This window comes from Thiomonas sp. FB-Cd (assembly GCF_000733775.1).
In the GTDB taxonomy this organism is placed as follows: domain Bacteria; phylum Pseudomonadota; class Gammaproteobacteria; order Burkholderiales; family Burkholderiaceae_C; genus Thiomonas_A.
In genome coordinates, this window is sequence record NZ_JPOE01000002.1 from 1,022,494 (window position 1) to 1,132,455 (window position 109,962).

The window sequence follows — 109,962 nt, forward strand, 5'->3', positions numbered from 1 at the left end:
ATTCCGCAGCGTCGAATGATGCGCTGGACGAAGGCGAACACGCGTTTAGGCACCTCGGTTTCGAACGGCTGCGCGCAGCGGTCGTTGGTGAGCGCGTGCGCCATGCGCTGCTGCGCCGGGACCTCGACACGGCCCAGCGCTTGCTGATGGAGGCTCCCATCGATGCGGGCGTTGAAGAGGTGCAGGCGTCCCGCGCGGCCCCGTCGAGTCAGGCGATCGAATGGCTCGCGCTGTCGCACAGTCGGGTATTCCTGGCATCCGGCCGGGCAGCCAAGGCCCAGACCGTCCTCGAACCGGTCCTGAGTGCCGCCATCGAAGGTCGGCGGTTGCTGTTAGAGGTTCGGGTGCGCATCTTGATGGCCCTGGCGCTGGATGGTGCCGGCCGCCTCGATCTGGCCCTGGATATGGCGGCGATGGCCTTACGCGTCGGGCTCGCTATGGGGTTGCGGCGCAGCTTTCTCGATGAAGGCAGCCGTTTCATCGAGATCACGCAAATGGTTCACGAGCGCGTGCTAGCCAATCAGTTGCCGCGCGCACCCTGGGGGAGCACCTTGCCCGCGCTCGGCGACGTCGAATTGCTGGGGCGATCCGCTAGAGCCCCCGATGCCCGACCCGAAGCCCCTGCGCCCGAGAAAAGGGCTGCTGCGTTGGGTACGGCCGTTGGGACTTTGAAGCGCCGCGAGACCGAGATCCTGCATTTGCTGGCTCGAGGCCAATCGAATAAGGAAATCGCGCGCAGCCTGGACATCGGCGTTGACACGGTAAAGTGGTACCTGAAGTCAATCTACGGCAAACTCGGCGTCACGACGAGGGCAACGGCGGTGCTTGCCGCTGACCGGACGGTGCGTTTCAGTGAGCAGGGACGCAAGGCGTGATGAGCGGCGCGTCTTTACGATGCTTGGCCCAGCGGGCGCGACCCGTTCCAACATAGCCCTACGACGCGCCTGATCGGATGTTCCGCGCCGCAGCGGAGGGGCATGATGGATGCAACGCGCAGAACTTGGATGATTGCCACAAGTGTGGCGTCCTGTGTGGGCACAGCAGCGACTGCGACGGCCTTCCTGGAGTCGATGGAGCCCTCGAACGAGGCCCAGGCCAATGGCGTGCCGATCCCGGTGGGTCGCAGCCGATTGCAGCCCGGCCACCACATCGTGTTGTTGTGGCGCGGCCAACCGATCTGGGTCGTGCGCCGCACACCTCAAATGTTGAGGAGACTCAAGCTCACACAGGACCAAGTCGCTGGCCCGTTGTCGCGCAATCCCCAAGACCCGACGCCCGCGCGGGCGCAGAATGCGTGGCGCTCAACCAAGCCCGAGTATTTCGTTTTCATCGACATCTGTACCCATCTGGGTTGCGCGCCTATTGGACGATTTACGCCTGGCCCACAGCCGGGCTTGCCGAATGACTGGCTGGGGGGCTGGTTGTGCCCGTGCCATGCCTCGCTCTACGACATGGCAGCACGTGTATTTAAAAACATGCCCGCGCCCGCCAACATGATCATCCCTGACTATGAATTTCTAAGCGATACCAAGATTATGCTCGGCAGGCATCGGCTCTGATGTTTGGTCGTCGTACATTCATAGGGTCATCCTTGGATTTCAACATCGATCATGTCTACAAACACCGTCCGACTTCACCGTGTACTCCGGGCAACGCCGGAGCGCATTTACCGTGCATTTCTTGACGCGCACGCGATGGCCAAGTGGCTTCCACCGTATGGCTTCACCTGCAAGGTCCATCACATGGATGCCAAGATCGGCGGAACGTTCAAGATGTCCTTCACGAACTTCACGACCGGCCACGGCCACTCCTTTGGCGGCGAGTATCGCGAACTGGTGCCGCAGGAGCGCATCCGCTACTCCGACAAGTTCGACGACCCGAACATGCCCGGTGAAATGGAAACGACTGTCCTGCTGCGGCAGGTCTCATGTGGGACCGACGTGAGTGTCACCCAGGAAGGAATTCCGGAGGTCATCCCGGTTGAAATGTGCTATCTCGGCTGGCAGGAATCGCTTGCGCAGCTCGCCAACCTGGTTGAGCCCGTAATCCCGGACTAAAGATGGCGCCCAACCAGTCTTGCAAGCGCAGCCCCAAGGGACTATCACTGTCGGATCAGTAATAGTCCTCTTCGCGCTGATGGCGCACCGCCAATACCGCGACTTTCGACGGACTGACGATCTCGTACAGCGCGACGTAACCGGTACCTCCGAACGGGATGATCAGCTCCCGCTGGGCGGGACTCTGGGCTGCCTTGCGAAAGCTGTAGGGCGTAAGCGCAAGTTGCTGCTGCATTACCGCCCTGATCGCATCGATCGCCGCTTGTGCGCGGTCAAGATCTTCGGTGGTCTCCGCCCGGTCGAGCAGACAATCAACGAGACGTTCCAGGTCTGATTCGGCTGTCGGCGTCAGCTGAACGTCAAAGCTCATCGACCGAGCTTCTTCCGTTTCGCATCGAGCTTGGCTTGCAGCCGGTCGAGGACCGCCTCGACGGGCGCCGCGACGCCAGAGCGGTGGTACTCCTCCGACGCGGCCCGCGCCCGCTCATGGAAGGCAGTTTGAACACGCCTGAACCCGATTGCACTTCGCACTGTCGCTTCAACGAAGTCGGTCAGGGTCTCGCCTTTTTTGAGCACAGACTCAAGCTCGGCTCGGAGCTCGGGCTCGACTCGGATCTGGGGGATGACGGCAGACTTCATGCCGGTAGGGTATTGCGTTTGAGTTACGGGCGCAACGCATCGAATTTCCCCACCGGTGGTGCGGCCGGCGCGTCGACGGTCGATGGGATGATGGACAGCTTTCGGGCAGCCGATCTCGACCCCGCGACCGGCTGCAATCGGTCGTTAGCTAACCTTTCACGCTGAAGCATGGCTGGTGCCGGGGGACGAACGCCGGCGGTAGGGTCGACGCCGGCAAGCGACTCCTGCGTTATGCTCAGGCGCATGCGCAAGTTCCCTCGGAAGGGAATCCCGATAGGCCGCTCACTGGCTAGACGAGGTGGTGGCCGCGTCAAGAGTGCAGAGACGAGAAGGTGGCTACTCGAGCGGAGATGACGATGAAATGCCCCAAATGCAATGTGGACTTGGTCCCCGAAGTACGACACGGGGTGGACATGAACTTGTGCCCGTCCTGCAAAGGTATGTGGCTGGATGCGCAGGAACTCGACCAACTCGAAAACGAGGCGTTTGATCTTGGCGAGGATGAAAAGGGCACGCTAGTTTTCGATGCCGCACCGACAACTCAGAAATGCCCACTGTGCGCAGCAACGCTGCAGCGCTTCAATTATCACGCGTACGCTCTGGAAATGGACTTTTGCCCCAATCAGCACGGCTATTGGCTGGAGGCAGACGCAGATGCACGCGTGCTGGAGCTTATGAAGGACGAAGAGCGTGGTTATGAACGGAGCGTGCGTGCAGAATACCAATGGAGTCGTACGATGCAGCGCATGCGCTCGGGTTCGTTTCTCACCAAACTGAAAGATCTGTTTCGCTGAGAGCGATCGTCGATCTGCGACCCCAGGCGGTATGACTGGGTGGGGGCAGATGCCAATTTGAGCCACATGCCGATCGGCGACTGAGCTATGGCTGTGGGCACCTGAGCCTAGCTTGAGCCACCTTGCCGATCTAGTGCTGAACTGGCTGCAACATCAACCCGGTAAGAGACGGCGTGGATCCCTCGCTATTCTGGCGGCTCATGGCCCAGTCGGCACATTGACCTGAACTGGCGCAATATGGCGTCGGCGCCAACACACCAAGCCGGCCGACGCTGCTTGAGCAAGTTTTTTCGGCGCGCCAAAACCGTTCGCATACACCCATACGCAACGCATCGCCGCGGCGATCGATGAGCTCTGGGCCAGCCTGAGCTCGCCCCAGAAATCCACGCAGCGCCCGCGCGGATGACCCGATGCTGCGCGAGCAAATCACCGCATCCGGAAAATCCGACTTCCAGATCGTGCTGGGGCGTCGATTTCTATTGGGTTCGGTCGCGATGTTTTTGCGGGTCTGCGGAACTGTTCCTGGCCACCACTTGCCGCCAAGTCTCATCAAATGAAGCGATGACGCCTTCCTGCTCAAGCTTCCGAAGATAAGCGGCCGTTGTGATGAAGTGAGCATTTTCGGAAAATTGCTCCAAATCACGCAACCGCCCAAGTTTCTTGTCTTCAAAGATGACCAGGGCAGGCGAATTGCCCACGGCGTCATCAATGAAATTCAAAATGAAATCGGCAATAGCAAGGTCTCCACGACCTTTCCCTAGGGCCTCGCCATTCGAGATCCTTCTGGCATCGTCCTCGCATACGCTTGTACGAATGATCTCGATTCGAGATCTATTCTGATCAATGAACTGCCGGAATTCTGGCGCACGAATGATGATCTCATCAAGAACACTTTTAATGACGATGATTTGAGTGTTAGGCGGAGCGAGTAAGAGGCCGAGCAAACCAGCCGCAGCCAAGGTATTGATCGGGCCGGCGTCAGGAAGGATGATCTTCACCGGAGCGTTCATGCGAAATGAATGTCCTTGATCTCTTTCAGCATGCGATCCTCTTCTTCTAGCGTTGCTCTGGGAGGAGGAAATCCAGCCTGCCGCAGCATGTTCGCCAAAGTGAGATCATCAACGCCAAGGAGTGTTTTCACTCTGTGACGGCCAATTTTTCCAATGGAATAATCGAATAACGCCTGCAAATTTCCATTCATGACCCCCACTTCCGCAAGACCGCTTGAGGTCAAATGCGAAAAGTAATCGCGAACGATGGCATTGATCGACGTTTGATGCGTTGCCGCGATAATCTTCATTTGGCGAAGCAGTTCGTCGTCTATAACAAATGTGATGTTTGCCATGAGTTGCTCCTTTTACGACCTTGACAAGTCTACCACATGTTCATGTGTCACACAGATATGCGTGTGCTATAACGACCTCGAACCGATCTTTGCTGAGAAGCTGGATGGAAGCTCATGCAGCACGGCGGCCGTGATGCCACGCTTCGGTTGGGAAGCGGCGATGCGGCGATGTCGATCCGGGCGCGCGGGCGGCACCGCTTCGGGGCGGATGCCAAGCCCAACGACATCACCCTCACGCGCAAAGGTGGTGGGTGGTTCGTGTCGGTGACACTGCGCGTGCCAGAGTCGGCCTGCGCGCGGCAGCGCGCGGATGATCAGCGCCGTGGCGTGGACTTCGGTGTCACCCACTGGGCGACATTCGACGATGGACGGACCATCGATAACCCGCGCTGGGTGCGCGAGGAACTGCCGCGCCTTGCCGCGCTGCAGCGGCAGCGCGCCAGGAAGAAGAAGGGATCGTTGCGCTTCAAACGGCTCGGGCGTCGCATTGCACAACTCACAACTGCACGACCGGATTTCCAATCTGCGCCGGGACTTCGTGCACAAGGAAACAACCAAGCTGGTGCAGCAATGCGCCGTCCTGGCGACCGAGCAGCTTGCTCCGAAGACCATGAGCCGCAGCGCGAAGGGCACGGTGGAGGCACCGGGCCGTCGCGTACGGCAAAAGGCCGGACTCAACCGGGAGATCCTCTCGGCAGGGTTCGGCATGGCGCATCGGATGCTCGCGTACAAAGCGGAAGAAGATGGTACGCGGATGCACCTGAGCAATACGCGCCAGCTCAAACCGTCGCAACGCTGCGCGGCGTGCTGGGAGATTGTGCCCAAGACGCTTGCCGAGCGCATGCATGTGTGCCCGCACTGCGGGCATGTCATGCCACGCGACCAAAACAGCGCGTTGGTGGTTCTCATCGACGCGCACAACACGCAGGACACGCCTGGGACGGGCGTGGCGGCGAGACCCAAACCTCTGCCCCGGCAACGGGGCAAGTCCAGGTCTGTGACCCGCGAAACCCCCGCTACAACGCCATGCGTTTCGCGGCGGGAGAGTTCATCTTCGCCCCTGCATGACGCAAATGTCATTTTGGCGTCATGGGTTTGTGGGCCAACTCTGCCTAGACTGCCGAAGTCCCGAAGATCGAAACGGGACCCACCGCCAGCGGTTGGCGGCGCGCTCATCCATCCAACGCGAAAGGAAACATGATGAATCGCTGGTTCTCCCGCGCAGCCGCCGCTGTGCTGCTCGGCTTCAGCATGGCCGCTGGCGCCGCCGGACTGACCTTCACCGAAGGCCAGGGCTACACGCGACTGCCCGTGCCGCAACGGGTGAGCCCGGCCGGCAAGATCGTCGTCACGGAGTTCTTCTGGTACGACTGTCCCCACTGCGCCGAGTTTGAGCCCATGCTTGAGCGCTGGGCTCGCGCGCAGCCATCACGCGTGGTGCTTGAACGCGTTCCAGTGGCGTTCGAGCCGCGCTTCGCGCCCCAGCAAAGGCTGTACTACGCGCTGAAGGCGCTGGGCAAGGTCGACGCGTTGCAGGATTCGATTTTCCGAGCCATCCATGAGCAGCACATCAAGCTTGAGACGCCGGAGCAAATGGCAACATGGCTCCAGACCCAGGGCGTGCCAAAGCCGCAGTTCATGAATGCCTACAACTCGTTCGGCGTGCAAATGCAGGCCCGGCGCGCAACGCAGATGATGAACGACTATCACATCGATGGCGTGCCGACCCTGGCTGTGCAGGGAACCTACATTGCCTCGGCGGACCTGCCCCAGACCCCAAGCATGGACCTGGTTCTGCAGTCGGTCAACTCACTCATTCGCAAGGTCTGGTCGGCGTCCTGAGGGACCGGCTGCGGCTTGCACCGAACGGGATTTCCGGCGTTTGGCAACCCGGGTCGCAAACCCGGCATCCGGTCTTGCAGCGCCTCGCCCCCGGCGCACCGGGACCGCCATGATGGCGTCCGCGACAAGGCCGGGTTGAGAGCGCGGCAACGGAGATTGCACGCCTGCCTGGCCACCTGGCCACGCGGTTTGGCGCGCAGCGTCAAGGCCGTGCGCTGCTCGCGCACAAGCTACGGAGCCGGGCGCGCTGGACACCGGGCCCGGCCGCTTGCCCCGCGCGTTTCGCTTCGGACCAACGCCCTGCCCCGGCCCGACGTGCATGCGAAAGGCGACACCGCCGCAGCCCGGCGCCCGGCGCGTGAGCGCCGCACGCGGCCATCGTGCCATCCATCGCGCCGCCCCTGATTCCTGAGGCCTCGGCGACGGAGTACAGTTCCCCTCTAGACACAGAGGCGCTGGGCATGCGCCCGATCCTGGAGACAGCCATGGACTTGCGCGCGCGTGAACACATCCAAACGGTCATGACCCTGGCCGGTGAGGGCCACCCCCTTCGCACGGCCCTCGCCCCCGATGGGGTGATTCGCGAGTCATGGGCGCGCTGCGTGCACGAGCACCGCCTGGACCCCACCTGCATGCGCCCCGCTGTGGTCCTGCCTCAGCAGCAGCTGCGCGAACACCAGGAGCGCATCGACGAATTCCTGCACATGGCGCGCTACGGCCTGGAGTCCCTGTACCAGCAGGTCGCCGGCATGGGCTACTGCGTTTTGCTCACGGACTCGCGCGGCATCACGGTGGATTTCATCGGGGACATCCAGCTCGATCACACCCTGCGCCACGCCGGCCTGTCCCTTGGCGCGGACTGGAGTGAGTACCACGCGGGCACCTGTGGCGTGGGCACGGCGCTGATGACGGGCGAGGCGCTCACGGTCCATCAGGACGACCACTTCGATGCCACCCATATTCCGCTGACCTGCACAGCTGCCCCGATCTACGACCCGCTCGGCCAGCTCAACGCCGTCCTGGATATCTCGACGCTGACGTCGCCCCAAATGAAATCGAGCCAACATCTGGCGCTGCAGCTCGTCAAGGTCTATGCCAGCCGCGTGGAAAACGCCAACTTCCTGCGCTGGTTCCGCAATGACTGGGTGCTCAAGCTGCACCCCTCGCCGGAGTTTGTGGAGATCAGCCCTGACTACCTGCTGGCGCTCGATGCGGGCGGACGCATCATCGGGCACAACCGGCAGGCGCAGCTGCTCCTTCAAGCCGCAAGCGGCGGCCCCGTGCTGGGCCAGGCCTTCGAGAGCGTGTTCAACATGCGATTCGATGATCTGGGCCAGTTCATGCGGGCCATGCCCGACGAGCGGCGCGCGGTGACCCTGGCAGGCCGCGGGCCGGTGCTGTTTCTGCATGCGGTGCCGCCGCCTCCTCGCCGCGCCACGCCGACGGACGCCATGGCGGCGCCGGCGCTGCCGGCGCCGCTGGCCCAGCTCTCGGGCGGGGATCCGGTGCTGGACGGCCAGATCGTGCGTGCGGCAAAGCTAGTCGACTCGCCCATCAGCATTCTCATCACGGGGGAAACCGGCAGCGGCAAGGAGTACCTTGCCAAAGGCCTGCACAAGGCAAGCAAACGCCGCAACCAACCGTTCGTCGCGGTCAATTGCGCGGCCATCCCCGAGACGCTGATCGAGAGTGAGCTGTTTGGCTACTTGCCCGGGAGCTTTTCCGGCGCGAGCAGCAAGGGAAAGCGCGGCCTGATCCACGAAGCCGACGGTGGCACGCTGTTCCTGGACGAGATCGGTGACATGCCGCGTGACCTGCAGGGGCGCCTGCTGCGCGTGCTGGCCGAGCGCGAAGTGCTCGCCATTGGCGCCACGCGCCCCGTGGCCGTGGACATTCGTGTGATCGCAGCCACGCATTGCGACCTGGAAACGCTGGTGAAAGCCGGTCGCTTCCGGGACGATCTGTACTACCGGCTGGCCGGCGCCCATGTGAAACTTCCAGCGCTACGCCAGCGGCGCGATCTGCCATGGCTGCTGTACAAGCTGCTGCACGAGGAGGAACCTGCCGTGGCCCTGTCGCGCGAGGCCGAGGCGGCGCTGCGCAGCTACAGCTGGCCGGGGAATTTGCGCGAATTGCACAACACGCTGGCCTTTGCCCGTGCCGTGTGCAGCGACGGCGTGATCCGGATTGAGGATTTGCCCGATACCTTGCTGGGCGCGTTGCCGGGCGCAGCCGCGCCATCGGTGCGCGCCCTCCCCGACGCAACGCAGCACCCGCCCGCAGCCCAGCAACTGCTTGAGTCGCTTCGTGCCGCGCAGTGGAATGTCAGCGCCGTTGCCCAGCAGATGGGCAAATCCCGCATGACGCTGTACCGGCACATGAAACGCTGGGGCATCCGCTCACCCAAACACACGCCTTCGGCCGCATCCTGAGTGTGACAGCTGTCACACCCGAGCGTGTGACAGCTGTCGCGAAGTGACAGTCCGGCCAGGGCGCACACCGGCGCTTCGCGCCCCTGGTCCCCCCTCAGCGCCGGGGCCAAGAACCAATGGCACGCGAGTTGCGTAAGAGGAACCATCCTTACGCTCTTGGAACTTCGGTATGACACGCGTGGCCCACGCCCCGGAAGCCAGCATTGGTGTTGTCGCCAACCCCGTGTCGGCGCGCGACATCCGGCGCATCGTGGCCAACGCCGGAAACCTGCAGATCACCGATCGGGTGAACATCGTGCTTCGACTGCTCAGCGCCGCCGCGTCCTGTGGCGTCAAGCGGGCCTGGATCATGCCCGACCGCGGTGGCATCCGCTCCCTTCTGGAGCGCCATCTCAGGCGCGGCACGGATCACTCGCTGCCGGCCATCGAGTTCCTGGATATGCAGCCCACGTCCACGGTCGAGGACACGTTCACCGCGACCAGGCTTTTGCAGCGCATGGGCGTGTCGGCGATCGTCGTTCTGGGCGGCGACGGCACCCATCGCGCAGTGGCGCGCCAGCTTGCCGACGACAACAGTGCCGTGCCGATTGCCGGGTTGTCGACGGGCACCAACAACGCCTTTCCCGAGATGCGCGAGCCCACGATCACCGGGATGGCGGTCGGTCTTTTTGCCAGCGGGCGCATCGCGCGCGCCCAGGCGCTGGCCCCCAACAAGATGATCGAGGTGCGCATCGATGACGCGCACGCAGGCACCCGGCGCGACATCGCCATCGTCGACGCGGCCATCACCCACGATCGCAGCGTGGGTGCGCGCGCGCTGTGGAAGATCCACTCGCTGGATGCGGTGTATCTGGCGTTTGCCGATCCGCAGGCCATTGGCCTGTCGGCAATCGGCGGCCTGTTGCAGCCCGTGGGGCGGCTGGAGTCCGGAGGCCTGGCCGTGCAGCTCGCGCACGGCGGGCGCGAAGCCCTGCTCACCCTGCACGCGCCGATTGCGCCGGGCATGGTGCGCCCCGTGGACATCGCCAGCTGGCAGCGCATGGTCGCCGGCGAGGCGCTGCCGGTGCTGGCTCAAGCCGGCACCGTCGCCCTCGATGGCGAACGCGAACTCGGCTTCGAGCGCGGCCAGCGTGTGCAGATGACCCTGCGCGAGAACGCATTTTTCACCGTGGACGTCGCCCGGTGCATGGGCTTTGCCGCCAATGCCCGGTTGCTGCGCTTCACCTCTTCGCTCAACCACTGAAAGGAGATCAACCATGGCAGGCAATCCGTTTCCCCAATCCCGGGAGCAGCTGCTTCAGGCCTACCGCACGATGCGCACGATTCGCGAGTTCGAGGACCGTCTGCATGTGGACTTCAGTCGGGGCGACATTCCCGGTTTCGTGCACCTGTACGCCGGTGAAGAGGCGGCTGCCACCGGCATCATGATGCATCTTGGCGACGGCGACCGCATTGCCAGCACGCACCGCGGCCACGGGCACTGCATCGCCAAGGGCGTGGACGTGATGGCGATGATGAAAGAGATCTATGGCAAGCAAGGAGGTGCCTGCAATGGCAAAGGCGGCTCGATGCACATTGCCGATCTCGACAAGGGCATGATGGGGGCCAATGGCATTGTGGGCGCCGGCGCCCCCCTGGCGTGCGGGGCGGCACTGGCTGCGAAGTTCCGCGGCAAGTCCGAGGTGGCCGTGAGTTTCGTGGGCGATGGCGCCTCCAACCAGGGCACCTTTCTCGAAAGCCTGAACCTGGCCGCGGTGTGGAACCTGCCGGTGGTCTTCGTGGTCGAGAACAACGGCTATGCCGAGACCACCTCGCGCGACTACGCGGTGGCGGTGGACAGCTATGTGGACCGCGCGGCCGGCTTCGGGCTCCCGGGGGTGACGGTCGACGGCACGGATTTCTTCGCCGTGCACGAGGCTGCGGGCGAGATCATCCAACGGGCGCGCACGGGCGGCGGACCGGCGCTGCTGGAATGCAAGATGGTGCGCTTCTTCGGACACTTCGAAGGCGACGCACAGACCTACCGGGGCCCCGGCGAGCTCGATGACATCCGTGCCAACCAGGACTGCCTCAAGAAATTCTCGGCGGCCCTCATCAGCGGCGGGGTGAGCACCGCGGAGGAACTCAAGGCCATGGATCGCGAGATTGCCGCGCTCATCGAGCGCTCCGTGGTGGAGGCAAAGGCGGCACCGCTGCCCACCCTGGCCGATCTGACCACCGACGTTTACGTTGCCTATTAAGGAGAGCCACCATGGCACGCAAGATCAGCATGAAACAAGCCATCAACGAAGCACTCGACCAGGAGATGACGCGCGACCCCTCGGTGATCGTGTTGGGTGAGGACATCGTGGGCGCCGCCGGCGCGGACGGCGAGCGCGACGCCTGGGGCGGCGTGCTCGGTGTGACCAAGGGCCTTTACGCCAAGCATGGCGACCGCCTCATGGACACGCCCCTTTCGGAAAGCGCCTATGTGGGCGCCGCCATTGGTGCCGCTGCGTGCGGCATGCGCCCTGTGGCGGAGCTCATGTTCATTGACTTCATGGGCGTGTGCTTCGACCAGATCTACAACCAGGCCGCCAAGTTCAAATACATGTTCGGGGGCAAGGCGCAGACTCCGGTGGTCATCCGCGCGATGGTGGGCGCGGGCATGCGCGCAGCGGCGCAGCACTCGCAAATGCTCACCCCGCTGTTCACCCACATTCCGGGACTCAAGGTGGTGTGTCCCAGCACGCCGTATGACACCAAGGGTTTGCTCATTCAGTCCATCCGCGACAACGATCCCGTGATCTTCTGCGAGCACAAGAATCTCTACGGCGTGCTGGGCGAGGTGCCCGAAGCCAGCTATGTCATTCCCTTTGGCGAGGCCAACGTCGTGCGCGAGGGCAAGCATGCCAGCATCGTCACGTACGGCCAGATGGTCCAGCGCGCCCTCGATGCAGCGGCCACGCTGGCCCAAAACGGCATCGAATGCGAGGTCATCGACTTGCGCACGCTCAGTCCCCTGGATCTCGACACCGTCCTCGAAAGCGTCGAGAAAACCGGCCATCTGGTGTGCGTGGACGAGGCTTCACCGCGTTGCAGCATCGCAGCCGACGTTTCCGCGCAAGTGGTGCAGCATGCCTTCAAGGCCCTGAAGGGGCCCATCGAGATGGTCACGCCACCGCATGTGCCGGTGCCATTCTCGCCCGTGCTGGAGGATCTGTACGTCCCGAGCGTGGCCCAGATTGCCGATGCCGTGAAACGCACGCTTGCCGGAGGGCACAACTGATGAGCGCAACCCTCACTCCCATCATCATGCCCAAGTGGGGCTTGGAAATGAAGGAAGGCACCATCACGGCGTGGCTGGTCGATGTCGGAGCGGTCATCGCGGTGGGCACGCCGCTGATGGAAGTCGAGACCGACAAGATCTCCAACGCCGTGGAGGCGCCCGATCCCGGCGTCCTGCGCCGCAAGGTGGCGCAGGAGGGGCAGACCCTGCCCGTCAAGGCGCTGCTGGGCGTCATGGCCGATGCCGCTGTCAGCGAGGCCGAGATCGATGCCTACATCGCCAACTACGTGGTGCCCGCTGCCGCAACGAACGAAGACGACGACCCGCCGCCTTACAGTTTCGCCGACGTCGATGGCTTGCGCGTGCGCTATGCGCGACGGGGTTTGGGCGACGGCGTTCCGGTGCTGTTCCTGCACGGCTTCGGCGGCGATCTCGACAACTGGCTGTTCAATCTCGACGCGCTTGCCGAAGTGGCCCCAGTCATCGCGCTGGACCTGCCCGGGCACGGACAGTCCACGCCGAGACTGCCAGGCACCGCACTTGCCGATCTTGCCAGCTTTGTCGTGGATTTTCTCGATGAGCTGGACGTCGAGCGCGTGCACGTGGTCGGGCATTCGATGGGCGGTGCGATCGCCTCGCAGATGACCCTGGACCATCCCGGGCGGGTGGCATCGCTGGCGCTCATCAACGGCGCCGGACTTGGCACCGAGATCAACGCGGGCTACACCGAAGGCTTCGTTGCCGCGGCCTCGCGCCGCGAGCTCAAGCCCGTGGTCGAGCAGCTGTTTGCCAACCCCGAACTGGTCAGCCGCACGTTGCTGGAGAACCTGCTCAAATACAAGCGGCTGGACGGCGTGCCCGAGCTGCTGCGGGCCTTGAGCGCGGCTCAGTTCGGCGCAGGTCAGCAGGCCGAGCAGCCCGGTTTGCGCCTGGGTGGCATCGGCAAACCCGTGCTCGTGGTCTGGGGCCGCGAGGATCGGATCATCCCCGCCGCCCACGCCGAGCACGCGCCGGCGGGCGCCACCGTGGAGGTGTTGGAAGGCGCCGGCCACATGACCATGATGGAGCGGGCCAACGAGATCAATGCGCTGCTCAAACGCCACATCACCGGGTGACCACGGCGCGGAGCCCAGCCTGTGCGGCCCACCTGCGCCTGGTGCCGCCGCGGCCGATGCGCAGGCGCCGGAGCTCGGCACGGCCCTGCCCCTGCTGAGCCCCGGCGCCTTCACGGTGCACGACGCGCCGCTGCTCCAGGGCGTGGCCAGCGAAGCGCAATGGATGGCGGATACGGCCGCCAGCGGGCATGCGCAGGCCCACCTGTGGAGCGCACCCGCTTCGCTGGTTGTACCGCGCAGCTACGAACAGCTTGCGCGCTGGGCCGAGGCATGCACAGCCTCGGCGGCAGCCGGATGGCCCGTGCAGGTGCGAAGCTCGGGCGGTGGCGTCGTGCCGCAAGGCCCCGGCGTGCTCAACCTGAGCCTCACGTGGCCCAGCGCGAGTGCGACGCCGCAAGACACCGATGCCATCTATCGCGCCTTGTGCGATCGGCTCGCCGCGGCCTTTGCCCACTGCGGCGTTCATGTGGTGCCGCAAGGGGTGGAGGGATCCTTTTGCGACGGTCGCTTCAACCTCGCGTTTGAGGGATGCAAGCTCGTGGGCACCGCGCAGTCGTGGCGCCGCATGGGGCACACCCCGGTGGTTCTGGCGCACGCCGTCATCTTGATCGATTGCGATACACAGGCGCTGACGGCGCGCGCCAACGCGTTCGAGGCGGCTGCTGGAAGCAACCGGCGGTACCGTGGCGATGCGCTGACCACCCTGGCTGAGGCATGGACCCTCGCCCATGCCGGGGCGCCGGCGCCAGGCGCGCTTTCAAGGCAATGGGCAACCGCGCTTGCCGCGGCCCTGGCACCTGCGCTCTGACGGCCCATCGACGACGGGCGTTGCGTTTGCATCGTTGCCTCGTTTGGGGCCGCGCGGATCGGCACAAACGCCCGACCCTTGACGCGTCGCACGCGGAAGCCTAAATTGCCCACCGTCCGGCGCGGCAATGCGCCGGCATTTCTGGAGTTTCGTCATGCGATTTCCCGGGGCCGCATTGCTGCGCCCATACTGGGTCACCCTCGACGCCGTGCTGGCCGACGATTTTCCGCGGCCGTGACACCCGGCGCGCCTCCTGCGCGCGCCATTTCCTTTGTTCCTGATTTCTTCGAACTACCGCCGCACCAGCGGTGCCCGCCGCTACGCGCGGGCCGCACGCGGCACCCAAAGGAGCCTGTCATGGCACGTCGCCTTCCCGAGCCGTTTCGCATCAAGATGGTCGAGCCCATCCACCTTCCCTCCCCCGAACACCGCCGCGCCGCTTTGGCCGCCGCCGGCTGGAATCCCTTCCTGCTGTGGGCCGAAGATGTTTACATCGACCTGCTCACCGACAGCGGAACGGGCGCGATGTCCGATACCCAATGGGCAGGACTCATGCGCGGGGACGAGTCCTACGCCGGCAGCCGCAGTTTTCGGCGGCTGGAGACCACCGTGCGCGAATTGTTCGGTTACGCCCACACCATCCCAACCCACCAGGGACGCGGCGCCGAGCAGATTCTGTTTCCTGAGCTGGTGCGGCGCTGCGGCAGCACACAGCCAGTTTTCATCTCGAACTATCACTTCGACACCACCAAGGCCCATGTGGAGCTGGCCGGAGCACGCGCGATCAACCTGTTGACCGCCGATGCGCTCGACACCGCCACACCCACCGCGTGGAAGGGCAATTTCGATCTGCGCGCGCTGCGCGAGACGCTCGATGCGCTTGCGCCTGGCAGCGTGGCGGGCCTGATTGCCACCGTCACCTGCAACAGCGCCGGCGGGCAGCCGGTGAGCATGGACAATCTGCGCGCCGCATCCGCCATGGCGCGCGAACGCGGCGTGCCCATCGTGATCGATGCCGCGCGCTTTGCCGAAAACGCCTGGTTCATCCAGCAGCGCGACCCCGCCTATGCGAAGGTCCCCCTGGAGCAGATCGCACGGGAGATGTTCAGCTATGGCGACATCTTCACGATGTCGGCAAAAAAGGACGCGCTGGTCAACATCGGTGGGCTGTGCTGCATCCGGGACGATGAGGCACTGGCGCGCGCGGTGCAGGTGCGCTGCGTGCCCATGGAAGGATTCATCACGTATGGAGGCCTGGCCGGCCGGGATATGGAGGCGCTGGCGATCGGTCTGCGCGAAGGCCTGGATCCCGACTACCTCGCCTACCGCATCGCCCAGGTCGCGTATCTCGGACACAGGCTGAGCGCGGCCGGCGTGCCGATCCAGACGCCAACCGGCGGGCACGCCGTGTTTGTCGACGCCCGCCGCATGCTGCCGCATCTTGCGCCGGAGCAGTTTCCAGCCCATGCGCTCGCGTGTGAGCTGTATCTGGAAGGCGGCGTGCGCGCCGTGGAGATCGGCTCGCTTCTACTCGGGCGCGATCCGGTGTCCGGACGCCAGGAGCCGTCGCCATTCGAGCTCCTGCGCCTGACCATTCCGCGGCGCGTGTACACCAACGACCATATGGACTATGTCGCCGAGTGCCTGATCGAAATCCAGGGCCGCGCAGGAACGGTGCGCGGCCTGGAATTCGAATACGAGCCGCCGCTCTTGCGTCATTTCACCGCGCGCCTGCGCCCGCTGCCATCACCCAGCGAAGACCGGTGCGCAATGGCTGGACCTGCGACCTCGGCAGCCACGTTCCGTGCAACGCAGGAGCCGGCTTCGGCCGCGCTGTCAATGGCGTGAGGCAACGCGCGGCCGCGTGTCCAGCGGCCGCCCGGGGGCGAGGCCACGCTCCCGGGCACCCAAGCGCGGCTCCAAGCCCTTGCCGCGACTTGGTCATCGCCTTGTGCAGATGGAGCGCGACAACGCAGCCCGCATTGAGCCGGCCGCGCTTGCTCTTCATCGCGACATGCTTGTATAGCGTCTTAAAAAAGGGGATCCAGATTCGGCTTTATGTGGCCAGCCTCACTTGGTCCAGTTCTCGACCCGCAGGCCCTTTACGCGCCCGAAGTCCTTCGTGTTGTTGGTGACCACGATGGCGGCCATGACACGCGCGTGCGCCGCGATCATCAGATCAGCCGCCCCGAGCTGCGCTCCCTTGCGCTTGAGATCCACACGGATTTCGCCGTGGTGCTGCGCCGCCTCCCGCGGCCAATCCAAAACCGCCAAGTGCAGTGCGAGGCGATCCAGCACGGCCTGGTTCTGTTTGCGCTTTGCGGTGGCCGAAGCCTGCACGCCATAGGTCAGTTCGGCAAACGTCACGGCCGACATCACCTGCTGCTGCAGCGGAATCGACTGCACTTTGGCCGCCAGCGTGGGCGACGCTCCGCGCATGAGGAAGATGCAGGTGTCGGTGTCCAGCATGAACAGCGGTGCAATCAAAACGCGCGCTCCTGAATCGGCATACGCTCAGCGTCAGCCATGAAATCGGCAGAGACCGTTTGACCAGACGCGAAGAAGTCCGACCAATCGGTTGGCCGTGGCGTGAGCACGACGCTCTCACCCTCGCGACGGATGAAGACTTCGCGCACGGAGTCTGGAAAGCGGAATTCGAGCGGCATCGTGACCGTCTGCGAGCGGTTGTTCCAGCCGACACGAGCGGTCGGCTTCGGGGTTGGGTATGTTGCCATATATCAAAGTATATGGCTGCCAATGCCAAATGGCAAGGCATGTATCTTCGCCTTCACCGCCGACTCTCAAGCTGCTGCTTGTTGGTGCCGCTCATTTTGCAATCCCCAAGAACACAGCCAAACAACGCTCAACCTCCACCAGTGCATCCGCGTCGAGGTGTCCGAAAGCTCGCCCTACCTTGTCGCGCTTCACCGTCATGGCCTTGTCCACCATCACCTGTGATGATTTCTGCAAGCCGTTCTCTGCGCTCGGCTGAATAGTGACGCGCAGCAATGGCGCGGCAACAATCGTACTGGTGATGGGAAGCACGGTGACGCTCGCGTGCTCGCCGAACTGGTTGGCTTGAATCACCAACGCGGGGCGCGGCTTGCCGAAGTCTCCTTGCATGGCAATGATCACAAGGTCGCCGCGCATTATTCCGTCCAGCCGTCCACGTCTGCCAAGGCTTCATCCATGAACTGCTGCATGGCCATGTCGGCGCTGTCGGCCTGAGCCACAAGCAGGCATTGGCGGCGGCACTCCTGCGCGAAGTCCGGGCGGCGCGTATCCGGCACCCAGATTTGCACCGGGCGAAGTCCTGCCATGCGCAGGGCGTCGCGGTGCTTCTGTACGCGCTGATTAACGTGTGTCGTTGCCATCGTTTAACCCTCTATCAAGTTACATGCAACATCGTACACCGGTCACCTGTTACATGCAACACTTATCTAGAGGCTCGTCCCCGGCGATTTGTCGCACTCGATCTTCTGCGCCTTGGCCCGCTCCTGCTGCCGCTGCGGCTCCCGGCCTTCCAGCTTTCCCCACTGTTGCCGGTCCTTCACCAGTTCGGCGGCTCGCCGGTCGCCTGCGGCGCTGTAGGCATAGCGCGCGATGCGCTGCGCGTAGTCGTTCTAGTCGGGGCCTTCGTTCTTCTGGCGGTTGGCGGGGGCGCACTGCCGCATAGCTCCGTGAACCGGAAATGATCGACTTACACCCGCCCGATTGGTATGCGCGCGTGCACGGCCCTCGGCCCTGCACGCCATCGTGCTCACACGCCGCGCCGCGCCTGCATGGCGCGCGCGATCTCCTGGAGCTGCTCATCGCTCAGGAGCCGTCGCGCCATGGGCAGCAGCTCGTCTTCTTCGCGCGCGATGTGGCGCGCGTGGCGGCTGATCAAGTCGTCCACCGCTGCAGCATCCAGCGCGCTTGCATCGCCCCGGGTCACGCTCTCCAGTTGCACACGCAACGTGCCCCATGCGCGATCGAGTTCGCGATGCTCGCGCGTCAACGCTGTGGTGATGTCGCGCAAGCACACGGCGTCGGACCCGGCCATCGACTCCAGCAGCGCCGGGAAGAGGTCAGATTCCTCGTCCGCGTGGTGGTTGCGCCCCGCGGTGTCGAAATAGCGCATCACGTTGGCCGCGGCCTGTCTGGCGTCCGCGTCGGCTCCGTGCGCGGCCAGGTGAGCTGGCAGGCGCCGCAGCGTCGCGCACTGCTTTTCGATGCGTTCGTGACAGGCCGAAAGCATGTCCAAAGGGGCGTCGAATCCGGCAGAGGCGCCTGATCCGGGAAGAAGGCTGTTATCCATGGCAATCCTTGGCAAGAAAGGGGTGGAGGTGGGCGTGGGCGCGCATCCGCGCCGCAGTCTTTTGAAGCCCGGCGCACCGAGCGTCGTGCCTGGCGCCGGCACAAGCGCGCAACGGGGGAGTCCAAGACGACGACAAGCGATGGCGCAAGGCCCGCCTTCCATCCCGGGTTTGGGCAAAATGGCGATGCTGGGCTTGGCGAATTTCTGGAGAGCGCGCATGGCAAGGAGCGCGGTCGATGCGGGGCATGGTGGGGCGTTGCCTCCGCGTCTGGCCATCAAGCGCGTCTATGACGGCGCGGATGCAAGCGACGGTTTTCGCGTGCTCGTCGACCGACTGTGGCCGCGGGGCATGGGCAGAGACAAAGCCCGTATCGACCTGTGGGTGAAAGACCTTGCGCCCAGCGACGCGCTGCGCCATTGGTTCGACCACGATCCGGCGAAATGGCCCGAGTTCGCGCAGCGCTACGCCGCGGAGCTGCAGGCGAATGCCGACGCGCTGGGCGCCTTCGAGGCTGATCTGGCCAAACACGAGCACGTGACGCTGCTGTATGCGGCGCGCGACGAGCGGCACAACAACGCGGCGGCTCTGCTCGCGTACCTGCTGCGCAAGCGCTCGGCGTAAGGCTCGGCGCACCCGTGGCATCCTGAGTTGGTGCGACGCGTCCGGCGTGCTCAGGCCGCGGGGCGTTCCAGGGCGACGAATTTGCGCAGCGCGGGATTCAGACACTCGGCCAGGGTCGTGGCGTCGAGCTCGGCGTAGAACGCCTTGCGCGCCCGCTCGAGCTTCGGGCGCAAGGCGCAAAAGCCGGTGAGCAGGCACTGGCCGCCATCGCCGCGAAAGCACTCCGTCAGCGCGGAGTCGTCCTCCAGCCATTCCAGCGCCTCGCCGATGCGTATCGCCGTGGCCTGCCTGGCGAGCTTCACGCCGCCGCCAGCGCCGCGCGTGGTCTGCACGTAGCCTCCAGCGGCAAGGCGCTGCAGCACCTTGATGAGGTGATCGCGCGAGATGTCGAGCTTGGTCGCAAGCTCGACACTCGACCAGGTCTCACGGTCGCTGCCGGCCAGCACGAGCAGGGCTCGCAAGCCAAAATCGGAGAAGGATGTCAGTCGCATGGCAGATCCCGTTTAAGAAGGTATTGCAAATACCACTCAAGCATTTTATAGTGGCATCTATTCTACCTCTTTAAGCGTTGCTTCGCATCATCCGTACAGGACCTTTCGCCATGCCCACCGTCGACACCCCAGCAAGCTCGTCCTCACCTTTCGCCACCCTCCCCCTGGGCCAGCTGGCGCGTGATTTGCCCGGTTCCACCGCCGTATTTCGGCGCCACCGGCTGGACTTCTGTTGCGGCGGCAACATCACCCTGGAAGCGGCCGCGCATGAGCGCCAGCTTGACGTTGCCGCGATCGAGCGCGAGCTCTCGGCCCTGAACCCGCAGGCACCCCGCGACACACCGACCGAGCCCGACGCCCTGATCGATCTCATCGTCAGCCGCTTCCACGACGTGCACCGGCGTGAGCTTCCGGAATTGATCACCCTGGCCACCAAGGTCGAGCGCGTGCACAAGGACCATGCCGACGTTCCGGCCGGTCTGGCGGCGCTGCTGCAAACCATGCTCGACGAGTTGCAAGGGCACATGCAAAAGGAAGAACAGATCCTGTTTCCGATGATGCGCCGCAATCCCGGTGGTGTTCTCACCCCGCCGATCGACCGCATGCGTGCCGAGCATGACGAGCACGGCCGCATGCTGCAGCGCGTTCAGGATCTCACCCACGAGCTGACGCTTCCCGCCGACGCGTGCAACACCTGGCGCGCACTGTATGCCGGCGTGGGCAAGTTCACCACGGATTTCATGCAGCACGTGCACACGGAAAACAACATCCTGTTCCCGCAGTTCGAAGAGCGGGCGTGAAGCCCGCCCCCGCGCTGTCCGCCTTTGAACCCCAACTCACATCAATCCAAGGAACCGACCATGGACTCGCTCAACGTCATCAACCAACCCCATTCCCACCAACGTGCCGACCAGCGCTACGCCTTCGATGCCAGTGGCATCGCCAAGCGCTTTCGCCACGCCGCTATCTTCGGTGCGCTGAGCGCCCTCGAGCCTGGCGAGACCATGGCATTCTTTAACGACCATGATCCCCTGCCCCTGCTCGCGCAGATCGAGCAGCATTTCGGCAACAAGGTGCGCATCGAATACGTCAGCCGCTCGCCCGAAGGCGTGCAAATCGACTTCCACGTCGTCGCCTGAACCGATGCCCTTGCGCCGGTGCCTGGCCAGACTGACGGCCAGCAGGGCACCAAGCGGGCAGGCTTCGCTTCCTCCCATCGATTTGCGCCGAGCTCGATGACCCGGTGCGCGACAAGCCCGCCGCGTGGGGCGGGGAAGGATCGCGCGGATGCCACAGGCATCCTCGTCGGGCTTGCGGGGTGTTCGCTTGTGCTGTCGATTGATCCTGCAATGAACGGCGGGGCACGCCCGGATCGCCTGCCAAGTGCATGGTGCAGCCATGCCGCCAGCAACAGGAACCCACTGAAGCGACTCATCCCGGCTCGATGCAGGGGTGAGCGACGTAGGAATCTCTGCCTTTGCCGCGCAAGCGGTGGCGACAGCCAAGGGCGGCGAGGATGTCAAAATAGCAACACGTTGCGCGATCGTTCGTATATTTGTTGTCTATGCGAAAGTCGGAGAAGCCAATGCGTGACGCCGCCATCAATCTGCGTGCCCTGCCCGAACAGCGTGACCTGATCGATCGCGCCGCCAACCTGCTGGGAAAGGACCGCTCGGACATGAACTCACCCGCCGCTAAACGCATGGCGTTGTCGCGGGGGTTTCGCGGGTCAAGGACTTGGACTTGCCACGTTGCCGTGGCAGAGGTTTGGGTCTCGCCGCCACGCCCGTTCCAGGCGTGTTTGCGTCGATGAGCACCACCAACGCGCTGTTGCGGTCGCGCGGTGCCGTGTGCCCGCAGTGCGGGCACCCATGCACACGCCATCATGGACAACGGCGACCCGACGAGGAAGGGAAATGCTCGGGCTGATATTCAAGCCCCGGCCCGCAGCTACCACAACCCAGCCTGCAGCCGGGCGGCCTCGCTCATGCGCTCCAGGCTCCATGGCGGATCCCAGACGAGTTCGACATTGACCTGCTCGATGCCTGGAATGCGGCGGACCTTGTCGTACACCTCGTCAGTCAGAATGGATCCCATGCCGCAGCCGGGTGCGGTCAGCGTCATGTCGATATCAACCGTCCAGCCAGCGCCGGCTGGACGCACGTCCAGACGATAGATCAGGCCCAACTCCACAATATTGATCGGGATTTCCGGGTCGTAGCAAGTCGCGAGTTGTTCCAGCACCGCGTTTTCGGCTTCCTCGCGCGTTTTTGGCGCGGGAACCTCCCGCTGCTGGGCGCCGTCCAGCCCGAGCGCGTCGGCATAGCGCCCGTCGATGCGGTACATACCGCCTTCGGACACGACGGTGACGTGGCTTCCCAGCCGCTGGGTGATGCGCACCTCGGTGCCTTGGAGCAATGTCCCAGCGCTCCCCAGCGGCACCAAGGTCGCGGGAACGTCGCGCTGCAAGGTGATGGTGCCCGAATCGACAGCTTTGTCCATGCTCAGCTCCCCCGCTCAGACGGGTCTTCCGTGGAGGCCACATGCGCGGTCTGGGTCAGCGCATTGCGCAAGGTGTGCCAGGCCAGCATGGCACACTTCACCCGCGCCGGAAACTGCTTCACGCCTTCGAGCACGGCGAGCTTGCCCAAGGCGGCGTCGGCGCTTGGGTCGCCCGCGACCAGGGCACCGTGCATGCGCTCGAACAAGGCGAGCGCCTCCTCGACGCGACGCCCCTTCACCGCCTCGGTCAGCAGCGAGGCCGATGCGGTGGATATGGCGCAGCCCTCGCCGCTGAAGGCCACGTCGTCGATGCGGCCGTCGCTGCCCACCTGCAGATCAAGTTCGATGCGATCGCCGCACAACGGATTGTGGCCTTCGGCGCTGCGGTTGGCCTGCGCCAGATGGCCGAAATGCCGCGGCCTGCGGTAGTGGTCGAAAATCACCTCCTGGTAGAGCTCGCGCAGCTCGGGGCTGGAGTCAAACGTGGAATCGTCCATGGCTCAGTCCTCAGCCGGCAAACATCGCCTGCGCCTTGCGCACCGCGCGCGCCAGGGCATGCACCTCGTCTGCGGTGTTGTACACACCCAGGGACGCGCGGGCCATGGCCGCAACGCCGTAGCGTTGCATCAAGGGCATGGCGCAATGGTGGCCGGCGCGAATGGCCACGCCGAGCGCATCGACGATGGTGCCCAGATCATGCGCGTGCATGCCTTCGACGTTAAAGGCGATCACACCGATCTTTCCCGGCGTGGTGCCATAGATGCGCAGGCCTGCAATGGCCTCAAGCTCGCCCTGCGCGAGTTCAAGCAGCGCCTGCTCATGCGCGGCAATCGCATCCCAGCCCACGCCTTGCACGAAGTCAATCGCCGCCGCCAGGCCCACCGCACCGGTGATGTTGGGGGTGCCGGCCTCGAAGCGTGCGGGCGCATCGGCATACGTGCTGCGCTCGAAGCTCACGCTGCGGATCATGTCGCCGCCGCCCTGGTACGGCGGCATGGCGTCCAGCAGCTCGGCGCGGCCCCAGAGCGCGCCGATGCCGGTGGGCCCGTACAGCTTGTGCCCGGAGAAGGCGTAGAAATCACAGCCGAGCAGCTGTACATCGACCGGCAGGTGCGCCACGGCCTGCGCGCCGTCGACCAGCACCGGCACTCCGTGCGCGTGCGCCAGTCGGGTGATGCGCGCCACGTCATTGACGGTGCCAAGCACGTTGGACGCGTGCGCCACGGCGAGCAGCCGCGTGCGCGGCCCGAGCATGCCCGGCAACGCATCGAGATCGAGCGCGCCCGTGTCGCTCATGGGCAGCACGCGCAGCGTGGCGCCCACGGGCTCGCACACCAGCTGCCAGGGCACGATGTTGGCATGATGCTCCATGGCCGTCACCAGCACCTCGTCGCCGGCGCGCAGGCGCGGGCGCAGAAAACTCTGCGCCACCAGATTCACCGCTTCGGTGGCGCCGCGCACGAACACGATCTCCTTGGGCGAGTGCGCATGCAAGAACGCCGCAACCCTGGCGCGGGCCGCCTCGAAGGCGTCGGTGGCGCGTTGCGCAAGAACATGCACGCCGCGGTGCACATTGGCGTAGTCGTGAAGCTCGAAGGCGCGCATGGCGTCAAGCACCGCCAGGGGCTTTTGCGCCGATGCCGCGCTGTCCAGATACACCAGCGGCTTGCCACGCACGGTCTGCGCCAGAATGGGAAATTGCGCCCTCACCGCCTGCAGCGCGTGCGGCACCGAGGCCTGTTCGCGTGCGTTCATGACGCTGCACCTTCCAGGCCTGGCGCCAGGCTCCAGCGCGCCGCCAGTTGCGCCTGCACATGGGCATGCAACGGCTCCCAGCCGATATCGGGCCAAGCCTCCGCCATGAAGGCCTGCACGAGCAAGGCGCGCGCGTCTTGCGCGGCGATCCCGCGCGAGAGCAAATAGAAAAGGGCTTCGCCGTCGAGCGGCCCCACGGCAGCGCCATGACTGCACAGCACGTCGTCGGCGTCGATCTGCAGTTGCGGACGGGTGTCGGCTTCGGCCTGCGGCGACAGCAGCAGGTTGCGGTTGACCATGCCGGCATCGGCCTTCTGCGCGCGCGCGTGCACATTCACACGGCCCGTGAACACACCGTGCGCCGCGTCGTCGAACACGCCGCGCACGTGCGTGCGGCTCGTGCCGCGAGGCTGCCGATGGTCGATCTGCACATGCACGTCGCCATGTTGCGTGCCCGCCAGCATGCTGAGCCCGCGCAGCGCGGTGCTGCAGCCCGGCCCTTCGTGTTCGATGTGAAGCTCCTGGCGCGACAGCCGCGCGCCCAGCACCAAGGCCTGCGCGTCGAGGTGGCTGTCTTCGCCCTGGGCCCCGTGCAGCTGCGACACATGGATCGCGGCGTCCGAGTCTTCCTGCAAGCGCACGTGCGCCAGCTTCGCTCCACGCTCCAGTGTCGCCCGGGTCACGCTCGTCACCAGATACGCCGGGGCGCGCGCAAGACCGATGTGCTGCTCGATGACCTGTGCGGCGGCGCCCTGCCCCAGGCGCAGCGCATGGCGCACATGCGCGGCGCCCGCGCGCGTTTGCAGCGTGATGATGACGACGGGCCCGTCAAGGCAGGCGCCGTCGGCCAGGTCGAGCACCAGGCCGTCGCGCGCAAACATGCGGTTGATCGCGTCGAAGGCGCCGCCGCGCGCGGCGGCATCCAGCACTGCCCCCGACCCTGTGCAGCTGTGCGATGGGCTTGCGCCCCACGGCGCCAGGCTCACCCCCGGTGGCAGGTCGTTCACACGGGAAAGTGCCGCGTCAAAGGTGCCATCGACAAACACCAGACGGGCGCCGGCACCGACGAGCAAGGCACCGGCATCGCGCAGCGCCTCCAGGCCCAGAGGTGCGGTGGGCGCGGTGGGCGCAGTGATGGCGACATCGACGGCGTCCAGCGCGCGCAGGCTGGTGTATTTCCAGTCTTCGGTGTGGCGCGTGGGCAAGCCGCTGCGCAGCAAGGCCTCCCGCGCCTGGCGGCGCGCCTGGGCGCGCCATGCCGGTTGGGGCGCAGCGTGGCCGTCGCTGGCGTCGAAGGCCTGGACGAATGCCTCGAGCGCTCCCATGCTCAGGCCTCCGGTGAACGGGACAGGGGGGACAGGGGGGACGGCGCCTCGCCACCTTGCAGCCAGGCGTAGCCCTCGCGCTCGATGCGCTGCGCCAGCTCCGGCCCGCCCGAGGCGACGATGCGCCCGCGCCACAGCACATGCACGCGGTCGGGAACGATGTATTCCAGCAGGCGCTGGTAGTGGGTGATCAGCACGATGGCGCGCTGCGGCGCGCGCATGGCATTGACCCCTTGCGCAACCGCCTTGAGCGCGTCCACGTCGAGCCCGGAGTCGGTTTCGTCCAGGATCGCCAGCCGCGGCTGCAGCAAAGCCATTTGCAGCATTTCGTTGCGCTTTTTCTCGCCGCCTGAAAAACCCTCGTTGACGCCCCGCTGGAGGAAGGTCTCGTCCATGCCCAGCTCACGCATCAGCGCCTTGATCTTGTGCAGGAACTCGATGGCGTCGAGCTCGGGCAGGCCCAGGTGTCTGCGCTGCGCGTTGAGCGCGGCCTTGAGCAGGTACACATTGGACACGCCCGCAATCTCCACCGGGTACTGGAACGCCAGGAACAGCCCGGCGCGCGCACGCTCCTCGGGCGGCATGGCCAGCAGATCCATGCCGGCGTAGCGCACCGAGCCGGCGCTGACGTGGTAGAGGTCGCGCCCGGCAAGGACTTGCGCAAGCGTGCTCTTGCCCGAGCCGTTGGGGCCCATGATGGCCACGACCTCGCCCTCGGCGATATCCAGATCGACGCCGCCCAGCACCGGCTTGCCGTCGATGTCCGCCTGCAGGCCCTCAACGCGCAAAAGCACTTGCGTGGCCTGCGGCTCTGGCATGGTTTGTATGGGTGTTTGCATGGAGATTGCCATGATCGTCCTTTGGATTTTCTGGGGCCGCGTTCAGCCCACGCTGCCTTCCAGGCTCACGCCCAGAAGCTTTTGCGCCTCCACGGCGAACTCCATCGGCAACTGCTTGACCACTTCACGCGAAAACCCGTTGACGATCATCGCCACCGCGTCCTCGGCCGACAGGCCGCGCTGCATGCAGTAGAAAAGCTGGTCTTCGCCCACGCGCGAAGTCGTGGCCTCGTGCTCGACCTGCGCGCCGGGATGGCGCACCTCGATGTAGGGAAAGGTGTGCGCGCCGCAGTGGCTGCCGATCAGCAGCGAGTCGCACTGGGTGTAATTGCGCGCGCCTTCGGCCCTGGGCAGAACCTTGACCAGGCCGCGGTACGTGTTGCTGCCGTGGCCGGCGGCAATGCCCTTGGACACGATGGTGCTGCGGGTGTTGCGTCCGATGTGGATCATCTTGGTTCCGGTGTCGGCCTGCTGGAAATGGTTGGTCAGGGCGACCGAATAGAACTCGCCCACCGACTCATCGCCGCGCAGCAGCACGCTCGGATACTTCCAGGTGATGGCCGAGCCCGTCTCGACCTGGGTCCAGGAGATGCGCGAGCGCGCGCCGCGGCACTCGCCACGCTTGGTGACGAAGTTGTAGATGCCGCCCTTGCCGTCCTTGTCCCCGGGATACCAGTTCTGCACGGTTGAATATTTCACCCGCGCGTCATCGAGGGCGACGATCTCCACCACGGCAGCATGCAACTGGTTTTCGTCGCGGCGCGGCGCGGTGCAACCTTCCAGGTACGACACCTGCGCGCCCACGTCGGCGATGATGAGGGTGCGCTCGAACTGGCCGCTGTCCTTGGCGTTGATGCGGAAGTACGTGGACAGCTCCATCGGGCAGCGCACGCCGCGGGGGATGTAGACAAAGCTGCCGTCGGTGAACACCGCGGCGTTGAGCGCGGCAAAGAAGTTGTCGCCCGCAGGCACCACGCTGCCAAGGTACTGGCGCACCAGTTCCGGGTGGTTCTGCACCGCCTCGGAAAACGAGCAGAAGATGATGCCGTGCTGCGCCAGCTTGTCCTTGAAGGTGGTGGCCACGGACACGGAGTCGAACACCGCATCGACCGCCACCCCGGCCAGGGCTGCACGCTCGTGCAGCGGGATGCCGAGTTTTTCGTAGACGCGAAGCAGCTCCGGGTCGACATCGTCGATGCTCTTGGGCCCAGCGCTGCGCTTGGGCGCAGCGTAATAGTGGATGGCCTGGTAGTCGATCGGCGGGTGGTGGATCTTGGCCCAAGTCGGCTCGGTCATGGTCAGCCAGTGGCGATACGCCTTGAGGCGCCACTCCAGCATGAATTCGGGCTCGTTCTTCTTGGCCGAGATGAGCTGGATGATCGCCTCGTTCAGCCCCTTGGGGGCGAGGTCGGATTCAATGGGCGAGATGAAGCCTGCCGCGTAATCGCGTTCGAGAAACGTGTCGAGGGACGGATTGCTCTTGCTCATCGGGTCTCTCCTTGGCAGGGCGTGGGGTTGTCCTCAGGCGGCTTGCGCGGCTTTGGTGCCTGGCGCCAGCGTGCGGGCGCTCGCCGCGTGCCTCACGCCCGAGGCCAGAACCATCTGGCACACATGCTCCAGACGCTCCACGTGCTCATACGCATCCCAGGGCGAGCGACCCACGGCCACCACGCCATGCCGGTCCAGGCCGACGATGTGGGGCATGGGCCCCAGGCGCGGCTCGAAGGCTTCGGCGCACGCCACGGCAAGCTCCTCGCTGGTGGCCGGCAGCGCGCCCACGTTCTTGCCGACCCGGCTGTAGCGCGTGACTTCCGGGAACGCCTCGCAAAGCTCGCGCAGGTCGTGACCGGCGTACATGGCCGCCACGATATGCGTGGGATGCAGGTGCAGCACCGTGTCGTGCCCGGCATGGAGCATCGCCTGCAGCCGCCGATGCAGGGCGTATTCGCCCGATGCCCCGTCGGGCACGGGCCCCTCCGCGATGCGGGCCGCGCCCACGTGCAGCATCTGGTGGGGCTGCAGGCGCGCCTTCACCACCCCGCTTTGCGAAATCCACATGCCATCGCCGCCTTCAGCACGCACCGAGATGTTGCCGTCGCGATGCGTGATCCAGCCCCGTGCATAGGCGGCGTGCATGACTTCGCAGGCCTGGTCAAGGCGGGCATCGTGGCCTGCAGCGCGTTCGATTGGAGCGGAGTGGATGGTGGTCATGGTGTCCTTGGTGTGAAGAAGGTGAATCGGCATCGCGTGTGGTCCGTCGCGCGGCCGAACTTATTGTGGGTTTCAATTTACCACTTATGGCGCAGCTCGACCAGGCGTGCCCAGTACCCATGCCGCAGGTAGTGAAAAGCCGCGCCAGGCATCATCACGCGCTACGCTGAATGCGCGGGGCGCGGCAGCTTTGCTCGGGCTTGCGCACCCCCGGAACCAGGAGACCACTGCCATGGACCATGACGATCGTGCGCCGGGCCCCGACCTGACCCAGGGCGTGGCAGCCGACGAGCTCACTGATGGCCAGCCGCTGCTCGGCCATGTGGGTGAGCAGGCGGTGATGCTGGTGCGCCAGGGCGCTGCGGTGCATGCCATCGCGGCCACCTGCACCCACTACGGCGGGCCGCTGAGCGAAGGCCTGGTGGCCGCCGGCACGGTGCGCTGCCCCTGGCATCACGCCTGTTTTGACCTCGCCACCGGTGCCGTGCTCGCGCCACCGGCGCTGGCCCCGCTCGACTGCTGGCAGGTCACGCACGAAGGCGGCGTGCTGCGCGTGGGGGCGCGGCGCGAGCGCCCGGCCCCGCCCAAGCCGCTGTACAGCCCGCAAAGCGTGGTCATCGTGGGCGGCGGCGCAGCCGGGGATGCAGCCGCCAGCGCCCTGCGCGAATTCGGCTATGACGGGCCCGTCACCTTGCTCACGGCGGACTCCGCGCCACCCGTGGACCGGCCCAATCTGTCCAAGGACTATCTTGCCGGCAAGGCGCAGGAGAGCTGGCTGTGGCTGCGCCCGGACGACTACTGGGCGCAGCAGCGCATCAAGCTGCGCCTCAAGCGCCGCGTCTTGAGCCTGGAGCTGACACAGCGCCATGTGGTGTGCGCCGACGGCGAAACCATCGCGTTCGACACCCTGCTTCTGGCCACCGGTGCCACGCCGCGGCGGCTGGACATTCCCGGTGCGCGCGCCGCCCACGTGCACCTGCTGCGCACCCTGTACCATTGCCAGAGCATCATCGAAGCCGTGCAAGCCGGCGCCGGGCGCGTCGCGGTCATTGGTGCAAGCTTCATCGGACTGGAGGTTGCTGCGGCCTTGCGCGAGCGCGGTGCCGAGGTGGACGTGATCGCCCCCGAGGAGGCGCCCCTGGCGCGGGTGTTCGGGCCGCGGCTGGCTGCGGCCATCGCCGCGCGCCACCGCGCCATGGGCACACGGTTGCACCTCGGGCGCAAGCCGGTGGCCATCCATGCGGACGCGGTCGAGCTCGACGACGGCACCCGAGTGCCCGCGGACCTGGTGGTGATGGGCGTGGGGGTGCAGCCGGCCGACGATCTCGCGCACGCCGCAGGCCTTGCCGTCGATCGCGGCATCCTCGTGGACGCGCGGCTGCAAACCAGCGCGCCTGGCGTGTACGCCGCAGGCGACGTCGCGCGCTTTCCCGATCCATTCGGCGTCGCAGGCATGGTCCGCATCGAGCACTGGACGGTGGCGCAAGCGCAGGGACGGCTTGTGGCGCGCAACATGCTTGGCTTCGATGGGGCCTACCAGGACGTGCCGTTTTTCTGGAGCCAGCACGGCGACATGAGCGTGTCCTACGTCGGCCACGCCGATGCGTGGGACGCGCTGGAGGAATCCGGTGACCCCTTGCGTGGCGACTATCTCTGCCGCTTTCTCAGCCAGGGCCGTGTGCTCGCGGTGGCCAGCGTCGGCCGCGATCTCGACAGCTTGCGCGAGGAGCTGGCCTTGCAGAAGGTCTGCCTCATGCAGGCGTGAGCCATGCACATCCGTGCCAGTGTTCTCCTTCTCCAAGGCCTCCGTGTTGCTTACGTGATGAGGTGACGCGCAATTAAAGTCGAAAACAGCGACGATGGCGGGCTGCGCCTTCCCAAGGGGTGCACCCAAAGTCGCAAACAATGCTCACGACGTGGCGCGGCGCACGGGGGCAATGAGTCAGTTTTTGCGCGAATAGAGGGCAGCGCACGCGAGATTACGCGAGTGCGCGCCGATATAGATCTGCTCAGCGGGAAGTGGATCGTTCGCGCCGACAGCTGCTTGCGATGCGGCCAGCCCGACAGCATCCGGCCTTTTCACGCCTGCATAGGCTGCGTGCACATGTCCTCACATTGACTGAGTGTAATCACTCGATTACACCGCATGCATGACCTACACGGTGAAAGACGCGCTGACCCGGCAGCGCCTCAACAAGCGGCTGCGCAAGGCCCAGATGGGCAACCTTGGCGACGTGGAGCCGGTAGGTGAAGGCGTGTTCGAGATGCGCGAACACTTCGGGCCGGGCTGGCGCACGTACTGCGTCCAGCGTGGCGAGACGCTGATCGTGATGCTCGCCGGCGGTGACAAGTCCACTCAGCAGGCCGACATTCGCCGGGCGATTGCGCTGGCGAAACTTTTGGAGGATTGACCATGGCCAAGAGAATCAAGGTTTCTGAACTTGCCGAGTTCGATGCATCCGAGTACCTGAACGGCGACGAAAATGTGGCGGCATACTTGACGGCCGTTCTTGAACACATGCCCGCGCATTCCCCTTCCTCGCCCGGCCCGACGCACAGCGTCGCTTAGGCGAAGCCGTCCGGGCAGGAGGGGATCAAGCGGGCGGGTTTCGCTTGTTGTTCCGTCGATGTCTGGATAAAATACCAGTATGCAACGGCGCAAAGTCACGCTCAAGCTGTATCCAAATGCCGCGCAAGCCCAAAAGCTTGAGGCTTGGACGCGACTGCACTGCGAGTTGTACAACGCGGCACTGGAAGAGCGCATCGACGCCTGGCGCAAGGCGGGCAAGTCGATCAGCTACTACGACCAGCAGAACGTCCTGCCTCAGATCAAGGCCGATCGGCCCGAGTTCATCGCGCTTGGCAGTCATGCCTTGCAGCAGACGCTGCGGCGGCTCGATCTCGCATTCCAGTCGTTCTTTCGCCGCGTCAAGGCGGGGCAGACGCCCGGATTTCCGCGATTCAAATCCAGCAAGCGGTTCTCGGGCTTTGCTTATCCCGATCCGGCTGGCTGGAAGCTCATGCAGCATGGTGGCAGCGGCGCAACCCTGCGCATCGGCAGCGGCGACGCGGCCTTGTCCATCCGGGCGCGCGGCCGTCACCGCTTCGGGCCGGATGCCAAGCCCAACGACATCACCCTGACACGCCGCAACGGTCAGTGGTTTGTGTCGGTGACGCTGCGCGTACCCGATGCGGCCTGTGCGCGGCCGCGCACCGCCGACATGCGGCGTGGCGTGGATTTCGGGATCAACGACTGGGCCACATTCGACGCGGGTCCGCCCATCGCGAACCCGCGCTGGCTGCGCACCGAACTGCCTCGCTTGGCTGCGTTGCAGCGCGAGCGTGCACGCAAACGCAAAGGCTCAGTGCGATACAAGCGATTGAGCCGCGGCATCGCGGTGCTGCATGACCGCATCGCCAACCTGCGCCGGGATTTCGTGCACAAGGAAACAACCACGATGGTGCAGCAATGCGCCGTCCTGGCCACGGAGCAACTGACTCCGAAGACCATGAGCCGCAGCGCGAAGGGCACGGTGGAAGCACCGGGCCGTCGCGTCAAGCAGAAGGCCGGACTCAACCGCGAGATCCTCTCGGCGGGGTTCGGCATGGCGCATCAGATGCTCGCGTACAAAGCGGAAGAAGCTGGTACGCGCCTGCATCTGAGCCATACGCGCCAGCTCAAACCGTCGCAGCGCTGCTCGGCGTGCTGGGAACTCGTTCCCAAGACGTTGGCGCAGCGTGTGCATGTGTGCCCGCACTGCGGGCATACGGCCCCGCGCGACCAAAACAGCGCGTTGGTGGTGCTCATCGACGCGTTCAATACGCAAGACACGCCTGGGACGGGCGTGGCGGCGAGACCCAAACCTCTGCCCCGGCAACGGGGCAAGTCCAAGTCTGTGACCCGCGAAACCCCCACGACAGCGCCGTCAGGCGCTTAGTGGCGGGAGAGTTCATGAGAACGATCCCGCGCTGCTGGCCGCTGCCCTCGGCGACATTGCTCGCGCACGCGGTATGTCCCAGGTTGCGAAGGATTCCGGCATTGCACGCGAAGCCCTGTACAAAGCCCTTCGACCCGGCAGCGAGCCGCGCTTCGAGACGATCAGCCGTGTTTGCGCAGCCTTGGGCGTGCGCCTGGTCGCGCAACCGATGCACCCAGCGCACTGACGCCGCTCTCGTGCGCCCGAGGCATCTCCACTCGCCGAAAAACCAACTCACCGCCCCGCGCGCCACAGCCCATCGTGATGGTCGTTTGCGACTTTGCTGGCACCCCCTGGGAAGGAGCAGCCCACCGCCATCGCTGTTTTCGACTTTAATTGCACGGAACATCATGACGTGACGGGCGCTTGGCGCAACGCCGTGGCGCAACGTTCTCAACCAACGCAAAGACTTGCATGATCCACACAACCTTGATGAAGACCTTGGGCATTCGCCATCCGGTGATCCTCGCACCCATGGGCGGGGTTTCGGGCGGACAATTGGCTGCAGCCGTCTCCAACGCGGGCGGGTTGGGCCTGGTCGGCGGCGGGTATGGCGACGCCGCGTGGCTCGACACGGAGCTGGCAATCGCCGCCAAGGCGGCTCAGGCGCCCTGGGGGGTCGGATTGATCACATGGAGGGCAAACCGGCAACTCGTCGACCAGTGCCTGCGCTATGCGCCTGCAGCGTTCATGTTGTCGTTCGGCGACCCCACGCCCTACGTGCAAGCGATCAAAGATGCGGGCTGCACGCTCATCTGCCAGGTCCAGGATCTGGCCGGCGCCCTGATGGCGCGCGACGCCGGCGCCGACATCATCGTCGCCCAGGGCACCGAGGCGGGCGGGCATGGCGGGCAGCGCGCCACGTTCCCGCTCGTGCCCGCGGTGGTCGATGCCGTCGCGCCCATCCCGGTTGTGGCCGCCGGTGGCATTGCCGACGGCCGCGGCCTGGCCGCCGCACTCATGCTCGGCGCGCAGGCCGCGCTCATCGGCACGCGCTTTTATGCCTGCCGCGAAGCGCTGGGAAGCGACGAGGCCAAGCGCCGCATCGCAGCGGGCCACGGCGACGAGACCGTGCGCACCCGCGTGTTCGACATCGTGCGGGGATACGACTGGCCGTCCCCATACACGGGGCGGGCGTTGCGCAATGCTTTCCTGCAGCGATGGCACGGGCACGAGCCTGAGCTGCAAGCCCAAGCGGATGCACTGCGCGATCCGTTCTTTTCCGCAGCAGCGCGGGGCGACTGCGACACGGCCATGGTCTGGGCGGGCGAAGCCATCGATCTGATCCATGACGTTCCAACGGCAGCCTTCCTGCTTGCGAGCATCGTCGCCCAGGCCGAGTCGCAGATCCGGCAGGCGTATACCGATCTTGCCCTCTAGGAGTCTGTCGGACTTGAGTTCGAGCGAACCCGGATAATCAGTGCGGCGCGTTTTTTTGGACGGCGGCGCGCTGATCGAGTGTTCTGGAGGGTTCAGGCGGCGCAGTGAGGGGGCATGAGGCCGCCTGAGGACTCGGTTTTAGCGTGATTGGGGCGCATTTTCCCTCACGCCGCGCGCAGCACGTACATGCGCTTGATGTTCCAGGCCATGGTCACCAAGCTCCACTCGCCTTGCGCTTTGGCCAGCCCACGCAGGCTCATCTGGCGCCAGCCCATCACCCGCTTGATGATGCCGAACACCGGCTCCACCGTCTGCTTGCGCAAGCTGTAGAGGGCTCGCCCAGCCTGTGTGCGCAGCCGGTGCGCCATCCGCTCCACCGCATCCGTCGTCTGAGGGTCGGGCGCATCGGATGCGAAGCGCTCCATCACGGGCGTGTGATGCGACTGCCTCTTGAGCACCAGCAGCGGCTCGACCCCGGCATCGCCGCAGGCGATCACGTTGGCCTGGCTGCAGTAGCCGTTGTCCGCAATCAGGGACTGCACCTCGCCCAGCACCGCAGGCAACGCCACAATCTGCTCCAGCGTGGGCACGACTTCGCGCTTGTCGTTGGGCGCCTGGCTCACATGCCGGGTGATCACCATCATCGTCTGGGTGTCCACGCCGGCTTGGGCGTTGTAACTCTGCTCGAAGCTCCCGCCCGACACGGGCATGATGCGTGACTCCTCATCCGTGAGGTTGACTTGGTCGCTGTCCATGGGACCCGCCTGGGGCGGCTCGGGGTCCTTGCCGCGGGGTTTCTTGCCCGCGTCGCGCTGGGCCTGGCGCTTGGCCTGCTTGGCCTCGAACTCCTGCTGCTCCGTCTTGAAGCGTTCGGCTGCGCGCTGCGCGATCTTGGCCTTGGCCTGCGCAATGGCTCTGAGGCGATCCTCCCGCCGGGCGATCTCGGCGGGCACATCCATGCCGTCGGGCGCGCTGGCGCGATCGCTCGTCTCCGCCAGCGCCAGCAGGCCCTGGACTTCCTCGCGCAACTGCGCCTCAATCTTGTTGGCATGCGCCCACGACAGCGCCTTGTGCTTGCTGGCGTTGGCGTCGATCTTGGTGCCGTCCAGCGCAATGTGTCCGAGTTTGAGCAGCTTCATCTCGCGTGCGAGCACCAGCACCTGCACAAACAGGGACTCGACTTCCTTGAGGAAGCGGTGGCGGAACGTCGCCAGCGTGTCGTGATCGGGGTGGGTATTGGCGGCAACAAAGCGAAACGCCACCGAGTCGTAGGTCGCGCGCTCAATCTTGCGGCTCGAATGCACGCCGTTGGCGTAGCCGTAGATCAGCAGCCCCAGCAGCACGGCAGGGTGATGCGCCGCCGATCCGCGCCCCGCATACTGCTTGACCAGATCGTCCAGATCAAGGCGATCGATGACTTCCACAACGAACCGTGCCAAGTGATCCTGCGGCAACCACTCGTCCACCGATGGCGGCAGGAGGTAGGCAGTGTCTCGGTCAACGCTAACGAAGCGGCTCATCGCAAAAAACCCAGGAATGCACTGCCTCCATTGTCATGCATCGCCTTCAAATCCGAAAGCCTCGAAAGTCCGACAGGCTCCTAGCGGCGTCGAATTGGTACGCTGACGGGCGTGCCTGCAAGACCCTGCGGGCACGCACCACCCTTGTTGCATTCGCGCTCGAGCCCAACCCAAACCCAGGCATCCGCACATGATGACCATCGAATCGATCCACATCCAGGGAATCCCCATCCCCGTGTCGCGCGTGGGGCTTGGCACATGGGCCATCGGCGGGTGGATGTGGGGTGGCGCCGACGATCAGGCGTCGATTGCCACCATCCGAGGGGCCATCGAGCGCGGCGTCAACCTGATCGACACGGCGCCGGTCTACGGTTTTGGGCACTCGGAGGAGATCGTCGGGCGCGCGCTCGAAGGCATCCGCGACCGCGCGGTCATCGCCACCAAGGTGGCCTTGCAATGGGACGGTGGCAGCATCACGCGCAATTCCAGCGCGGCGCGGATCCGCCAGGAGGTCGAGGACTCGCTGCGCCGACTGCGCACCGACCGCATCGATCTGTACCAGGTCCACTGGCCCGACCCGAGCGTTGCGTTCGAGGAAACCGCCGCCGCGCTGGAGACGCTGCGGCGCCAAGGCAAGATCCTTGCCATCGGCGTGAGCAATTACGCGCCGGCGCAAATGGACGCGTTTGCCAGCGCGGCGCCGCTGGTCGCCGTGCAGTCGCCGTACAACCTGTTCGAGCGCGCCATCGAAGCCGACGTGCTGCCCTACGCGCGCGACAAGGGCCTTGTCGTGCTGGCCTATGGGGCGCTGTGCCGCGGCTTGCTGTCGGGCCGCATGCGCGGCACGACCACCTTCAGCGGTGATGACTTGCGCCGCGCCGACCCCAAATTCCAGCAGCCGCGCTTTGGCGAATACCTGGCCGCGGTGGATGCGCTTGCCGAACTCGCCCGTGACACCTATGGCAAATCGGTGCTGGCCCTGGCCGTGCGCTGGGTTCTGCAGCAAGGCCCGACGATTGCACTGTGGGGGGCGCGCCGGGCCGATCAGCTGGTGGCGATCGACGAGGTGTTCGGGTGGAGCATCGCTGCAGCCGACCTGGCCCGCATCGATGCCCTGCTTGCGCAGCACGTCCTGCATCCGGTCGGCCCCGAATTCATGGCGCCGCCGCTGCGCACGCCCCCGCCTGAGCTTGGGGCGGCCTCCATGGCGTGCCGCCGCTGCGCTTGCCCTTGGATCCCGGGTTGCGGGCCACCAGGGCCCCTTGTCGCCGCGCCGATGTGTCGACCGGCCCGCGACACACGCCACCTCACCCCAAAGAGGATCTGACGCATGATGACACCCCAGCGGGTGGATCGCCGCTCGATCCTCGCGCTCAACGCGCTGTCACTTCCGGATCCGTTGTTGGCACCCACACGCTTTTACGATTAGCCGCTTTTGGACAGCATGATTGGGTTTTCAATGCATCTGCATTGACATGGCAATGCAGATGCATTACCATGCAGAGCATTCGCCTTTTGCCCCTGGAGACCGCCATGCCCGCCGCCCTTGAGGTCGAATCCACACTCACCGATCGATACCAAACCACGGTGCCGGAGACGGTACGCCGCGCCCTTCGGCTCGGCAAGCGCGACAAGATCCACTACACAATCCGCCCCGGCGGCGAAGTCGTGCTGACCCGCGTCGACGCATCCGAAGGTGACGACCCGGTGCTCGGTCAGTTCTTGGGCTTCCTAGCCCGCGACATTGCCAGCCATCCCGAACGCCTGCTGGCCATCGACGCCAACTTCGTGCAGCGCCTCCACTCGCTGACCGGTGGCATCGAAGTTGACCTCGACGCCCCCCTGTCGGCCGACGATGAACACATGCCCGCGCATTCCCCTTCCTAGCCCGGCCCGACGCGCAGCGTTGCTTAGGCAACGCCGACCGGGCAGGAGGGGGTCAAGCGGGCGGTTTTCGCTTTTTCGCCTCGGACTTGCGCGCATGTTCCACGGTTCCTTGCGCATCGACGTAGGCGCGCACCGTCTCCAGCGTCGCACCGCCAACGCTCCCCACGTAATAGGCGCGGTGCCAGAACACGGGCTTGGCGTAGAAGGTGCTGAGGTGCTCGGCGAATCGCGCACGCGTGCGCCTAGGAGCCTGTCGGACTTTCGAGGCTTTCGGATTTGAAGGCGATGCATGACAATGGAGGCAGTGCATTCCTGGGTTTTTTGCGATGAGCCGCTTCGTTAGCGTTGACCGAGACACTGCCTACCTCCTGCCGCCATCGGTGGACGAGTGGTTGCCGCAGGATCACTTGGCACGGTTCGTTGTGGAAGTCATCGATCGCCTTGATCTGGACGATCTGGTCAAGCAGTATGCGGGGCGCGGATCGGCGGCGCATCACCCTGCCGTGCTGCTGGGGCTGCTGATCTACGGCTACGCCAACGGCGTGCATTCGAGCCGCAAGATTGAGCGCGCGACCTACGACTCGGTGGCGTTTCGCTTTGTTGCCGCCAATACCCACCCCGATCACGACACGCTGGCGACGTTCCGCCACCGCTTCCTCAAGGAAGTCGAGTCCCTGTTTGTGCAGGTGCTGGTGCTCGCACGCGAGATGAAGCTGCTCAAACTCGGACACATTGCGCTGGACGGCACCAAGATCGACGCCAACGCCAGCAAGCACAAGGCGCTGTCGTGGGCGCATGCCAACAAGATTGAGGCGCAGTTGCGCGAGGAAGTCCAGGGCCTGCTGGCGCTGGCGGAGACGAGCGATCGCGCCAGCGCGCCCGACGGCATGGATGTGCCCGCCGAGATCGCCCGGCGGGAGGATCGCCTCAGAGCCATTGCGCAGGCCAAGGCCAAGATCGCGCAGCGCGCAGCCGAACGCTTCAAGACGGAGCAGCAGGAGTTCGAGGCCAAGCAGGCCAAGCGCCAGGCCCAGCGCGACGCGGGCAAGAAACCCCGCGGCAAGGACCCCGAGCCGCCCCAGGCGGGTCCCATGGACAGCGACCAAGTCAACCTCACGGATGAGGAGTCACGCATCATGCCCGTGTCGGGCGGGAGCTTCGAGCAGAGTTACAACGCCCAAGCCGGCGTGGACACCCAGACGATGATGGTGATCACCCGGCATGTGAGCCAGGCGCCCAACGACAAGCGCGAAGTCGTGCCCACGCTGGAGCAGATTGTGGCGTTGCCTGCGGTGCTGGGCGAGGTGCAGTCCCTGATTGCGGACAACGGCTACTGCAGCCAGGCCAACGTGATCGCCTGCGGCGATGCCGGGGTCGAGCCGCTGCTGGTGCTCAAGAGGCAGTCGCATCACACGCCCGTGATGGAGCGCTTCGCATCCGATGCGCCCGACCCTCAGACGACGGATGCGGTGGAGCGGATGGCGCACCGGCTGCGCACACAGGCTGGGCGAGCCCTCTACAGCTTGCGCAAGCAGACGGTGGAGCCGGTGTTCGGCATCATCAAGCGGGTGATGGGCTGGCGCCAGATGAGCCTGCGTGGGCTGGCCAAAGCGCAAGGCGAGTGGAGCTTGGTGACCATGGCCTGGAACATCAAGCGCATGTACGTGCTGCGCGCGGCGTGAGGGAAAATGCGCCCCAATCACGCTAAAACCGAGTCCTCAGGCGGCCTCATGCCCCCTCACTGCGCCGCCTGAACCCTCCAGAACACTCGATCAGCGCGCCGCCGTCCAAAAAAACGCGCCGCACTGATTATCCGGGTTCGCTCGAACTCAAGTCCGACAGACTCCTAGCGCTCGCGGTCTTGAGATTGTTGATCAGCACCGAGATGTTCAGCGCCGGATGGATGTCCACGAGCAGATGGACGTGGTCGGCTTCGCCGCCAAACTCCAGCAGGGTGCACCGCCACGCCGCCAGGCAATCCGCGAACGCGCCGCGCAGGTCGTCGAGTCGTTCGGCGTTGAGCGTCTTGCGGCGGTATTTCGTCACGAAGACGATATGCAACTTAATACTGTAAACGGCGTGCGAGCTAGACTGAGTGGTGTCTTTTATTATTGCAGCTTAACGTCGTTACTGGTAGCATGTCCAGTATGCAAACGGCCTTCCGCTTCCGCTGCTACCCGAGCGCCACACAGGAGCAAACGCTGCTGCGCTGGGTCGGGTGCCAACGCTTCATCTACAACGCGAAGGTCGGCGAAGACCGTTATTTCCGCACGTTCGCGCGCAAGAGCTTGCAGCATGCGGGCCAGTTTGCTCCGATCGATCAGCAGTACAGCCACTTCATCACCGAGTCCACACGGTGGCTACGCGAAGTGCCTAGTGTTGTGCTTCGCAACGCCGCCACGCGCTGGAAGCAGGCGTATTCGCGCTATTTCAGCAAGCTGGGCGGGCGCCCGACCATCAAGAAGCGCGATCGCTCTTCGTCGGTATGGCTCACGTCGGAGCTGTTCCAGTTCGTGCCGCATACCGATGCGGCGACAGGCGAGATCACGCACCGTCTGTTGGTCGGCACGAAGAAATTCCCACTGGGCGAGATCTGCTTCGTTGCGGATCGCGACTTCAAGATCCCAGCTTCGATCACGCTGAGCATCAAGGCCGGTCGCTGGTTCGTCTCTGGCACCTGCGACGATGCCACGGTCCAGCCGACGTTCGAAGAAACGGCGGACTGGCTGCAAACCTTTGGGCAGGACGAACTGCTCCAGCGCACGGTCGGCGTCGATCGTGGCGTTGCCATCCCGGCGATGGCGTCCAACGGCGTCGCCTTCGACATCAGCGACGTGCAAAAGGCGCGCATCGCCAAGAAGCAATCTGCGGCGAAGCGGTGGCAGAGGAAGCTCTCGCGCCGCGCCAAGGGCAGCGCCAATCGGGAAAAGGCAAAGCGCCGCATTGACCGGCTGCGCCAGTACGAGCGCGACGTGCGCCGGGACTTCGCGCACAAGGCCAGCCACGCAATCGTCAACGATCCTCGCGCAGCGATGATCGTGTTCGAAGACCTGGGCGTGCAGCGCATGACCCGCAGGGCCAAGCCCAAACAGGATGCATCAGGTCGCTGGATGCGCAACAACGCCGCAGCCAAGTCCGGACTCAACGCCGCCATCCTGGCGTCGAGCTGGGGCCACATCAAACAGTTCAGCGTCTACAAGGCGCTGCGTGCGGGCAAGCTGTGCCTGGACGTGTCCGCGCATCACACCTCGCAGGAATGCGCCGCTTGCGGCCATAGTCATCCGGAGAACAGGACCACACAGGCCCTGTTTCTTTGCCAACGCTGCGGGCATCAAGACAACGCCGACGCCAATGCCTCGAAGGTCATTGCTCGGCGCGGAGTCGACCTGGTTCGATCGGGCCAGTACAGGGACAAAGACCGCAAGCGCACGATGCGCCTGCGCTCGAAGCAACAACTAGGGCCGGAGCGGTCCGAAGTTATGCCTGGGGAGTCGCGCGTAAGTCACGGCACTGGAAACGGTGCCGCGCTGCTGACGCAGAACCAGGAAACCCCCGCTACAACGCTCTGCGTTTAGCGGCGGGAGAGTTCATTGAGAGCGAGCAAGCCCGCGCCATTGGTCATTCATGGCTGGACGGTTTTTGCCCACCCACTGTTCCTCGCGCAACTTGAAGCCTTGGCCCAGCAGGTCGAGACATTCAAGCAAAAGGACCCCGTCGGGTATGTGAAGAAAAACGCCAGCAAGCGACTGGCGGCGATCACCAAACTGGCGTTCGACGTCATCCCGCAAGACCCGACACGGCCAGAGTACCGCCAAGGCAACACGCTTGGTGAAGATCACAAGCACTGGCTCCGGGGCAAGTTCTTCCAGCAATACCGGCTGTTCTTCCGCTATCACGCACCCAGCAAGGTGATCGTGTTCGCTTGGGTGAATGACGACGACACCAAGCGCGCCTACGAGAGCAGCGACGACGCCTATCGGGTGTTCCGCAAGATGCTGGAGAGCGGTCGTCCGCCAGACGGCTGGAGCCAGTTGCTGGCCGAGGCGCACGCCGAGGGGCAACGCCTGCGGCGGTTCGCCGCAGGCGTTGCGCCGTGAGGCTTGGCTTCTGCCAAGAACAGCGTTATCGGGCGACGCATGACGACACGCCAGCCAGTTGATCGCCGTTCGATCCTCGCGCTCAATGCCGTATCCACGCTTTCCCAGGTCGGACAGTACGGCATCGGTTTCATCGTGCTGCCGCTGTGGTTTGCGCAACAGGGGCTTGGCCCCTCGCGCCTGGGGCTCATCACGGCGCTGCCGTGGGTGGGCATGCTGGCCGGGCTGGCGGTGGGACCGCGATGGATCGCGCGCAGCAGCGCGCGGCGGGTGGTCGCCCTGGGCCTGGCCTGCACGCTCATCGCCTTCGCGGTCATTCCGCGTTCGGCCGGGGCGGCATGGCTGGTTGCCTCAGCCCTGGCGGGGCTTGGCATCGGGCTGCGCTGGATCGCGCTCGAGCCCTGGCTCTACGGGCTGGTGCCGGCGCGTGCCCGCGGCCGCGTCGTCGGTTTGCATGAGACGCTGATCGGGCTTGCGCCCATCATTGCGCCCTCCCTCGTCGGCTGGTTTGGAACTGGCGAGAGCGCGGTGTTCACCATCGGGCTGGCCTTCACGGCGCTGGCTGCGCTGCCGTTGGCCCTGGCCCGGCCGCCGCAGGCGCGACAACCCCTGGCTGCAGTCCCGACCACCGCCGCGCTGGCTCCTGGGCGCCCTGCCTCCTTGCCCGGCGCCATACTCGCGCTCGGCCTTGCCATTGCCATGGCCGGCGGTCTCGTCGAGGGCGCGTTCGCGGGTCTGTTCCCGCTGTTTGGCACCGCGCGCGGATTGGGCGCGGCGCAAATCGCCTGGCTGCTCTCCATCTTCGGCGCCGGCGGCCTGCTGTTCCAATACCCGCTGGGCTGGCTGGCCGATCACCGGGGACTGCGCCTCACGGCGATGCTGTGCACCGTGGGCACGGCCCTGGCCTTGGCGGTGCTTGCCTTGCCTGCTGCGATGGGCCCGCTGGCCGTGGCGCTGTTCATCCTGGGCGGCTTTCTCCCCGCGTTCCTCACGCTGGCCATGATTGCCGCAACCGATACAGCCCACGACAAACCGGCGACCACATTCAGCCGCATCACGATGACGTATACGGCGAGCTCGGCGCTGGGCCCGCTTGTGGGCGGCGCCGTGATGCAAGCGCTCGGAGGCTCTGCGTTCGTCGCACTGATGGAACTTGCCTTGGTCGCGCTGGCCGTCTACATCGTCTGGCGCAGGCGCAAGGCCGCGCCAGCCTAACGGGGTGGGGGGCATGCCCCCACCCCGTTCTGCACAGCTTGTCCATTCGGGACTATCATGGGTCTCGAATGGACACCACGGAGACGGCGATGACTGCGGCAATCTCGACGGACAGCGACGTGCGCACGGCACGGCGCGCAGCGGCCAAAAGTTCGCCTGCGAAGACGGCGAAGAAACCCGTCCCCGTGAAGGTGAATGGCAGGATCCAGAGCTCCACGCTCTTCAGTGTGTTCTCCCCCGGCGCCTCGCATGCCTTGCTCAAGAAGGCTGACTTCGTCGAAGCGCTGCGCGATGCCACGACGATGGATCTGGTGAACATCGAGCGCCAGGGAGTCCCTGCCGAACTCTTCGTGTTCCTCTCCGAACGGATGGAGGTTCCACTGGCGGACGTCCTGCGTTTCACCGGAGCGCCGCGTTCTACGGCGCTGCGAAAGCTGAGCCAAGGCGCGCGCATGGACGGCGTGGCCGGGCAGGCGGCGCTCGGTGTGACGCGGCTGCTGGCGAAGGCCAAGGCGATGGCGGAAGACTCCACCCACCCGGATGCGGCGTCGTTCGACACCTCGCGATGGCTCGGCGCGTGGATCAGGAAGCCGCAACCGGCCCTCGGTGGCCGCCGACCTGAAGAATTGCTCGATACCCCGACTGGAATCGATGCCGTCATGCGGGTGCTCGGCGCGATCCAGAGCGGAGCGTCGCTTTGATCTGCTGGCGCGTCGCGGCCGAAACCCGCAGGTATCGCGCCAATGACCTCAGCGGCCTGGGCGCAGCGGCCAATCCCGGGCGGTGGAACGCGTTCGGTGAGGCTGTTGTCTACGCGGCGCAAACGCGCGCCCTTGCCGTGCTCGAGACCGCCGCGCATGTGGACGACGGCGCCTTTCCCTTAAACAGGTTTCTTGTTGAGATCGAGGTCCCCGATGCGCTATGGGACGCTCGCGAAGTCACCGACCCCAACACACTTAACCCGGCATGGGCAGCGATCCCGTGCGGCATGGCCAGTGTCGATCACGGGTCAGCCTGGATTCGTTCTGCCCGAAGTCTCATCCTGCTCGTGCCCTCGGTGATCGTGCCCGAAGAGTTTGTCGTGCTGATCAACCCCGCGCATGCCGACGCTCCGCGCCTCTCGGCGACCAACAGGCGGTCGCTCGAGTACGACCGGCTGTTCCGCCGCTGAGGTCTGGGTGAACATTTGCCTTCGGATTCCTGCCGCTGGCGATGATGGTCGCAACCGATACGGCCCACGACAGCTCGCTCCGCAGTGCCCGCGCCTGTCTGCGGTCCAGCCGCCGGGTGGACGAACCGGAGCACGTCCCGATCTCGACAGCCACGGGGCCAAAGATCGCTGTCGTCTAATAACCCGCCTCGGCGGTTGCTCCATGCAGACCCCGATCTCGTACGGCCGAGATTGCATTACCATCGCGACATGGCCCAAGTTTGTTGATTGAAGGTCGGAAACTCAGCTAAACAAGAGGGAGCGGGCGCCCAGGATTGAGGGTTTGAAAGGACGATTTGCATGACACCAGATTCGCTGCTCACCATTGAGGAAGCATCCAAGTTTCTTAACGTGAGTAAAACCTCGTTGCGCCGGTGGACCAAGTTGGGTCAGTTGCCGTGCGTGCGAATTGGGGCGCGGCAGGAGCGACGCTTCAAGACGTCGGATCTCCAGTCTTTGCTGCTTGAGCCACCGGCGGTGCACACGCCGGCCCATAAGGTGCCGGCCACCGGGCGCTTGGCCCCGCTCGACGCACTCGACGAAGCCGCGGCGCAGAGCATTCCGCGCCATGTCTGTCTGCATTACCGCACGCCCAGCGAACTCTGGGCTTTGTTTCTCCCCTACGTGAAGCAGCATCTGGAGCGCGGCGCTCCCATGTTTTACATCCACCGTGAGGGGTGCGGCGACGAGGTGATCGCCGAGTTGGCCGCCCTCGGCTATAACGCGAAGGAACTCATCGCGCAGGGTCGCTTGACGCTCCTTGAGCCCTCCCAGGCGTACCTCAGGGACGGACGGTTCTCCGCGCAACGCATGATTGAGTTCATGGACGCGGCAATCCAGGAGCACGCCCGGCTCGGCTTTGGTGAGATGCTGATCGCTGGGGAAATGAGCTGGTACCTGAGCGGCGCGGAAGGGGTGCAGGAGATGATTCCCTACGAGGACGCGCTCAACGACATGCTTCTTCGCTACCCCGATGTCACGATCGTGTGCCAATATGACATCAATCGACTTTCCGCCGAGATCAACCTGGGGGCGATTTGCTCGCATACCCATGTCCACATGGCGGACCGATTCGTGCAAGGCTTTTACGGGAAGTAAGGCACCCGGCCTCGAATCTTTGACGCGACAGGACGGCGCCACAGGAATCGAGGCCACACGGAACACACCGCTGCCTGCGGGTTGGTGACGTGGGAAACCCCCGCGACAACGCCATGCGTGTCGCGGCCCGCGGATTCAGGCCATTTTGTGCAGGACATCTCCGGCGAGTTGGACGGGCGCCAGTACGGGAGAAAACGGCGGGGCATAGGCCAAATCCAGATCGGCAAGATCGTTGGCGTGCAGCTTGCCCCAGATTGCGGTTGCCAGAATATCCACAGTCTTGTCGACTGCATCCTCCCCGCTGACTTCTCCCCCCAACACAAGGCCGGTGCCGCGCTGCACCGTCAGGGCAATCTTCAGCGTCCGGGATCCGCGCATGTACCGCGCACGGCTGGGCGCCTCGAGGACTTCCGTGACAGGATCGAAACCCGCGGCCAGCGCCTGCGCATGGTTGAGGCCGGTGCGCGCCACGGCGAGTTCGAAGACCCGGAAAATTGCCGTGCCGAGCACACCGGGGAAAGCGGCGACGCCCCCCGTCATATTGATGCCGGCGACCCGACCCTGACGATTGGCGACATCGCCAAGTGGCATCCAGACGGGCGCATTCGTCAGCCAATGTCTTGACTCGACACAGTCGCCGGCTGCATAGACATGCTCCACATTGGTGACCATGCGGGTGTCGACGACGATGGCGCCGGTCGGGCCAAGGGCCACGCCCGCCGCTGTGGCCAGCTGCGTGCGGGGCCGCACCCCCATGGCTGCCAGCACGACGTCCGCCACCAGCGCCGTGCCGTCCGCAAGCACCACCCGCCCCTCGTCAAGACCCACAACGCGCTGCCCGGTGAGCACCTCGGCGCCGTGCTGCTCCAAGGCGTCACGCGCCGCCTCCCCAATGACCTCGGCAAAGTTTGGGAGCAGGCGCGGCATCATTTCCACAAGGCACACCTGCAGCCCACGCCGCAACAGCGTTTCTGCCATTTCCAGTCCGATGTAGCCGCCCCCAATGATCACTGCGCGCTGCATGGTGGGCAGGATCTGCGAAAGGTGATCAGCATCGGCAATGGAGCGCAGGTACGCAACCACGGGCGTGGAACCGATTCGTGGAATATCCAGCGCGATGGCTTGGGCGCCTGTGGCCAGCAGCACGTTGTCGTACGGCTCGTCATAGGTGCGGCCCGTTGCCCGATCGCAAATACGTGCGCTGGCGCGATGCACGTCGAGTTGCTCGACACGCTGCGACGTTCTCACCTCAATGCGGTCGCGCGCAAATGCCTCCGGCGTGCGGGCGATGAGTTTGTGGCGATCAATGCCCTCATCCTGAGCCAACCAATAAGGCAGCCCGCAGGCCGAGTACGAGATGTTCAACTCATCTTGGACCAGCACGATATGCGCAGACGGATCCCTTCGTCGTGCGACTGCTGCTGCTTTCGCGCCAGCAGCCACACCACCGATGATCAAAAGCCGATTGGCCATGACAAGATGTCTCCCGGTTGCAAATGGCGATGAAAGCGTTGAAGCACGCCGAAAGCGTGCTCAACGACCATGCGCCGCCCAGTGGCCGGCAAACAGGCTTTCATCCGTGATGGGCGTGGCAGTTGGGTTCACCAGGCGCGAGACCCACGTGTAGTTCAAGAAGTGCCGAACATTGACGTTTTCCGTGGTGATGTTGCCCCCCAGGTTCCACAGGACAGGGACAGGGTGTAGGGCATGCCATTGCGCGGGCTGCCAGCGCCTTCATTCAGGTCTTGATTGACCATCACCCGCGCCGTGCGCGTGCCCATCGCGAGCGCCTCGACGTGGGCGTCATTGGTGGTGTGAATGCCGCACGTGTGCCCGAGGCCTTGGTAGCTGGTGATGGCGTTGACCAGATCGACGGCCTTCGCGATGGAGCCGGCATAGCGGTAGGCAGCAAGAACCACGGACAGTTTTTCGCCGGAGAAGGGGTGCTCGGGGCCGGTGCCGTCGTCCTCGACGATCAGGAACGAGGCGCCCTGCGGAATCTCGAACCCGGCAAGCTTGGCAATGTGCGAGGCCGATTTTGCGATGACATCCAGCACCGGGATCGCTTGGCCTGGAGTGGGCCACATGAGCCGTTGCAACTTCGCCTTTTCGCTGCTGTTGAGAACGTACCCGCCGCGCGCCGTCAATTTGGTCAGCAGCGAGGCATAGACAGATGCATGCGCAACCAGCGCGTTGTCGGCCAGGCAACTCGTGGCGAAATCGAACACCTTGGCGCGCGCGATCATCGCGGCCGCGTCATCGAGATCGCCCGTCTCGTCAACCACGTGCACGCCGTTGCCGACGCCAACGCCGTATGCTGGCGTGCCCGAGCTGTAGGCGGCCTTGACCATCGCCTCGCCCCCGGTCGCCACCACCAGGTCCGCTTGCCGCATCAGCTCAGCCGTCTTGCCAATCGATGGGCGCGTGACGATCTGGATCAAATCCTCGGGAGCCCCCACTTTTTTGCAACCGTCGCGCATGAGCTGCACGGCCAGTGCGGACGTCCCCGCCGTGCGTGGGTGTGGCGCAACGATGATGGCGTTGCGGCCCTTGAGCGCTGCCAACGCATTCACCGGAGGCGTGGCATCCGGGCCCGTGGTTGGAATGAGAGCGGCAATCACGCCGACGGGTTTTGCGATCTTGACGATGCCGCGCTCGGGAATCTCCTCGCACACCCCGACCGTTTTTTGCCCCTGCATGTCCCGAATGGTGCCGGTCACGCGGTTGCGGATCTTCATGACCTTGGATTCGTAATTCCCAAAGCCGCCTTCGTCCACGGCGGCCCTGGCCAGCGCTTCCTTGTTCTTGACGACGTTCCACCCAACGGCAAGCACGAGCGCATCAACCTGCTCTTGCGTGTATTGACTGATGGCCTCTTGCGCCGCACGCGCGCGCTGCATGAACGCGGCGATCTCCGCTTGAGAATCGGCTTTTGCTGCAGTTGTATCGGTCTGACTCATGTCTCCATCCCTTTTGTGCGCATGCGCGCGTCGACAACAAGAAAACGATCGCCGCTTGCCAGCAGCGGGTTCACATCCACCTCAAGGCACCACGGGGCACGCGCGAACATTTGCGAAAACGCGCTCACCAGGCGCGCCAGCGCCTGGATGTCCACAGCCTTGGCCCCCCGGTAGCCTTCCAGCGCCCTGGCCCCGCGCAAGCGTTGAATCGCCTGGTGCGCCGCTTCGGGACTCAGGGGCGCAAGCGCCATCTGCACGTCCGCGAGGATCTCCGTCCACACGCCCCCGAGCCCAATGACCACCAGCGGGCCGAATGTGGCGTCCCGAATCCCGCCAAGAATGATCTCGATACCGGGCTGCGCCTGCGCCTGGACCAGAATGGGGCCCGGGCCGAGGCGCGACTCCAGAGCCTGGAAACAGGCTTGCACGGAGCTCGCATCGCGCAAACCCAAGTGCACCGCATGCGCTTCGCTTTTGTGGAGCAAACCGGGCCGGATCGCTTTGAGCACGCAGGGCATCCCGACCGCGTGCGCCGCGCTTGCGGCGTCCCCCGCGTCATGAGCCAGGCGCCACGCCGCCACGGGCATGCCCCAGAGCTCCAATTCGCCGAAGGCATGCTCAGGCGCCAACCAGCCATCGGCTTGCGGGGCATGGCGCTGAGCAAGCGCCCCTGCCTCCAAGGATGGCGCCATAGGCGCCGTGCGCTCCCCGCATAGCGCCAGCACGCGCGCTGCGCGCGCAGCCCATTCATGACACGGGATCCCGGCCGCAAGCAGCTTGCTGCGCACCGCCGCACCCTCGGCCGGCGCCACCCAGCACACGTGCACCGGCTTGGACGTGCCCAGCGCCTGTGCCTGGCGGGTTTCGGCAATGATCGCATCGGCCACGGCCATGTCCAGCGCCGAGCGTTGAAGCAGAACCGGCACAACGGCATCGATTTCGTCACTGGCCAGCAGTGCACGCAGGCTTTGCCCATACATCTGCGCAAAGCGTGGCCAGGCCGTGGTGACATCGACCGGATTGAGCGCCGATCCATGCGGGGGAAGATGCTTGGCCACAGCCGCCTGGAGCGATGGGGATAGCGCTGGCACCTGCAACCCCTGCGCCTCGCACAAGTCCGTCAACTCGGCTCCGGTGCCTCCGGAGTTCGTCACGATCGCGACCCGGTTGCCCTTCCAGGGCGGCTGCATGTCAAGCGCCGCAGCCACATCAAACAGGGTCATCCCGTCATCCACCATGATCGCCCCCGCCTGGGTGAGGGCGGCGTGGATCACGCCATAGCTCTGCGCCAACGCTGCGGTGTGGCTTGACGTGGCACGCGCGCCGCCTGGAGTGCGCCCGGTTTTCAGGATGACCACCGGCTTGGACGGCGTAATGGCCCGAAGCGCCCGCACCAAACCCGGCCCATCGGCGATCGACTCCAGCACCAGTGCGATGACCCGTGTGTGCACATCCTCCCCGAACACGCCCAAGGCGTCGAGCTCATTGATGTCGGCCTTGTTACCTGCAGAGAGCACCTTGGAAAAGCCGATAGCCCCCTCCTGGGAGCGCGAAAACGCCGCCATGCCATACGAGCCGCTTTGGGTGAAAAGGGACACACCGCCTGTCTTTGGCAGGCCCATGGCCAGGGAGGCGTTGAGCGCGCACCGCGTGTTGAGCAGACCAAAGCAATTGGGGCCGATCAGGCGCATTCCACCGGCTTGCGCCACGGCCAGCGCCTTCGCTTGCAGGGTGGCGCCATCATGGCCCGTCTCGGCAAACCCGCCGCTGAGGACCAGGGCCGTGATCACGCCTGCGCGCACGCAATCCTCGAGAATTGCCGGCACCGAGGCAGCGGGCGTGACGATCACCGCCAGATCGACCGGATCCGGCACGTCTGCGACGCAGGGATAGGCACGGCTGCCCAGGATGTGCGCGACTTGCGGGTGAATGGGCACGACCTCGACCGACGTGGCGGCGGACAGGTTGTCCCACAGCAGGCGTCCTGCCTTGCCGGCCTCGGCTGACGCGCCAATCAGCGCGATGCGCCGTGGTGAGAACGTGGCCTGTGCCCAGTTTGTCATGGGGTCACACCATCCCATGGGCGAAAAGCGCAGGCTCCCCGCCCGTGTGGATGAAGACTGTCGGCGCCGTGGTGCTCCAGTGTCCACGACGCGCCAACTCGGTCACTCCCGCAAACGCCTTGCCCGTGTACGTCGGGTCCAGAAACACACCCTGTGTGCGCGCTGCCAGAACGATCGCCGCGTTTCCCGCCGGGCTTGGGACGCCGTAATCAGAACCAATGAACCCGTCGTGCACGATGATTTCATCGCCGGGCACGGCATTCGTCACACCCAGCAGCGCGGCCGCCTCCGCGATCAGGCTCGACACCCGCGCGCGCACCTCGGACGGCGGGCGGCTCACCGTCACGCCCTCGACCGTCCAGGGCGCGCCCCAAAGCGCCGTTCCAAGCATCCATCCCGCCAGCGTGGTTCCCGAACCCACGGCCAGCACGACATGGCGTGGCGCGATGCCGCGGGCGATGCATTGCTGCAGCAGCTCCTGCGCCGCCAGCACATGGCCCAGCACCCCCAGCGCGCAGGCGCCCCCACGGGGAATGACGTAGGGAACATGGCCGTCTGCAAGCCACTGTTGAGCTTCAATGCGCATTGCATCGTCGACCTGGCCACGATCGGCATGACCCGTAAATCGGGTCTGGGCCCCGACAAGACGTGTCAAGCGCAGGTTGCCCTGCGCTGCAGCGGGCTCCTGCCCCCAATACACGGCGACAGCCTGCATGCCGAAGGCGGCTGCGCACGCCGCCGTCGCCCGCACGTGGTTCGACTGGGCCCCGGCCCCGGTGATCATGACGTCGGCGTTCTTGCCCAAGGCGTCTGCCAGCAGAAACTCCAGGCCGCGGACCTTGTTGCCGCCAAATCCGAAGCCGATGAGCTCATCGTGCTTGATCCACAACGCGGGGACACCCACGGCGCGGCCGAGCACGGGAGCTGGAGTGAGCGGCGTGGGCAGGCTGCCCAGGGGATGCCGCGCAATGGCCAACAACCGGGTCAAGGCTGGATTCATGCGAAATGCTCCGCAGGCAAGCGTGCAGGGGATCGCACCGGCGTCGCCGCGGGCGATGGCCCGGCCGCCAGGACCCGATCGACCATGGCAGCGCAATGTCCGGTATGACGCGCATAGTCGCTCAGCCGCTCCAGGGTTGCGGCGTCGAGATGACTGCGCACCGTTGGATCCAGGCGCAGCACCTCCAGGAGCTGTGTGCCTTGCTCGCGCGCTTGCGCGGACAGTGCGTAGAGCAGCCGATGTGCGCTGTCGCGCCCGATGGTGGGGGCCAGCTCCAGCATCACCGCTTCGGAAAGCACAAAGCCGCCACTGGCCTCAAGATTGGCGCGCATGCGTGCCGCATCCACCTCGACGTTTGCCAGCAGCTCGCCAACGAGCTCGATGGCGCGCCCGGCGAGCATTGTGGCTTCCGGGATCGCGTGCCACTCCGTTTTCCACGCGCGCCCATCGCGCTCATGATCCTGAACCTGGCTTTCGGCCACGGCCGCTGCGAGATGGCGCACCAGGCGTGCCAGCGTGCCCAGATGCTCGGCAATCTCGGGGTTGCGCTTGTGCGGCATCGTGATGCTGCCAACCACGCCGCGCACAGCCCCCTCGCGCACTTCGGCGATTTCGCTGCGCTGGAGGTTGTAGATCTCGTGCCCAATGCGATCGGCCGTGCCGGTGACGAGCGTGAGCAAGGCGCACCATTCGCCAAGGACATCGCGACTGCTGGTCCAGGAAATGCCCGGCGCAGCCAACCCGAGCCGCTCGGCAACCCGCCGCTGGACCTCCAAACCACGGGGTCCCATCGACGCCACGCTTCCCACACCCCCGCAGAGTTGCACGACATCCATGCGTGAGCCAGCCTGCACCATGCGCTCGCGATGGCGCCGGAATTCGGCCAGCCAGCCCGCGGTCTTGAATCCGAACGTGATGGGCAGCCCGAGCTGGCCATGCGTGCGCCCGGCCATCACGGTGGTGCGATGCGCACGCGACAGTCCCACCAGTGCCGCGTCGACCGCGTCCAGATCCTCCAGCATGCCCGTGCGTGCCGCTCGCAGCGCCAGCATCAGCCAGGTGTCCGTCACGTCCTGCACCGTGGCTCCCGCGTAGACCCACTGGGCCGCCGACGCCGGCAAGCGGCGCTGCACACACTCAATGAGCCCCTGCGTCGAGTGACCGCTGGCCTGCCGACCCTTGCGCACCTCCTCCAGGAAGGCCGTGTCCACAGGCACGCTGCGGCAAACTTCGGCAATGGCCTGCGCGGCCTCGCCCGGGATCAACGCAAATTCGCCTTGCACCTCGGCCAGCGTCGCAATGATGTGCAGCCAGGCCTGCGTGCGGGGAATCTCTTCGAAGACAGCCCGAAGACGCGAACTGCTCCACAACGCGGCATAGACGATCGAGTCCATCATGGTTGCGGCCATCTCACGCCTCCCTTGCGAAATCGTGGGCCCAGCGCAGCAGATTGGCCTGCGCGCCGGCGCTGGCCTGCTGCGCCGCGGTGAGCCAAGCGCTCATCTCGGCAAGGCTTTGCCGGATGCTCTCAAACATGACCTGCATTGGCACGTCGGCTGCGCCTCCTGCACCCAGGCGCGAGGCGATCGCCGCGCGCGGGTCGGTCGCCTGCCCAAGCCAACCCGGGTCAATGGCGTGTGCGTGCCCGGTCACTTCAAACAGCGCCTGCTCCAAGTCGGCAGGCGTCAGGCCTGTTGCGGGCCGGCCCGCGTCGTGCAGCATGCGCGCCAACGAGCCCACCACACGGTGCGCGCTGCGCGGGTCCAGGCCGGCGTGCAGCACGAGCAACTCGGCCACATCGGTGGCGAGCACAAAGCTGGTCTCGAGCGTGCGCTCACCCCGTTCGGGGCGGAACGTGAGCGTGCCCAGGCTCGCACGCATCAGTTGTGCCGCGCCCGTGGCCAGGCTCAGCGCCCGTGGCAGCTCGCCGTAGGCCAGAAGGCGGTTGTCCATTTGCCCCGAAGGTGTGCGCCCCGACGCAGCCAGCGAAGCCTGGATGCCGATGCACTGGTTGGCGGCCGAGCGGATCCACGCCAGGGCGTACGGATTCTTCTTCTGCGGCATGATCTTGCTCGAGCGCGTGAGCGCATCGCCCAGCTCGACCAATCCGAATTCCTGGGTGTTGAAGATCATGAGATCCTCGGCCAAGCGATCCAAGTTGATCAACGCCGCGACCACGAGGGCGAGTCCCTCGATGGGGCCGTCGGCCTGCCACATCGCATCACGCGCGTGCATGACCACACCGTCAAAGCCAAGCAGGTCGGCCAGGCGTTGGCGATCGGGTGCGAGACGCGATCCGTTGGTGCTGCCGCACCCTGCCGGGCTGCGGTTGTAGCGCTCATGGAAGCTGCGTGCCCGGTCCAGATCCCGCAATAGCGGACCTGCAAAGCCCAGCAGGTAGTGGGCCAGCGTCGTGGGCTGGCCCGCTTGCAAATACGTATAGTCGGCCATCAGCGCGTGGCGGTGCTCACCGGCCGTGTCCGCGATCTGATTGCCCGCTTGCAGCAGCGCTTGCATCAGTGCGCGCACGCGTTCGCAGACGACCAGATGCAAGGCGGTTGTGGTGGCCTCGCGCCGCGCCCGCCCCAATCCCAGCCACCGGGCTGCGGGTGTGCGCGCGAGCAGCCAGGACTCGCGATTGGTGTAAAGGTCCCCCTGGGCGGCGTCCGGCTCGAGCTGCTGGGGATGGGCATGGAGCGTCAGCAGGGCGGCCATGAGTTCGCGCCCTTCATCGCGCGGCAAGACGCCGCCGGCAATCTCGGCAATTGCATGGGCCATGTCCACGAGGCCCATCGCCTGCTGCAGGCCGCGCTGGTGGTTCAGCTCGTCAGCGAAGGCATGCTGGATCAGGTCCGCTGAGGGGGGAGCTGCGATGCGCCCGCCCACCTCGAGCACGTCGCGAGCAAGATCGGTTGCCATGGCGCCCGGCTCCGGCTTATACATGGGTCAGCCCTGCCGGGACGGCGTCGGGGCTGGGCTCGAGCTGTGCCGGAATCCAGTCGCCGGAGGCGGCCAACCCGTCGGCGATGGGCTTGAGCGTTTCAAAGCGCAAACCGGCGCGCAAGGCCTCCAGTGCCAGCACATCGGTTGGCGCAATGTTCCCCAATCCCACGTTGACCCCGAAGCGCTCGACCAGCGCGGCCTGCTGGCTTTTCAGGGGCGCCTCCCAAATCAGGCGCTGCACGCGCGGCCCCATGGTGGACTCGAATATGTCGAAGGCTCCGCCAGCGACGAGGCCCGCGTCGTCGTAGACCCCCACGCCCTTGCCCGACTCGCGTCCTTCCACGATGACCCATTGCGCGCCGTCGTCCAAGTCCCTGAGAGCCTGTTGCGCAAGATCCGCGAGGGGCGGCTGCGCCTTGGGATCCTTTTTTCCGACTTCGGAGACGACGACCAGGTCCACATCACGCGCACACTCGATCACGCGTTGCCGACGGTGAGCAGGCAAGTCGATCGTGCCATCGGAGATTTCCACGGCGGTGAAGCCGGTTTCAACCGCGCAATCCATGTACACCCGACAGTGGTGCTGCAAGATGGCCGCTTCGAACAGGGTTCCGCCAGGGCACGTCATGATCCCGTGGCGATTGATGAGGGCAATCTTTTGCCGAAGCACCTCACGCTTGAGAAACACGGAGGTGCCGAAGCTGAACTTCCACAGATCAATGAACTCGCCGGCGACCTCGAGCACATCCTCGGTGGCGCGCAGGCCAAGGCCCGTGTCGATGATCATCGTCAGCCCGCTTTGACGCGGAGCCGTTGCGCGCTGCCGTCGCAAACTCGCAATGACCGCCAGATCCTCCCATGCTCTACCGGTCATGGCCCACCTCGTCCACGAGTTGGCGCAAGGCCCGCTCCACCATGGCCAGGTCCGTGCCCCATGGCACCACCATGGTCTGGCCATCGCGCTCGATGTCGAACTCCAGCAAACAGCACTTGAGCATGGTCAGCTCGCTGCGGTTGCCTGCGATGCGTCGCGGGCACATCTCGATGCGCGGGGGCTCGTCGCCGTAGTAGTGGCGGTGAAACTGCAGGCTTCGCTCGCATCCGATCAGGGTCCAGGCCCGGCGCTCGGCCGGGCGCTCGTCGAGGAAGCTCACATGCCCGCCGATCTGATCCAACCCTCCCGAGCGGCAGGGCACCAGATATTCCTCGGCCGGCGTCTTGCGGGCCAATTCGGCAATCTCGATGCGCTCGAGCTCCACGACAATGGCCGGCAGATCGGCGTAGCTCAGCACGTGGCGAACCAGGTCGAAAAGCTTGGGAGGCTCGGGCGGGGCCACTTCCACAATGCGCAGCACCAGTGGGTCGGGGTGATGAATGAAGTTGATATGGTCGTAGCGGCCCTGCACCACCACGGTGCCCTGCCCCGTCACCCCGTTTTGGCGCGCACACAGCGCAAGCGCCGAGCGGTTTGCACAGTCGGTGGCGGCATCGTGCACGAACGTCGTGGTCTCGGGCAGGCTGAGCACCTCCACCGCGATGATCGGCGAAAACAGGGGCTCGTCCGACCTTCGCTCCACGGCCACCACGGCGAGCGCGCCGCTGGCGACGCTGCCGCCGTGCAGCACGATGAAGTTGGTACGGCGGTAGGCTTCGCGGCCCATCAGGTGCTGCGTGATGGCCTGCTGCGTCATCGCTCCGGCATAGGGCTGCACGCTCACCTGCCGATAGGGAAGCGGCACCAGGTTGCGTTGGTTGCGCAATCCCGCGATGGAACCTTGGGCTTTGTCCATGGCCGTTTCCTTTCTCAGGCGGGACCGATCACAAAATGCCGTTGACGCTCACTGGCACGCAACTCCTTGACGTGCACGTTCAACGGATCGAGCTTGCGCAGGAAGGCCACGCTGTGCGCGTCGGGCAAGGGCAAGGTTCTGACCTCATCGGCCAGCCGCAGCGCAAAACCGGTGTTTTGCGCGACGTCGTCGGGCGTGACATCCGGGTACAGACCACACAAGCGCAGATGCCCCTCGGCGTCGAAGTCAAAGAGCCCCAACTCGGTGAGCAGCCAATCGGGCCCTCCCCCGCGATGGCGCAGGTCTTGGCGGGTGCGCCCATCGACCGATCGGTGCCCCAGATTGGTCACGAAGTCGCAGCGCTCCACCAGACGAAACTGGCGGCTTCCATCCTTGCCCACCGCCGCCCGGTGCGCGGTGGTCCACAGGGTCAGATGGCCGACATCGCACGACAGGTTGCATCCGCCACCGCCGCCGGGCAATTTGAGCTTGAGCGCCTCGGCGCCCAGGCGGGTGACGTTCGCATTGCCCCAGGGGTCGATCTGCAGCCCGGACAGAAACATGCGATCAAGCCGCCCGGACGCGGCCAGATCGAAGAGCTCTTCAATGTCCAGCGCACACTCGGCGCCCCGGTCGAGCGCCCAGTCGTTGGACGTCGGGGTGAGAAAGGGAGGGGTGGGATTCAGGCCATAGGTGGCACCGGCAACGAACACCAGATTGGGGGCGTGCGTGTGCTTGGCCAGATGCAGCGCGAGCTGAACCAAGGGTGAGCCGTAGCCATGAAAGACGACCGTACCGTCGACCACCGTTTGCGCGAGGTTGTACACCATTGCCTCGCCAAAAGTGCACGTGTTGCTCATGCCGACTCCTCACCGTACAAACGCATCCATGCCGCATCGCTATGGCTCCAACTCGCCAGCCGCGATTGGGTCGCCTTGCCGCCCACCCGTTTCAGGTAGTCCTGGTGATCCGGGCAATCGAGCACATAGGGTTCGAGGTACTGCGTGGCAAACGCCTGCGCGCCGGCACTGGCCGCTGCGAAATACAGCGCGGTGTGGGGCCGGTCATAGGCATACATCGGATAACACGCCGTGGGATGTGCGCCAAAGGGCACCTCGGCAAGGGCGGCCACGTAGAAATAGGGGATGGTGGCGCCGCCGAGCGCGCGCAGCTCGGCGTTGCTGACGATGCGCTCAACCGTGGCCACGACCTTCTTCGCCGCACGGCTTGCCAGAAGATCGGCCACGGGCGGCCCCTCGATGCGCAGATTGCCGTGCGCATCCCCGTACTGGGCGTGAATCAGGGCGACGTCGGGCTGCAGCGCCGGCACGAGCAACAGGGGGTCGCCGGTATAGGGGCATGGCATGGCGACGTACTCGGGGTGGAGGCCCTCGAAGCTTGTGCCGCGCACCGAGCGTACAGGCAGGAAGGGAAGCCCATACGCGGCGGCCCGCAATTGCTGCACCACGGTGTAGCAGCAGCTATCGGCGACTTCCACGGCCCCCGATTCGCACGCCCGCCGGAAATTGGGCGCCAGGCCAAAGTCCTGCTCGAATCCCACGTAGCTCTCGGCGCTCGTGGCCACGCAGCCGCCGCCGCAGAGCATGTCAATGTCGATGCCGTGCGCGGACCCGACCACCTTGAGGCCTTTGCGTCCGGCGCGAATGATCGCGCGGATGGCTGCCATGGGCTCGCGCGACGAAAGGCCGCCACCAACGGCGAGCCAATCGCCGTCCTTGATGTGCGCCACGAGCTCGTCCAGATCGACGCGCTTGTCAAGCGCTGGATAGGTTGCGTTCATATGGCCGTCATGCCTCCGTCGACCGCGACGATGGACCCCACGCAGAAGCCAGCGGCATCGGACAACAAAAAGGCAACGGCTTCGGCAATGTCATCGGGCGTGCCAAAGCGGCCGATGGGATATTTCGCCAGGCGCCTGTTCATCGCCTCCTCGCTGGTGTCGCTGCCCAGCAGCGAGCGCCCCATGGCGGTTTCGGCAACGGTGCCCGGGCACACGCAGTTCACGCGCACCCCATGCTTGGCGTATTCAGCGCCCATCTGGCGCGTCAGATTGACGATGGCGCCCTTGGCTGCGCAGTACGCGGCCATGTTCGGGATGCCCACAAGTCCGGCGACCGAGCCCACGTTCACGATCGCGCCGCGCTTTGCAGAGACCATCTCGGGCAGCACGGCCTTGGATGCCAGGAATGTGCCCAGGACGTTGACGTCCCAGACGCTTTTCCAACTCTCGAGCGTGGAATCATGCACGGCACCGAATCCGGCGATCCCTGCGTTGTTGAAAAGCCCGTCGATGGCGCCCAGCGCCTCGTGCGCCGCCTGCACTGCCCGGCTCACGCTTTGCTGGTCGGTGACATCGCACACGAAGCCATGCGCGTTGGCTCCTTGCTCCCGCAATGCGCCAGCCGCGCTTTGCGCCACGGCGCCGTCCCGATCCAGAAGGGCCACGGCCGCGCCTTCGCGCACCAGCGTGCGCGCCGTGCGCAAGCCGATCCCTGCTCCGCCGCCCGTGATCACCACATGGCGTCCTGTCAATGTGCCTTGCATCGTTATCTCCTTTTGGTCTGTTGTGTTCAATGCCCGGTGTGACCATCCATCACACCGAGGAATACCCGCCATCCACCACCAGCGCGCTACCGTTGCAGTAGCTTGCCTCGGCGCTGGCCAGGAACGCCACGGCTGAGGCCACGTCGTCAACGTCGCCCACAGCCCCCTGCGGAATGCGCGCCACGACTTGCGCCAACAGCTCGGGTTGCTGCAACCTCCAGTGCGTCATCGGCGTATCGATCATCCCGGGGCAAACGGCGTTGCAGCGAATTCCCAACGCCGCGTAGTCCACGGCCAGCGAACGCGTGAGCATGACCGCGGCGCCCTTCGTGACGGAATAGGCCGCTCGCGCCGGAAAGGCCACGAGTCCTGCAACCGAGGCGATGTTCACGATCGCCCCCGCACCCTGGGCGATCATGACCGGAAGGCACTGGCGGCACATCAGAAACATGCCCCGCACGTTCACCCCCCACACGTGGTCGAAGTCCGCAACCGATGTCTCGTGCAGACGCAGCGCCTGCGGCCCGCCGGTGATGCCTGCGTTGTTGACCAGAACGTCGATTCTTCCGTGGACTTGCATCACCTGGTCGACAGCGGCCGCCACCGCGGCGGGCTCGGCCACGTCAGCCTGCACCGGACGCACTCGCATGTCGGCAGGGGCCCAGGACCGCAGCTGCGCGGCCTGCAGCGCAGGCCCATCGACATCCAGCGCAAACACCGTGTCGCCATCCTTCAAGAAGCGGTTGACGATGGCATGCCCGATGCCGGATGCGGCACCGGTGACGATGACCACGCGGCTCATAGGTTTTTCAGCGTGCGCTGTCCAGCGCGCAGCCGTGCCAGTTGGATGAAGTGGGTCGGGTTCAGAAACAGCTCATCGAGATCGCCCAACTGGTCGATGGTCAGCCCCTGCTTCATCAAGTGGCTGAGGTACTGAAAGGCATCCTTGGCGCCGTAGCCCACGTGATGCGCACCCACGACGCGACGCGTGGCCTCGTCGATGATGATCTTTTGAAATCCCGACATCTTGGGCTCGAGAAACGCATACAGCATGGTGCGATCGCTGGCCGGTAGCGCCACGTTGAGGCCGTCTGGCGTGTCGGGTGGCATCTTGATGGTGATGATGTTCTTGTAACGCGCCTTGGCCTCCTCCTCGCTCAAGCCCGCCCAGCTCACTTCGTAGTGGGTATGCAGAAAATCAGGCCAGTCCTCGGGCTTGTAGGACACGTCCTCACCCATGATGCAGCGCGCCGCGTACGTCCCGCTTTTGCGCGCCTTGAACATCTCCATGGGGCTGCCAATGAGGTCGCCGATGGCATACACGTTCGGCACGGAAGTTCGCAGCTTGTGGTTGACGATGATTTCGTTTTTCGCGCCGAGCTTTACGCCGAGCACCTTGGCGGGCATTTCCGAGTTCGGGATTTCCCCAAGTCCGGCGAACACGAAATCCGTCGCCACCCTCTCGACGCCCTGGGGCGTCCGGATGAAGGCGGCGCAGACGCGCCCTTGGGCATCGGATTCGAGGCGTTCGATCTGCGAGCCCTCCCAGATCTCCATGCCCTGGTCCGTCATCCGGTCAATCGCGTATTGCCGGGTCTCCTGGTCCGCAACCAGTTTGAGAAGCTGGCTGCGCACGACCATGATGGTGCGTCGCCCGGTTGCATTGAAGAAGCAGCCGTATTCCACCGCGGTCTTGGAGCCGCCGACCACCACCACAGTATTGCCGGGTTCGTAGTCGAGCGTCTCCACGAGATTGACGTAGTTGTAGACACCCTTGAGATCAGCCCCGTCGCATGCCAAGGGCTGGGGTCTGGCTCCCAGGCCAAGAACAAGATTCTTGGCACGGAAGCGGCGCCCGGCCACCTCCACGGTATGCGAATCCAGGATGGTTCCCTCAGCGTTGAGCACGTACTCCAGATCGAGCTGCTCCTTGCTTTGGTAATTCATGATCGCGTGCGGACCAACGCGGCCCTTGCGGAAGATGTCGATGAGCTCCTTGATGGGCGCTCGCACTCCCGTCATGTCCTGGAACCACAGCTTGCCCGACATCGTGCGCTCGAGCATGAGCTGTGCCGCGCATTCGGAAAGCAAATGGTGCGGGACGCACGCATTGTGGGGACAGGATCCCCCAAGAAAGGGCCATTTCTCGATGATGAGCTGACGCCCTCCCATGGCGCGCAGATAGGCGGAACCAAATCGGCCGCCTGCGCCACCGCCCAGAAAGATGGCGTCGTACTCACGGTCGTCGTCTTCATTCACGTTGAAGAGCGCGCCGTGGGCTCGCCCCTCAATCAAGTCATCGATGCGCTTTCCCCAAGCGCTGATCGTGTCATGCTCGTGACGGATATCTGTCATGGTTGGATTCCTTGCGCGCACGCGCGCAGACTGCGATGAGATTTAAAAGCTGCAGCAAGGGCACGTGCTGCGGTATGTCCCCGAGCCGTCCCACGGATGGCCATGCGTGATGGGCATTGCTTTTGGCATGACCGCCTGGCTGGCGCACTGCGAGCACACCCAGACATCGGGCGGCTTGGTGCCAGCCATGACCAGACTCAGGAACTGGTGCCCACAGTCTGGGCACTCGAGCGCGAGAACGGGCATGGCACTGTCTCCTTGGGGCTGCATTGCGAGCGGGGAGCGCCCCCTTCGGATGACGCTCCGATGGATGTGCCGGCCCTAGGCCGCTTTTTTCTGCGCGGCCAGCTCGTTGCGCACGAGCTGCGTTCCCGCCACCAGCGCATGCAGCTTGTCCTTGGCGATGTAGCGCTGCAAAAGAATGAGCCCGCAGTCGGTTGTGACGCCCAGGCGATCGGCCGGCACGTACTCCAGCAGCTTGCGGATGCGCGAGGCCACCTCTTCCGCGGTTTCGGTGATCGTGCTTTTGACGTCGATGACGCCGGCCCAGAAATCCACGTTGGGTGGAAGTGGATGCTTTTTGATCACGTCCAAGCCGGACAGATCGTCGGCGCGCCGCCCACAGTTCTCCAGATTGAGGACATTGATGTGTGCCTCGTAGGCCTTGGGAATGATGGTGGCCGTGGCGGCCGGCTGCTCGCCCTTGCGCTGTGTCAGGTCAAAGATCTCGCCGGACTGTGCGGTGGAGTCCGGCATGTAAGCCGGCGTGCCACCCCAATTTCCCCAGCAGACATGCACGATGATCTTGGCCTTGGTGATGCCTTCGACAGCGCGGTTGAAGGCTTCGATCGCATAGTCCTCGAAGAAGTACGGCCACGTGAATTCGTCGATCTGAATGAAATCCGCACCAATGGCCTCCACCTCCTTGAGGTCCTCATTGATGGCTGCGGCCATCGCCATGGCGCGGTCACGGCTGGATTTGTAGTGCAAATCGTTGGTGCATTGCGCCAGAACCTGAATGCCCGTGTATTGCACCTTGATCGGCTTTTGGGTCGCCTTGCGCAACGCCTTGGCCTGCTCGACCATCAAGGCGCCATGGCGCTTGATGGGCTGGGTCAGCGTGCCCGCATGCAATCGGCTGTAGATCGGGAAGCCAAGATGGCCGCCTTTGAGGTCGTACCCCAGGCGCTTCATGTAGTAGTACAGCACCTGGTCCGCGTAGTTGTCCCCGTGCACACGCGCATCGGAGATGATGTCCAAGCCTGCTGCTTCCTGATCAGCCACCACCGCATTGATGACGTCTTCAAGCGCCTCCTGCCACATGGAATCCGGCGGCTGCTGATCGCCGCTGAATGATCGTGAAAAGGTTGCGTCCCACCAGCGAGGATTGGGGTAGTTGCCCACCATGCTGGTCGGAATCAAGATCTCCTTGGTGCCAATTTTCATGCTTTGTCTCCTTAGGTGCTCGTCTCGCAGCACATCTCTGAGCCCGACGTGCAATTGCTGCGTACCACACGCCTTTGTTATCCAGACATATGCAGAGTAGATCTAACTATGCCAAATGAAGAGGGGACATTCCCTTTGCGGACATTCCCCTTTCGGGATTTCCCGTAGAAGTCGGGCGAGCATGCGCTGCGCAGCGCGCCTCTGACGACGTCCTCTGCGTTGGGACGTTGAGCGGTGCTCGCGGGCTGTCGATGGGCCACGCGGATTGGCGCGGATGGGGGTGCCGCGCCAGCATGTCCTTCGGTGGCAAGCTCTGTGTGTGTCCGCACGGGCGCCTCACACCGCGCCGGCGTCGGATGCCGAAGCCCGCCTCACCAGCGCAGCGGGCGTGTCCAGGCCGGCTTCGTCGACGGGCGCGGCGGCGCTGCGGACAACCGCGGCACCAACACATCCTGCGTGGATGTGCAGCGCGGTGTGAATCATGCCTGCGCCGCAACGACCGGGAGACGATCGCTCAGCAGACCTCGCGCCGGGGACACCAGCAAGGCCGGGTGCCGCGATCGGGCGTCATGCCCATGAGCACACCGTTCGTCGTGGCGCTGGACGCAACCATGCATTCGGGTCGAGCAAGGCGAAGGCCCTGACTGCGCAACCAGCTTGCATGCCCAAAGGTGATCCATCAGCCCCCGCGGCATGCAGGCCTCGTATCGGCAACCCACCCTTGGGAAACGGCTTGCCGGCCACGCTCAACCCTTGTGAGCAGGTGGCTGCTGGTTCTTAATCCACTCTGAAATGGCTTGCGAATTGATCTCGCTGTTCCGCTCGTTGTCTTGCGCGTCGTCCCATCCGCGCTGCCACCGGCCCATATGTGCGACACGGGGGACCTCATCACGCTTCTTGCCATTTCGATAGGCCTCGGAGCCCGCCTGGAACGACAGCTCACCCCACGAGCCCCCCAAGGATTTGATGCAAAAAAGCTCCCACGCCGCTCCTGGCATTTGGTGTGTGCCGGCTTCCCAAAAGGCGTACCCGCGGCGCGTCGTGCGCAACAACGCAGCCGCCTCGGTCAGCGAAAGCCCAAGCGCCTTGCGCAACACGCGGAGTTCACCCGGCTGCGGCATCTGAGGCCCCTCGGCATCAGCCCCTGCATTTGCCAAGCGATGCAGTCGCTGGTCCTCGATCCAAGGCTCATCCTCAGGATGAGGACATTCGTCATGACTGCTGTTCATCGCCCGCTTCGCCTGTCTAGTGAATTCCTTTCATTATCGAACATTTTCCACGCAGCGGACTTGACAGATTGGGTTTGTAGTGTATTTTATTCACTGACGTTGATAGACATTTCTTCTTATGACGTCTTTCGTAGTCTCTTTATGCTTGTTTTAAACAACTGTTCCTCAGCTGCAGTCGATCAAGCTGCATTGAGGACGCTCAAATCCAGGAGGATGAATGATTTGCACAAACGCATTGCGTCGCGCTGTCTGGCTGGCTTTTGTCTGGCCAGCGCCGACGCAGGACTGCTCCGCAGGCCGGGTCTGGCTGTGCAGTGGGGGCCTGAATTGCGGAGATCGCAAGCAGGCGACTGCACCCCGGCACAGGCGCTTCTGTTTCAACAGTAACGTGGGGAGGGGGCATGCCTAAGCCCGTTACCGAGCAGACGAAAAAGCAGTACAGCAAGCGCTGCGGCGACCTTTACCGCCTATACAAGGCCGAGGTGGCTCACCTGTCCGGCGAGCCCAGCATGGAGGGGTTCATCGCCTGGCTCGTCGCGCGCCGGCCCACCTTGGCGAAGGCCACATGGCGGCAGTATCGCGCCGCAGTCTGCTGGTGCCTCGGCCAGCTCCCGCACTCAGACAGGCACAGACTGATCGAGGAACTGCGCAGAGCAGCGAATCCCGCCGATCCCTCGACCCTTCCATCCAGAACCTCGCATGGGAAGGCGAAGCACATCTCACCCGATGACCTTCGCGCGCTTCAGGACCGGCTTTTGCAACATCCTTCGCGCTGGTCGGCCCTCGCGAATGCGTGGCTCCGGTGGACCGTTGTGACGGGTCTTCGACCCACGGAGTGGCGGCACTGCCAGGTCTCCCAGGAGCAACCTGGCCGAGTTGTCATGGCAGTTCAAAACGCCAAGGCGACCCAGGGACGCGCCCATGGGGAGATGCGGACGATCGCCTTTGCGGGCCTCGACTTGCAGCAAACGCGCGAACTCGCGGATTTCGCCTTCGCGATGCGGGCGTTTGCCCAACAGGGCCATTTCGACCGCGTATACGACGGGGTGCGCTTGACCATCCACCGTGTGGGACTCAAGCTCTGGCCGAGGCGAAAACGCCCCATCACGCTGTACTCGGCCAGGCATCAGTTTTGCGCCGACGCGAAGTCTGCTGGGCTCTCAGCCGAAGCCATCGCGGCTCTCATGGGGCATGCCGTGACGGTCACGCACGAAGAACATTACGGGAGGCGGCGCTATGGCCGCGGCCAAGTGGACGTGGAGCCGGACCAGGCGGATATGGCGCGGGTTCGCCGTAACTCCCCCGGAAGGACACCGAAACCGACCTCCGCACCCCTGAAGGATTCACGGAGGCCCAAGGGCTAGCCCATTTCTTAATTCTTAATTCTTAATTCTTAATTCTTAATTCTTAATTTTGGAGATTTTCATGACAGCAGTTGGAATCGACATTGGTCGCTCGGGCGTCAAAATTGCAGGCCCTCGTGCCCGCGTGCCAATTTTTCCCGCCCTGGCGTGTCCCGCCGTGGCCGTGGAACCGGGGCCCGAGCGACAACGCGCCGAGCACGATACCGTGCAGGTCGATGGACAGGCCTGGTTTGTCGGGGAATCGGCCCAGATCCATGGAGGTGCAACAAACTCCACGTACGCCGGGTTTGAGGCGAGCCCGCAATACGTCGCGCTGGCCGAAGCGGCACTGCGCCGGGCCACAGAGGCAGACGGGGTCGCGCCGAAACGGATTGTCGTCGGTGTGCCGAGCGAGGCTGGGCACACCGAGCGCGCGCGCGTCGAATCCACATGGCGTCGCATTGCCCCACACGCTGCACTTCGTGTGGTGGCCCAGCCGGCTGGGGCGTTAATTGCCGCGGCATCTGACCATCCGCGGCTTTTAGAGGAGACCGTGATCGTGGCCGACGTTGGGCAATATTCAAGCGACCTTGTCATCAGCGCCCAGGGCCGGCCGATGGCCGGCAGCTTTGTCTCCCTGCCAGGCGTGCGGTTCGCAGTCCAGCACCTTGCAGCCGCCCTGCGCGAACGCCTGGTCGGGTCGCCAACCCACGACGCTTTGGAACGTGCTCTGAGGGATGGACGCTTGCCCCATCTCCTTAAAGTCCATGATGTCCACGACGAAGCGAAGGCAGCGGTCGCTGCGATGACCGCCCTGATCCGTGCGGGAATCCAGCGATTGATGACTGCGCGCCAGGATGTTCAAGTGCTGCTCTTGGCGGGTGGAGGAGCGCCACTCTTGGATCTCGATTTGCCAAGCCTCACTGCACCCGGCGGGCGCTACGCCGTGGCGAATGGCTTTGCGATGATTGCTCAGGATCTTTGAGGGCAAATCATGGCAAAAAACCCCACCATTGGCCTTGCAGTCTCCTCGGACTTGTATGCACGGTATGCAGCTCTTGATCTGGCGCGGCGCCGCAGGGTACTCACCGCGCTGCGCCAAACGCTGGCGCGCGAACTCGGGGATCAAGACAGAGATCCTGCGCCAAGCCCGCCTGCCGCCGAGCCCACGGCTCACCAGCACTCAGGAGCCCCGAAAACGCTCCAGAATCCTGCTTTGCCGTCGTCGACGCTTCCCGTTAGCCCGGATCGCCCGCAGGCGCGGCCACACTTGCCGCTCGACGGTTGGTGATGCGACGCATGGCCCTACGGACAAACCCGCTGTCGCGGCTGTCCGTCAGGGCCTGGGCGCACCTGAAAATGTCCGCGCCCGCTGAGCGCGCAGGCTAGACGCGCCAGGACCGGGTTCGAGGGAAAGCGCTCGCCGTAGGTCGGAAGCATCAGAACCACGAGACTGATGACGACGAACACACCGCGCAGCGGCGCCTGCAGACGGCGCCCGAAGCGCCACAAAAAAGCAAGCGCAAAACTGACGCCGACCATGCCGCCGAGGACGGCCTCGATCGGCGTGTGCGCATGCACGGCGACGCGGGAGATGGCGATCGCCAGGGCAAGGCCAAACCCCAGGGCCGTAGCCACGAAACGCACGCCGGGGCGCGCCCTGGATGCCGCCAGGCAACCCAGCACCGGCCACACCAGGAACGACAAGGCGGTATGACCGCTCAGGCCGATGAAGTCAAACCCCGGCAGGCCGATGCCCCACCCCATGTAGGCCACCTTGGTTGCGGCCACCACGGCGATGTCCAAACCCAGGACCGCAAGCCAAGCCAGGGCCACCGCCCGGGTCTGCGCCCGCGCCGCCAGCCACAACGCCACCAGCGCTGCAACCGGCAGCAGCACCGCACTATCGCCGAGATTGGTCAGGCGCAGCCAGTCAAGCTGCGTCATGCGACATCCCGTGCAGCGCGCCTGACGCCTCAGTCCCCATTGCCGCGCCCGTAGTGATCCTCGAACCGGACGATGTCGTCCTCGCCCAGATACCCGCCCGACTGGACCTCGATGAGTTCGAGATCGATTTTCCCCGGGTTTTCCAGGCGGTGCCGGTGACCCAGAGGGATATAGGTGGACTCGTCTTCGGCCAGAAGCGTGTCGCGCTCGCCACACACGACGCGCGCCACGCCCTTGACCACCGTCCAGTGCTCGGCACGGTGGTGATGCATTTGCAGCGACAGCCGTCCGCCGGGTTTGACGAAGAGGTGCTTGACCAGAAATCGCGGCCCCTGCGCCACCGTCTCGTACCAGCCCCAAGGGCGGTACACCCGGGTATGCTCGCGCGCCTCCTTGCGCCCCTCGCTTCTGAGGCGCTCCACCACGGCCTTCACGTCCTGCAGCCGCCCCTTGTCGGCCACGAGCACGGCGTCCCGCGTGGTGACCACGACCAGATCCTCCACGCCGAGCAGCGTGAGCAGGCCACTGTCGGCATAGGCGCTCGTGCCCTTGCAGTCCTGCAGCATCACGTCGCCGTGCGCCACGTTGCCCTGCGCATCCGCCGCGGACATCTCCTGCAGAAACCGCCACGAGCCCACGTCGTCCCAGCCCGCATCCAGGGGGACGAGCGCCGCCTTGTCGGTGCGCTCCATCACCGCGTAATCGATCGACTCGCTGCGCGCCTGGGCAAACGCGGCTGCATCGAGCCGGCAGAAATCCAGGTCTTCGGTGCTGAGCGCCACGGCGCGGGCGCACGCGTCGGCCATCTGCGGCTCCAGCCGCGCCAGCTCCTGCAGGAACGCGTCCGCGCGAAACGCGAACATGCCCCCGTTCCAGAAATACTCGCCACTGTCGACGAAGGCCTGGGCGCGCGCTGCGTCGGGTTTTTCGACGAAGCTTGCAATGCGCCAGGCGCGGGCATCCCCATGCGCGGGCTCCAGCGCGTCGCCCTTGCGCAGATAGCCAAATCCCGTCTCGGCCCGTGTGGGCTTGATGCCAAAGCTCACGATGCAGCCGGCTTGCGCCGCGTCGATGGCCGCTTCAACGGCCAGCCCGAAGGCATCGACGTCGGCCACGACCTGATCCGCCGCAAGCAGCAAGACGATGGCCTGTGGCCCGTGCTGCGCCTGCACCCATTGCGCGGCGCACGCTGCCGCGGGCGCCGTGTTACGCGCCTGTGGCTCCAGCATGACCTTGCCGCCCTGGATGCCGGCTTCGCGCAGCTGCTCGGCCACGATGAAACGGTGGGTTTCCCCGCAAATCGCCAGGGGCGCCCCGGCGCCGGGCAGGGTTGCGGCGCGCAGCGCCGTGTTCTGCAACAGGCTTTGCGCGTCCACCAGCGACAGGAACTGCTTGGGATACAGCTCGCGCGACAACGGCCACAGCCGCGTGCCGGAGCCGCCAGCGAGAAGAACAGGAATGATGATCGGCATGCTTGCTTGGTAAAAACGGGTGAGTGACGGTTGCAACCCGCGGCTCGCGCCGCGTGGTGCGCCTGGCGCTGCGCGGGTGCAGCAAAAATCGTGCGCGACACATGTGTGCCCGCACTGCGGGCATACGGCGCCGCGCGACCAGAACAGCGCAATGGTGGTTCTCATCGACGCGCACAACACGCAGGACGCGCCTGGGACGGGCGTGGCGGCGAGACCCAAACCTCTGACCCGGCAACGGGGCAAGTCCAGGTCTGTGACCCGCGAAACCCCCACGACAGCGCCGTCAGGCGCTTAGTGGCGGGAGAGTTCATACCATCCCGGTGCTGCCGCTGGATCGTCCGGCTGACGCCGAATATGGCGGCATCCGCGCAGAGCTCGAAGCGGCTGGCCAGCCTATCGGCATGAATGATCTGCTGATCGCTGCGCACGCCCGTGCGCTGGGCCTCACGCTTGTCACGGACAACACGCGCGAATTCGGCCGCATCCGTGGCCTCAGCGTCCAGAACTGGCTGGAAAGATAGATGGGCTATCCACGATCCAATTGGAGGCCTCTCCGCAATCGAAAATCATGCACCACCACGGACGGGGGCCAGCTCGCATCAACGATCGTTTGCAGGACTGGCAAGATGCGACCACGCGATAGAGGGGCAGGAGAGCAACGACGGAGGTTGTCGGAGAAGACCCGGCAAACTTGAGTTGACGGACAGCGATCGCCGACGCAGGGCACGCCATGCGCTATGCGTCGCCTTCGCCATCCCCAAGGACACCTCCAGGCAACGCTCGGCCTCCGCCAGTACATCCGCGTCGACGCGACCAAAGACTGGCCCGATCTTGTCGCGCAGGATCGATAGGTCCTTTTTGCGGCGGCATGAACGGCGCCTTGGCGCCAATCCGCGAACGGTCAAGCAGGTCCTCAACCTTGCCCGCGTCGGTGCCAATGCGCGCGCCCGCATCCAGGCCCAGGCGCACGCCGTTCGGGGAGCTGTGTGAGCACGAACGATCCGGGGTTGTTTGCGCCGATCGTGGAAGCCGGGTGTGCCCGCGATGCCGAATCAGCATGCGTGGCGGCCAGACCCAAACCGGCACGCCGGCAACGTGGCAAGTCCAGGTTCCTGGCCCGCGAAGCCCCCATCACAACGCCCTGTATTGAGCGACGGGCGCGTGGGTTTTCTGCCCAAGCACCGGCGCAACAGTACTATTGCGGCCGACCATCCTCGACCACCGTCTCCACGCAAACCCGATGCACCCGCGGTCCTTCAGGCCACAGCTGTCCCCCTTCGCGCAACGACGACCTTGGCGTGCAGGTTGGGGCTTGGCATGGCTGGCCTTGCTTTGGCAAACGTTGTTGCCGCTGGCGCCAGCCGCGGTCGCAGCGCAAAGCCAAGGGGTGGAGGTGCCCTATTGCCACACGCTGCAAGCGGGCCCGAACGCAGGCCCGGGCCTGCCTGACCACACCAAACTCCGCTTCATCTCGCTGTCCGGCGCGGCGCTTTTAAGCTACACAGGTTTGCACACGGCGGGACCTGCGCCCGCAGTCCCGCACACGTGGGCCCCCGTCCACGCCCAGCGCGCTGCTCGCGCGCCCACATTGAGGCCGATACGGCAATCGTCCGCGCTCTTGCGGCCGCCTTGCCGGGCCCCGCCCTCTCGCGTCTGAAGTTCGTCCGGCAGATCCCGCGCAACCCAAGCGCGGCTTCTGGCCGGATCGTCTAGCGCGATGCACGCTCAGGCGTGTGTTGCGCATCGCCACACCCCGCACCCCCGCGTCCAGCGTCGGCATGAAGCCACGCCAACGGACCCGGTGTGCAAACCATGACTTCGACCGAGAGCAAACCCATCATGCATCGAATTGCCATGCAATGCTTGGCGCTGGCCGTCTTACCTGCCACCGCATTTGCGCAAACCGCAGCGCAGCTCCCCCTCATCACCGTCACCAGCACGCCCAGCAGCCTGCCCTGGCGCACCTGGCTGCGCGACAGCGATTTGACCGCCCGCCGCGCCGCCACCAATGACACCGCGAGCCTGCTCCTGGGCATTCCGGGGCTGTCCGTCAACGCCGCTGGCGGGGCCTCGGGCCTGCCGCAGTTCGACGGCCTGTCGGATGACAACCTCAATATCCAGCTCGACGGCATGGGGCTGATTGCCAGTTGCCCCAACCACATGAACCCCGTGCTGTCCTACGCCTCGCCCAGCCAGGTCGAGTCCATCACCGTCTATCCGGGCGTGGTGCCGGTGTCGGTGGGCGGAGACGCCATCGGCGGGGCCATCGATGTCAAGACCAATCCGCCGCGCTTTGCCCCACTGGGGCAGACGAGCATCGCTGGCGGTGAGGCCAGCGGCGGTTACGCCAGCAACGGCAACGCCCGCAGTCTGGGGCTGGGCGCCTACTACGGCACGCACGCGTTCTCCATCCGCTACGACGGCTCCATCACCAAGGCCGACGACTACGCCGCTGGCGGCAACTTCAAGACGCTCACCGCCACGGGACGTCCTGGCGTGAGCCTGGGCCGCGACGTGGTGGGCTCCACGGCCTACGACGTGCGCAATCACAACCTGGGGTTCGCGTGGAAGGGCAGTGAGCAGTTGCTCGAACTCGGTCTGGGCTATCAGGAGGTGCCGTATCAGCTCTACCCCAACCAGCGCATGGACATGCTGGGCAACACCGAAAAGCGCGTGAATTTGCACTGGCTGCGCAACTTCGCATGGGGCAGTCTGGACGCACGGGTCTATCACGAGTCGGTCGATCACCACATGAATTTCGGCAACGACAAGCAGTACCTGTACGGTACCGCCCCCGGCATGCCGATGACCACCCAAAGCCACACCACCGGTGCCAAGCTCAAGGCCAGCCTTGAGCTGTCGCCGCAGGACGTGCTGCGCACCGGGCTGGACTATCAGCGCTACCGACTGGAAGATTGGTGGGCGCCGTCAGGCACCGGCGTGATGGCCCCCAACGCCTTCCTCAACGTCGATGATGGCCGGCGTGATCGGGTTGGCCTCTGGGCAGAATGGCAAACGCAACTGGCGACGTCGTGGCAGGTGCTCAGCGGCCTGCGCGTGGAGCAAGTGCGCACCGACGCCGGACCGGTGCATGGCTACGCCAACAGCAACGGCATGGGCGTCATGATGAACAATCAACTGCGCGACGCCAACGCCTTCAACGCCAGCAGCCGCGCACGCACCGACACCAATGTCGACGCCTCGGTGCTGTCGCGCTGGACGCTCGGCCCCACGCAGGACATCGAGCTCGGCCTGGGCCACAGCGAGCGTTCGCCCAACCTCTACCAGCGCTATGTTTGGAGCACCTGGAGCATGGCCGCGGTGATGAACAATTTTGTCGGCGACGGCAACGGCTACATCGGCAGCCTCAACCTCAAGCCAGAGAAGGCCACGACGCTCAGCGCCAAATTCGACTGGCACGCCGTTGACCGCGCCTGGGCGTTCAGCGCCCAGCCGTTTTACACCCATGTGACCGACCACATCGACGCGGTACAGTGGAATCCGGCCACCAACGCTGCGGCGGCAACACTCACCAAAGACAAGTTCGTCATCCTCCAATACGTGAACCAGACCGCACGGCTGTACGGTCTGGACCTCTCCGGAAAAATGCCGCTAGGGGCCAGCGTCATTGGCCAGCTCGGGCTGCAGGGCTTGGTCAATTACACGCGCGGGGAGAACACCACCACGGGCGACAACCTCTACGCGATCATGCCGCTGAACACCCGCTTGTCCCTCACCCAGCACCTGGGCGATTGGAACAATGCGCTGGAGTGGGTGCTGGTGAAAGCCAAGACGCAGGTTTCTGCCATGCGCAATGAGATCCCAACGCCTGGCTATGGGCTGCTCAATCTCCGAGCCAGCTATGCCTGGAAGCAAGCGCGCGTGGACTTCGGGGTGGAAAACCTGTTGGACAAGCTCTACGCGCTGCCCACCGGTGGCGCCTATGTCGGTCAGGGCACGACCATGTCGCTCAACGGCCTGCCATGGGGCATCGCCGTGCCCGGCCCCGGTCGCTCGGTCTATGCACGGGTAAGCGTGAAGTTCTGATCGCGCCACGCGCATCCCAACGGGGCAGACCTGCCGCAAGCGCGGCGGGTCTCGGGGGCTGGCGAACGCCCTCACCGTCCATCGATTGGGCACCGAATCGGTGATATCGACGGCGCCTCGCACGCGCTCGATCAGACTGTTGAGTCCGTGACCCAGCGAGGCGTCGCCTTGGGAAGGCCCATGCAGCCGACGCCACGCACGCGCCCATGGCTTTGTGCGCGCCCTTGCCGTGCCCGGATCGCAGTGCCCCGCTCGACACCCCGGCCGCGCAGCGTGCCGCACCCCTCACCACACGCTTGCGTCAAAACGCCAGGCCGCCCTCGATGGCCGCGATGCCAGCCTTGGCGCAGGTGTCGTTGTTGGCGCCATTTGGCGCACCGGACATCCCGTTGGCGCCAACGCGCTGCCCGCCGGCTTCAATGGGCATGCCGCCACCAATGACCACGACCCCCGGCAGATGCACGATCGCCTCGTCGGCAGAACCCGGCTTCACGGCGCGCCCGGCAATGCTTGTCGTGGACTCCCGCCAGCTTGCCGCCGTGCGCGCCTTGCCAATTGCTGCGTCCACCGTGTGCGCGCCACACCGGCGGCCTCGCCCACGGCGCCGCAGCGCCCGAGGCACCAGGCAGGAGCCCGGTCGGCGAGTGCGGCAGAAGGCCGGACTCAACCGGGAAATCCTCTCGGCGGCGTTCGGCATGGCGCATCCGATGCTCGCGTACAAAGCGGAAGAAGCGGGTACGCGACTGCACCTGAGCCATACGCGCCAACTCAAACCGTCGCAGCGATGCTCGGCCTGTTGGGAACTTGTCCCCAAGACCCTTGCCGAGCGCATGCATGTCTGCCCGCACTGCGGGCACGTCATGCCGCGCGACCGCAACAGCGCGTTGGTGGTTCTCATCGACGCCCATGCAGCGCAGGAAATCCCTTTTCGGGACACACCTGGGACGGGCGTGGCGGCGAGACCCGAACCTCGGCCACCGCAACGCGGCAAGTCCAGGTCCTTGACCCGCGAAACCCCCGCTACAGCGCTACGCGGCTAGCGGCGGGAGAGTTCATCAGCGGGTGCCATTATCGTGCTGCGCCTGGCGGCTGCCATGTATCGCCTGCGACCGGCTCAGCGTCCGGGCTAGCCTCCAGCCAGGCGTCGAACGCCGTGAGATCACCACGGCTACGCCGCTGCGCGAAATAAGCGCTCGTCTTGAGCGCTGACACCTTTTCGGCAATGGCCGTCACAAAAAACTGGTTCATCGAGACATGCTCATCGAGCGCCACTTTCTTGGCGTACTCCATGAGCGAATCCGGCACGCGCAAGGCATAGTTGGCCATCAGAATCTCTCCAGTTGAAGGGTTTGCAAAAAGGCTCCGGGCGCGAGGACCGGAAGGCCAAACCGATGAGCGGGCACGAAATCGCGCCCATTGAGTGTGATCAGCGCATCGGCCCGGCCATTGAGCGCGGTTTCCAACACCATCTCATCGGCGGCATCGCGGAGCTGCGGCCGCCAGAGAAAGAACAACTCCACAGGTTCGGCCAGCAGGCAGAACGCGTCCAGGAAAGCCTCCACCATCGGTGCCGTCCTGTGACTCGCAGCGAGCTGCTCCGGGCGCGCGAGCACGGCCTCATACTCAAGCACCAGGGGCACCGATGCCAGCGCCAACAATTGGCCCTCACGCATCGCGCGCAGTACGGCGAACGATGCGCCAAGGCGACTGCGTGATGCAGCGACCAAGACGTTGGTATCGAGCACGACGCGCTTTTTCATACTGCCGATGATATAAGAAGAAGGATCTGTTTGCCCAAAGTGCAACCCACCAGCGCCACTCGGCAGGCATGGTCACTGCCTCAGCACGGCGCCTCGCCATCAAAATGCCAGGTCGCCCTCCATGGCCGCGATGCCGGCCTTGGCGCAGGTGTCATTGTTGGCGCCATTTGGCCCCATTTGGCGCCCCCGACACCCCGTTGGCGCCAACACGCTGCCCGCCGGCATCAATGGGCATGCCGCCGCCAATGACCACGACCCCCGGCAGATGCACGATCGCCTCGTCGGCAGAACCCGGCTTCATGGCGCGCCCGGCAATGCTTGTCGTCGACTCTCTCCAGCTTGCCGCCGTGCGCGCCTTGCCAATGGCCGCATCCAAGGTGTGCAAGACACACTGGCGGCCTCGCCCACGGCGCCGCTGCGCCCGGGCATGGCGCTGCAAGTGGGCTGGCAGGAATTCTTCGTGGGCGACAACGAACCCAGGGGCGGCGGCAAGCTCGGCCTGTACGCGCGCCAGGGCACGCTGTACGCCGACCTGCAAACCGCCATGTGAAGCCCGCGGTGCAGGGCGCCATGGAACCCATGACTGCCAACGCCGGCGTGCCAATCGACGAGGCAAGGGCTGTGGCGACCCCGTCCGGGCAAACCGCCTTGTCCCTATGGGCCGGTATGGCCATTTGCATCGGCTCCAAACGGCGGATCCCGGCAGGCGTGTTCCCTGCGCGCCATTAACCTGCAATCGATGCGCTCCGGCGCGACGTGGATTTGTTGGGCCAACTCGGCTATAAAAGATATAGACTCTGCACAGGACATGCGGGCGGCACCGTGATGCCGCCTCATGCGCAACGCCCTTGCAAGACAGATGGATCACGCCCCAACCGGGCTTTCGGCCAAGCACCCCATTCCGTGGATTCCCCCTGTGCAATCCGGTAGTGTCCTGTCGGTTCGAGGAGCCGTTGTCGACGTGCGCTTCGCCGAGCAGGCGTTGCCGCCGATCCATACCGCGCTGATGGTCGAATGGGATCGCCCTGACCCGCTCGTGCTGGAAGTGCACAGCCATGTCGATGCGCAAACCGTGCGCGCCATTGCAATGCAATCGACTGCCGGACTTGCACGCAGCGTGGCGGTGCGGGCAACGGGATCCCAGATTTCGGTGCCTGTTGGCGACGCGGTGCTCGGCCGCCTGGTCGACGTGCTCGGCACCGTGCGCGATCTGGGGCCGGCACTCGCCGCCGACACTCCCCGGCGCGGCATCCACAATCCGCCCCCGGCGCTGGACAGCCAAACGTCGACAACCGAAATTTTCGAGACCGGGATCAAGGTGATCGATCTGCTGGCGCCGCTGGCCCGCGGCGGCAAGGCCGCGATGTTTGGTGGAGCCGGCGTGGGCAAGACCGTCCTGGTCATGGAATTGATCCACGCCATGGTCGAAAAATACCAGGGGATTTCGGTCTTTGCCGGCGTGGGCGAGCGCTCGCGCGAGGGGCACGAACTGCTCACCGACATGCAGGACTCCGGCGTGCTTGCCCGCACCGTGCTGGTCTATGGGCAGATGAACGAGCCGCCCGGTGCGCGTTGGCGCGCGCCGCTGACCGCGCTGACCATGGCCGAATATTTTCGCGATCAGATGCATCAAAACGTGCTGCTTTTGATGGATAACGTGTTTCGCTTCGTCCAGGCCGGCAGCGAAGTCTCCAGTCTGCTCGGGCGCCTGCCCTCGCGCGTGGGCTACCAGCCCACGCTGGCCAGTGAAGTGGCCGCTTTGCAGGAGCGCATCGCATCGGTGGCCGGGACCGCCGTCACCGCCATTCAGGCTGTGTACGTGCCCGCTGACGACTTCACCGATCCGGCTGTAACGGCCATTTCCACACACATGGACAGCATCATCATGCTGTCACGCACCCAGGCCGCCGAGGGCTTTTATCCGGCGGTCGATCCGCTCACGTCCTCGTCCGCCCTGCTCGATCCGCTCGTGGTGGGCGAGGCGCATTACGGGATTGCCGAGCGGGTGCGGGAGACCCTTGCCCGGTTCAAGGAGCTGCAGGACATCATTGCCTTGCTCGGCGTCGAAGAACTCGGCGCCAGCGACCGGCTGATCGTCAAACGGGCACGTCGGCTGCAGCGCTTTCTCAGCCAGCCCTTCGCCGTGACCGAAGCCTTTACGGGCACGCCGGGGCGCAGCGTGGCCCGCGCGGACACCCTGGCCGGGTGCCAAGCCATTCTCGAGGGCGAGGCGGACGACTGGCAGGAAAGCTCGCTGTACATGGTGGGCACGCTGGAGGAGGCGCGCCAGAAGGAGCAGGCCGCCGCAGGCTCGGCGTCGGCCCCGCGCGGAGTTGCGGCATGAGGCTGCGCATCGTCACCCCGCTGTCGGTGGTCGTCGATGACGATGGCGTGACCGCATTGCAGGCCGAAGACGCCAGCGGCAGCTTCGGCATCCTGCCCCATCATGCCGATTTCCTCACCAGCCTGTCCGTTTCGGTCGTGAGCTGGCGCCGCGGCGAGGCCAGCGCGCGCTTTTGCGCCGTGCGCCACGGCGTGCTCACCGTCACTGGCGGCCACGACGTCGCCATCGCCACACGCGAGGCGGTCGTCGCGGAGGATCTCGGCACCTTGGACCAGAGCGTGCTGGAGCGCTTTCGCGCCGAACTCGACGCGCAGCGCACCGAGCACGTCGAGAGCACCCGCCTGCAGTTGCAGGCCATCCGCCAGATCATGCGTCATCTGCGGCCCGACGGTCCCAGAACACCGGGAGCCTCGTCATGACCCGCTGGCAGGCCAAGCCGGAGGAGCCGGACGCCTTGCTCAAGGAGGCGGCACGCCGCAGCGAGCGCCACCGCCGTGGCCAGGATCAAGGCGAAGCGTCGGTGGCGCACCTCCTGGCGCAAATTGGCGTCCTGGGCTGGATCATCGTCGTGCCCACGCTGCTGGGCCTGTTCGCCGGGCGCTGGCTTGACCGGATCGTCGGCTCCGGGCTGTTTTTCACGGCCCCCTTGCTCATGCTCGGACTGGCGTTGGGTTGCTGGTCAGCCTGGAAATGGATGCACAGCGCATGAACTTCGGGGCCATCACCATGCTGAGCGCCTTGCCCATGCCGCTTGCGCTGGCCGCGCATGGGCTCGCCGGGGTGCTGCTCGGCGTCGTGTATTTCCGCGCCCTGTGGTGGAACGTGCAGTTGATGGGGCACGGCGGGCGCACGGCGGCAGCCATCGGTCTGATGATCGGCCGCCTGGCTCTGATGATCGGGGCGCTGGGCCTTGCCAGTCGTGACGGCGCGCTGCCTTTGCTGTTGATGGCCCTGGGCGTGCTCGCAGGGCGTGCCTTCGTCGTGCGCAGGTTGCGGCGGGCTCCAGCATGAACTCGCCTCTGCACAGCACCATCATGTTTCATCTCGGCCCGGTGCCGATTGCCTCAGCCGTGGTCGTCACCTGGGCAATCATGACGGTTCTCGTCCTGGGCAGCGTGCTGGCCACGCGCCGGCTTGCGCTCGTACCCTCGTCCATGCAGGCGCTGCTCGAGCTGATCGTGGACACCATGGACAGCCAGATCCGCGACACCATGCGCGCGCAGCCCGAGCCCTACCGCGCCTTCATCGGCACCCTCTTTGTCTTCATCTTCGTGGCCAACTGGTCAACGCTGGTGCCCGGCGTGGAGCCGCCCACGGCCCACCTTGAAACCGACGCAGCGCTTGCGTTGCTCGTGTTCGTCGCGGTGATTTATTTCGGCATCCGCGCCAGCGGGGTCCGCGGCTATCTGGGCACCTTCGCCTCGCCCAATCCCATCATGATCCCACTCAATTTCGTGGAAAGCCTGACGCGAACCTTTTCCCTGCTGGTGCGGCTGTTTGGAAACGTGATGAGCGGCATGTTCGTCATCGGCATCGTGCTCTCACTCGCCGGCCTTCTCGTGCCGGTTCCGCTGATGGCGCTCGATCTCCTCACAGGCGCGGTGCAGGCCTACATCTTCGCCGTCCTTGCCATGGTCTTCATCGCCGGGGCGATCAGCGAAGGACAATCCAACCCGACATCTTCGGCCCCCAAAGGAAAGGACTCTCCTTGACTGCTCCCCTCCCTAAAGGGAGAAGATTCCCACTTCACAGAGTCCAGCCCATGCCGCTTTACAGCGAGACGGGACTTACAGCCTCTCCATGGGCTGACACCGCAAGTCCTGCGGCCAATACGTTGCGCGCGGCGTTGATGTCGCGGTCGTGGGTCGTGCCACACTCTGGGCAAGCCCAGGTGCGCACGCACAGCGGCATCGTCGTCTTGGTGTGGCCGCACACCGAGCATCGCTTGCTGGATGGATACCAGCGATCGATGCCGATCAATGTGCGCCCGTACCACTGCGCCTTGTACTCGAGCTGCCTGACGAATTCCGCCCAGCTGGCGTCGCTGATGGATTTCGCCAGGCTGCGGTTGCGCTGCATGTTCGACACGGACAGCGTCTCGACGGCGATCACTTGGTTTTCGCTGATCAGTCGGGTCGAGAGCTTGTGCAGGAAGTCCCTGCGCGCGTCCGTGATGTGCGCATGCAGCGCAGCAACTTTCAACTTCAACTTCGCCCGGTTCTTCGATCCGAGCTTGGCTCGCGCCATGCGGCGCTGCCATTTCGCAAGTCCAGATTCGTTCTTGCGAAAGGTTTTCGGGGATGCGATCTTCTCGCCATTCGAGAGGACCGCGAAATGGGTGAGCCCCAGGTCGATGCCGACCCGCGACTCGACGGCTGGCTTGCTCGCCACGGCGTCGTCGCACAGCATCGAGGCGAAGTACCGACCGGCCGCATCCCTGGAGATGGTCACGGTCGTGAGCTTGGCCGCCTGTGGCAAGGTGCGCGACCAGCGGATGTCCAGCGGCGTGTCCATCTTCGCCAGACGCAACTCGCGCCGGCCCGCGTCCCATCGGAATGCGCTGGTGGTGTACTCGGCCGCCTGCGGCCCGTCCTTGCGCTTGAAGGACGGGTACCGGGCTCGCTTGGCGAAGAAGTTCGAGAACGCGGTGTTCAGGTGCCGCAGCGCCTGCTGCACGGGCACGCTGCTGACTTCGTTCAGCCACGCATGCTCGGGCGTCTTTTTCAGCGCAGTCAGCGCCGCGGAGGTTTCGTGGTAGCCCACGCGCTCTCGCCGCAGCATCCAGGCGTCGCTGCGCAGTCGCAGCATGTGGTTGTAAGCGAAGCGTGCGCACCCGAAGGTTCGAGCCAGTGCGTCAACTTGCTCGGGCGTCGGGTCGAAGCGAAAGCGATAGGCGCGCTTGACCTGCATGCTTCACATGCTATGCGTTTTCCGTGTAAATTGTCAACACAGCACCGATCTTCGATCGGCGCTCCTTTCCTCCCCGCCCTAAACGGCGGGGTTTCTCGGAGCAACGGATGAACTGGCTTGCAGCCCTCAGCATTGTCTCTGCCGCCGTGGCGGTATCGTTCGGCGCCATCGGCCCCGCACTTGCCGAAGGCCGCGCAGTGGCCGCCGCCATGGATGCCATCGCGCGCCAACCCGACGCCGCCAACACGATCTCGCGAACCCTGTTCGTGGGCCTGGCGATGATCGAGACGATGGCGATCTACTGTCTGGTGATCGCGCTGCTGCTGCTTTTTGCCAATCCTCTGCTGAAATAGCGCCGTGACCATCGACTGGTGGATGCTTGCCCTGCAGGCCATCAATGTCCTGGTCCTGGTCTGGTTGCTGGGCCGATTTTTCTGGCGCCCGGTGGCGCAAGTGATTGCGCAGCGCCGCGCCACGGCGCAGCAGATGCTCGCCGACGCGCAGGGCAAGCTTGACGCGGCCCAAAGCGCGCTGGCGGCCATCGAGGCCACGCGCGCCGGGTTTGCCCAGGAACGCGAAGCCATCCTCGCTGCCGCGCATGACGAGGCCGAACGCACCCGCGTGGCGCGCCTGCAGGAGACGGCGCAGGAGACGGATGTGCTGCGCGCCGCGGCACGGGCGGAGATCGCCAAGACCCAGGAGGCCGCCGCGCGAGCGCGCGCCGAGGAGGCCAGCCAGCTTGCAATCACGATTGCGCAGCGCCTGGCTGCTCGACTCGACAGCACGGCCGTGCGCGAGGCATTCCTTGACTGGCTGCGCCGGGCCATCAGCGCCCTGCCCGAGGCGCAGCGGCAATCCGCGGCAAGCAGCGGTGTGGCGCTTGACGCCATCTGTGCCACGCCGCTCAGTGCGGCCGAGCAGGAGCGCTACCGTGCCCGCATCGGCGAGGCCCTGGGGGCCCATCCTGACATCGTCTTCAAGGTCGATCCGGCGCTCATCGCCGGCCTGGAACTGCGCGGCCCGCATTTCATCGTCACCAACAGCTGGCGTGCCGATCTGGACCGCATTCTCGCGGAGCTCACCCATGAGCAGTGACTTCGAATCCCCCATGCACGCATGGCTGGACGACGCGCGCGCCAGAGTCAGCGCCACGGAACTGGGCGCGCGGGCCGAGCCGGTCGGGCGGGTCGAGGAGGTGGCCGACGGCATCGCGCTCATCTCCGGCTTGCCCCAGGCGCGGCTTGATGAGCTGCTGCATTTTGACAGGGGGCAGTTTGGCTTCGCGCAAGTGCTCGAGCGTGATCGCATTGGCTGCGTGATCCTCGACGCGGCCGATGCCATCGAGGCCGGGGACACCGTGCGGGGCAGTGGCGATGTGGTCCGCGTTCCCGTGGGCACGCCGTTGCTGGGGCGGGTCGTGGATCCGCTCGGGCGCCCGCTTGACGGCAAGGGGCCGATCGCGGCCGACACGCGCGAGCCCATCGAGCGTCCGGCGCCTGCGATCATCGAACGCGATCTGGTGACCGAGCCTGTGCAGACGGGCCTCGTCGTGGTCGACACGCTGTTCGCCCTGGGGCGCGGCCAGCGCGAGCTCATCATCGGCGACCGCGCCATCGGCAAGACCACGATCGCCATCGACACGATCATCAACCAGAAGCACAGCGACCTGTATTGCGTGTACGTGGCGGTTGGCCAAAAGAGCGCAAGCGTGCGACGTGCCATCGACGCCATCCAGGCGCACGGCGCGCCCGAGCGGTGCATCTTCGTGGTGGCCCCTGCCGCGAGCTCCCCGGGTCTGCAATGGATCGCGCCCTTTGCCGGCTTCACGATGGCGGAGTACTTCCGCGACCGCGGCCAGCACGCGCTGGTCGTCATTGATGACCTGAGCAAGCACGCAGCGAGCCACCGCGAGATCGCGCTGCTGACGCGCCAGTCGCCGGGACGCGAGGCATACCCGGGCGATGTGTTCTACGTGCATGCGCGGCTGCTTGAACGCGCCGCCAAGCTGTCCCGCTCCAGGGGCGGCGGCTCCCTGACCGCCCTGCCCATTGCCGAAACCGACGCTGGCAACTTGAGCGCGTACATCCCCACCAACCTCATCTCAATCACCGATGGGCAGATCGTGCTCGATGCCAGGCTGTTCCACGAGGGCCACAAACCTGCGGTGGACGCCGGCACCAGCGTCAGCCGGGTCGGGGGCAAGACCCAGGCGCTGGCATTGCGCCAGGCGGCGCAGACCTTGCGCCTGGACTATGCCCAGTTCCTGGAGCTGGAAGTGTTCACGCGCTTTGGCGGCATGCCCGACACGCGCGTGCGCCAGCAACTCACCCGCGGCGCGCGCATCCGGGCGATCCTTGTGCAGCCCCAGCACGCACCGCTTCGACTTGCCGACGAGGTCGCCTTGGTGCTGGCCGTGCAGTCGGGTTTTCTCGATGCGTTGCCGCTTTCTGCGGTCGCCACGTTCCGTCAGGGGCTGGCCGACGTGCTCGACCGCGACGCCGCCGGGGCGGTGCGGCAAATCCAGGAGCATGGTCTGCTTGACGAGGCCAACAAGCAGGTGCTTGGCCTCGCGTTGCAGCGCCTTGCGCTGAGCCTCATGCCACCGGCGCCTGCCCTTGCCCCTGCCCCTGCACCGGCGCGATCATGACCGAGCGCTTCGCCGAGATCAGTGCGCGCATCGCAGACATGCGCCAGCTCGGCGTGATCGTCAACGCCATGCGCGGCATTGCCGCAGCCCGCGCGCAGCAGGCTCGCAACCAGCTCGCTGCGGTGGACAGTTACGCGGCGACCCTCGCTGCGGCGATCGGGCGCATTGTGGCGCTCGCCCCGCCCGCACAGCCGGCAGACGCGCGCCACGCCGCCGGCAAAGCGCTGGTGGTGTTCGGCGCCGAGCAGGGGTTTGCCGGCGCGTTCAGCGAACGGGTGTTTGAAACCATCGGGGCTGAACTCGGAGGCTGCGAGCTGTTCCTCGTCGGCACCCGCGCCAGTACGCTTGCAGCCGAACGCGGGCTCAACCCGGTTTGGACGGACATGATGCCGTCGCATTCGCTCGGCGTTCCCCGACTTGCCGAGCACATCACCGAGGCGCTCTATCGCCGCATGGCCAGCACCGTGATCGACAGCATTGAAGTTGTATTCAGCCTGTGGCAGCCCGGTCGAAGCATTCAGGTCATACGCCGCAGCATCCTGCCCCTGGACCTTTCCGCCTATCCACATCCGGCCGAGACCAACCTGCCCATCTTGAATCTTGATCCCGAGGCCCTGCTGCGCGAGCTCACGGCAGGCGACCTGCACGCGCAGCTTTGCCATGCTGCCCTTCATGCCTTCGCCGCCGAAAACGAAGCGCGCATGGAGGCCATGGCGGCGGCGCACCGACAGATCGAGCGTCAGCTCACAGCGCTGGAGGCGACGCAGCGGCAGGTTCGCCAGGAGGAGATCACAGCGGAAATCATTGAGCTTGCCGCAGGTGAAACGGCAAGCCGGTTCGCGGAGGGACCCGATCGGTGAAGGCGTGTTGCGCGCAACTTGCCGCATCCCTCGCCACGGCCCGGCACCATCAAAACGCCAGATCGCCATCGATGGCCGCGATGCCGGCCTTGGCGCAGGTGTCATTGTTGTCGCCGTTTGGCGCACCCGACACCCCGATGGCGCCGACGCGTTGGCCGCCCGCGTCAATCGGCATGCCCCCGCCTATGACCACGACCCCCGGCAGATGCACGATCGCCTCGTCGGCAGAACCCGGCTTCATGGCGCGCTCGGCAATGCTTGTCGTCGACTCCCGCCAGCTTGCAGCCGTGCGCGCCTTGCCAATCGCCGCATCCACCGTGTGCCAGCCGGCATACCTGTCGCGCAGCAAGACCAGAGGCAGTCCCGAGGGATCCGTTACGGCAACCGTCACCTGCCAGTTCTGCTTCTGGCACGCGTCTTTCGCCGCCAGCGCGGCTTTCAGGGCAACCTCCGGTGTGATGATTTTCTGGGACCACGTTGCGGCCTCGGCGGCCTGCGCGGACAGGGGCATCGTGGCCGCCAGCGCGAACGCCGCGGCCAGGGTGGTGTTGCGGATCGTGTTCATGTGCGTGCTCCTCCAAGGGGTTGGTTTGCACGCGCCGATTGTGCACCTTTTGTTACAAAAGTCCACATTTACGTCGCGACCCGAGGCACCATGCGCCGCTACTGCCCTCGTCCGCTGCCCCAAAGCATGATCCTGTGGACGGCCCCACTTGACCCGTGCCCTGCCCCGCGTCGAACACGCGGGTGCCAAACCCGCGCTGCGCGCGCCCCACCGGTCACGCGTCCATTGGGCCGCGCCGGCAATCAGTCGTCGAACACCAGCGCCTGGGCGGTCAACACCAGGACGGGTCCGAGAATCAGCCCCACCAGGCCGAACACTTCCACGCCACCGAAGATCGCCAGCAGCACCAGCAGGAACGGAGCGTGGCTGGTGGCGCCGATGATTTCAGGCTTGACGATGAAGTCTCCCGTCATCGTGATGACGTGGCCCAGCACCAGCACGGCAAGAGCCGCAGCAATGTGGCCCTGCGCGCCCAGCAGCGCGGTGGCCAGGACCAGGGCTGCGCCCGTGCCGCCCGGCACCGCCGACAGCATCCCGATGGCCACGCCCCAGGCAAACCAGGACGGAAGCCCGGTCAGGGCAAACAGCGGCATGGTGAGCAGGCCTTCCCACAGCGCCAGGGCCACCATGCCCAGCATGACGGCCTGCGTGGAGCGCAGCGCATGGCCCTCGATGCGGCTGGCCAGATCCTTGGAGACGACGCGACGCAAGCTGTGCTGCAGTGCGCCGGCCACTTGCGCGCGCCGGGTGAGGACCGCCCACAGCACAGCCAGGGCAAGAGCGGCATGCAGTGCCAGCGTCGCCAGGCGCGCACCGATCACGCGAAGGTCGGCAAGATGCTGTGTCAGCACCGTGTCGGGCTGGTTGTGCGCAATCCAGGCGCGCACTGCATCCTGGTGGCTCGCCACGAGTGCGCCAACCCACGGCGCCTGCGTGGCTGCGCGAATGAGCGCATCGGGATTGAGGCTTGCCTGTTTGAGCGCCGGCAGCAGGGGCGCCAGCAGCGAGACGATGGCCACCACCGGCAGCACGGCCATCGCCAGCCACAACGCCGTGACGATGGACGCGGCCATCCACGCGGGCATGCGCGACTCCAGGCGCCGTTGCAGCGGCAGGCTTGCCGCGGCCAGGGCCATGCCAGCCACGATCGGCACCGCAAATGGGGCGAAGGGAACCAGTCCGAGCCCCGCCAGGAAGGCCAGCACCCACGGATCCAGGCGGCGGCTCATGGCTCGGCCCTTCTGGTGTGGGACGTCACAGGCTGCCCGGTGTGTTGCGCGCTGCGCGAGCGATTGCTCCCCGGGTGGGGCCCGCCTTCGCGCTCAGGCCACGGCGCACGCGCAAAGCCGCCACCAAGGCTGCGGCTTTGCGGTGCTAGCCATCGAGCGATGTGCCGGAACAAACGAGGTGAGGTAGACGGCAAGCGGCGCCCCGAATCAAGGTTGAGCCTCTCAGTGTAGAGGGTGCCTTTGTGCCGGCCTTTGCCGGCATGGGGCAGCACGTCGGCAGGCCTGGTGCGATTGGTGTGACCAGGCGTGCGGCGACGCACGATGCACGACGCGCGGTGCCCGGGCGCCGGCGTCACGGCGCACCGCCTCAGGGCTCGGCGCCCTCCTGCACGCGTGCCACCAGCCACCGCGTCAGATTGTCGGACGCTGCAGCCGGATCCGTGCCGTCGTGCACTTGCGCGTGCCACGCCGCGGCCTCCTCACCGCTTGGCGCCATGCGGTCCTTCAGAAAATGCGTCACCGGGCAGTCGTCGACCGCGCAATCATGCGCCCGGTCGCCCGCATGCATGCGCTGCCAGTGGTAGGCCAGCGCGCCCAGCTCGTGCTGGATCGCCGAGCGATCCGCAGCAGGTGGCCGGGCCTGATGCCAGGCCAGCAGATCGGATGCCGGCATCGGCCGCGCAATGCCATAGCCCTGGCCGAAGGATGCGCCGAGGATGCTCACGGCTTCCATCACCGCGTCGTCTTCCAGGCCTTCGACCACCACGTCGCGCCCGAAGTCACGTCCCATCTGCAGGATATTGCTCACCAGGCTCAAGGTGCGCACCGGGTTGTCGCGCACGTGCAGCAGCAGGCCCTGGTCGATCTTGATCGTGTCGAACGGCAAGGTGGACAGGCGCAGCAGACTGCTGTAGCCCGAGCCCAAGTCGTCCATGGCAAGTTTGACGCCAAGCGTGCGCAGACGCGCGATGGCCAGATCCTGGATGGAGGCGTCCACGGACTGGCTCTCAAGCAACTCGAGCGTCAGCCGGCTGGGCGCCAGGCCATAGTGGTGCAGCGATCGCTCGACCCAGTGGGCGCACCCCGGATCGAGCAGGGTGCTCGGCGGCAGATTCACCGAAACCCCAATGCGCAGCCCCTGCGCGTCCCATTCGGCCACGTGCGCCAGGGCGCGGTCCAGGCCGAGGCGAAACAGCCGGTCGAGCTCGGCCGTGCCGAGCAGGGGCAAAAACACGCTCGGCGCAATGATCTCGCCGCCGGGCATCACCAGGCGGGCCAGCGCCTCCACGTACGTCACCGCACCGCTGCGCAAATCCACCACCGGTTGCATGAACATGCGCAGGCCATCGGTGAGGATGGTCTGCCGGTACAGCTGCGCCTGGTCCTGTTCCACAACGGGCGCGGGCACCATCGACAGGGCCCAGATCTGCTCCCACCGGTGCTGCAGGCCGCGCGCGAACTGGCGCATCACGGGTGATTCGAACTGATGGGGATAGGCGCCAAAAAAACTGATCACCACCACCACCTGGCCGGCGCTGTTGAGCACGGGAATGCTCAGCGTGGAGCGAATGCCCAGGCCCCTCGCCTGCGAAGTCCACGGCGCATAGCGCACGTCCTGGCCGTACGAGGGCGCGGACATGATCTGCAAGCTTCGCCACGCCTGGGCGGTCATGCCCTGCCCGCGCGCCGATGCGGGATCGAGCACCGCTTCCATGCCCGGCGTCTGCAAAGCCAGCGCCACGTCATGGGCGTGCGGACCGGCGCTGGCCTCCACGGCAAACGCGCCGTCGGGCTTCAAGCGCATCAGCGCCACCGCCTGCACGCCAGGCAAGGCGCCGAGCACCTCCACGCCTGCGCTGCTGGCGTCCACCCAGCGCGAGCCCTGCGGTGGCAGGGCCGAGGCCAGCACGTTCAGATAGGCCGCCGTGGTCTGCGCCTCCATCTCCAGCTCGGCCTGAATGTCCTCCTGAATGCGGTTTTCGGCTGCGCGCAAGATGCGGTAACGCTCCCGCGCATGCAGCAAGGCATGATTGAGGTGCTCGCCCAGCAGCTGGCGATACAGGCTCTGGGACTTGGACAGCCAGGCCCCGCTGACGCCCACCAGCGCATGCACCTGCCCCAGGTGGCGGGCGCGCGCGACAATCGCCTCGCGCGTGGTGTCCGGGTGCAGCAGAAAACCCAGGTGTTCGGCCTGGCGCACCTTGAGTGCGCTCAGCTCCTCGGCGCTGAGCGTGCCCAGGATGGCGTGCGGCACGCCATCCTGGCTGAGTTCGGCATAAAACTTCTCCACGAATTCATCGGCCACGCTGTGGAAATGGCCCTGGACCTTGCCCAGCAGCGCCACCGCGGCCGGCCCGAAGGCATCGGCATCGAATTCCGTTTCCGCGTGGGGCATGCGCGCCGCATCCAGCCCCCACCACTGCGCCCGGTCGTGCTTGCGCAGCTTGACCTGGTACATCGCGCCATCGGCGTGGCGCACGAGCGCGTCGGCATCCTGCGCATCCATGGGAAACAGGGCCACGCCCATGCTCATGCCCACGACGGCCTGCGCCCCGTGGCCCACGGCAAAGGGCGACTCGACCGCCTCGTGCAGACGGTTGAGCACATGCCCGAGCTGCGCGGCGGCGTGCTCGAAATCGAGGTCCTCGATGACGACGACGAACTCATCGCCGCCGATGCGCGCCAGGATGTCCGAGGCGCGCAGCCGCGCCTGCAGCCGCTGCGCCAGCTCGCGCAGCAGGTGGTCGCCACTGGCGTGCCCGAACACGTCGTTGACGGGTTTGAAGTCATCGAGATCGATCATCCCCACGGCCACTGCCGTGCCGCTGCGGCGCGCCCGGGCCAGCGCCTTGGGCAGGTCGTGGTCCAGCGCGCGGCGATTGGGCAGCCCGGTGAGCGTGTCGTGCAGCGCCTCGAACTGGATTTTTTCGTGCAGTCCATCGCGCTCGGTCACATCGATGGCCGTCCAGACCACCAGGCCCTGCCCGACCGTGCCCGCCACACTTCCCGACAGATCGCAGGTGATGACGCGACCATCCCGGCGCAGCAGGCGCACGCTGGTGAGCTGCGCCGAGCCCAGGGCGCGCAATGCGGCGTCCAGCGCCCTCACCCGCGCAAACGCGCGCTCGTCGGGGTACAGACTGCGGGTGGGCTGCCCCACCAGATCGCGCTGATGGGCGTAGCCCAGCATCGTCGCAAAATGGGCATTGGCATCCACGATCCGGGGGCCTTGCGTCATCACGATGCCCGCCAGCGCATTGCTCAGGAGACTTTCGCGCACGAGCGAGCTCTGGCGCTCGCGTGCAATGAGATCGAGCCGATCGAGTCCGCGCGAGACATCCAGCGCCAACGCCTCCAGCACGGCTTTGAGCTCCGCATCGAGCACCTGTTCCTGCTCGTCATACACCGTAAACACGGCCCAGATGCGCGCATCGCGGTACAGGGGCAGCGAGGCATTGGCCCGCAGACCCAGGTTTCGGGCCCAGGCCCGCCAGGGCTTGAGCGCCATCGTGCCGGCGAAGGACTGGTTGAACGACGCCACCCCATCGCGCCAGGCTCGGCCCATGCTGCCCTGGCCCTGCGGCACGTTGGGGTCGGCCGACACCTCAACGGCCTCCAGATACGAGACCTCGCCGCTGGCGGCCACCTTCTGGAAGCGACCCTGCGCATCGGGGCGGGCGATCCACGCCAGCTTCAGGCCCCCGTAATGCACGGCCAGGTCACAGATGGCCTGTAGCAGCGAATCCTCGTCGTCGTGCACGGTGATGGCCTGGTTGATCTGGGCCAGCAGCGTGTTGAAATCCTTCAGACGCGTGAGCCGGTGCTCCATGCCGTTGCGCTGCTCGATCTCGGCCTGCAGTTTGCGGTTCAGGTCCAGCAGCGCGAATGTGCGATGGCCCAGGGCGTCATTGAGCCGGCTGACCGAGTCCACGAGCACATCTTCGGCCGTGGGCTGCTCAAGCTGCCCCGGCTGCGCGAGCGCCGCGGAATCGGGTGCGTCCTGCAGTGCGCGGATCTGGCGCGCCATGCGGGCGTCCACACCCATGATGTGATGGAGAAGCCACTGGGCGAGGAACGCGAGCAGATCCACCGCCACGTCAGCCGGGTTGGATTGAGCCAGGGTCTGCGCCCGTCGCAGAAAGTCGATGAAGCTCTGGTGCGCCCGCAGGTGCATGGACCGATGCGCGGCGCTCGGCGGCCAGGCCTGCATGAGTTCGGCTTCGGTGCGGAAGTGATCACGCGTGTAGCGCACCAGCTCCTCGAAGAGCGCGTCCATCGTCTGCGCTTCAAGCCCCCGCGCCTGCGCTGCGGCAAGCGCATTGAAGATGCCCACGAGCGTCTTGTGCTGCTCGTCAATGACCTCAAGACCGGTGCGCAGATCGTCGCTCCAGGTCAGCGCCATGCCCTCCGGACTCGCAGCATCGTGAGCGAGATATTCAGGCGCCTGACCTTGATGGTGACCCAACATGCAATTGGTTGTTGTTTTGAAAGCCGCAAGCCGTTGCAGCGCTGCGCGTCAGGCTCGCATCCAGCGTCGCTGTCAGCGTGAAGCATAGAGTCTTTTCGGGATGCGGCGACAGAGGCCGTCACGCGCAGTGGTATCTTTTTGTGACATCCCGAACCCGGCGGCGTGCGTGCCTGCAACGGCATTGCCGATCGCATCCATGAAAACGGCTTTTTCGTTAACGAATTAACAGAATGCGTTGGCCCGTCCGCATACGCTGTGAGCACGCTGCAAGGTCGCGGTCTCAAGGCCCGCAGCGGCGCATGCGCGCCAAGGCTGGCGTGCATGATTGTGGCGTTTTCACCCCGACCCGTGCGCAGCGCATCCGGCGGGGCATCAAGGGGCAACCCCTATGTTGGGAGCTGAAGGCAAAGCGGCGCAAGGCGAGATGGCATCCATCGTGGCCGGCCCATGGCTGTCGCGCTGGTGCAGCTCGCCTGACATGCCTGGATGCATGCGTGAATGCGCCGGCGCTTTCATGCCGCATGCCCAGCGCACACGCGGGCGCATGATGCGACACCGCCTTGCTGGATCCATGCCGCCCGGGGCGGCCGCGCGCAGACCTTCCCGAAGCCCGAGGATGCGACGTCCGCGTCTTGCACAACGCCCACCCTGCGCGCCCCTGCGCGCCACTTCTGCAACCGCCGTGGACCACCGGTTGGCTCCGGCCCGCTCAATGCGCCGCTGTGCGGGGACGACGCCATGACGTCACGCCCGGTTCACAGTGTCGCCCTGCTGGAGGAGGACGACGACATCACGGCCGAACAGTTGCGAAGCATGCTGCAACTGCAGCGAGCCCTGCTCGACGCCGCCACGGGCCTGGAGCCCGCACAGGTGCGCATCGAGCGCGCATGCCGGCTTTTCGAGCAGGCCGTGCCCGGTGCGCTCGCCTCCGTCATGCTGCTCGATGCCGACGGGTTGCTGCAGGTCTTTTGCGCCCCCAGCATTCCGCCGGCCATCGTCCGCGAGCTCAACGACCTCAGCCCGGGTCCCGGCGCGGGCTCGTGCGGCAACGTGATCTACCGGCAAGAGCCCGTCTTTGTCAGCGACACCCTGTCGGACCCGCGCTGGGAGGATCTGCGGCCGCTGGCCGTGGATCACCAGCTGAAGGCGTGCTGGTCGACGCCGATTCGCGATGCGCAACACAGCATTGTGGGCACGTTCGCACTCACCAGTCTCGAGCATGGCCTGCCCCGGGCCTTTGAGCGCCAGCTCCTGGAGCTTGGCGCCTCGGTGCTGGGCCTGCTGCTGCAGCAGCAGCGCGAGGAGGTCGAGCGCCAGGCGCAGGAGGCCGACACGCGCCGCCTCGCCCTGGTGGCCAGCCAGACGACCAACGGCGTGCTCATCCTGGACCCGCAAGGCTCGACCGTTTGGGCGAACCAGGGCTTTCAGGCCCTGTCAGGCTATGCCGCGGACGATCTCATGGGCCGCACGCCGGCGGAAGTCCTGCAGGGCCCGCAAAGCGACCCCAAGACGGCCGAGGCCCTGCGTGAAGCGGTTCGCACCGGCCAGCGTTTCGACGGCGCGATCGTGAACTACACGCGCTCGGGCAACCCCTACTGGGTACAGATTGCCCTGTCGCCCATGCATCGCGCCGACGGCAGCCTGGAGGGGTTCATCAGCGTCGAAACCGACATCACGGCGCTGCGCCGCCTGACGCAGTTCAACGCCCTGCACGCCGCCGTCAACCAGGTCGTCGCATCCTGCGACGACGCCACCGTCTTGCTGCAGTCGATCTGCGACCTGGCTGCGCGCAACGCCCACCTGGAGCTGGCCTGGATCGGCAAGCCCGATGCGTCGGGGCGCTTTGCGTTTCTCGCCTACTCCGGCGCGGCCAGCGGTTATCTGGACGATGTCCTCATCAGCGCCGACCCCGATCGTCCCGAAGGCCAGGGCTCAAGCGGCCGCGCCTGGCGCGAAGAACGTGCCTACTACAACCCGGCGTTTGCAACGACCGCCTTCCTGGCGCCTTGGCACGCGCGTGCACGCGAGTATGGCCTGCAGGCCAGCGCTGCCCAGCCCATCTTCCGGGCTGGCGCCATCTGGGCCGTCCTCAACGTCTACCACGCGCAGGCCAACATCTTCGATGCTCCGCTTCAGGCGCTGCTGGAGGAGCTTGCCCGGGACATCTCGCGGGGCCTCGATCGCATTGATCTGCTCACGCGCGAGCGGCAGCTGGCTGCGGCCCAGAAGCAGCTCAGCGAACAGCTCTACCAGGAAAAGGAGCTCGCCCAGATCACACTGGCCTCCATCGGGGACGCGGTGATCACGACCGACGTGCAAGGCCGCGTGACATTTCTCAACCCGATTGCCGAGCGCCTCACGGGCTGGCCATCGAGCCTCGCCGTGGGGCGCGCGGCGACGGACATTCTTCGCCTCGTGCATGAGACCACCGGGGATGCGGTGGTCAACCCGGTGGACGTGGTGCTGCAAACCGCCGAGACCGTCGAGCTTGCCAATCACACGGTGCTCATCGCGCGCGACGGCGCACGGTACAACATCGAAGACTCGGCCGCCCCGATTTCGACGCAGGACGGCACGCTCCAGGGATGCGTGCTGGTGTTTCGGGACATCACGGAAAAATACGAAGCCCAAAAGCGCCTGAAGTGGCAAGCCACGCATGATCCGCTCACGGGCCTTCCCAACCGCTATGCGCTTGAGCTGCATCTGCGCGACTGCATCGAGCGCGCCCGCCTTGGCGGGACCGAGATCGCGGTGGGCCTGCTCGATCTGGACGATTTCAAGCCGCTGAACGACGTGCATGGTCACGCGATGGGCGACCGGCTGCTTCAGCAGCTGGCGCAGCGCCTGCAAGCACGCTTGCGGGCGTCGGACATGCTGGCGCGCCTCGGTGGCGACGAGCTCGTCGTGGTGTTCGACGACATGGCTGAGACGGCCGGCCCGCAAAGCCTGGAGCGCGCGCTTGCACGGCTGCATGAGGCGGTCGAGACACCTTTTGAGCTGGCGCCCGGCGTGCAGGTTGAACTGGGCATGAGCATGGGCATTGCCACCTACCCCCACGATGCGACGGATGGCGATGGGCTGCTGCGGCAAGCCGATGCGGCCATGTACGCCTCCAAATCCAACAAGTTTACGCGCAGCCACTGGTGGCGCTTTGCTGCCTCGGACGTGTCCCTGCACGCCGACGATGACCCCATCGATCCCTACGGGCGCGTCGCCAGCGAGCTGTTGCGCAAGGCGCATGAGCATTGGCTCGGCATGGGGGACGCATTCATCGAGGCCTTCTACGCCAGGCTTGCGCAGCAGCCGCGGGCGGCGCGCATCCTGGGCTTTCTGGCCCCAGGCGAGCTGGTCGATCTCAAGGAGCGCCAGGCGCATCACCTGCAACACATCACCGCCGCAGACTTGCGCGATGCCGAGCACGACGCCATGGGCACGCACCTGGGCCGGGTGCACGCCACGATCGGGGTGGATGCGTCCGACGTCATTGCCGCCATGAGCCGCTATGGCGAGCTGCTGCATGCGGCGACCCAGAAGTTGCCCTGGCGCACCGATGCCCGGCTGGCTCTGAACACCATCTTGCAAGCGCGCCTGGCTCGCGAGCTCCAGGCCCAGAGCCTCGGGCGCGACCAGGTCGAGCAGGGGCGCCTGGCCCATCTGGCGGATCTGGAAACGCACATGCAGGGCTGGATCCAGGCCGGCGATTTTGCCGAGCACCTGGCGAAGTATCTGACCACGTTGCCGTGCATCACGGGCGTGGCAATCGGACGACCCGACGCAAGCGACGAATACGTCCTGGAATTCGCTGCGGGAAACGCTGCGCCGTACGTGGAGGAGATGCGCAAGCATGGCATCCGGTTGGGCTTGCAGCCGGCTGGCCACGGCAAACGCGGCAAGCGCGGCCCGCCCCAGCGCGCCTGGCTCACCGGGCATATCCAGGTCTGCAGCAGCGAAGTTCTCGAGGCCGAATCGGACATCGTCGCGGCCATCGCAACCCGCCTTGGCATCCGCAGTTCAGCGGCCATTCCGATTGTGGACGCGCAGGCATGCCCCATGATGCTCATCACGCTGCTCGGTGCCTATCCGGGACAGTTCGAGTCCCCATCGATGCGCATGTGGCTCGAGTCCCTGCAGCATCTGGCCACCCCGGTCTTCCAGCGCCTGGAGCGAGGCATCCACGCCGCGCCCATCGATGCCGGGATGCGGCAGCACCTCCATGACCTGCTGTTCGCAGACAACGTCGAGATGGTTGTCCAGCCCATCGTCACCCTCGCCACGGGCGCAGTCGACAAGGTCGAGGCGCTCGCCCGCCTGCGCGATGGCAACAGGCTGCTCAACCCGGGCGAGTTCCTGCCGGCGTTCGGCCATCAGGAACTCCAGGTGCTGTTCCACAAGGGCTTGCGGCAAATCCTGGAATGGCTCGTACGGTGGGATGCCCAGGGCCTGCACATCGACGCCAGCATCAACCTGCCGCCCAGCGTTTTGGTGGCCCGCGACTGCCCGCGCTGGATCGAGGAAGAACTCAAGGCCACCGGGCTTTCACCATCGCGCTTGTACCTCGAGCTGCTGGAAACCGAGGAGGAGGCCTTCGATACGCAGCGGCGCGATGCCGCGGTCACGCAATTGGCGGCGCTGGGTGTGCGTCTGGTCATGGACGATCTCGGTGCCGGCTATTCCAGTCTGCAGCGCCTGCGCACGTTGCCGTTTCACACCGTCAAGATCGACCAGAACCTGGTCAAGCATGCGCAGGCCGATGCGAAGCAAACGGTGCCCTTCATCGGGTCCCTTGTGCGCATGGCCCAGACCCTGGGCCTGAGCGTCGTGGTCGAGGGTCTGGAAAGCCCCATCCTGGTGGACATGGCCTGCGGCCTTGGGGCCGAATACGGTCAGGGCTTTGCGCTGTCGCGGCCCTTCGCACCCGACGCGCTGGCCCACTGGATGGCGCAGCGGCAGTGGCCTGCGGACCCGAGCGGGCGCGACGCCGCGCTGGGCCGACACGCCGGGGTTTCCGGGGAGTAGGCGCGGCACACCGCCGCCGAGGGCGCCGGAGCTTCTTACTGATGAGCCGCTGTGGCGCGCGCCAGCGCCTGCTCGACCGTGCAGATCGTTGCGAACCGGTCCATGAGAACCGTGGCCGTGCGCTGCACGATATCGTCCGCGCGCAGGACCGCCCCATCGGGCTGCTGCATGTCAAAGGTCAGCGTGGCTTCGCTGACGAAATCCACGTCCCATCCCAGATCCGAAGCATGACGGGTGGTGGTCTCGCAGCATTGCTCCGTGCGGATGCCGCTGACCATCAGCTTGCGCACGCCATTGCGGATCAGCCAGACATCCAGGCCCGTGCCCACCAGCGCGCTGTGGCGCGACTTGATGAATGTGGCCGCCGGCTCCGCGCCGGCGAGCCCATCCATCGGTCGCACGTAACCGGAGGCTCGCGCAAAGGGGTTGTCTGCACGCTCCGGACCGTCACTGTGCAGGATGCGCACGATCGGGATCGCACGGGCTTCGCATCCCTTGATCAGGGCATTTTGCGCAGCCAGATAGGTTGCGGCCCGAGCGGCGTCGAAATACGGGCGACGGCGGAACGATTCCTGGGCGTCGATGACGAGCAGACAGGTGTGCATACAGAATTCCCTTTGCGTGCAAAGCATCTATTGTTGCTGCTGGCGGCCCGCTGCGCGCCACGCTGCTTAAAGCCCCCATCAAGGCTACAGAGGTCGTGCTGTTGCCGTGTGACCCACTGCGATGTCTCGACTGGCACGCTCGCAGTGGGTCCAAATTCGCGTCAGTCACGGTACAGTGTGCGTTGAACGTCAACGTGAAAGTGAACACCGAGGCATAGCGGCAACACCACAGTCGACTCACGCGATGTGCGCATCCATACCAGGGCAAGGCCTCGCCCTCGGTGCAGTGTCCATTGCAGTTCTGCATCGCGACCACGATGGCGATGGCCATGCCGATCGTCCCGGCGCAAGTGCAGTGATTGGCGTTGGCACAACGCCACCACAAGGCGCATCGGCAGGACCATCGGCTCGGCCCGGACGCCTAACGACGTGTGGCGTCGCGCCTGTGGCATCCGAGCTAGCCTTCCCCGCCCTGAAGGATCGCGCTTGTCGCGCATCTGGTGACACAGGGAGGGCAGATCCCTTGCCATAGTCCCATTTTGGGACTATGCTTCAGCCCATGCGAGTGATTGCTGTGTCGACCCTTCGGGCCTTTTGGGAACGCTATCCCGACGCCGAGCAGCCGCTGAAGGCGTGGTACGAAGAAGCCACGAATGCGACCTGGACACAGCCCGCTGACATCAAGGCGCAGTACCGCAGTGCCAGCGTGCTGAAGAACCGTCGCGTGGTCTTCAACATCAAAGGCAATGACTACCGGCTGATCGTGGCTGTTGCGTACAAGTTGCAGATCGTCTACGTGAAGTTTGTCGGCACCCACAAGGAGTACGGCGCAGTGGACGCAGAAACCGTTGAAATGGCCTGACCGGCCACGGAGAAACAATGGACATTCGCCCTATCCACACCGAAGCCGACTACAAGGCCACTCTCAAAGAGATTTCGGCCTTGATGGATTCCGACCCTGATCTGGGCACGCCGGAGGGTGACCGTCTGGACATCCTCGCCACGCTGGTGCAGGCCTACGAGGCCAAGCACGTACCTATCACTGCGCCCGATCCGGTGGAGGCCATCAAATTCCGGATGGATCAAAGCGGTCTGTCGGTCAAAGATCTTGAGCCGATCATTGGCAAGAGCAACCGGGTCTACGAAGTCCTGAACCGCAAGCGTCCGCTGACGCTGGCCATGATTCGCAGGCTGCACCAGAGCCTGGGTATCCCGGCTGATGTGCTGATTGCGGAGACTGTTGCCAGGTGATCACCGGCGGCTGAGCCCGGCCAAGGACAACACGTTGCATCGATGCCGCCGACAACGACGCGAACACGCCAGACGGGCGTGGCGGCGAGACCCAAACCTCTGCCCCGGCAACGTGACAAGTTTGAGCCCTTGACCCGCGAAACCCCCGCTACAGCGCCACGCGGTTAGCGGCGGGAGAGTTCACGGGGGAATTCCGCGCGGAACTGCCGAGCCCTTAATATAACGTTTCATTACCTCATGGGAAGAGTCCGGAGATGACCGCAACTGCCAAAATCACCTCGCAAGGACAGACGACTGTTCCTGCGTCGGTCCGCAAGGCCTTGGGGGTCAAGGCCGGTGATTCCTTGATCTGGGAACTGGACGCGGACCAAACCGTCCGTGTCCGCAGGGCTGTCGCACTGGACGTCGACTATCTGGAAGGCCTAGAGAAGACATTGCAGGAGTGGAGTTCGCAGGCCGACGAAGACGCGTACCGTGAGCTTTGAACGCTTCGACGTGGTTCGTGTGCCGTTTCCGTTCACAGACCGCCAAAGCACGAAGAGCCGCCCGGCCCTGGTGTTGTCAAGCGCGGAGGATTTCAATCATGCAGCGGGACACTCGGTCATGGCGATGGCGATGATCACCTCCGAAGCGAATGCCCCGTGGCCGCTGGATCAAACCTTAGGAAATCTTGTGGCCGCAGGCTTGCCGGCACCATCCAAGGTGCGCTTCAACCTATTTAGCTTGGATGATCGCCTCGTGCGAGGGCGCTTGGGGCGTCTGGACGACGGCGATGCCCAAGCTGTCGCCCACGCCTTAGAGCGTTTGCTTGCCAATTCGCGGCAATCTTGATCATTGCCGCGGCAAACAGTTCGCCAGCGTTGACCCGCGGCTTATTTATCGCGAGTCCGATGCCGGCATGTTCAGGCTTGCGCGGCTTGGCTCGCATAGTGAGGTTTTCGGTTGAGCCTGTCCCGTTGGAGTGTGCCTCCGCTTGGCATCAGGTGGACGCCCTGAACCTCGACGGACTCAAATATGAACCCCACGCTGCACCTCACACCTCACGGTCATCTGCAGTGGGCTGAAGAGCCTGATGCAATGCCCTTGGCCGAAGCGCTATCCGAGCGACTGTCGGCCGCATTTGCACAAGGCACCGGACGCGGCCTGCTTCACCTGGGCGCTGCGGAAGCGACGACCGCGTTGCCGCAGCTCTGGGCATTCTGGCGGGACTTTGCTGTGCGCTACGTCACGGGGCTGACGGCGACACCGGAAGGCGGCACGATCGCGATTGCCGCACCGGACGCGGTGAGCCTCGAAACCCTGTGTCTCGATGCCCCTCCGATGAAGGGCGCCGAATACCTGTCGGCGGACACGCTTCTGGCTTTCTGGTCCGAGATTGAATCGGCGTTGAACATATGCTCGCGCATTCCCCTTCCTCGCCCGGCCCGACGCACAGCGTCGCATAGGCGAAGCCGTCCGGGCAGGAGGGGGTCAAGCGGGCGGTTTTCGCTTGTTGTTCCTCGCCATGCTGGATAAAATACCAGCATGCAACGGCGCAAAGTCACGCTCAAGCTGTATCCCAATGCCGCGCAAGCTGCGCGGCTTGAGGCGTGGACGCGGCTGCACTGCGAGTTGTACAACGCGGCGCTGGAAGAACGCATCGACGCCTGGCGCAAGGCCAGGAAGTCCATCTCTTACTACGACCAGCAGAACGTCCTGCCGCAGATCAAGGCGAAGCGGCCTGAGTTCATGGAACTCGGTAGCCACGCGCTGCAGCAAACGCTGCGGCGGCTGGATCTCGCATTCCAGTCGTTCTTCCGCCGCGTCAAGGCGGGGCAGACGCCCGGATTCCCGCGATTCAAATCCAGCAAGCGGTTCTCGGGTTTTGCCTATCCCGATCCGGTTGGGTGGAAGCTGATGGAGCACGGCGGCCGTGGCGCAACCCTGCGCATCGGCAGCGGCGATGCCGCCCTGTCCATCCGGGCGCGTGGGCAGCATCGTTTTGGGATTGATGCCAAACCCAACGACATCGCCCTGACACGCCGCAACGGTCAGTGGTTTGTGTCGGTGACGCTGCGCGTGCCCGATGCGGCCTGTGCGCGCGAGCGCACCGCCGACATGCGGCGTGGCGTGGATTTCGGGATCAACGACTGGGCCACATTCGACGATGGCGACAGCATCGCGAACCCGCGCTGGGTGCGCGAGGCGCTGCCGCGCCTTGCAGTGCTGCAGCGCCAGCGTGCACGCAAACGCAAAGGCTCCGTGCGATACAAGCGATTGAGCCGCGGCATCGCGGTGCTGCATGATCGCATCGGCAACCTGCGCCGGGACTTCGTGCACAAGGAAACGACCAGGATGGTGCGGCAATGCGCGGTGCTGGCGACCGAAGAACTCGCACCCAAGACCATGAGTCGCAGCGCGAAGGGCACGGTGGAAGCGCCGGGCCGTCGTGTGCGGCAGAAAGCCGGACTCAACCGCGAGATGCTCTCGGCGGGGTTCGGCATGGCGCATCAGATGCTCACGTACAAAGCGAAAGAAGCTGGTACGCGACTGCATCTGAGCCATACGCGCCAGCTCAAACCGTCGCAGCGCTGCTCGGCGTGCTGGGAACTCGTTCCCAAGACGTTGGCGCAGCGTGTGCATGTGTGCCCGCACTGCGGGCATACGGCGCCGCGCGACCAGAACAGCGCAATGGTGGTTCTCATCGACGCGCACAACACGCAGGACGCGCCTGGGACGGGCGTGGCGGCGAGACCCAAACCTCTGCCCCGGCAACGGGGCAAGTCCAGGTCCGTGACCCGCGAAACCCCCACTACAGCGCCGTCAGGCGCTTAGTGGCGGGAGAGTTCATGTCCGTGATGGAGCACATCTGTGCCCCGAAGACAGGGCTGTTCCCGGCGCCCAAAGACATCCGGCTCCATTGCTCCTGCCCTGACTGGGCGACCATGTGCAAGCATGTCGCCGCCGTGCTCTACGGGGTCGGCGCGCGTCTGGACGCGCAGCCGGAGTTGCTTTTCACGCTGCGTCAGGTGGACCCGAGTGAGCTCGTGACGCAGGCGGCCGGACTATCCGTGCGCACCCGGACGACACCTGCCCGGGACAGGGTGCTCGACGACGCCTCGCTTGCCGATGTCTTCGGCATCGATCTGGCGATTCCTCAAGGAAACGCCAGGCCATCCGAGGTGTCTGCGCCCCCTGCAAAGGGCAGGCCTCATGCAGCTTCGCGTCGCAAGCGCGCAGAACCGTCCCCGCCGAAGGACAATGGGAACAATACCGCGGCAAGTTCCTCCAAGGCCCGCCCCACGCCATTGAAGGCGCCAGCAGCCAAGAAAAAAGTGGCCAATCAACCACGATGAGGCCGACGGCTGCGAAGCCGCTGCCACAACCCCTAGCGCAGCGGCATTATGGCCAGTTCGCTGGCCCAGTTTTCCGCGCGCAAGCCTGGTACGCGGCGGAATTCTTGCTCGGTGTTCGTGGCGGAGCCGATGGCGGCCTCCACGCGCGTCGGCCTGAGCCCGACTCAATCGCCTTCGGTCGCAACGTCGCGCAAATCGGCAACCGGCTGCTGCCCGAACGACGCACTGAGCGCATACCCAATCAGCCGCTCGGCGCAATCCTGTGGCGAGGCGAGTTCGCCGTGCGCCTTGAGCGCGTCGAATCGCGCGCGCATCGGGAAGGCCTCAAGGGACGTGGCGCGAATCGCCGCCTGCATCGCGGTGTCGATGACGCCCGGAGCCAGGCTGCAGATGCGCACGCCCGCCGTGTCATCGAGCACGACGGCGCGCGCGTGGTGATCCAGCGCGGCCTTCGTTGCGCAGTACACGCTCCATCCCGCGTAGGCATTGCGCGCCGCACCGCTGGAGACATGCAGGATGCGCCGGTCCTGCTTTGCATCGGTTGCTGAAACCAGGGCGCTGCTGAGCATCAGGGGCGCGGCAACATTCAGCGCCACCGCTTTGGCAACGGCCATCGCGTCCTGCATCGGCAACGAGCCGATCGGCTCGACCGTCCCGGCGTTGTTGATCAGCACAATCTGATCGCGCCCCAGGCCCCAGTTGGCCAGTGTGGGGCCAGCCAGCCACGCACCAAGCGCCGAGGGGTCGCTCAAATCCAGCGTGACCTCCTGCAGCAGCGTCGGATAGCGCTGAGCAAGATCCGGGTGCACGCGCCGCGCCAACCCCAGCGTGGCTATTCCGCGCCCAAGTAAATTCGCGGCGATGGCCGCACCCAGGCCCCGCGAATGGCCGGTGACGATGGCACTGATCTGCATGGGTCGATTTCCTCCGTTTGCGCCCGTGTGCGCACGGCTTCCTGGTTGAGATGGTGCCGTGTGGCAGCCAATGTCACCAACTCAGCGACCACCCTCTCGTCCTCGCGCGCCTCGCAGGGGGCTGCGCCATGGTGCCGCCCATTTTAGATGGGGCCAAACTGAGGGTCGCCGCAACGGCGGCTTAGTGGCGGGAGCGTTCAATTACGGCGCGATCTTGCGCTTGAGCGCCAGCGCCACCGGCCGGGGCAGATTGGGCATCGACCGAAGCAGCCAGGGCAGGACCTTGCGCTTGGCACCGCTGAGCGACTCCGGCACCAGGGCTTCGATCAGGTGCGGGCCGGGGTAGGCCAGGGCGTATTCCAGCGCCTTGGTGAAGTCCTCTGCCGTGCTGGCGCGCACCGCATGCACGCCCATGCCCTGCGCCAGCTGGGCGAAGTTCAGGCGCGGGCCATTTAAGTCCAACTGGGCTTTGGCCTTGGCGCCGCCGTCGCCGGCGCCCACGCGTTCCAGCTCCACGTTCAGCACCGAGTAGCTGGCGTTGTTGAAAATGATGCTGACCACGTGCAGGTTCTCGCGCGCCATGCTCCACAGCGCCTGGATGGTGTACATGGCGGCGCCGTCGCCAATGAGCGCAATCACCGGCCTATCGGGGCAGGCAATGGCCGCGCCCACGGCATTGGGCAGGCCCTGGCCGATAGCGCCGCCGGTCAGCGTGATCAGGTCGTGGCGCGGGCAGCCGGCGGTCATGGCGCCGAGCATCAGGCCGCTGGTGATGGCCTCGTCGATCAGGATGGCGCCCTCGGGCAGCAGATGGCCCACGGCCTTGCAGACCTTGGGCGCGGAGAGCGCGCCGCGCGGGCGGCCGGGGCGCTGGGGCGCCTGCAGCGGGGGCCGGGTCTGCACTGCGCCCAGGGCGGCGGCGAGCTTTTCCAGACTGGTCCGGGCGTTTTGCTCGGGCGCGGCAAGGGTGTGCACGGTGCAGCCATCGGGCACCAGGTTGCTGGCCTTGCCGGGGTAGGCAAAGAAGGACACCGGCGCCTTGGCATCGACCAGGATCAGGTGCTTGACGCCCGCCAGTTGTACGCCCGCCATCTCGGCCAGATACGCGATGCGCTCGACCGTCGGCAGGCCCGCACCGCGCGTCAGGCGCGTGGGGAAGACCTCGGCCAAGAGCTCCACCCTCGCCTGCGCCGCGATGCGCGCCGCTGCCAGCAAGCCCGGCTCGCGCAGCGCTTGGCCTCCAAGCAGAAGGGCCGCCTTTTCGCCCGCGCGTACAGCTTGGGTGATGGCCCGGGCGATGGCTTGCACCACGGCGTCATCGGCCGCTGGGGCCGGGCTTTGGGTCGGCATGGGGCAAGGCTGAGCACCCTCGCCCCAGGACACGTCGGCGGGCACGATGAGCGTGGCCACTTGGCCCGGCAGGCCGCGTGCGGCCTGTACGGCGGCCACGGCGTCCTGGCTGAGTTGGGCGGTGTTGGCGCTGGTGCGCACAAAGCTGGGCGAAACATTCTTCGCCACTGTTTCGATGTCGGACTGCAGCTGCGCGTCGTACTGGGTGTGGAACGTGGCATGGTCACCGACGATGTTGACGACAGGCACCTTACCCTTGCGTGCGTTGTGCAGGTTGGCCATCCCGTTGCCCAGGCCGCACCCCATGTGCAAGAGCGTGGCGGCGGGTTTGTCGGCCATGCGCGCGTATCCTTCGGCAGCGCCCGTGGCCACGCCTTCGAACAAGGTCAGCACGGCGCGCATGCGCGGCGCGCTGTCGAGCGCGGCGACGAAATGCATCTCGCTGGTGCCGGGGTTGGTGAAGCAGACTTCGACGCCCGCATCGGTCAGAGTCTGCAGCAGGGCTTGGGCTCCGTTCATGGGACCGTCCTTATGAAAGATGAACTCTCCCGCCACTAAGCGCCTGACGGCGCTGTAGTGGGGGTTTCGCGGGTCACGGACCTGGACTTGCCCCGTTGCCGGGTCAGAGGTTTGGGTCTCGCCGCCACGCCCGTCCCAGGCGCGTCCTGCGTGTTGTGCGCGTCGATGAGAACCACCATTGCGCTGTTCTGGTCGCGCGGCGCCGTATGCCCGCAGTGCGGGCACACATGCACACGCTGCGCCAACGTCTTGGGAACGAGTTCCCAGCACGCCGAGCAGCGCTGCGACGGTTTGAGCTGGCGCGTATGGCTCAGATGCAGTCGCGTACCAGCTTCTTTCGCTTTGTACGTGAGCATCTGATGCGCCATGCCGAACCCCGCCGAGAGCATCTCGCGGTTGAGTCCGGCTTTCTGCCGCACACGACGGCCCGGCGCTTCCACCGTGCCCTTCGCGCTGCGACTCATGGTCTTGGGTGCGAGTTCTTCGGTCGCCAGCACCGCGCATTGCCGCACCATCCTGGTCGTTTCCTTGTGCACGAAGTCCCGGCGCAGGTTGCCGATGCGATCATGCAGCACCGCGATGCCGCGGCTCAATCGCTTGTATCGCACGGAGCCTTTGCGTTTGCGTGCACGCTGGCGCTGCAGCACTGCAAGGCGCGGCAGCGCCTCGCGCACCCAGCGCGGGTTCGCGATGCTGTCGCCATCGTCGAATGTGGCCCAGTCGTTGATCCCGAAATCCACGCCACGCCGCATGTCGGCGGTGCGCTCGCGCGCACAGGCCGCATCGGGCACGCGCAGCGTCACCGACACAAACCACTGACCGTTGCGGCGTGTCAGGGCGATGTCGTTGGGTTTGGCATCAATCCCAAAACGATGCTGCCCACGCGCCCGGATGGACAGGGCGGCATCGCCGCTGCCGATGCGCAGGGTTGCGCCACGGCCGCCGTGCTCCATCAGCTTCCACCCAACCGGATCGGGATAGGCAAAACCCGAGAACCGCTTGCTGGATTTGAATCGCGGGAATCCGGGCGTCTGCCCCGCCTTGACGCGGCGGAAGAACGACTGGAATGCGAGATCCAGCCGCCGCAGCGTTTGCTGCAGCGCGTGGCTACCGAGTTCCATGAACTCAGGCCGCTTCGCCTTGATCTGCGGCAGGACGTTCTGCTGGTCGTAGTAAGAGATGGACTTCCTGGCCTTGCGCCAGGCGTCGATGCGTTCTTCCAGCGCCGCGTTGTACAACTCGCAGTGCAGCCGCGTCCACGCCTCAAGCCGCGCAGCTTGCGCGGCATTGGGATACAGCTTGAGCGTGACTTTGCGCCGTTGCATGCTGGTATTTTATCCAGCATGGCGAGGAACAACAAGCGAAAACCGCCCGCTTGACCCCCTCCTGCCCGGACGGCTTCGCCTGAGCGACGCTGTGCGTCGGGCCGGGCGAGGAAGGGGAATGCGCGGGCATGTGTTCATAGCTACCAGTAGGTGTTTGGGCCACCGCTGGTAATGGAGCGCGCAGCCGCGCGAGCCGTGAGAATGCAGCCGGGCAGGAAGGTGCCCTCCAATGATCGCTTGCCGCTGGCGCCGCCGCCGCCGAAGCCCGCGGCCTCGCCCACGCAGTACAGGCCGTCCACCGGCTGCCCAGCGCTGTCCAACACGCGGCTTTGCAGATCGGTCCGCAGGCCGCCCAGGCTCTTGCGTGTGATGAGCTGCATGTGAATGGCGATGAACGGCCCGGCGCCCTTTTGCTGCAGCGGCGCGGGCTTACATGTGCGCAGCATGTCGGGCCGCCACTGGCGTGCATGCAGGATGCGGCGGATCTGGTCGTCGTTTTCCAGCTTGTTGCCGTTGCTGAAATTAGCGTCGAAGGCGTCGGCCGTGGCCTGCAAGGTGGCGGCCTGCACGTCGTGCGATGCTGTGAGCGCATTCATCTTTACAGCCAGCTCGGCCAGGGTGTCGGCCACCAGGAAATGCGGACTCTCGCTTTGCATCTGCCGCACCAGGCGATGGTTACCCAGCAGGGTTTCCTTGATGAACGCCGGGAACTGCATGTCGCGGATGCGCTGGTTGTGCTCAGCGCCGGAGATGGCGAATTCCTTGGCCGCAATGCGCCAGTTGAGCAGATGCCAGGTCCAGGGTTTGTCTTGCTGCGCCACGCGCTGGCACAGCCAGTGCGTGTCAAATCCCGTCACCAAGGGCTCGGGGCCGATGCGCTTGCCGGTGTGATTGAGCCACAGGGCCGACTTGCAGGGAATGGTGGAGAGCCCGTGACCGGCAAACTGTGGATAGGGGTGCGGAATGCCCGCCGCGTAGTTCCACATCTCGCCCGCGTGGGTGATCTGCGCGCCAAAGCGTTCAGCAGCGTGGTGGTGCAAGCGGCCGTCGGCAAAGGGGTGAGCACCGTTGAGCATGGCGGCTGGCATGAAGCGATTTCTGGGCCAGTTGGCACGTGTCTCGGCGTGGCCACCGTTGATGCCGCCCATGGCCAGCACCACGACGGGGGCGCGCAGCTGCAGCGCTTGGCCGCTGTCTTCGTCGATGGCCACGGCACCGCTGAGGCCGCCGCTGCTCTGCTCCAGCTGCGTGACGCGGTGACGGTGCAAGAGCGTCAGGCGGCCATCCCCGCTCGCCCGGCGCAGCGCGGCGATCATGCGCCGCGTGAGCTCGCGCGCGGTACCCCAGACCACGTGGTAGCGGGGCAGGCTGTTGCCGTCGCCATGCAGGCCGCGCTCGACCCAGTTCACGGCGGGCATGAACTTCAGGCCCTCGCCCAGCAACCAGTCATAGACGTGGCTACGCGAATGCTCGACGTAATAGCGCGCCCACTGCTGGGGGTAGAGGTCGTCCTCGGCCAGCTCGCCAAAGCGCTGCCAGTCGGCCAGGGCGCGCTCGGGCGTGTCGGGGATTCTCATCTTCGCCTGCAAGGCCGTGCCCACCAGCGCCATGCCGCCAAACGCCCACAGGGCCAGCCCACCAAAACGCTCGGCTGTGTCGCGTTCGATCAAAGTGACCCGCTGACCAGCGCGCAGCAACTCCAGAGCCGCGACGATGCCCGCCAAGCCGCCCCCCACCACCAATGCATCGGTCCGCAATGCAGCCATCGGTTTGTCTCCTGTAACGGCAACGCTGAACAGCCCCAGCAGTGCGTCGCCCTGTTGCCGTCAGCGATAGCGGGTGACGTTACGCCTTAACTGATTTTGCAGGCCATCGAACGCGTGCCCGGGCATTCCCCTCCTTGGCCGGCCCGACGCACAGGATATCGATGCTGCCGGCGGCCGCTGGCTATGGCATAGCGGCCGTCCCCGCAAGCCGTGCCACCTAACGATAGCAACGGCCGCGCTGGTGAGGGCCGCAGAATGCCCCGCATTTGGCCGAGGCTGTGTGGAAACGCGTTCGGCATGCCATTGTGGCGATCCCGGTGCTGCCAACTGGAGTTGGCGGCTGCGCAAGCAAGTTACTTGATGTTTGACATTGACACGTTGAGAAACACTTCCTATGTTTAGCGTGATGGGCCTGCAATCCAAAGACTTCGATCAGGCTGGCCGGCGCAATCCAATCCACGAGTCTCAAAGGAGAGTCAACATGCTGACCCGAATCGTTGCCGTCGCGCTGGCGATGGTCTTGTGCACCTTCACCACGCCGTATGCATCGGTCACGCATGCCGCGCTGGCCCTCACGTCGCAGGAGCAGGCCGACCTGCTGTACACCCGCGAAGAGGAAAAAGTCGCACGCGACAGCTATCTGACCCTGTACGGTCTCTGGAATCTGCAAATCTTCAGCAACATCGCCGAAGCCGAGCAGTCCCATATGGACGCCATTCTCAAATTGCTCGACAAGTACAACCTGTCGGACCCTGCGGCGGGCAATGCAGTTGGGGTGTTCACCAATCCCAAGCTCCAGACCCTCTACTACACGCTGCTTGCCAAGGGCGAGCTCAGCAGCCTCGATGCGCTGGAGGTCGGTGGCCTGATTGAAGAAACGGACATCATCGATATCACCGCGGCGGTTGGACGCTCCCAGCACGAGGACATCACCAAGACTTACGAAACCCTGATGTGCGGCTCGCGCAATCACCTGCGGGGTTTCGCGCAGGTCATCACCGCCGACACCGGACTGCCGTACCAGGCCCAGGTGCTGCCGCAGGACGTGGTCGACCAGATCCTCACCAGCCCGATGGAAAAATGCGGCAGCCACGCGCGTGAATCCGCCACGGCGGACCAGCACCGCGGCGCGCACTGAGTAACCGCCTGCGCACGACGGGCATGGCCCGTCGTGCGCAGGCGGTTACCTGTAGCCTGTCATCACCCCGCGTGGCGCGCCGCGGATGGCCATCGCCAAAAGGCACGCGCTGGATGCCCGTGGGCATCGCCGCATGGCTTGGCTCTGCCTGCAATGCCGCAGAGTAGCCAAATCCGCACAACCGGCCTATCCTGAATAAGGAGCTTGGAGCCGCGCGTTGTGTCGGTCAACAGTGCGAAGGCCACAAGAAGCCTCAAGGAGCATTGCCATGTCTCAGCCGTCACAACGATTTGCCTGCCACCGGGTCGCAGCTGCGATCGTCGCCCTCGCCGCCGTGCTGCCCACCGCCAGCGTCTATGCGCAATACGGCCCCCATGACCAGGGCCGCGGGCGGCCCGACTGGCATGGTCAGCGCGGGCCGCAACCAAACTACCGCAATCAGCGTCAGCCGCAGTACGACTATCGTCGCGGCGGTGGCGGCGGCGGCAACGGCGATTTCATTTTCGGTGCGCTGCTGGGCGCGGTCATTGGCACGGCCGTACTGGGGGCGATGCAGCCCCCGCCACCCGTGGTTTATTCGGCGCCACCGCCGCCGCCACCGCCTGGCGTGTATTACTCCGCGCCCCCGCCTCCGCCCGGGAGCACCTATTACGCCCCCTATCCCTACCCGCCCTCCAACTATCCTCCGTCGTATTGACGCGGGCTTTGCAGCCAGGCGCGCGGCAGTATCGACCGTCGCCTGCGGCTGAACCCGCCAAAGGGGCCAGCGACCGCCCCACCCTTGGAACCCATTCGAGAGCCCAACCATGAACCATCCGATCCGCATCGCCATGTTGCCCGCAATGCTCGCGCTTGCATTCCTGTCGCCCGTGGCTGGCGCGCAGAGCAGCTCATCCACCCAGGCGCGCGCACCATCATCCAAGGTCGCATCTACGACCCGACGCGCCGAACGGCGCGAAAACCTCGTGGAGCAGCGCATTGTCGAGCTGCACAAGCAGCTGGAGATCACGCTGCAGGAGGCACCGCAATGGAACGCCTTTGCCCTGACCATGCGCCAGAATGCCGATGCCATGGAGCAGGCGTTTCGCGAGCGCATGACCAAAATGCCGACGATGAATGCCGATGAAGTCATGAAGTCGTATGCCAACATGGCCGCGCTGAACGCGCAAAACGTCCAGAAGCTTTCGGCTTCGTTCAGCGATTTGTATGGCGTGCTCTCCCCGAATCAAAAGGCCATCGCCGACCGGCTGTTCAGGCATGAGCCCAGGCGCTTGCGCAAGGCTCCAGTGAAGAAATAGGCGCGACGCTGCGTCGATGCCCGCGTCAGCATCCTGGGATTTGCGCCCGGACCCGCTGCATGGCGTGCGACGGTGCGGTGGCGCTCATGGATGCGTGCGACCGATGCCCATGGCATCGACAGCTCGCGTTGGACGATCGATCAAACACAGTGAATTATGTACAAGAACATTTTGATCGCCATTGACGGCAGTCCGGTGTCCGATGCCGCGCTGCGCCATGCCATCGCCTTGGCGCAGGACCAGCGCGCCCATCTGCACATCGTTCACGTCGTCGACATCATGGGAATGCCCTGGGCCGATCTGGGCGAGTCGGTCGAGGTGGACATGCCGGCGATCTATCGGCAGCAAGGCCAGGCGATTCTGGACCGGTCCCTGGCCCAAGCCACGCAGGCCGGACTGCCTGCCACCTCGACGCTTCTGGAAAGCGAGTCGGTCGGGCAGCGGGTCGCCGAGCTGCTCGCCGATCAGGCCAAGGCGCTGTCGGCTGATCTGCTCGTTGTGGGCAGCCATGGCTACCGAGGCCTCAGCCGCTTGTTCCTCGGCAGCGTGGCCGAAGGGATCTCGCGGCTCAGCAGCGTGCCCGTGTTGATCGTGCACGGCGCCGCGCCCAACAAGTAGTCCGCTTATACCGGCCCATCCATTGACCAGTTCAGGAGTAACGAATGTCCAAGACGGATTTTGCGAATCGCCGCGAGGCGATGGTCCAGCATCAGATCGCCCACCGTGGGGTCCAGGCGCCGCTCGTTCTCGACGCGATGCGCGCTGTGCCCCGCGAGGCCTTTCTTCCCGATGAATTGCGCGAACTCGCCTACGAGGACACCCCCTTGCAAAGCCAGGAGGGGCATCCGTTTTCTGCCCCCTACTTCGTCGCGATGATGATCGCCGCACTCGAACTCAAAGGCGGAGAAACCGTGCTGGAAATCGGCACCGGCTCGGGTTACAGCTCAGCAGTGCTGTCCCGTATTGCCAATAATGTCTACACCGTCGAGCGTGTCGGACAGCTTGCCGAGAAGGCGGCCGCCACACTGGCCGACCACGGCTATCGCAATGTGCACGTCCTGCATGGGGACGGAACGCACGGCTGGGCGGATCATGCCCCCTACGACGCCATCCTGGTTGCCGCGGGCAGTCCTGCCATCCCCCAGACGCTTGAAAAACAGCTCAACATCGGTGGCCGTCTCGTCATTCCAATGGGCACTGGGCAGGAGGTGCAAGAAATGGTCCGCGTCACGCGCCTGTCGGAGACCGAATTCAAACGGGACCATATTGCCCGTCTTTGATCACGGGATCCGCGCCCGGCCCTCGCCGCGCCCTGCGCCGATCGGCTTTGCAGGCGGCGCCTGCACCCTGAGCCGGGGCGCAGCGCCTGCGCAGACGGCCAGAGGCCGGGTCGAGCCACGGCGTCCTCGATGCGTCCTCTGCCTCGCGAGGCCTGCGCCTCATCGCCCACGGCTCACGGCCAGAGCGTCGGCGGATGGACCGCCGCCCGGTCCAGTTGACCGGTCGATCTGAACCGGCACGTACCCCGTCATCTCCACGCTCAGGTTTCGGTGCGTCCCCGCAAGGCCGACTTCCTTGTCGTGGGTGTGCCCATGTAGATTGAGCACGCTCGCAGGCAGGCCGTTCAGGATCGGGTAATGCGTGAGCCACAGGCGCTCGATGCCTGCGGGGACTCCCGCGCGCGCGGGGATCTCCAGGCAATCCACCACGGCATCGAGGCCCCAGCGCAGCGGATTGCGCGGGCGCGTGTTGCTTTCGAACACATCATGGTTGCCGAGCACCAGCAGTTTGGAGCCCGGGATCGGTGCGAGCCACTCGCGCGTGGCCGCATCATCGCGGAAGGTCAGATCGCCCAGGAACACGACCCAGTCTGCGGGTTCGATGCCAACCGCGCAGGCCATGGCCTGCATGCTGTTGTCCATCGACTGCACATCAGGAAAGGGGCGAGAGCAGAACCGGATGATGTTCGCATGGCCGATATGCAAGTCGCTCCAGAACCACGTGCGCCCGCCGCCTTGCCAGTGCGCCAGGAAGGCCTCCACGGCGGGCTGGCGACCGGCTTGCTCCATCACAAGGGCAAACGCCTGTCGGGTGCTCTCGCGAGTCACGGCACGCATGGTGCCGTTGGCATCCGGGGCCTGGGACTGGAGCCAGCGTCGATAGACCGCGCCCACTTCAGCCTGCGACTCGCAGGCCATGACATGCGGCTGAGCGTATTTCGTCTTCTTGGACATGGGATGCCTCACAGCGAAAAGGTCGAGAGCGGATCGAACCCGGTGCTGCCGTTTTCCCCGGGATAGCCGCGCGGGTTCGACACGCACAGGGTGTGCCCGTGCTGCAGATGCCCTGCAACGTGGCTGTGGCCATAGATCCAAAGGTCGGCGGGCCTTGCCAGCTCGCACGCAGGACCCAGCAGCGCGGGCTCACCCTGCCTGCCCACGCCATCCCAGCTGTTGGCATACGCGACATCGAGCAGGTTTGCGGGAAACCTGGCGCGGTGCATGGGGGTGTCGATGCAGGCCAGCGCGGGCGCATGGTGCGTCACCACGACCATGGGCCCCTCAAAGGCCTCGAGCAGGCGCTCGGTGAACCAGGCGCGTGCCGCGCGGCTCAAGGCCGCCTGATGCTCCGGCGTCATGCGGGCCTGGGCGCGGCCGCCCCAGATGCGTTGGACCGGTCCAACCAGAATCTCCCCAAAATCGGCCATGCACAGTCTGGCCTCGAACATCGCCTCGGCCACCCGCTCGGGAGCATCGCCGCATGCCGTGAAATC

114 protein-coding genes and 3 pseudogenes (2 of these 117 cut by a window edge) are annotated in these 109,962 nt (G+C 65.4%); 63 read left to right on the plus strand and 54 right to left on the minus strand.

The genetic code is table 11. The features are described 5' to 3' along the window. The 3 genes from CD04_RS0104965 to CD04_RS0104975 all read left to right on the plus strand — a co-directional run. Positions 1 to 875 carry the end of a LuxR C-terminal-related transcriptional regulator gene (locus tag CD04_RS0104965; protein ID WP_051848944.1) on the plus strand. The gene continues 1,981 nt to the left of window position 1, outside the view, so only the last 875 of its 2,856 coding nucleotides appear in the window; its start codon lies off the left edge, out of view; the stop codon is at positions 873 to 875. Between the two features lie 105 nt (positions 876 to 980). Then, the gene (gene petA / locus CD04_RS0104970; RefSeq protein ID WP_031404684.1) at positions 981 to 1,559 is read left to right on the plus strand and encodes a ubiquinol-cytochrome c reductase iron-sulfur subunit; all 579 of its coding nucleotides are present in this window, start codon (positions 981 to 983) and stop codon (positions 1,557 to 1,559) included. Between the two features lie 51 nt (positions 1,560 to 1,610). After that, positions 1,611 to 2,057: an SRPBCC family protein gene (locus CD04_RS0104975; protein WP_031404685.1), complete on the plus strand. Its 447-nt coding sequence runs from the start codon at positions 1,611 to 1,613 to the stop codon at positions 2,055 to 2,057. Positions 2,058 to 2,112: 55 nt separating this feature from the next. Here the strand turns inward: CD04_RS0104975 and CD04_RS0104980 are convergent, their stop codons facing one another. Next, a complete protein-coding gene (locus CD04_RS0104980) occupies positions 2,113 to 2,427 on the minus strand; it encodes a type II toxin-antitoxin system RelE/ParE family toxin (protein ID WP_031404686.1) in 315 nt (104 codons plus the stop codon). Further along, the gene (locus tag CD04_RS25180; RefSeq protein ID WP_031404687.1) at positions 2,424 to 2,696 is read right to left on the minus strand and encodes a YlcI/YnfO family protein; all 273 of its coding nucleotides are present in this window, start codon (positions 2,694 to 2,696) and stop codon (positions 2,424 to 2,426) included. The genes CD04_RS0104980 and CD04_RS25180 overlap by 4 nt, the downstream gene beginning before the upstream one ends. 356 nt (positions 2,697 to 3,052) lie before the next feature. Between CD04_RS25180 and CD04_RS0104990 the strand changes: the two genes are divergently transcribed. Continuing rightward, positions 3,053 to 3,490, plus strand: a complete 438-nt coding sequence (locus CD04_RS0104990) for a zf-TFIIB domain-containing protein (RefSeq protein WP_197033022.1) — start codon at positions 3,053 to 3,055, stop codon at positions 3,488 to 3,490. Positions 3,491 to 3,966: 476 nt separating this feature from the next. On the opposite strand, the gene CD04_RS0104995 is transcribed toward CD04_RS0104990, so the two are convergent. Together CD04_RS0104995 and CD04_RS0105000 are read right to left on the minus strand one after the other, a co-directional pair. Continuing rightward, positions 3,967 to 4,500 carry a hypothetical protein gene (locus CD04_RS0104995; protein WP_031404689.1) on the minus strand — a complete coding sequence of 178 codons (534 nt, stop codon included), beginning with the start codon at positions 4,498 to 4,500 and terminating at the stop codon, positions 3,967 to 3,969. Continuing rightward, entirely contained in the window at positions 4,497 to 4,835 is a 339-nt protein-coding gene (locus CD04_RS0105000) for a hypothetical protein (RefSeq protein WP_031404690.1), read from the minus strand. Before CD04_RS0105000 ends, CD04_RS0104995 begins: the two co-directional genes overlap by 4 nt. Positions 4,836 to 5,322: 487 nt before the next feature. On the opposite strand from CD04_RS0105000, the gene CD04_RS24420 reads away from it, so the two are divergent. From CD04_RS24420 to CD04_RS0105055, 9 genes are all read left to right on the plus strand, one after another. Beyond that, positions 5,323 to 6,036: a zinc ribbon domain-containing protein gene (locus tag CD04_RS24420; RefSeq protein WP_231480473.1), complete on the plus strand. Its 714-nt coding sequence runs from the start codon at positions 5,323 to 5,325 to the stop codon at positions 6,034 to 6,036. Then, positions 6,033 to 6,677, plus strand: a complete 645-nt coding sequence (locus CD04_RS0105015; RefSeq protein WP_031404693.1) for a thiol:disulfide interchange protein DsbA/DsbL — start codon at positions 6,033 to 6,035, stop codon at positions 6,675 to 6,677. The genes CD04_RS24420 and CD04_RS0105015 overlap by 4 nt, the downstream gene beginning before the upstream one ends. A gap of 485 nt (positions 6,678 to 7,162) precedes the next feature. Further along, a complete protein-coding gene (locus CD04_RS0105020; RefSeq protein WP_031404694.1) occupies positions 7,163 to 9,109 on the plus strand; it encodes a sigma-54-dependent Fis family transcriptional regulator in 1,947 nt (648 codons plus the stop codon). Between the two features lie 169 nt (positions 9,110 to 9,278). Further along, on the plus strand, positions 9,279 to 10,352 hold the full coding sequence (locus CD04_RS0105025) for an ATP-NAD kinase family protein (protein ID WP_031404695.1): 1,074 nt from the start codon (positions 9,279 to 9,281) through the stop codon (positions 10,350 to 10,352). Positions 10,353 to 10,365: 13 nt separating this feature from the next. Then, the gene (locus CD04_RS0105030; protein WP_031404696.1) at positions 10,366 to 11,349 is read left to right on the plus strand and encodes a thiamine pyrophosphate-dependent dehydrogenase E1 component subunit alpha; all 984 of its coding nucleotides are present in this window, start codon (positions 10,366 to 10,368) and stop codon (positions 11,347 to 11,349) included. Between the two features lie 11 nt (positions 11,350 to 11,360). Next, entirely contained in the window at positions 11,361 to 12,377 is a 1,017-nt protein-coding gene (locus CD04_RS0105035) for an alpha-ketoacid dehydrogenase subunit beta (protein ID WP_031404697.1), read from the plus strand. Further along, positions 12,377 to 13,492, plus strand: coding sequence for an acetoin dehydrogenase dihydrolipoyllysine-residue acetyltransferase subunit (locus tag CD04_RS0105040; protein WP_031404698.1), 1,116 nt, complete (start codon positions 12,377 to 12,379; stop codon positions 13,490 to 13,492). The genes CD04_RS0105035 and CD04_RS0105040 overlap by 1 nt, the downstream gene beginning before the upstream one ends. After that, complete coding sequence (locus tag CD04_RS0105045) at positions 13,461 to 14,300, plus strand: lipoate--protein ligase (RefSeq protein WP_231480474.1); 840 nt, start codon at positions 13,461 to 13,463, stop codon at positions 14,298 to 14,300. Before CD04_RS0105040 ends, CD04_RS0105045 begins: the two co-directional genes overlap by 32 nt. Positions 14,301 to 14,657: 357 nt before the next feature. Continuing rightward, complete coding sequence (locus tag CD04_RS0105055; RefSeq protein WP_081857971.1) at positions 14,658 to 16,148, plus strand: tryptophanase; 1,491 nt, start codon at positions 14,658 to 14,660, stop codon at positions 16,146 to 16,148. A 222-nt stretch (positions 16,149 to 16,370) separates the two neighbouring features. On the opposite strand, the gene CD04_RS0105060 is transcribed toward CD04_RS0105055, so the two are convergent. From CD04_RS0105060 to CD04_RS0105080, 5 genes are all read right to left on the minus strand, one after another. Then, entirely contained in the window at positions 16,371 to 16,787 is a 417-nt protein-coding gene (locus CD04_RS0105060) for a type II toxin-antitoxin system VapC family toxin (protein ID WP_051848945.1), read from the minus strand. Further along, positions 16,784 to 17,035: an antitoxin gene (locus CD04_RS0105065; protein WP_031404702.1), complete on the minus strand. Its 252-nt coding sequence runs from the start codon at positions 17,033 to 17,035 to the stop codon at positions 16,784 to 16,786. Before CD04_RS0105065 ends, CD04_RS0105060 begins: the two co-directional genes overlap by 4 nt. A gap of 91 nt (positions 17,036 to 17,126) precedes the next feature. After that, positions 17,127 to 17,453: a type II toxin-antitoxin system PemK/MazF family toxin gene (locus tag CD04_RS0105070; RefSeq protein WP_031404703.1), complete on the minus strand. Its 327-nt coding sequence runs from the start codon at positions 17,451 to 17,453 to the stop codon at positions 17,127 to 17,129. After that, positions 17,450 to 17,674 (minus strand): antitoxin MazE family protein, encoded by a 225-nt coding sequence (locus tag CD04_RS0105075; protein ID WP_031404704.1) that lies wholly within the window; start codon positions 17,672 to 17,674, stop codon positions 17,450 to 17,452. Before CD04_RS0105075 ends, CD04_RS0105070 begins: the two co-directional genes overlap by 4 nt. Positions 17,675 to 18,060: 386 nt before the next feature. Continuing rightward, positions 18,061 to 18,600, minus strand: a complete 540-nt coding sequence (locus CD04_RS0105080) for a hemerythrin domain-containing protein (RefSeq protein WP_031404705.1) — start codon at positions 18,598 to 18,600, stop codon at positions 18,061 to 18,063. Between the two features lie 217 nt (positions 18,601 to 18,817). On the opposite strand from CD04_RS0105080, the gene CD04_RS0105085 reads away from it, so the two are divergent. Next, a complete protein-coding gene (locus CD04_RS0105085) occupies positions 18,818 to 19,222 on the plus strand; it encodes a DUF488 domain-containing protein (RefSeq protein ID WP_051849225.1) in 405 nt (134 codons plus the stop codon). A 50-nt stretch (positions 19,223 to 19,272) separates the two neighbouring features. Here CD04_RS0105085 and CD04_RS0105090 read toward each other — a convergent pair whose 3' ends face one another. After that, complete coding sequence (locus CD04_RS0105090) at positions 19,273 to 19,713, minus strand: Rrf2 family transcriptional regulator (RefSeq protein ID WP_031404707.1); 441 nt, start codon at positions 19,711 to 19,713, stop codon at positions 19,273 to 19,275. A gap of 110 nt (positions 19,714 to 19,823) precedes the next feature. Here CD04_RS0105090 and ytfE point away from each other — a divergent pair, with 110 nt between their 5' ends. The 3 genes from ytfE (at position 19,824) to CD04_RS24425 (ending at position 21,526) form a co-directional block, all read left to right on the plus strand. Next, on the plus strand, positions 19,824 to 20,513 hold the full coding sequence (gene ytfE, locus CD04_RS0105095; RefSeq protein WP_031404708.1) for an iron-sulfur cluster repair protein YtfE: 690 nt from the start codon (positions 19,824 to 19,826) through the stop codon (positions 20,511 to 20,513). 78 nt (positions 20,514 to 20,591) lie between these two features. Continuing rightward, positions 20,592 to 20,852, plus strand: a complete 261-nt coding sequence (locus tag CD04_RS0105100; RefSeq protein WP_031404709.1) for a DUF2249 domain-containing protein — start codon at positions 20,592 to 20,594, stop codon at positions 20,850 to 20,852. A gap of 446 nt (positions 20,853 to 21,298) precedes the next feature. Next, a complete protein-coding gene (locus tag CD04_RS24425) occupies positions 21,299 to 21,526 on the plus strand; it encodes a DUF1778 domain-containing protein (RefSeq protein WP_231480475.1) in 228 nt (75 codons plus the stop codon). Positions 21,527 to 21,663: 137 nt separating this feature from the next. Here CD04_RS24425 and sufT read toward each other — a convergent pair whose 3' ends face one another. From sufT to CD04_RS0105135, 7 genes are read right to left on the minus strand one after another with little or no spacing between them, the layout of a single operon-like run. Next, on the minus strand, positions 21,664 to 22,215 hold the full coding sequence (gene sufT / locus CD04_RS0105105; RefSeq protein ID WP_031404710.1) for a putative Fe-S cluster assembly protein SufT: 552 nt from the start codon (positions 22,213 to 22,215) through the stop codon (positions 21,664 to 21,666). Between the two features lie 2 nt (positions 22,216 to 22,217). Beyond that, the gene (gene sufU, locus CD04_RS0105110; RefSeq protein WP_031404711.1) at positions 22,218 to 22,712 is read right to left on the minus strand and encodes a Fe-S cluster assembly sulfur transfer protein SufU; all 495 of its coding nucleotides are present in this window, start codon (positions 22,710 to 22,712) and stop codon (positions 22,218 to 22,220) included. Between the two features lie 10 nt (positions 22,713 to 22,722). After that, the gene (locus CD04_RS0105115) at positions 22,723 to 23,970 is read right to left on the minus strand and encodes an aminotransferase class V-fold PLP-dependent enzyme (protein ID WP_031404712.1); all 1,248 of its coding nucleotides are present in this window, start codon (positions 23,968 to 23,970) and stop codon (positions 22,723 to 22,725) included. After that, the gene (sufD, locus tag CD04_RS0105120) at positions 23,967 to 25,295 is read right to left on the minus strand and encodes a Fe-S cluster assembly protein SufD (protein ID WP_031404713.1); all 1,329 of its coding nucleotides are present in this window, start codon (positions 25,293 to 25,295) and stop codon (positions 23,967 to 23,969) included. Before sufD ends, CD04_RS0105115 begins: the two co-directional genes overlap by 4 nt. Positions 25,296 to 25,297: 2 nt before the next feature. Continuing rightward, the gene (gene sufC, locus CD04_RS0105125; protein WP_081857972.1) at positions 25,298 to 26,134 is read right to left on the minus strand and encodes a Fe-S cluster assembly ATPase SufC; all 837 of its coding nucleotides are present in this window, start codon (positions 26,132 to 26,134) and stop codon (positions 25,298 to 25,300) included. A 42-nt stretch (positions 26,135 to 26,176) separates the two neighbouring features. Then, positions 26,177 to 27,622, minus strand: a complete 1,446-nt coding sequence (sufB, locus tag CD04_RS0105130; RefSeq protein WP_031404715.1) for a Fe-S cluster assembly protein SufB — start codon at positions 27,620 to 27,622, stop codon at positions 26,177 to 26,179. A gap of 33 nt (positions 27,623 to 27,655) precedes the next feature. Then, complete coding sequence (locus CD04_RS0105135) at positions 27,656 to 28,345, minus strand: class II aldolase/adducin family protein (RefSeq protein ID WP_051849226.1); 690 nt, start codon at positions 28,343 to 28,345, stop codon at positions 27,656 to 27,658. A 232-nt stretch (positions 28,346 to 28,577) separates the two neighbouring features. On the opposite strand from CD04_RS0105135, the gene CD04_RS0105140 reads away from it, so the two are divergent. The 6 genes and pseudogenes from CD04_RS0105140 (at position 28,578) to CD04_RS0105170 (ending at position 33,702) form a co-directional block, all read left to right on the plus strand. Then, entirely contained in the window at positions 28,578 to 30,110 is a 1,533-nt protein-coding gene (locus CD04_RS0105140) for an FAD-dependent oxidoreductase (protein WP_031404717.1), read from the plus strand. A gap of 385 nt (positions 30,111 to 30,495) precedes the next feature. After that, positions 30,496 to 30,756, plus strand: coding sequence for a type II toxin-antitoxin system RelE/ParE family toxin (locus CD04_RS0105150; protein ID WP_051848947.1), 261 nt, complete (start codon positions 30,496 to 30,498; stop codon positions 30,754 to 30,756). Positions 30,757 to 30,758: 2 nt separating this feature from the next. Beyond that, on the plus strand, positions 30,759 to 30,914 hold the full coding sequence (locus CD04_RS23580) for a hypothetical protein (protein WP_197033023.1): 156 nt from the start codon (positions 30,759 to 30,761) through the stop codon (positions 30,912 to 30,914). 79 nt (positions 30,915 to 30,993) lie between these two features. Further along, positions 30,994 to 32,283, plus strand: coding sequence for an RNA-guided endonuclease TnpB family protein (locus CD04_RS0105160; RefSeq protein WP_031404721.1), 1,290 nt, complete (start codon positions 30,994 to 30,996; stop codon positions 32,281 to 32,283). Between the two features lie 10 nt (positions 32,284 to 32,293). Then, a pseudogene (locus CD04_RS0105165) lies at positions 32,294 to 32,509 on the plus strand (addiction module antidote protein); the annotation flags it as partial. A 227-nt stretch (positions 32,510 to 32,736) separates the two neighbouring features. Continuing rightward, positions 32,737 to 33,702 (plus strand): nitronate monooxygenase family protein, encoded by a 966-nt coding sequence (locus CD04_RS0105170; RefSeq protein ID WP_031404725.1) that lies wholly within the window; start codon positions 32,737 to 32,739, stop codon positions 33,700 to 33,702. A 164-nt stretch (positions 33,703 to 33,866) separates the two neighbouring features. On the opposite strand, the gene CD04_RS0105175 is transcribed toward CD04_RS0105170, so the two are convergent. Further along, complete coding sequence (locus tag CD04_RS0105175) at positions 33,867 to 35,222, minus strand: IS1182 family transposase (protein WP_031404728.1); 1,356 nt, start codon at positions 35,220 to 35,222, stop codon at positions 33,867 to 33,869. Positions 35,223 to 35,412: 190 nt separating this feature from the next. Here CD04_RS0105175 and CD04_RS0105180 point away from each other — a divergent pair, with 190 nt between their 5' ends. Both CD04_RS0105180 and CD04_RS0105190 read left to right on the plus strand, forming a co-directional pair. Then, complete coding sequence (locus tag CD04_RS0105180) at positions 35,413 to 36,549, plus strand: aldo/keto reductase (RefSeq protein WP_304412994.1); 1,137 nt, start codon at positions 35,413 to 35,415, stop codon at positions 36,547 to 36,549. A gap of 206 nt (positions 36,550 to 36,755) precedes the next feature. Further along, complete coding sequence (locus CD04_RS0105190; protein ID WP_031404732.1) at positions 36,756 to 37,109, plus strand: type II toxin-antitoxin system PrlF family antitoxin; 354 nt, start codon at positions 36,756 to 36,758, stop codon at positions 37,107 to 37,109. Positions 37,110 to 37,161: 52 nt separating this feature from the next. On the opposite strand, the gene CD04_RS24990 is transcribed toward CD04_RS0105190, so the two are convergent. After that, a complete protein-coding gene (locus tag CD04_RS24990) occupies positions 37,162 to 37,419 on the minus strand; it encodes a transposase (protein ID WP_197033024.1) in 258 nt (85 codons plus the stop codon). A 16-nt stretch (positions 37,420 to 37,435) separates the two neighbouring features. On the opposite strand from CD04_RS24990, the gene CD04_RS0105200 reads away from it, so the two are divergent. Then, the gene (locus CD04_RS0105200; protein WP_031404728.1) at positions 37,436 to 38,791 is read left to right on the plus strand and encodes an IS1182 family transposase; all 1,356 of its coding nucleotides are present in this window, start codon (positions 37,436 to 37,438) and stop codon (positions 38,789 to 38,791) included. A gap of 127 nt (positions 38,792 to 38,918) precedes the next feature. Here CD04_RS0105200 and tnpA read toward each other — a convergent pair whose 3' ends face one another. Beyond that, positions 38,919 to 39,221, minus strand: a complete 303-nt coding sequence (tnpA, locus tag CD04_RS0105205) for an IS200/IS605 family transposase (RefSeq protein WP_369792820.1) — start codon at positions 39,219 to 39,221, stop codon at positions 38,919 to 38,921. A gap of 26 nt (positions 39,222 to 39,247) precedes the next feature. On the opposite strand from tnpA, the gene CD04_RS0105210 reads away from it, so the two are divergent. Genes CD04_RS0105210 through CD04_RS0105220 form a run of 3 tightly spaced genes read left to right on the plus strand, consistent with a single transcriptional unit; the run spans position 39,248 to position 42,421 of the window. Further along, a complete protein-coding gene (locus CD04_RS0105210) occupies positions 39,248 to 40,684 on the plus strand; it encodes an RNA-guided endonuclease TnpB family protein (RefSeq protein WP_197033026.1) in 1,437 nt (478 codons plus the stop codon). Positions 40,685 to 40,699: 15 nt separating this feature from the next. Then, entirely contained in the window at positions 40,700 to 41,206 is a 507-nt protein-coding gene (locus tag CD04_RS0105215; protein WP_031404739.1) for a type II toxin-antitoxin system YhaV family toxin, read from the plus strand. Between the two features lie 39 nt (positions 41,207 to 41,245). Beyond that, complete coding sequence (locus CD04_RS0105220; protein WP_031404741.1) at positions 41,246 to 42,421, plus strand: MFS transporter; 1,176 nt, start codon at positions 41,246 to 41,248, stop codon at positions 42,419 to 42,421. 55 nt (positions 42,422 to 42,476) lie between these two features. Here the strand turns inward: CD04_RS0105220 and CD04_RS24075 are convergent, their stop codons facing one another. Beyond that, positions 42,477 to 42,683 carry a hypothetical protein gene (locus CD04_RS24075; RefSeq protein ID WP_197033027.1) on the minus strand — a complete coding sequence of 69 codons (207 nt, stop codon included), beginning with the start codon at positions 42,681 to 42,683 and terminating at the stop codon, positions 42,477 to 42,479. Between CD04_RS24075 and CD04_RS0105225 the strand changes: the two genes are divergently transcribed. From CD04_RS0105225 to CD04_RS0105240, 3 genes are all read left to right on the plus strand, one after another. Next, positions 42,676 to 43,122 (plus strand): antitoxin Xre/MbcA/ParS toxin-binding domain-containing protein, encoded by a 447-nt coding sequence (locus CD04_RS0105225; protein ID WP_031404743.1) that lies wholly within the window; start codon positions 42,676 to 42,678, stop codon positions 43,120 to 43,122. The genes CD04_RS24075 and CD04_RS0105225 overlap by 8 nt on opposite strands. Then, the gene (locus CD04_RS0105230; protein ID WP_031404745.1) at positions 43,119 to 43,592 is read left to right on the plus strand and encodes an RES family NAD+ phosphorylase; all 474 of its coding nucleotides are present in this window, start codon (positions 43,119 to 43,121) and stop codon (positions 43,590 to 43,592) included. The genes CD04_RS0105225 and CD04_RS0105230 overlap by 4 nt, the downstream gene beginning before the upstream one ends. 339 nt (positions 43,593 to 43,931) lie before the next feature. Next, a complete protein-coding gene (locus tag CD04_RS0105240) occupies positions 43,932 to 44,729 on the plus strand; it encodes an MEDS domain-containing protein (protein WP_031404747.1) in 798 nt (265 codons plus the stop codon). Positions 44,730 to 44,864: 135 nt separating this feature from the next. On the opposite strand, the gene CD04_RS0105245 is transcribed toward CD04_RS0105240, so the two are convergent. The 16 genes from CD04_RS0105245 to CD04_RS24080 form a co-directional block, all read right to left on the minus strand. Beyond that, entirely contained in the window at positions 44,865 to 46,202 is a 1,338-nt protein-coding gene (locus CD04_RS0105245) for an FAD-dependent oxidoreductase (RefSeq protein WP_031404749.1), read from the minus strand. Between the two features lie 155 nt (positions 46,203 to 46,357). Then, positions 46,358 to 47,689 (minus strand): aldehyde dehydrogenase family protein, encoded by a 1,332-nt coding sequence (locus tag CD04_RS21410; protein WP_197033028.1) that lies wholly within the window; start codon positions 47,687 to 47,689, stop codon positions 46,358 to 46,360. Further along, a complete protein-coding gene (locus tag CD04_RS0105255) occupies positions 47,686 to 49,752 on the minus strand; it encodes an acetate--CoA ligase family protein (RefSeq protein WP_031404750.1) in 2,067 nt (688 codons plus the stop codon). The genes CD04_RS21410 and CD04_RS0105255 overlap by 4 nt, the downstream gene beginning before the upstream one ends. 4 nt (positions 49,753 to 49,756) lie before the next feature. Continuing rightward, entirely contained in the window at positions 49,757 to 50,752 is a 996-nt protein-coding gene (locus tag CD04_RS0105260; RefSeq protein WP_031404752.1) for a 1-aminocyclopropane-1-carboxylate deaminase/D-cysteine desulfhydrase, read from the minus strand. Further along, entirely contained in the window at positions 50,749 to 52,161 is a 1,413-nt protein-coding gene (locus tag CD04_RS0105265; protein WP_051848949.1) for an adenylosuccinate lyase family protein, read from the minus strand. Before CD04_RS0105265 ends, CD04_RS0105260 begins: the two co-directional genes overlap by 4 nt. A gap of 1 nt (position 52,162) precedes the next feature. Continuing rightward, on the minus strand, positions 52,163 to 53,671 hold the full coding sequence (locus CD04_RS0105270) for a lyase family protein (RefSeq protein ID WP_051848950.1): 1,509 nt from the start codon (positions 53,669 to 53,671) through the stop codon (positions 52,163 to 52,165). A 16-nt stretch (positions 53,672 to 53,687) separates the two neighbouring features. Then, positions 53,688 to 54,569 carry a phosphosulfolactate synthase gene (locus CD04_RS0105275; protein ID WP_031404759.1) on the minus strand — a complete coding sequence of 294 codons (882 nt, stop codon included), beginning with the start codon at positions 54,567 to 54,569 and terminating at the stop codon, positions 53,688 to 53,690. Continuing rightward, positions 54,559 to 55,485 carry a hypothetical protein gene (locus tag CD04_RS0105280; protein ID WP_051848951.1) on the minus strand — a complete coding sequence of 309 codons (927 nt, stop codon included), beginning with the start codon at positions 55,483 to 55,485 and terminating at the stop codon, positions 54,559 to 54,561. The genes CD04_RS0105275 and CD04_RS0105280 overlap by 11 nt, the downstream gene beginning before the upstream one ends. Before the next feature lie 14 nt (positions 55,486 to 55,499). Continuing rightward, entirely contained in the window at positions 55,500 to 56,345 is an 846-nt protein-coding gene (locus CD04_RS0105285) for a CoA-transferase (protein ID WP_031404764.1), read from the minus strand. Next, complete coding sequence (locus tag CD04_RS0105290; protein ID WP_031404767.1) at positions 56,342 to 57,286, minus strand: CoA transferase subunit A; 945 nt, start codon at positions 57,284 to 57,286, stop codon at positions 56,342 to 56,344. The genes CD04_RS0105285 and CD04_RS0105290 overlap by 4 nt, the downstream gene beginning before the upstream one ends. Then, complete coding sequence (locus tag CD04_RS0105295; protein ID WP_031404769.1) at positions 57,283 to 58,050, minus strand: SDR family NAD(P)-dependent oxidoreductase; 768 nt, start codon at positions 58,048 to 58,050, stop codon at positions 57,283 to 57,285. Before CD04_RS0105295 ends, CD04_RS0105290 begins: the two co-directional genes overlap by 4 nt. 49 nt (positions 58,051 to 58,099) lie before the next feature. Continuing rightward, positions 58,100 to 58,852 (minus strand): SDR family NAD(P)-dependent oxidoreductase, encoded by a 753-nt coding sequence (locus CD04_RS0105300; protein ID WP_031404771.1) that lies wholly within the window; start codon positions 58,850 to 58,852, stop codon positions 58,100 to 58,102. Further along, positions 58,849 to 60,405, minus strand: coding sequence for an FAD-dependent oxidoreductase (locus CD04_RS0105305; protein WP_031404773.1), 1,557 nt, complete (start codon positions 60,403 to 60,405; stop codon positions 58,849 to 58,851). The genes CD04_RS0105300 and CD04_RS0105305 overlap by 4 nt, the downstream gene beginning before the upstream one ends. A gap of 321 nt (positions 60,406 to 60,726) precedes the next feature. Further along, positions 60,727 to 61,851 (minus strand): cobalamin-independent methionine synthase II family protein, encoded by a 1,125-nt coding sequence (locus tag CD04_RS0105310; protein WP_031404774.1) that lies wholly within the window; start codon positions 61,849 to 61,851, stop codon positions 60,727 to 60,729. Positions 61,852 to 62,187: 336 nt separating this feature from the next. Next, complete coding sequence (locus tag CD04_RS23585) at positions 62,188 to 62,334, minus strand: hypothetical protein (RefSeq protein WP_156030106.1); 147 nt, start codon at positions 62,332 to 62,334, stop codon at positions 62,188 to 62,190. Positions 62,335 to 62,597: 263 nt separating this feature from the next. Then, positions 62,598 to 63,080 (minus strand): DNA-binding transcriptional regulator, encoded by a 483-nt coding sequence (locus tag CD04_RS24080; RefSeq protein ID WP_031404776.1) that lies wholly within the window; start codon positions 63,078 to 63,080, stop codon positions 62,598 to 62,600. A gap of 401 nt (positions 63,081 to 63,481) precedes the next feature. On the opposite strand from CD04_RS24080, the gene CD04_RS0105330 reads away from it, so the two are divergent. The 3 genes from CD04_RS0105330 (at position 63,482) to CD04_RS23595 (ending at position 65,714) form a co-directional block, all read left to right on the plus strand. After that, positions 63,482 to 64,444: a hypothetical protein gene (locus CD04_RS0105330; protein ID WP_031404778.1), complete on the plus strand. Its 963-nt coding sequence runs from the start codon at positions 63,482 to 63,484 to the stop codon at positions 64,442 to 64,444. A 61-nt stretch (positions 64,445 to 64,505) separates the two neighbouring features. Next, positions 64,506 to 65,408: a ParM/StbA family protein gene (locus CD04_RS0105335; RefSeq protein WP_031404781.1), complete on the plus strand. Its 903-nt coding sequence runs from the start codon at positions 64,506 to 64,508 to the stop codon at positions 65,406 to 65,408. A gap of 9 nt (positions 65,409 to 65,417) precedes the next feature. Then, on the plus strand, positions 65,418 to 65,714 hold the full coding sequence (locus tag CD04_RS23595) for a hypothetical protein (protein WP_156030108.1): 297 nt from the start codon (positions 65,418 to 65,420) through the stop codon (positions 65,712 to 65,714). A gap of 14 nt (positions 65,715 to 65,728) precedes the next feature. Here the strand turns inward: CD04_RS23595 and CD04_RS0105340 are convergent, their stop codons facing one another. Together CD04_RS0105340 and CD04_RS0105345 are read right to left on the minus strand one after the other, a co-directional pair. After that, positions 65,729 to 66,370 (minus strand): phosphatase PAP2 family protein, encoded by a 642-nt coding sequence (locus CD04_RS0105340; RefSeq protein ID WP_051848952.1) that lies wholly within the window; start codon positions 66,368 to 66,370, stop codon positions 65,729 to 65,731. Positions 66,371 to 66,399: 29 nt separating this feature from the next. After that, positions 66,400 to 67,842, minus strand: coding sequence for a mannose-1-phosphate guanylyltransferase/mannose-6-phosphate isomerase (locus CD04_RS0105345; RefSeq protein WP_031404784.1), 1,443 nt, complete (start codon positions 67,840 to 67,842; stop codon positions 66,400 to 66,402). 151 nt (positions 67,843 to 67,993) lie between these two features. On the opposite strand from CD04_RS0105345, the gene CD04_RS23600 reads away from it, so the two are divergent. The 3 genes and pseudogenes from CD04_RS23600 to CD04_RS0105360 all read left to right on the plus strand — a co-directional run bounded on the left by CD04_RS23600 (position 67,994) and on the right by CD04_RS0105360 (position 71,889). Continuing rightward, entirely contained in the window at positions 67,994 to 68,137 is a 144-nt protein-coding gene (locus CD04_RS23600) for a hypothetical protein (RefSeq protein WP_231480478.1), read from the plus strand. A 10-nt stretch (positions 68,138 to 68,147) separates the two neighbouring features. Further along, positions 68,148 to 68,363, plus strand: a pseudogene (locus CD04_RS0105350) (PIN domain-containing protein); the annotation flags it as partial. Between the two features lie 1,291 nt (positions 68,364 to 69,654). Beyond that, on the plus strand, positions 69,655 to 71,889 hold the full coding sequence (locus CD04_RS0105360; RefSeq protein ID WP_081857812.1) for a TonB-dependent receptor: 2,235 nt from the start codon (positions 69,655 to 69,657) through the stop codon (positions 71,887 to 71,889). A 301-nt stretch (positions 71,890 to 72,190) separates the two neighbouring features. Here the strand turns inward: CD04_RS0105360 and CD04_RS22460 are convergent, their stop codons facing one another. After that, the gene (locus CD04_RS22460; protein WP_231480479.1) at positions 72,191 to 72,457 is read right to left on the minus strand and encodes a heme-binding protein; all 267 of its coding nucleotides are present in this window, start codon (positions 72,455 to 72,457) and stop codon (positions 72,191 to 72,193) included. A gap of 76 nt (positions 72,458 to 72,533) precedes the next feature. Between CD04_RS22460 and CD04_RS22465 the strand changes: the two genes are divergently transcribed. Next, positions 72,534 to 72,929 (plus strand): transposase, encoded by a 396-nt coding sequence (locus tag CD04_RS22465; RefSeq protein WP_231480480.1) that lies wholly within the window; start codon positions 72,534 to 72,536, stop codon positions 72,927 to 72,929. A gap of 28 nt (positions 72,930 to 72,957) precedes the next feature. On the opposite strand, the gene CD04_RS0105375 is transcribed toward CD04_RS22465, so the two are convergent. The 3 genes from CD04_RS0105375 to CD04_RS24090 form a co-directional block, all read right to left on the minus strand. After that, the gene (locus tag CD04_RS0105375) at positions 72,958 to 73,215 is read right to left on the minus strand and encodes a hypothetical protein (RefSeq protein WP_031404795.1); all 258 of its coding nucleotides are present in this window, start codon (positions 73,213 to 73,215) and stop codon (positions 72,958 to 72,960) included. Continuing rightward, the gene (locus CD04_RS0105380) at positions 73,215 to 73,649 is read right to left on the minus strand and encodes a putative toxin-antitoxin system toxin component, PIN family (RefSeq protein WP_031404796.1); all 435 of its coding nucleotides are present in this window, start codon (positions 73,647 to 73,649) and stop codon (positions 73,215 to 73,217) included. The genes CD04_RS0105375 and CD04_RS0105380 overlap by 1 nt, the downstream gene beginning before the upstream one ends. A 151-nt stretch (positions 73,650 to 73,800) precedes the next feature. Then, positions 73,801 to 74,034 carry a heme-binding protein gene (locus CD04_RS24090; protein WP_197033128.1) on the minus strand — a complete coding sequence of 78 codons (234 nt, stop codon included), beginning with the start codon at positions 74,032 to 74,034 and terminating at the stop codon, positions 73,801 to 73,803. Here CD04_RS24090 and CD04_RS24095 point away from each other — a divergent pair. From CD04_RS24095 to CD04_RS0105415, 6 genes are all read left to right on the plus strand, one after another. After that, a complete protein-coding gene (locus tag CD04_RS24095) occupies positions 74,029 to 74,199 on the plus strand; it encodes a hypothetical protein (protein ID WP_197033129.1) in 171 nt (56 codons plus the stop codon). The genes CD04_RS24090 and CD04_RS24095 overlap by 6 nt on opposite strands. Positions 74,200 to 74,508: 309 nt before the next feature. Next, on the plus strand, positions 74,509 to 75,993 hold the full coding sequence (gene atpD, locus CD04_RS0105395) for a F0F1 ATP synthase subunit beta (protein ID WP_081857974.1): 1,485 nt from the start codon (positions 74,509 to 74,511) through the stop codon (positions 75,991 to 75,993). Then, complete coding sequence (locus tag CD04_RS0105400; RefSeq protein ID WP_031404800.1) at positions 75,990 to 76,412, plus strand: F0F1 ATP synthase subunit epsilon; 423 nt, start codon at positions 75,990 to 75,992, stop codon at positions 76,410 to 76,412. Before atpD ends, CD04_RS0105400 begins: the two co-directional genes overlap by 4 nt. Continuing rightward, positions 76,409 to 76,702 (plus strand): AtpZ/AtpI family protein, encoded by a 294-nt coding sequence (locus tag CD04_RS0105405; protein ID WP_031404802.1) that lies wholly within the window; start codon positions 76,409 to 76,411, stop codon positions 76,700 to 76,702. The genes CD04_RS0105400 and CD04_RS0105405 overlap by 4 nt, the downstream gene beginning before the upstream one ends. Further along, on the plus strand, positions 76,699 to 77,004 hold the full coding sequence (locus CD04_RS0105410) for an ATP synthase subunit I (protein WP_031404804.1): 306 nt from the start codon (positions 76,699 to 76,701) through the stop codon (positions 77,002 to 77,004). Before CD04_RS0105405 ends, CD04_RS0105410 begins: the two co-directional genes overlap by 4 nt. Beyond that, positions 77,001 to 77,705 (plus strand): F0F1 ATP synthase subunit A, encoded by a 705-nt coding sequence (locus CD04_RS0105415; protein WP_031404806.1) that lies wholly within the window; start codon positions 77,001 to 77,003, stop codon positions 77,703 to 77,705. Before CD04_RS0105410 ends, CD04_RS0105415 begins: the two co-directional genes overlap by 4 nt. A 58-nt stretch (positions 77,706 to 77,763) precedes the next feature. Here CD04_RS0105415 and CD04_RS0105420 read toward each other — a convergent pair whose 3' ends face one another. Continuing rightward, positions 77,764 to 78,903, minus strand: a complete 1,140-nt coding sequence (locus tag CD04_RS0105420) for an RNA-guided endonuclease TnpB family protein (RefSeq protein WP_031404808.1) — start codon at positions 78,901 to 78,903, stop codon at positions 77,764 to 77,766. 107 nt (positions 78,904 to 79,010) lie between these two features. Between CD04_RS0105420 and CD04_RS0105425 the strand changes: the two genes are divergently transcribed. From CD04_RS0105425 to CD04_RS0105440, 4 genes are read left to right on the plus strand one after another with little or no spacing between them, the layout of a single operon-like run. Next, positions 79,011 to 79,256: a F0F1 ATP synthase subunit C gene (locus CD04_RS0105425; protein ID WP_031404810.1), complete on the plus strand. Its 246-nt coding sequence runs from the start codon at positions 79,011 to 79,013 to the stop codon at positions 79,254 to 79,256. 4 nt (positions 79,257 to 79,260) lie between these two features. Then, positions 79,261 to 79,998 (plus strand): F0F1 ATP synthase subunit delta, encoded by a 738-nt coding sequence (locus CD04_RS0105430; RefSeq protein ID WP_031404812.1) that lies wholly within the window; start codon positions 79,261 to 79,263, stop codon positions 79,996 to 79,998. Next, positions 79,988 to 81,550, plus strand: a complete 1,563-nt coding sequence (locus CD04_RS0105435; protein ID WP_031404814.1) for a F0F1 ATP synthase subunit alpha — start codon at positions 79,988 to 79,990, stop codon at positions 81,548 to 81,550. Before CD04_RS0105430 ends, CD04_RS0105435 begins: the two co-directional genes overlap by 11 nt. Further along, positions 81,547 to 82,410, plus strand: a complete 864-nt coding sequence (locus tag CD04_RS0105440; protein ID WP_031404816.1) for a F0F1 ATP synthase subunit gamma — start codon at positions 81,547 to 81,549, stop codon at positions 82,408 to 82,410. The genes CD04_RS0105435 and CD04_RS0105440 overlap by 4 nt, the downstream gene beginning before the upstream one ends. Before the next feature lie 49 nt (positions 82,411 to 82,459). Here the strand turns inward: CD04_RS0105440 and CD04_RS0105445 are convergent, their stop codons facing one another. From CD04_RS0105445 to CD04_RS21425, 3 genes are all read right to left on the minus strand, one after another. Continuing rightward, positions 82,460 to 82,975, minus strand: a complete 516-nt coding sequence (locus CD04_RS0105445; protein ID WP_031404818.1) for a heme-binding protein — start codon at positions 82,973 to 82,975, stop codon at positions 82,460 to 82,462. A 242-nt stretch (positions 82,976 to 83,217) separates the two neighbouring features. Next, positions 83,218 to 84,204: an AI-2E family transporter gene (locus CD04_RS22470; RefSeq protein ID WP_031404819.1), complete on the minus strand. Its 987-nt coding sequence runs from the start codon at positions 84,202 to 84,204 to the stop codon at positions 83,218 to 83,220. A gap of 367 nt (positions 84,205 to 84,571) precedes the next feature. Beyond that, positions 84,572 to 88,672, minus strand: a complete 4,101-nt coding sequence (locus tag CD04_RS21425; RefSeq protein ID WP_051848953.1) for a bacteriohemerythrin — start codon at positions 88,670 to 88,672, stop codon at positions 84,572 to 84,574. A 738-nt stretch (positions 88,673 to 89,410) separates the two neighbouring features. Here CD04_RS21425 and CD04_RS22475 point away from each other — a divergent pair. Then, positions 89,411 to 93,688: an EAL domain-containing protein gene (locus CD04_RS22475; protein ID WP_197033030.1), complete on the plus strand. Its 4,278-nt coding sequence runs from the start codon at positions 89,411 to 89,413 to the stop codon at positions 93,686 to 93,688. 35 nt (positions 93,689 to 93,723) lie between these two features. On the opposite strand, the gene CD04_RS0105470 is transcribed toward CD04_RS22475, so the two are convergent. Beyond that, entirely contained in the window at positions 93,724 to 94,293 is a 570-nt protein-coding gene (locus tag CD04_RS0105470; protein WP_031404823.1) for an isochorismatase family protein, read from the minus strand. A gap of 559 nt (positions 94,294 to 94,852) precedes the next feature. Between CD04_RS0105470 and CD04_RS0105480 the strand changes: the two genes are divergently transcribed. The 8 genes and pseudogenes from CD04_RS0105480 to CD04_RS24100 all read left to right on the plus strand — a co-directional run bounded on the left by CD04_RS0105480 (position 94,853) and on the right by CD04_RS24100 (position 98,879). Further along, positions 94,853 to 95,155 carry a type II toxin-antitoxin system HigB family toxin gene (locus CD04_RS0105480; RefSeq protein WP_031404828.1) on the plus strand — a complete coding sequence of 101 codons (303 nt, stop codon included), beginning with the start codon at positions 94,853 to 94,855 and terminating at the stop codon, positions 95,153 to 95,155. A gap of 17 nt (positions 95,156 to 95,172) precedes the next feature. Continuing rightward, positions 95,173 to 95,544, plus strand: coding sequence for a type II toxin-antitoxin system HigA family antitoxin (locus CD04_RS0105485; protein ID WP_031404831.1), 372 nt, complete (start codon positions 95,173 to 95,175; stop codon positions 95,542 to 95,544). Positions 95,545 to 95,798: 254 nt separating this feature from the next. Continuing rightward, entirely contained in the window at positions 95,799 to 96,029 is a 231-nt protein-coding gene (locus CD04_RS0105490; RefSeq protein WP_031404833.1) for a type II toxin-antitoxin system PrlF family antitoxin, read from the plus strand. 10 nt (positions 96,030 to 96,039) lie between these two features. Continuing rightward, entirely contained in the window at positions 96,040 to 96,375 is a 336-nt protein-coding gene (locus tag CD04_RS0105495; RefSeq protein ID WP_255333627.1) for a type II toxin-antitoxin system PemK/MazF family toxin, read from the plus strand. Positions 96,376 to 96,406: 31 nt separating this feature from the next. Then, positions 96,407 to 96,490: pseudogene (locus CD04_RS25185) on the plus strand (type II toxin-antitoxin system mRNA interferase toxin, RelE/StbE family); the annotation flags it as partial. 68 nt (positions 96,491 to 96,558) lie between these two features. Beyond that, positions 96,559 to 97,059 (plus strand): hypothetical protein, encoded by a 501-nt coding sequence (locus CD04_RS0105500; RefSeq protein WP_031404837.1) that lies wholly within the window; start codon positions 96,559 to 96,561, stop codon positions 97,057 to 97,059. A gap of 9 nt (positions 97,060 to 97,068) precedes the next feature. Beyond that, positions 97,069 to 98,358, plus strand: a complete 1,290-nt coding sequence (locus CD04_RS0105505) for an RNA-guided endonuclease TnpB family protein (RefSeq protein ID WP_031404839.1) — start codon at positions 97,069 to 97,071, stop codon at positions 98,356 to 98,358. Between the two features lie 14 nt (positions 98,359 to 98,372). Next, positions 98,373 to 98,879 (plus strand): SWIM zinc finger family protein, encoded by a 507-nt coding sequence (locus tag CD04_RS24100; RefSeq protein ID WP_197033031.1) that lies wholly within the window; start codon positions 98,373 to 98,375, stop codon positions 98,877 to 98,879. 164 nt (positions 98,880 to 99,043) lie between these two features. Here the strand turns inward: CD04_RS24100 and CD04_RS0105520 are convergent, their stop codons facing one another. The 4 genes from CD04_RS0105520 to CD04_RS0105535 all read right to left on the minus strand — a co-directional run bounded on the left by CD04_RS0105520 (position 99,044) and on the right by CD04_RS0105535 (position 104,753). Next, positions 99,044 to 99,793, minus strand: a complete 750-nt coding sequence (locus CD04_RS0105520) for an SDR family oxidoreductase (RefSeq protein ID WP_031404843.1) — start codon at positions 99,791 to 99,793, stop codon at positions 99,044 to 99,046. A 201-nt stretch (positions 99,794 to 99,994) separates the two neighbouring features. Then, positions 99,995 to 101,662 (minus strand): acetolactate synthase large subunit, encoded by a 1,668-nt coding sequence (locus CD04_RS0105525; RefSeq protein ID WP_031404845.1) that lies wholly within the window; start codon positions 101,660 to 101,662, stop codon positions 99,995 to 99,997. Positions 101,663 to 101,697: 35 nt separating this feature from the next. Next, positions 101,698 to 102,987, minus strand: coding sequence for an RNA-guided endonuclease TnpB family protein (locus CD04_RS0105530; protein ID WP_031404847.1), 1,290 nt, complete (start codon positions 102,985 to 102,987; stop codon positions 101,698 to 101,700). Between the two features lie 140 nt (positions 102,988 to 103,127). Next, positions 103,128 to 104,753: an FAD-dependent oxidoreductase gene (locus CD04_RS0105535; protein WP_031404849.1), complete on the minus strand. Its 1,626-nt coding sequence runs from the start codon at positions 104,751 to 104,753 to the stop codon at positions 103,128 to 103,130. A 481-nt stretch (positions 104,754 to 105,234) separates the two neighbouring features. On the opposite strand from CD04_RS0105535, the gene CD04_RS0105540 reads away from it, so the two are divergent. The 5 genes from CD04_RS0105540 to CD04_RS0105560 all read left to right on the plus strand — a co-directional run bounded on the left by CD04_RS0105540 (position 105,235) and on the right by CD04_RS0105560 (position 108,469). Next, positions 105,235 to 105,891: a DUF2202 domain-containing protein gene (locus CD04_RS0105540; RefSeq protein ID WP_197033032.1), complete on the plus strand. Its 657-nt coding sequence runs from the start codon at positions 105,235 to 105,237 to the stop codon at positions 105,889 to 105,891. A 268-nt stretch (positions 105,892 to 106,159) separates the two neighbouring features. Beyond that, the gene (locus tag CD04_RS21435; protein WP_038167507.1) at positions 106,160 to 106,588 is read left to right on the plus strand and encodes a hypothetical protein; all 429 of its coding nucleotides are present in this window, start codon (positions 106,160 to 106,162) and stop codon (positions 106,586 to 106,588) included. 109 nt (positions 106,589 to 106,697) lie between these two features. Further along, the gene (locus CD04_RS0105550; protein ID WP_051848956.1) at positions 106,698 to 107,189 is read left to right on the plus strand and encodes a Spy/CpxP family protein refolding chaperone; all 492 of its coding nucleotides are present in this window, start codon (positions 106,698 to 106,700) and stop codon (positions 107,187 to 107,189) included. A gap of 156 nt (positions 107,190 to 107,345) precedes the next feature. Beyond that, positions 107,346 to 107,807, plus strand: coding sequence for a universal stress protein (locus CD04_RS0105555; protein ID WP_031404854.1), 462 nt, complete (start codon positions 107,346 to 107,348; stop codon positions 107,805 to 107,807). 44 nt (positions 107,808 to 107,851) lie between these two features. Next, positions 107,852 to 108,469 (plus strand): protein-L-isoaspartate(D-aspartate) O-methyltransferase, encoded by a 618-nt coding sequence (locus CD04_RS0105560; protein ID WP_051848957.1) that lies wholly within the window; start codon positions 107,852 to 107,854, stop codon positions 108,467 to 108,469. A 159-nt stretch (positions 108,470 to 108,628) separates the two neighbouring features. Here CD04_RS0105560 and CD04_RS22480 read toward each other — a convergent pair whose 3' ends face one another. After that, positions 108,629 to 109,423 carry a metallophosphoesterase gene (locus CD04_RS22480; RefSeq protein ID WP_051848958.1) on the minus strand — a complete coding sequence of 265 codons (795 nt, stop codon included), beginning with the start codon at positions 109,421 to 109,423 and terminating at the stop codon, positions 108,629 to 108,631. An 8-nt stretch (positions 109,424 to 109,431) separates the two neighbouring features. Next, a protein-coding gene (locus CD04_RS0105570; protein ID WP_038167510.1) for a metallophosphoesterase crosses the window boundary here: on the minus strand, positions 109,432 to 109,962 show its 3' portion. The gene runs 333 nt beyond the window's last position; the window shows 531 of its 864 coding nt (coding positions 334–864); the start codon falls outside the window, past its right edge; its stop codon occupies positions 109,432 to 109,434.

What these genes read in the sequence shown, in the direction of transcription:
- CD04_RS0105295 (WP_031404769.1), bottom strand. Translation starts at nt 58,050, where the DNA reads ATGCAAGGCACATTGACAGGACGCCATGTGGTGATCACGGGCGGCGGA.
- CD04_RS0105150 (WP_051848947.1), top strand. Translation starts at nt 30,496, where the DNA reads ATGACCTACACGGTGAAAGACGCGCTGACCCGGCAGCGCCTCAACAAG.
- CD04_RS0105030 (WP_031404696.1), top strand. Translation starts at nt 10,366, where the DNA reads ATGGCAGGCAATCCGTTTCCCCAATCCCGGGAGCAGCTGCTTCAGGCC.
- CD04_RS0105485 (WP_031404831.1), top strand. Translation starts at nt 95,173, where the DNA reads ATGGACATTCGCCCTATCCACACCGAAGCCGACTACAAGGCCACTCTC.
- CD04_RS0105270 (WP_051848950.1), bottom strand. Translation starts at nt 53,671, where the DNA reads ATGGCAACCGATCTTGCTCGCGACGTGCTCGAGGTGGGCGGGCGCATC.
- CD04_RS0105505 (WP_031404839.1), top strand. Translation starts at nt 97,069, where the DNA reads ATGCAACGGCGCAAAGTCACGCTCAAGCTGTATCCCAATGCCGCGCAA.
- CD04_RS0105210 (WP_197033026.1), top strand. Translation starts at nt 39,248, where the DNA reads ATGTCCAGTATGCAAACGGCCTTCCGCTTCCGCTGCTACCCGAGCGCC.
- CD04_RS0104990 (WP_197033022.1), top strand. Translation starts at nt 3,053, where the DNA reads ATGAAATGCCCCAAATGCAATGTGGACTTGGTCCCCGAAGTACGACAC.
- CD04_RS0105425 (WP_031404810.1), top strand. Translation starts at nt 79,011, where the DNA reads ATGAACTGGCTTGCAGCCCTCAGCATTGTCTCTGCCGCCGTGGCGGTA.
- CD04_RS23580 (WP_197033023.1), top strand. Translation starts at nt 30,759, where the DNA reads ATGGCCAAGAGAATCAAGGTTTCTGAACTTGCCGAGTTCGATGCATCC.
- CD04_RS0105260 (WP_031404752.1), bottom strand. Translation starts at nt 50,752, where the DNA reads ATGAATCCAGCCTTGACCCGGTTGTTGGCCATTGCGCGGCATCCCCTG.
- CD04_RS0105065 (WP_031404702.1), bottom strand. Translation starts at nt 17,035, where the DNA reads ATGGCAACATACCCAACCCCGAAGCCGACCGCTCGTGTCGGCTGGAAC.
- CD04_RS0105190 (WP_031404732.1), top strand. Translation starts at nt 36,756, where the DNA reads ATGCCCGCCGCCCTTGAGGTCGAATCCACACTCACCGATCGATACCAA.
- CD04_RS0105115 (WP_031404712.1), bottom strand. Translation starts at nt 23,970, where the DNA reads ATGAACGCACGCGAACAGGCCTCGGTGCCGCACGCGCTGCAGGCGGTG.
- CD04_RS0105480 (WP_031404828.1), top strand. Translation starts at nt 94,853, where the DNA reads ATGCGAGTGATTGCTGTGTCGACCCTTCGGGCCTTTTGGGAACGCTAT.
- CD04_RS23595 (WP_156030108.1), top strand. Translation starts at nt 65,418, where the DNA reads ATGGCAAAAAACCCCACCATTGGCCTTGCAGTCTCCTCGGACTTGTAT.
- CD04_RS0105445 (WP_031404818.1), bottom strand. Translation starts at nt 82,975, where the DNA reads ATGAACACGATCCGCAACACCACCCTGGCCGCGGCGTTCGCGCTGGCG.
- CD04_RS0105075 (WP_031404704.1), bottom strand. Translation starts at nt 17,674, where the DNA reads ATGGCAACGACACACGTTAATCAGCGCGTACAGAAGCACCGCGACGCC.
- CD04_RS0105000 (WP_031404690.1), bottom strand. Translation starts at nt 4,835, where the DNA reads ATGGCAAACATCACATTTGTTATAGACGACGAACTGCTTCGCCAAATG.
- CD04_RS0105045 (WP_231480474.1), top strand. Translation starts at nt 13,461, where the DNA reads ATGCGCTGCTCAAACGCCACATCACCGGGTGACCACGGCGCGGAGCCC.
- CD04_RS0105540 (WP_197033032.1), top strand. Translation starts at nt 105,235, where the DNA reads ATGCTGACCCGAATCGTTGCCGTCGCGCTGGCGATGGTCTTGTGCACC.
- sufC (WP_081857972.1), bottom strand. Translation starts at nt 26,134, where the DNA reads ATGCAAACACCCATACAAACCATGCCAGAGCCGCAGGCCACGCAAGTG.
- petA (WP_031404684.1), top strand. Translation starts at nt 981, where the DNA reads ATGGATGCAACGCGCAGAACTTGGATGATTGCCACAAGTGTGGCGTCC.
- sufT (WP_031404710.1), bottom strand. Translation starts at nt 22,215, where the DNA reads ATGGACAAAGCTGTCGATTCGGGCACCATCACCTTGCAGCGCGACGTT.
- CD04_RS24990 (WP_197033024.1), bottom strand. Translation starts at nt 37,419, where the DNA reads ATGCACTGCCTCCATTGTCATGCATCGCCTTCAAATCCGAAAGCCTCG.
- CD04_RS0105085 (WP_051849225.1), top strand. Translation starts at nt 18,818, where the DNA reads ATGGCAAGGAGCGCGGTCGATGCGGGGCATGGTGGGGCGTTGCCTCCG.
- CD04_RS0105170 (WP_031404725.1), top strand. Translation starts at nt 32,737, where the DNA reads ATGATCCACACAACCTTGATGAAGACCTTGGGCATTCGCCATCCGGTG.
- ytfE (WP_031404708.1), top strand. Translation starts at nt 19,824, where the DNA reads ATGCCCACCGTCGACACCCCAGCAAGCTCGTCCTCACCTTTCGCCACC.
- CD04_RS0105245 (WP_031404749.1), bottom strand. Translation starts at nt 46,202, where the DNA reads ATGGCCAATCGGCTTTTGATCATCGGTGGTGTGGCTGCTGGCGCGAAA.
- CD04_RS21425 (WP_051848953.1), bottom strand. Translation starts at nt 88,672, where the DNA reads ATGTTGGGTCACCATCAAGGTCAGGCGCCTGAATATCTCGCTCACGAT.
- CD04_RS0105300 (WP_031404771.1), bottom strand. Translation starts at nt 58,852, where the DNA reads ATGAGCCGCGTGGTCATCGTCACCGGTGCCGCATCCGGCATCGGGCAT.
- CD04_RS0105525 (WP_031404845.1), bottom strand. Translation starts at nt 101,662, where the DNA reads ATGAACGGAGCCCAAGCCCTGCTGCAGACTCTGACCGATGCGGGCGTC.
- CD04_RS0105415 (WP_031404806.1), top strand. Translation starts at nt 77,001, where the DNA reads ATGAACTCGCCTCTGCACAGCACCATCATGTTTCATCTCGGCCCGGTG.
- CD04_RS23585 (WP_156030106.1), bottom strand. Translation starts at nt 62,334, where the DNA reads ATGATTCACACCGCGCTGCACATCCACGCAGGATGTGTTGGTGCCGCG.
- CD04_RS0105200 (WP_031404728.1), top strand. Translation starts at nt 37,436, where the DNA reads ATGAGCCGCTTCGTTAGCGTTGACCGAGACACTGCCTACCTCCTGCCG.
- CD04_RS0105175 (WP_031404728.1), bottom strand. Translation starts at nt 35,222, where the DNA reads ATGAGCCGCTTCGTTAGCGTTGACCGAGACACTGCCTACCTCCTGCCG.
- CD04_RS0105410 (WP_031404804.1), top strand. Translation starts at nt 76,699, where the DNA reads ATGAACTTCGGGGCCATCACCATGCTGAGCGCCTTGCCCATGCCGCTT.
- CD04_RS0105180 (WP_304412994.1), top strand. Translation starts at nt 35,413, where the DNA reads ATGATGACCATCGAATCGATCCACATCCAGGGAATCCCCATCCCCGTG.
- CD04_RS21435 (WP_038167507.1), top strand. Translation starts at nt 106,160, where the DNA reads ATGTCTCAGCCGTCACAACGATTTGCCTGCCACCGGGTCGCAGCTGCG.
- sufB (WP_031404715.1), bottom strand. Translation starts at nt 27,622, where the DNA reads ATGAGCAAGAGCAATCCGTCCCTCGACACGTTTCTCGAACGCGATTAC.
- CD04_RS0105035 (WP_031404697.1), top strand. Translation starts at nt 11,361, where the DNA reads ATGGCACGCAAGATCAGCATGAAACAAGCCATCAACGAAGCACTCGAC.
- CD04_RS0104975 (WP_031404685.1), top strand. Translation starts at nt 1,611, where the DNA reads ATGTCTACAAACACCGTCCGACTTCACCGTGTACTCCGGGCAACGCCG.
- CD04_RS0105090 (WP_031404707.1), bottom strand. Translation starts at nt 19,713, where the DNA reads ATGCGACTGACATCCTTCTCCGATTTTGGCTTGCGAGCCCTGCTCGTG.
- CD04_RS0105305 (WP_031404773.1), bottom strand. Translation starts at nt 60,405, where the DNA reads ATGACAGATATCCGTCACGAGCATGACACGATCAGCGCTTGGGGAAAG.
- CD04_RS0104980 (WP_031404686.1), bottom strand. Translation starts at nt 2,427, where the DNA reads ATGAGCTTTGACGTTCAGCTGACGCCGACAGCCGAATCAGACCTGGAA.
- CD04_RS0105340 (WP_051848952.1), bottom strand. Translation starts at nt 66,370, where the DNA reads ATGACGCAGCTTGACTGGCTGCGCCTGACCAATCTCGGCGATAGTGCG.
- CD04_RS0105330 (WP_031404778.1), top strand. Translation starts at nt 63,482, where the DNA reads ATGCCTAAGCCCGTTACCGAGCAGACGAAAAAGCAGTACAGCAAGCGC.
- CD04_RS0105520 (WP_031404843.1), bottom strand. Translation starts at nt 99,793, where the DNA reads ATGCAGATCAGTGCCATCGTCACCGGCCATTCGCGGGGCCTGGGTGCG.
- CD04_RS0104995 (WP_031404689.1), bottom strand. Translation starts at nt 4,500, where the DNA reads ATGAACGCTCCGGTGAAGATCATCCTTCCTGACGCCGGCCCGATCAAT.
- CD04_RS0105080 (WP_031404705.1), bottom strand. Translation starts at nt 18,600, where the DNA reads ATGGATAACAGCCTTCTTCCCGGATCAGGCGCCTCTGCCGGATTCGAC.
- CD04_RS0105530 (WP_031404847.1), bottom strand. Translation starts at nt 102,987, where the DNA reads ATGCAACGGCGCAAAGTCACGCTCAAGCTGTATCCCAATGCCGCGCAA.
- CD04_RS0105555 (WP_031404854.1), top strand. Translation starts at nt 107,346, where the DNA reads ATGTACAAGAACATTTTGATCGCCATTGACGGCAGTCCGGTGTCCGAT.
- CD04_RS0105400 (WP_031404800.1), top strand. Translation starts at nt 75,990, where the DNA reads ATGAGGCTGCGCATCGTCACCCCGCTGTCGGTGGTCGTCGATGACGAT.
- CD04_RS0105360 (WP_081857812.1), top strand. Translation starts at nt 69,655, where the DNA reads ATGACTTCGACCGAGAGCAAACCCATCATGCATCGAATTGCCATGCAA.
- CD04_RS0105285 (WP_031404764.1), bottom strand. Translation starts at nt 56,345, where the DNA reads ATGAGCAACACGTGCACTTTTGGCGAGGCAATGGTGTACAACCTCGCG.
- CD04_RS0105015 (WP_031404693.1), top strand. Translation starts at nt 6,033, where the DNA reads ATGATGAATCGCTGGTTCTCCCGCGCAGCCGCCGCTGTGCTGCTCGGC.
- CD04_RS22470 (WP_031404819.1), bottom strand. Translation starts at nt 84,204, where the DNA reads ATGAGCCGCCGCCTGGATCCGTGGGTGCTGGCCTTCCTGGCGGGGCTC.
- CD04_RS0105440 (WP_031404816.1), top strand. Translation starts at nt 81,547, where the DNA reads ATGACCGAGCGCTTCGCCGAGATCAGTGCGCGCATCGCAGACATGCGC.
- CD04_RS0105335 (WP_031404781.1), top strand. Translation starts at nt 64,506, where the DNA reads ATGACAGCAGTTGGAATCGACATTGGTCGCTCGGGCGTCAAAATTGCA.
- CD04_RS24425 (WP_231480475.1), top strand. Translation starts at nt 21,299, where the DNA reads ATGCGTGACGCCGCCATCAATCTGCGTGCCCTGCCCGAACAGCGTGAC.
- CD04_RS24100 (WP_197033031.1), top strand. Translation starts at nt 98,373, where the DNA reads ATGTCCGTGATGGAGCACATCTGTGCCCCGAAGACAGGGCTGTTCCCG.
- CD04_RS0105405 (WP_031404802.1), top strand. Translation starts at nt 76,409, where the DNA reads ATGACCCGCTGGCAGGCCAAGCCGGAGGAGCCGGACGCCTTGCTCAAG.
- CD04_RS0105265 (WP_051848949.1), bottom strand. Translation starts at nt 52,161, where the DNA reads ATGGCCGCAACCATGATGGACTCGATCGTCTATGCCGCGTTGTGGAGC.
- CD04_RS0105025 (WP_031404695.1), top strand. Translation starts at nt 9,279, where the DNA reads ATGACACGCGTGGCCCACGCCCCGGAAGCCAGCATTGGTGTTGTCGCC.
- CD04_RS0105380 (WP_031404796.1), bottom strand. Translation starts at nt 73,649, where the DNA reads ATGAAAAAGCGCGTCGTGCTCGATACCAACGTCTTGGTCGCTGCATCA.
- CD04_RS0105255 (WP_031404750.1), bottom strand. Translation starts at nt 49,752, where the DNA reads ATGACAAACTGGGCACAGGCCACGTTCTCACCACGGCGCATCGCGCTG.
- CD04_RS0105535 (WP_031404849.1), bottom strand. Translation starts at nt 104,753, where the DNA reads ATGGCTGCATTGCGGACCGATGCATTGGTGGTGGGGGGCGGCTTGGCG.
- atpD (WP_081857974.1), top strand. Translation starts at nt 74,509, where the DNA reads ATGGATCACGCCCCAACCGGGCTTTCGGCCAAGCACCCCATTCCGTGG.
- CD04_RS25180 (WP_031404687.1), bottom strand. Translation starts at nt 2,696, where the DNA reads ATGAAGTCTGCCGTCATCCCCCAGATCCGAGTCGAGCCCGAGCTCCGA.
- CD04_RS24080 (WP_031404776.1), bottom strand. Translation starts at nt 63,080, where the DNA reads ATGAACAGCAGTCATGACGAATGTCCTCATCCTGAGGATGAGCCTTGG.
- sufD (WP_031404713.1), bottom strand. Translation starts at nt 25,295, where the DNA reads ATGGGAGCGCTCGAGGCATTCGTCCAGGCCTTCGACGCCAGCGACGGC.
- CD04_RS23600 (WP_231480478.1), top strand. Translation starts at nt 67,994, where the DNA reads ATGGTGGTTCTCATCGACGCGCACAACACGCAGGACGCGCCTGGGACG.
- CD04_RS0105435 (WP_031404814.1), top strand. Translation starts at nt 79,988, where the DNA reads ATGAGCAGTGACTTCGAATCCCCCATGCACGCATGGCTGGACGACGCG.
- CD04_RS0105490 (WP_031404833.1), top strand. Translation starts at nt 95,799, where the DNA reads ATGACCGCAACTGCCAAAATCACCTCGCAAGGACAGACGACTGTTCCT.
- CD04_RS0105345 (WP_031404784.1), bottom strand. Translation starts at nt 67,842, where the DNA reads ATGCCGATCATCATTCCTGTTCTTCTCGCTGGCGGCTCCGGCACGCGG.
- CD04_RS0105420 (WP_031404808.1), bottom strand. Translation starts at nt 78,903, where the DNA reads ATGCAGGTCAAGCGCGCCTATCGCTTTCGCTTCGACCCGACGCCCGAG.
- CD04_RS0105375 (WP_031404795.1), bottom strand. Translation starts at nt 73,215, where the DNA reads ATGGCCAACTATGCCTTGCGCGTGCCGGATTCGCTCATGGAGTACGCC.
- CD04_RS0105040 (WP_031404698.1), top strand. Translation starts at nt 12,377, where the DNA reads ATGAGCGCAACCCTCACTCCCATCATCATGCCCAAGTGGGGCTTGGAA.
- CD04_RS0105020 (WP_031404694.1), top strand. Translation starts at nt 7,163, where the DNA reads ATGGACTTGCGCGCGCGTGAACACATCCAAACGGTCATGACCCTGGCC.
- CD04_RS0105240 (WP_031404747.1), top strand. Translation starts at nt 43,932, where the DNA reads ATGACACCAGATTCGCTGCTCACCATTGAGGAAGCATCCAAGTTTCTT.
- CD04_RS0105500 (WP_031404837.1), top strand. Translation starts at nt 96,559, where the DNA reads ATGAACCCCACGCTGCACCTCACACCTCACGGTCATCTGCAGTGGGCT.
- CD04_RS0105160 (WP_031404721.1), top strand. Translation starts at nt 30,994, where the DNA reads ATGCAACGGCGCAAAGTCACGCTCAAGCTGTATCCAAATGCCGCGCAA.
- sufU (WP_031404711.1), bottom strand. Translation starts at nt 22,712, where the DNA reads ATGGACGATTCCACGTTTGACTCCAGCCCCGAGCTGCGCGAGCTCTAC.
- CD04_RS0105470 (WP_031404823.1), bottom strand. Translation starts at nt 94,293, where the DNA reads ATGCACACCTGTCTGCTCGTCATCGACGCCCAGGAATCGTTCCGCCGT.
- CD04_RS21410 (WP_197033028.1), bottom strand. Translation starts at nt 47,689, where the DNA reads ATGAGTCAGACCGATACAACTGCAGCAAAAGCCGATTCTCAAGCGGAG.
- CD04_RS0105140 (WP_031404717.1), top strand. Translation starts at nt 28,578, where the DNA reads ATGGACCATGACGATCGTGCGCCGGGCCCCGACCTGACCCAGGGCGTG.
- CD04_RS0105220 (WP_031404741.1), top strand. Translation starts at nt 41,246, where the DNA reads ATGACGACACGCCAGCCAGTTGATCGCCGTTCGATCCTCGCGCTCAAT.
- CD04_RS0105055 (WP_081857971.1), top strand. Translation starts at nt 14,658, where the DNA reads ATGGCACGTCGCCTTCCCGAGCCGTTTCGCATCAAGATGGTCGAGCCC.
- CD04_RS0105275 (WP_031404759.1), bottom strand. Translation starts at nt 54,569, where the DNA reads ATGACCGGTAGAGCATGGGAGGATCTGGCGGTCATTGCGAGTTTGCGA.
- CD04_RS0105290 (WP_031404767.1), bottom strand. Translation starts at nt 57,286, where the DNA reads ATGAACGCAACCTATCCAGCGCTTGACAAGCGCGTCGATCTGGACGAG.
- CD04_RS0105280 (WP_051848951.1), bottom strand. Translation starts at nt 55,485, where the DNA reads ATGGACAAAGCCCAAGGTTCCATCGCGGGATTGCGCAACCAACGCAAC.
- CD04_RS0105560 (WP_051848957.1), top strand. Translation starts at nt 107,852, where the DNA reads ATGTCCAAGACGGATTTTGCGAATCGCCGCGAGGCGATGGTCCAGCAT.
- CD04_RS0105135 (WP_051849226.1), bottom strand. Translation starts at nt 28,345, where the DNA reads ATGACCACCATCCACTCCGCTCCAATCGAACGCGCTGCAGGCCACGAT.
- CD04_RS22475 (WP_197033030.1), top strand. Translation starts at nt 89,411, where the DNA reads ATGACGTCACGCCCGGTTCACAGTGTCGCCCTGCTGGAGGAGGACGAC.
- CD04_RS0105550 (WP_051848956.1), top strand. Translation starts at nt 106,698, where the DNA reads ATGAACCATCCGATCCGCATCGCCATGTTGCCCGCAATGCTCGCGCTT.
- CD04_RS22480 (WP_051848958.1), bottom strand. Translation starts at nt 109,423, where the DNA reads ATGTCCAAGAAGACGAAATACGCTCAGCCGCATGTCATGGCCTGCGAG.
- CD04_RS0105310 (WP_031404774.1), bottom strand. Translation starts at nt 61,851, where the DNA reads ATGAAAATTGGCACCAAGGAGATCTTGATTCCGACCAGCATGGTGGGC.